Below are 112,484 nucleotides of genomic sequence, written 5' to 3'. Positions count from 1 at the left end.
CGCTGAACGCGGCGATGCTGTCCGATTGCGGCGAGAATCCGCCCGTCGGCAGCGTCGAGAAGCCGTGCGCGATGGCGTTGTAGAGGTCCATGTTCGGCGCGAAGCCCGCGAGGTGGAGACCGTAGAGGATCGCCATCAGCAGCAGGGTGAAGGCGACGTAGATGAGCCACAGCGCGCGCGCAGTCTCGGCTATCCTGGGCGTGAGCTTCTGTAACTCCGGGCCGGGGGCCTCGTTCTGCATCAACTGCGCGCCGTTGACGGCGATCTCCGGGAGGATGGCGATCATCAGGACGATGATCCCCATGCCGCCGAGCCACTGGATGAGCTGTCGCCAGAGCATGACGGCGTGAGAGTGGCGCTCGAGCCCGATCTGTCCCAGCACGGTCGCGCCCGTGGTCGTCACCCCGCTGGTCGCCTCGAACAGCGCGTTGACCGGGTTCGCGAGCGTCGAGGCGGTCCCCTGCCCGGCGAGGAAGAAGGGGATCGCAGAGATGAGCGAGGCCGCCAGCCACGACAGTGAGACGAGCAAGAGCGCCTCCCGCAGTCCGGGCTCCGGATCGGCCGAGAGCCGTTCCATCGCCAGCCCCGCCGAAACGCCGATGGCGAGCGAGACCGCGAACACCCAGACGTCCTCGCCGTACCTTATCGCGACGAGGAGGGGCAACAGCATCGACAGTGAGAAGAACTTCACGACGGTGCCGAGGAGGCTGCAACTCACCCGCCAGTCCATGCGGAACCCGACCGAGACGCGCGAGGTGAGACCGAGCACACCAGCGGTGACTCGGCAGGGGACCAAGAATCCACCGTTGCCGGCCCGACGGTCAGGATCGCCAGTAGGCGGGCGTCAGGATGACGAGCACGGGGATGATCTCGATGCGCCCGACCCACATCAGGACGATCATCGCCGCTTTCGTCGTCTCGGGGAAGTGGAGGTAGCTCCCGTAGGGCCCGGCCGCGCCGAAGGCCGGGCCGATGTTGAGGAACGTGGAGGCCGCCGCGCCCATGGCGTCGAACTCGCCGACGTGTTCGGTGGCGCGGGTCGCGTCGGTGACGATGAAGACCGTCAACAATGCGAAGATGACGACGCTCAGGAGGACGTACCCGTAGATGTCCTTGATCGTCTCCTCGTCCACCACGTTGCCGCTGAGGCGGACGGGTCGGATCGCCTCCGGGTGGATCTCCGTGAACAGGTCCCTGCGGAGGGACTTGACGACGACGAGCCAGCGGACGGTCTTGATCGAACAGGTGGTGCTCCCCGCCATCCCGCCGACGAACATCCCCAGAAAGAGCATGTGTTTCGCCCCGGCCGACCAGACGTTGAAATCGACCGTCGCGTAGCCCGTCGTCGTCACGATTGAGACGACCTGGAAGAGGGCGTGGCGGATCGTCGGCTCGACGCCCCGGAACTGGGCGCTACCGACGAGGAAGGTAACGGTCAGCGCCGTCAGGCCGAGCACGATTCCCAGGTAGAAGCGGAACTCCTCGCTGTTTTTCAGCCGGGTCGGGTCCCCCTGCAGGAGGAAGTACAGCAGGACGAAGTTCGTCGCCCCGGTGAACATGAAGAGGATCGTCACCCACTGGATCGCCGGGGAAAAGGCCCCGAGGCTCGCCGGCTGCGGCGAGAACCCGGCCGTCGAGACGGCCGTGAAGGCGTGGGCGACCGCCTGGTAGAGCGTGACGTTCGGCGCGAGGCCGAGCGCGTGCAGGCCGAGCCAGGAGAGCACCATCAGCCCCGTGAGGCCGGCGTAGATCCCGCCGATCAGCCGCGCGGTCTCCTCGATCCGGGGGGTGAGTTTGGTGACGTTCTCGGTCTGGGTCTCGGTCTCCATCAACTGGGCGCCACCGACCGAAATCTGGGAGAGAACGGCCACCGCCAGCACGAGGATCCCCAGTCCCCCCATCCACTGCAGCAGCGACCGCCAGAGGTGGATCGACCGCCCGTGGGCGTCGAAGGAGTCGATCACCGTCGCCCCCGTGGTCGTCACCCCGCTCATCGACTCGAACAGCGCGTTGACGGGATCGGCGAGTACCCCCTGGCCGGCGATCAGGAACGGGATCGCGCCGACCAGGGCTATCGCCAGCCACGTCAGCGCCACCATGAGGTACGCCTCGCGCAGCCGAAGGTCGTGCCGGTCGAACCGTTCGAGCGCGACGCCGACGGCGAGCGTCAGGCCGAGCGGTGCGAGAAACGGGACGACGGCCTCGCCGTACCAGGCTGCGACGGCGGCCGTGGCCGCCAGCGGCAGAGCCAGCGCCTTCAGGACGGTGCCGAGGAGGGTGGCGCTCGTCCGCCAGTCGACGGCCACGTCGGTCACAGTTTCTCGGTCACTTCCGTGAGCGCGTCGACGTCGGCGAAGACGACGACGTGGTCCCCCACCTGGACGACCGTGTCACCGCGTGGGGTGATGAGGTCGTTGCCCCGGGTGATCGCCCCGAGGACGACCCCCTCCGGGAGGTCGGCCATCGACTCGCGGATCGGCCGGTCGACGAGGACGCTTTCCGCGTCGACCTCCACTTCGATAACCTCGGCCCTGTCGCCGTCGATGATCGCGACGTTCTCGGCGCGGCGCGCCCGGGTGAATCGCGTGATCTCCTCGGCGGTCACCTCGCGCGGGCTGACGGCCACGTCGACGCCCACGGCCTCGAACAGGCTCGAGAAGTCCGCGGCGGCGACGACCGCGACCGTCCGGTCGGTCCCCATCCGTTTCGCGATGAGCGTCGAGAGCAGGTTCTTCTGGTCGTTGTCCAGCGCCGAAACCAGCACGTCCGCGCTCCCGACGTTTTCGCGTTCGAGGAGGTCCTGGTCGGTCGCGTCCCCGTGGAGCACCGTCGTCTTCGGCAGGTTCTCGGCCAGCCAGCGGGCCCGCTCCTCGTCGTGCTCGAACAGGCGGGGCTTGTACCCCCGGTTCTCGAGCAGGCGCGCCGTCTGGAACCCGATCTCGCCGCCGCCGACGATCACCACGTCGCTCGGCCCCTCGGACTGGGGCGCCACCGCGGTGCTGAACCCGCGCATGCTCTCGGGACTCCCGATGGCGATGAGGTCGTCACCGGCCTGGATGACCGTCTCACCCGTCGGGATCAGGACCTCCTCGTCCCGGAGGATCGCCGCGAAGGTCAGCGAGTCGAAGCGGTCGGCCTCCGCGATGGTCTGGTTCGCGACCGGGCTCTCCGTTGGAATCTCGAACTCGGTCATCTGGACCAGGCCGTCGGCGAACATGTCGACGTCGTGAGCGGTCGGCAGGCCGATCACGGCGACGATGGCCTTCGCGGTCAGCAGGTCGGTACAGACCATGAAGTCCACGCCGAAGGCCCCGCGAGCGCGCTCCCAGGCCCGGAGGTACTGGGGCTGTTTCACGCGAGCGATGGTGAAGGCGTCTCCGAGGACCTCGGCCACCCCGCAGGTGACGATGTTGGTCTCGTCACTGTCGGTGCTGGCGATTAGCATGTCGGCGTCGGCTATGCCGGCCTCCTCCAGGACCTCCAGTTCCGTCCCGTCGCCCTGGATCGGGAGCACGTCGTGGGAGTAGGTGAGTTCGTCGACCCGTTCGCCGTCGGTGTCGATGACCACCACGTCGTGATCGCTCGCGAGACTCTGGGCGATGCTCGACCCGACCTGCCCGGCACCGACGATGATCACGCGCACGGTCGCTCACCCGCTCCCGTCATGATTGCCCGCACCTATCCCCGGGGCGGTCAAGAGGATTTCCCTTCCACCACCCGGATCCGGGGCCGTTTCCCCCGAATCCGAAGGTACGAGAACTTAAGTCCGGTCGAGCATCAATGTCGCTTATGATACACCGAGTCGACCGGAGGACCGCGGAACCGGACCGACCGATGGAAGGCGGGGGTGTCGGACACGATGGCTGATATCCTCGAACGCGTCGTCGTGCCCGTCGCCAGCCGCGAGGACGCGCGGACGACCTGTCGGGCGCTCAGCGACCACGCGACAGGGAGCGTCGTCGCCGTCTACGTCGTCGAGAAGGCCGGCGGCGCCGTCGACAAGGCCTCCGTCGAGCAGCGCGAGGAGGAGGGCGAACGGATCTTCGACGTCGTCCGGGAGGAACTCGACGGGGTCGACCTCGAGACGGAGATCGCCTACGGCACCGACGTCGCCGAGACCATCTTCGACGTCGCCGAGGCGGTCGGGGCGACGGCGATCGCCTTCACCCCCCGTGGAGGTAGCCGCTGGATCCAGCTGCTGACCGGCGACGTCGCGCTGGACCTGATCACCGGCACGGACCGACCCGTGATCGTCCTGCCCGACGGGGCCGAGGAATGAGCGACGAGGAACTCGCGAAGGACCTGGGGCCGCTCGCCGCGCTGACGATCGGCGTCGGGACCATGATCGGTGCCGGGATCTTCGTCCTCCCCGGCGACGCCATCCAGCAGTCCGGCTCGCTGGCCGTCGTCGCCTTCCTGATCGGCGGGGGGATCGCGCTGCTGACCGCGCTGTCGGCGAGCGAACTCGGGACGGCCATGCCCAAGTCCGGCGGGGCCTACTACTACGTCAACCACGCGCTGGGCCCGCTCTTTGGCTCGGTCGCCGGCTGGGCCAACTGGCTCGGCCTCGCCTTCGCCTCCGCGTTCTACATGGTCGGCTTCGGCGAGTACGTCCGCGACATCGCCGGCCTCGGCGAGACCGTCGGTCTCGGCTTCGTGGTGGTCGACTCGGTGACGCTGCTGGCGGTGGTGGGCGGCGCCTTCTTCATCTCGGTCAACTACGTCGGCGCGAAGGAGACCGGACGCCTCCAGAACGTCATCGTCGTGATCCTCGTGGCGATCCTGACGGTCTTCACAATCGCCGGCGCGCTCCGGGCCGACCCCGGGAACCTGCCGGCGGGGAAGGGCTACGGGCCGATGATGGTCACGACCGGCATCATCTTCGTCTCCTATCTCGGCTTCGTCCAGATCACGAGCGTCGCCGAGGAGATCAAGGACCCCGGACGGAACCTGCCCCGGGCGGTGATCGGCAGCGTCGTCCTGGTGACCGCCATCTACGCCCTCGTGTTGATCGCGATGAGCGCCGCCGTCGAGCAGGGGTTCATCGCCGCCGAACAGGCCGCTGGCAACATCGTCGTCGTCTCGGCGGCCGACGAACTGCTCGGTCCGATCGGCGCGGTCGCCATGCTGTTCGGCGGCCTGCTCGCGACCGCCTCCTCCGCGAACGCGTCGATCCTCGCCTCCTCGCGCATCAACTTCGCGATGGGCCGGGATCGACTCATCACGCCGGCGCTCAACGACATCCACGACCGCTTCGCGACCCCCTACCGCTCCATCGCGGTCACTGGCGCGCTCATCATCGCGTTCATCGTCGGCGCGGACGTCGTCGGCGGGAACGCCATCGTCTCGCTCTCCAGCACCGCCAGTTTCCTCCACCTGGTGATCTACGGGTTGCTCAACGTGGCCCTGATCGTGATGCGGACCGCGGACCCGGCCGACTACCAGCCGGACTACACGGTCCCGCTCTACCCGTTCACCCCGATCCTCGGGGCGATCACCTCCTTCGCGCTGATCTATTTCATCGACCCGACCATCGTCACGCTCGGGTTCGGGCTCGTGGCGGCCGCCGTCGCGTGGTACTTCGTCTACGCCCGCTCGCGCACCGAGAAACAGGGCATCCTCGGCCAGTACGTCCAGGAACGCTCCGAGGAGATGCCGGACTCGGCGGTCGCGGCGGCCTCCGGCGTCCAGCCCGACGGCGGCACGTACAAGGTGATGGTCCCGCTGGCCAACCCGGAGCACGAGACCGAACTCATCACGCTGGCAAGCGCCATCGCCAAGCAGCGCGGCGGGAGCGTCCTCGCGACCCACATCGTCACCGTCCCCGACCAGACCTCGCTGGCCTACGGCGCAGAGCACGTCGACGAACTCGACGCCGAGTCGGCCGACCTGCTGGCGGCCGCCGAGGAAGACGCCGAGACCTTCGGCGTCCCCGTCGAGACCCGGACGATCCTCTCCCATCGCTCCTTCGAGGAGATCTTCGGCGCGGCGCGCTCCGCTGACGCCGACCTCGTCGTGATGGGCTGGGGGCCGGACTCGCACGGCTCGCCGGGCCGGGCCGAGTCGGCCATCGACGACCTCGCCCACGACCTGCCCTGTGACTTCCTCGTGTTCAAAGACCGCGGGTTCGACCCCTCGCGGCTGCTCGTCCCGACGGCCGGCGGCCCCGACTCCGAGCTGAGCGCCGCCATCGCGCAGATGCTCCGGGCCGAGTACGGCTCCGAAGTGACGCTGCTGCACGTCGCCGACGACGAGGCGACCGGCCACAGGTTCCTCGAGGAGTGGGCGGCCGAGAACGGCCTCGAGGACGCGACGCTCCGGGTCGAGACCGGCGACGTGGAGGCGGCCATCGAGAACGCCGCCGCCGAGTCCTCGATGCTCGTCATCGGCGCAACCGAGGAGGGCCTGCTCGAACGGCTCGTCCGCGGCTCGCTCGTCCTCGACGTCGTCGACGACGTGGAGTGCTCGGTCCTGCTGGCCGAGAAGTCGCGCGACCGGTCGCTACTCGAACGCCTGTTCGGCTAGCCGACCGCGGACCCGCCTAAGCCGGGCTTACCCGTCGACACGCCGTTCGTAACTAACTCGCGCCCGTCCCTGGCCGGGGACATGACGCGTCGACGCGGCCGGTTGGGACGCGCGGGATCGCTGTTACTCACCACCGCCGTCGCCGTGCTCGCCCTGGGAACCCTGGCCGCCGGCGGTGCGACGGCACAGACGGCCGTCGAGGACTGCCGGGAGATCACCGAACCGGGCGAGTACGCCCTCGCCGGCAACCTCAGCGGCGGCGGGGCTGCCGCCTGCCTGCGGATCCGGACGAGCGACGTGGTCCTCGATGGCGGCGGTGATGCCGTCGTCGGCAACGGCTCCGGGACCGGAACCGTCGGCGTCCTCGTCGAACCGCCGACCGACGAACGCCTCCAGAACGTCACGGTCTCGAACCTGACGACGACTGGGTGGGAGACCGGCATCACCTACCGCGGCGCCGTCGCCTCGGGCACGGTCCGGAACGTGACGGCCGAGAACAACCGCGACGGCGTCGTTGTCGATCCCGCCTACGAGTTCGCGCCCGCCGACGGGACCATCGAAATCGTGGCCGTCCGCGCGGTCGGCAACGAGCGCTGGGGGGTCACCCTCCGGCCCGGCGCGGACGGCGAGCGACTCACGGATATCGTCGCCCGGAACAACGACGCCGGGATCGTCGCGGTCGACGTGCGGAACCTCGCGCTATCTGACACCCGCGCGACGAACAACACCGCCGGCATCCAGCTCGGCGACGCCACGGCGGCGACCCTGCGGAACGCGACCGTCAGCGACAACGCCCGAACCGGACTCTGGGCCGGCAACGGCTTCGACGACGGCCGCCTCCTCGATCTCACCGCCACGGATAACGGCGGGTCGGGCGTCACGCTCGGCCCCGCGTCGAACGTCACCTTCGGGAACGCGACCGCGACCGATAACGAGGGGAGCGGGCTCGTCGTCCGCGACGCGAGTTCGATCCGGGTCCGCGACCTCACCGTGACCGGTAATCGCCTGTGGGGCCTCGACTTCGACGGCGTGACCGACGCGCGGCTGGTGAACGTGACCGCCGACGCGAACGGCGCCGGCCTCTACACCGCGACTGGCAGCGAGAATATAACCATCCGCTCGATTCGAGGGACGTGAGCCGCGCCGAAACTCAGTCCCGCTTCGCGCCCGGACTCGTCACCGCGCCGTTTTCCGCCGAGTCGAACAGCTGTCCGTACTTCGCCAGCACGCCGTTCGTGTAGTTCGGCTCCGGCGGGTCGCGCTCTTCGAGGCGGCGCTCCATCTCTTCCTCGGAGACGTCCACCGAGAGTTCGAGGTCGTCGATGTCGATGGTGAGCACGTCGCCGTCCTCCAGCGCGGCGATGGGGCCGCCCACGAACGCCTCGGGGGCGACGTGGCCGATGGAGAAGCCGCGCGTGGCACCGGAGAACCGGCCGTCGGTGAGCAGCGCCACGTCGTCGGCGTGGCCCTGGCCGGCGACAGCGGAGGTGACGCCCAGCATCTCCCGCATCCCGGGGCCGCCCTTGGGGCCCTCGTTGCGGATGACGATGGCGTCACCCGTCTCGACCTTCCCCTCCTGGACGTACCGCATGGCGTCGGCCTCCTGCTCGAACACCCGGACGGGACCCTCGTGGTGGAGGTGGTCGTCGCCGGTGATCTTGATGACCGCGCCACCGGGCGCGAGGTTGCCCGTGAGGATCCGGATCGCGCCGCGCTCGTGGATCGGGTCCGCGACCGTCTCGAGGAAGTCCGCGTCCAGGTCGGCGATGGCGGGCGGGTCGACCGCTTCGATGGCCTCTGCCATCGTCTCGCCCGTCACGGTCAGCGCGTCGCCGTGGAGCAGGTCCGCGTCGAGGAGTTCTTTGAGCACGACGGGCACGCCGCCGACCTCGTGGAGGTCGTTCATCACCTTCTCGCCGCCGGGCTGGAGGTCGGCGATCTTCGGCGTTCGCGCGCTGATGCGGTTGAAGTCCTGGATGTCCAGGTCGACGCCGGCCTCGGCGGCCATCGCCAGCAGGTGGAGGACGGCGTTGGTCGACCCGCCGATGGCGACCTGTAGCGCGATGGCGTTCTCGAAGGACCCCTTGGTGAGGAAATCGGAGGGCTTGCGCCGCTCCCGGACGACCTCGACGGCGAGTTCGCCGGCGCGTTCGGCCTCCTCGTAGCGGGCCTCGTCCTCGGCCGGCGGGGAGGCAGACCCGAGGGGGGCGAACCCGAGCGCCTCGGAGATGGAGGCCATCGTGTTGGCGGTGAACATCCCGCCGCATGAGCCCGCGCCGGGGCAGGCGTTGCGCTCCAGGTCGTCGAGTTCGTCCTCGCTCATGTCGCCGTCGGCGACCGCGCCGACGCCCTCGAAGACGTTCTGGATGGTGACCTCCCGGCCGTCGTGCTCACCGGGCATGATCGACCCGCCGTAGAGGAAGACCGAGGGGAGATCCGTCCGGATGGCGGCCATCATCATCCCGGGCATGTTCTTGTCACAGCCGCCGATCGTCACGAGGCCGTCCATGCGCTCGCCGAAGGCGACGAGTTCGACGGAGTCGGCGATGACCTCCCGACTGATGAGGGAGGCCTTCATCCCCTCGGTGCCCATGGAGATGGCGTCCGAGATGGTGATCGTGCCGAACTCGATGGGCATCCCGTCGCCCCCGTCGATGCCCTCGTAGGCGGAATCGGCGACGTCGTCCAGATGCACGTTACAGGGGGTGATGTCGGCCGCCGGGTTGGCGACGCCGACCATGGGGGAGGAGAGGTCCTCGTCGTCGTAGCCCATCGCGCGGAACATCGCGCGGTGTGGGGCCTTCTCCGTCCCCTCCGTGACCTCGTTGCTCGGGAGGTCGTCGGGTTTCCCCTCGTGTGTGGGTTCCTGCGGTTGCTGGCTCATGCGCGAGGACAAGACGCGCTGGCGGCTTTAATTCCCCGATAGCCGCCGCCCCGCGATCCGAGCCCGGCCGAACGGGTTCGGCCGTCGCGGGGACACCAGCGGCCTCCCGGCGGCCAGTCGGCGCAGCCCACTGGAACCCGCAACTGCAATGTCGGTCAGGCCGAAAGGACCAGCCATGACTGCACGCGCGGTCGCCGGGGCCCGCCTCCACTTCGGCTTCCAGAACCTCTCGCTGGCCCGCGAGCGCCTCTACGGCGGCGTCGGGGTCGCCCTCGAGGAGCCGCGGGTGGTCGTGGAAGCCGACCCCGCCGACACGGTCCACTGCGACGACGACCTCGTGGCCGCCCAGGCCAGGACGGCCGTCGACCTGCTGGAGGTTTCGGGAGCCGACGTGACCGTGACCGAGCGGCTCCCCCGCCACGTCGGGCTGGGCAGCGGGACGCAACTCGCGCTGGCGACGCTGGCGGCCGTCGCAGCCGCCCATGACCGCGAACCGTCCTTCCGCGAGCGCGCGCCGGCGATGGGCCGGGGCGGCCGCAGCGGCGTCGGCGTCGCCGTCGCCGAGCGCGGGGGATTCCTCGTCGACGGCGGGCACCCCACAGAGCTGTTCACGGCCGCGCCGCCCGCCGACGGCGAGTGGACGGTCCCGCCGGTGACCGCTCGCCACGAACTCCCGGACGACTGGCGCTTCGTCGTCGCAGTCCCCGACGTGTCGGCGGGGCGCAGCGGCGACCGCGAGGACGAGAGCATGCGCGCGGTCGTCGAGCGCGCCGATCCGGGGATCGCCGACGAGATCGGTGGCGTCCTCCTCAGGCGCGTGCTCCCGGCCGCCGCCGAGGGCGACCGGGCGACCTTCGGCGCGGGCGTCGCCACGCTCGGCCGCCTCAACGGCGCCTGGTACGCCGACGAACAGGGCGGCGTCTACCGCCCGCCGGCGGGCCGGATCGTCGACGAACTCTCCGATTGCCCGGCGATCACGGGCACCGGCCAGTCCTCGTGGGGGCCGGCGGTCTACGCGGTGACCGACGCGGCTCGGGCCGACGAGGCCCGCGCGGCCGCCCGCGACGCACTCGAATCGGTCGGCGTCGACGGCCGGGTCGTCGTCAGCGCACCCGCGGTGGACGGCATCCGGGTCGATTCCTGAGGGGACGTTTCGGCGGCCGAACCCGCCGCAAGTAGTAAAGCGGCGGGTCCGTTTGTGGGTGGCATGGACCGCATCCCCTTCGGTATCCGGCAGCTGGATACGATCATCGACGGGGGGGCACCGCCGGGCAGCGTCGTCCTGCTGTCGGGCGAGGCGGGGGCCGGCTCGCGAGAGTTCATGTACACGAGCGCCGTCCTGAACGGGCTGGCCACCGCCGACCGGGAACTCCACGACCTCTACTACGGAAATCTCGACGCGGAGGCCTCGGTGAGCGACGAGATCCACTACGTCTCCTTCACGGCCGACAGCGACCAGCTCTACCGGGAGATGGACCGGACCATGGACACAGAGATCGTCGAGTCGGGCTTCTCGTCGGTCTCGTTCGTCGACATGGCCGAGGCGTACTTCCACGCCAGTAGCGTCCCCCGGGACTGGTACGCCGAGGAGACCGGCCACATCCGGGACATGGCCGGCCGACACGACCGCGAGGACATCTTCGCCGCCCTCGGGCGGTACCTCAACGAACACGCCGCGGGCAACCTCGTCATCCTGGACTCGCTGTCGGACCTGATCAGCGCGATGGGGGAGGACCGGGACTGGTCGGACATCGTCTACCTCGTCAAGGGCCTCCAGAAGGCCGCCCACGCCTGGAACGGGCTGATCCTCGTCCACGTCAACCACGAGACGGTCACGCCCGAAGAGCACGGCCAGCTCGTCGACGCCGCCAACGGGACCATGATCTTCGAGTGGGAGCAGGGCGGCTCCGAGCGGGCACGCACCCTCGTGTTCAAGAAGTTCCGCGGCGTCCTCTCGCGGATCGAGGACGAGAACATCATCCGCTTCGAGACCGAGATCGGCGACGCCGGCTTCGACATCAGCGACGTCCGGAAGATCCGTTGACAGGTTTCCGGCACCGATCGCGCAGCGGCCCGCACTCGGCCGCGAGGCACGCTTTCAGTCGCCGTCCCGTTGTTTTACGAACTGATAAACTGTGGCAAACCCTTAACTGCCGAAGGTGACAACTGCGAGTAGATGGCCAGTGAGCCGACGGACGAGCCGGTGACGGTTTCGCTCCCGCCGGAGTTGGCGACGTGGATCGACGAGCAGGCCACGAGCCAGGGGAGCGACCGGGAGACCGTGCTGGCCCAGTTGCTGGCGGCCCACCGCGCCGCCGAGGAACTGGACGACGCCGACCCGGACTCGCTGGCGGACGCCATCGACGTCGAGACGGCCGTGCAGGACGCCCTCGGGGACCGCCTCCCCGAGATCGCAGAGGCCGTGGCCGAGCGACTCGACGTCGACGCGAAAGTGCAGGACGCGATCGAGGCGACCCTCCAGGAGGCACTCGACGACCGACTGGAAGACGTGGCCGAGACCGCCGCCGAGCGCGCGAGCGGGCGGGTCGACGACCGCCTCGACGAACGCCTCGGCGCGGTCGAGGACGACTTCATGGCCAAGATCACGGACGTGCGCGAGCGCGTCGTCCAGGTCAAGCGGGAGACCGACGCCAAAGCGCCCGCCGACCACGGCCACCCGGACCTGGCCGACGACGTCGACGAGGTGGCGGCCGACCTCGCGGAACTCGACGACGACGTCGACAGCCTCCGCGACCGACTCGACGCGCTGGCCGAGGACAGCGAGGCCCGCCTCGAGGACCTGGAGGGTTCGATGGCGGACGCCGAAGAGAAACTCAGGACCGTCGCCCACGTCGTCCGAGACCTGCGGAACGACACCCGGCGGAACTCGAAGCGGGCCGCCTCCGTCGAGGGGATCAAGCGCGCCGCCGCCGAACTCGACGTCGACCGGGCCAAATGCACGGTCTGTGGCGAGGGCGTCGAGATCGCCCTCATGACCGACCCCGAGTGTCCGCACTGCGAGGCCACCGTCACCGACGTCGAGCCCAAGGACAGCTTCTTCGGCAACCCCACGCTCGTGAAGGCCCAGGGGATCGCGGCCCCGGAGGACGACGATGCCTGACGACGAGGACGACGACCCCTTCGCCGACTTCGAGGCGCCCGAGGACGATCCCTTCGAGGACCTGGAAGGGCCGGCCGACGATACGGACGGCGACGACTTCGACGCCGTGGACCCCGACTCGACCGCCGAGTCGCCACCGGGCCGACTGCCCGACGACCCGTTCGATCGGGAAAGCGCGGCGGATCCCGGCGACCCCGGGGCAGTCGGGGAGCGTCCCGAGGACGGTACCGACCGGGACGGCGAAACCGCGGCGGGCGCGGCCGGCCCCGACGCCGACCCGGCGGACGCGGAACCGACCGACGACCCCTTCGCGTCGTTCTCGACGCCTCGGCAGGGGGAAGGGGACGACGACCCGTTCTGCGCCTTCGAGTCCGCGGGGGTCGAGGAGATCGACCACGACGCCGTCTGGGAGGACCTCCAGAATCGGGACGGCTCGGAGCCGGAGGACCGGGTCTACTCGGAGGTCTCGAAACACCGGTTCTGCGAGCGCTGCGAGCACTTCAGCGGGCCCCCGGAGGTCCGCTGTACCTACGACGGCGCGGCCATCGTCGAGTTCCTCGACGTGGAGACGGTCCGGTTGCTGAACTGTCCGATCGTCGCGGAACAGCGGGCGCTCGAAGAGCGCGGGACGGAACTGGGCGGGGAGTGAGTCACAGCGACGTGCGCGTTCCCCGGTCGACCGACCGGTGTGTCTCGACGATCTCCTCGAAATCGTCGACGGAATCCCGGAGTTCGTCGCTGAGTTTCACCGCGCGACGCTTGAGTCGCTGGAACTCCTCGTCGTTTTCCAGTTCGCTCGGCTGCAGTTCCGCCTCCAGGACCGAGAGTTTCGACAGCAGGCCGAAAAACTCCTCGAGCTTGGGATCGGTCGCGGTCCGTTCGAGGTGCTGGTCGAGCGTCTGCCGGAGCGTGTCCCTGTCCACCGGTTTACAGAGGTAGTCGTCGAAGTCCATCTCCAGGATGTTGAGGTCGGGGTCGACCGCGGTCACCATGATGACGGGCGCGGTGAAGCCCCGTTCGCGGAGGCGCTCGAGGACTTCGTCGCCGTGGATGTCCGGCATCCGGCGGTCGAGCAACACCGCGTCGGTGCTCGCGTCGGCCATCTCGAGGGCCGCCTCGCCCCCGTAGGCCAGCTCTGTGTCGTAGTCGTCCCTGAGCTTCAACGCGTAAGCTTCTGCGACGTCCTCCTCGTCGTCGACGACCAGAACCTTCGGCGCGGTGCTGAACTCGTGGGACACAGTGTCAGTCTCCCGTATCGGAGCCGCGTTCAAATACGTTCGGGCGATATCACCGTCCGAGCCACCGGCTCACGGTTCGTAACGGTCGACAGCTACTCCAAGGGGGTCGCCCAACTCCGGACGACGCATGGCCGAACGGGAGCGCCGGACCGAGGACACCTTGCTCACGGCCCACCCGGACCCCGTGGTCCAGTACGAGAAAGGGGCCGACGGAATCGTCGTCCGCTCTATCAACCCCGCGTTCCGCGAGACCTTCACCGTCGACGGCGCCGAGGTCTCGCTGCGGGCGACGCTGGCCGACGACGACGCCCTCGACGCCGTCGCCCGCGCCATCCAGTCGGGTGACCCCCTCGACCGGGAGACCGACTGCGACACCGCGAGTGGCGAACGCCGGTTCCGCCTGCGCAACGTCCCGACCGACGACGGCGGCTACCTCCTGTACACCGACCTCGGCGACCGCCCCGAGCGCGAGCGCGAACTGCAGGCCGAGGTCGACGAGCTCACCGAGCGGAACGAGCGCCTGGAGACCTTCGCGAGCGTCGTCTCCCACGACCTGCGCAACCCCATCGAGATCGCGGAGACGTACCTGGAGATGGCGCGGGAGGACGGCGACGACGAGCAGCTCGACCGGATCGCCGAGGCCTTAGAACGGATGCGGACGCTCGTCGAGGACGTGCTGGAACTGGCCCGCGACGGCCGAGTCATCGACGAGACCGAGCGCACGTCGCTCGAGGCCGTCGCCACCGACGCCTGGGCGGCCGTCGACTCGGGCCCCGCGACGCTCTCGGTCGAGAACGGCGACGCCACGCTCAGGGCCGACCCCGACCGCCTCTCGCAGGCGTTCGCGAACTGCTTTCGCAACGCCGTCGAGCACGGCTCGACGAGCCCTCCTTCGCAGGCTCAGGAGGACGCCGTCGAACACGGCGCAGCCGACCCCGCGATCCGTGTCGGACCGCTCGGCAACGCCGACGGCACGGGCTTTTTCGTCGAAGACGACGGCCCCGGCATCCCCGCCGATCGGCGCGAGGAGGTGCTCGAACCCGGCGTCACCACGGCCGACGACGGGACCGGACTCGGCCTCGCCATCGTCCAGCGAGTGGTCGAGGCCCACGACTGGACCGTGGCGGTGACGGAAAGCGAATCCGGCGGGGCACGGGTCGAGGTGCGCGGCATCGACTCGCTCCAGCCGCTCTGATCGGATCGTGCGACGGCGAGCCGGGTCGTCAGTATCAGTTGCCCACAGCGCAGCGCCGCGAGCGATGGAGTCCCGGCTTCGGAAAGCAGGTGCCTGGAGGGCCGACCGATCGCTCGGCGACGAACTGTTGGAAAAACTGATTAATAAACTATTATGTTCGAACTGATGGTTCGACGGCGAGCGCGACCGCGGTTGCAAAGACAAAAGGGGCGGAGTCGCAAATCTCGGAACAGACCGGAGAACTCCTATGCAATTCTGTGACGAGTGCGGTTCGATGATGCACGCGGACGGCGACGTGATGGTCTGTTCGTCCTGTGGGGCCGAGCAGGAAAAAGACGAGGCCGCCGCCGAGAAGTTCGTCTCTACCGAGGAACAGAGCGGGGACGAACTGATCGAGACCGAAGAGGGCGACAGCTTCGAGGGCAAACCGACGGCCGACGACGTGACCTGCGAGAAGTGCGGGCACGGCAAGGCCTGGTACACGATCAAACAGACCGGCTCGGCCGACGAACCGCCGACGCGCTTTTTCAAGTGCCAGGAGTGCGGCAACCGCTGGCGCGAGTACAACTGAATCCGGCCGCGTGCCACCGGAACGACGGAGCTCGGCGCCGAACTAGTTGACGCCCGTCCAGGAACAGGACAGACAACCGAACAGCCCCTGGCCGTTTATCGTCTCGCCGCCGCAGGACGGACAGGCGAAGCGGCCGCCGTCGGTGACGATGACCTTCTCGGCGTCCTCCCCCGTGGCGTCGGTCGTCGGCTCCTCGGTCGACTCGGCCTCGGCGTCGTTCCGGAGGGTGCTCGCCAGTTTCGGGTGACAGTCGGCACAGACCCAGCGCTGCTCGCGGTGGGTCACCGTCTCGCCGATCGCGCGGTGTCTCCAGACGTGCAGTACGTCGTCTTCACAGCTGTCGCATTCTACCATGCTTACCTCCACGTGTGTCCCGGCATAGTAAAAATCTTCCCCTGAATGTACAGCAATAGCCCCCAGAATAGATATATTTTCCTTATATTCTCCCGGACACCGCTACGGACGTGACTTTTTGCCAGGGGAGCGTGTGAAAATGCAAGATTCGCGGGCGAGCGAGCGGCGAGAACCGGCCGATCGTCCCCTCAGGCGCCGACGGCGAGCCACGCAGCGAAGACGGCGAGGCCGCCCAGCGAGGTGCTGACGACGGCGTGGATCCGGAGGCGGTCGAGCAGTTCGTGGGCGTGGTCGGAGACCTGCGCGACCTCGCCGACCTCACCGCCGACCTCACAGCGGGGGAGAAAGTCCATAGCGACGTGGAGGAACAGGCCGGCGGCGAAGCCGAAGACGGCGGCGTTGATCGCCGGGATCGCGGGGAGGTCGAGCAACGCCGTCGGGATGGCCGTGATGCCGACGCCTGACGCGGGAAAGAGGATGACCGACGCCGAGCGGTCGGCGTTCGCCAGCCGACGCGCGGCCGCGTAGCCGGCCGGCCCCTTGTGCGAGACGATGGCCAGCCCTAGCAGGAGGCCCAGTTCCGGCATCGCGCCGTAGACGAGGCCGATGATCGCGCCCGCGGAGAGCGCGTGGGCCGACAGCTGGACGGCCGTGTCGTCGAACGCGGCGTTGAGGTGCGAGAGCCGGTGACCCAGAACGTGCGAGCCGAAGCCGACGACGATGCCGGCAGCGATGCCGAACCCGCCGATCCGCGGGTCGAAGCCCATCGCCTGCGGCACGAGGAAGACCGCCGCGCTCGTGATCATCGCGCCGCTGGCCAGCCCGTAGCCCCACACCAGCCGCGTCGCGCTCGCGCTCTCGGCCGCGCGCACGCCGAGCGGGATCGACCCCGCCATCGCCGCGAACGCGACCCACGCGATCACCAGCACCTTCCCGAGGTCCGCCATCACCGCGAGCCCCGAGAGCGCGATCAGCGCGACCACACCGACCAGTCCCGCCAGCGACGGGCGCGCTCGTCGGTTAATAACACCAGTGCTCATATTATTATGGCCTTGTTGGAAGAGGTGCGATGGCGCCAATAAATCCTCCGATCCGGCGAACGCGACGCTCGCGAGCGTGTCAGCGGGTGGCTCGCTTCCACGTCGCCAGGTCCAGGATCGCACCGTCGAGGTCGGCCTCGGGTGCCGCCGTCGCCGCCCAGCGGAACATCGGGGCGACCTCGGCCGGGTCGCGCCCGTGCTCGTCGGTCAGGTCGGTCGCCACGACGCCGGGGTCGACGACGCCGACCGACTGGTCGAGGTCGGCGGCGAACCCCCGAGCCACGGCCTCGGCGGTCGCCTTCGAGACCGCGTAGGAGCCGTAGCCCGGTTCGGCCTCGCGGGCCACGTGTCCGGAGCTGACGAGCACGCGTGCGTCCGGCGCGAGGTGGGGCAGCGACTCGCGAATCGTCGTGAACACGCCCCGACCGTTCGTCCGCAGGTGATCGTCGAAGGCGGCGTAGGACTCCCCGGACAGGGGCGTCTCGCCCGGCGTCCCGTGGTAGACGCCGGCGTTCGCGACGACGACGTCGATGGCTCCGTTCTCGCGGGCCGCGGTCTCCATTGCCCGCTCCACGTCGAACTCGTCGCGGACGTCCGCCCGTTGCGTGGTCACCGATCCGGCTGCGGATTCCAGGGCAGCGGCCAGGTCCTCCAGATCGTCCGCGGTTCGGGCGCAGGCGAGGACGTGAGCCCCCGCGTCGACGAACTCGCGAGTGACGGCGGCCCCGATACCCCTGCTCGCACCCGTGACGACGGCGTTCGTCCCGTCCATCGCCTTCCAGTTGGATCGGCAGCCCCATCCCGGTTTCTATCGTGTGAACCCTTGGCGAACCATACTGGTCAGCCCGCCCTTTTATTCTCCGTCCGGTCTCTAGTTTCCCCAATGAGTTCGCTCGCTGGAACGGCGGTCGACGTCGTCGGTGGAGGGTTCGGGGGACTGTCGACGGCGTGTTACCTGGCCGACGCCGGCGCCGACGTGCGAGTGCTCGAGAAAAACGAGCAACTGGGCGGTCGCGCCAGCCGGCTCGAAGTCGAGGGGTTTCGCTTCGACATGGGCCCGTCGTGGTACCTGATGCCCGACGTCTTCGAGCGCTTCTTCGGCCAATTCGGCCGCTCCCCCTCGGACTACTACGACCTGGAGCGACTGGACCCGCACTACCGAATCTTCTTCAAGGACGGCGAGGCGCGAAGCGCCGCGACCGATTCGAGCGGGCAGGGCCCGCGAGAACACGGCGAGCGGGTCGACGTCTCCGCGGACCGCGAGGAGGTCCGCGAGCTGTTTGCCTCCCTGGAAGACGGCGGCGGCGAGGCCTTCGACGCCTACCTCGAGGAGAGCAAGCGGAACTACGAGCTCGCCATGGAGAACTTCGTCTACGAGGACCGCCCGCGGCTGCGCGACTGGGTGGATCTGGACGTGATGCGGGCCGCGCCGGTCGGCCTCAAGCTCCTGGGGAACATGCAGGGCCACGTCGCGGACTACTTCGAGAACCCCAAGCTCCAGCAGATCATGCAGTACACCCTCGTGTTCCTCGGCGGCGCGCCGCACAACACCCCCGCGCTCTACAACATGATGAGCCACGTCGACTTCAACCTCGGCGTCCACTACCCACGCGGGAAGGGCGACCGCGACAACGGCATCGGCGCTGTAGTCGACGCCGTCGTCGACCTTGGCACGGAACTCGGCGTCGAGTACGTCACCGGCACGGAGGTCGCCGAGATCACCCGCCGGAAGGAGGGCTTCCTCGTCGCGACCGAGAGCGGAGACGAGTATCATCCCGATCTCGTAGTGAGCGACGCCGACTACGCCCACACCGAGCAGGAACTCCTCCCCGAACACGAGCGCCAGTACGACGCCGACTACTGGGACTCGAAGACCTACGCGCCCTCCGCCTTTCTCCTCTATCTGGGCGTCGAGGGCGACCTCGACGAACTCGCCCACCACACACTGGTCCTGCCCGAGGACTGGGACCCCCACTTCGAGCAGATCTTCGACGAACCGGCCTGGCCGGACGATCCGGCGTACTACTGCTGCGTCCCCTCCGAGACCGACGCGTCGACGGTCCCCGACGGCGACACCGACGCGTACGGAAATCTGTTCGTCCTCGTGCCCATCGCGCCCGACCTCGACGACGACGAGACCACCCGGCAGCGCTACCGCGATCAGGTGCTCGCCGACCTCGCCGAGAACACCGGCGTCGACCTCCGGGACCGCATCGCCGTCGAGGAGCGATTTTCGGTGTCGGAGTTCGCCGACCGCTACAACTCGATCCAGGGGACCGCGCTGGGGCTGGCCCACACCCTCCGGCAGACCTCGCTGTTGCGCCCGCCACACCGCTCGTCGGCCGTCGACGGGCTCTACTTCACCGGCTCGTTCACCACCCCCGGGATCGGCGTCCCGATGTGTCTGATCAGCGGCGAACACGCCGCCAACGCCGTGCTCGCGGACAGATGAGCGACGGCGCCGTCCGCTCCCGACTCGAATCGGTCGCCAGCCATCTCCCCTCCCAGGAGAGTCGCACTGGCTATCTCTTCTGGCTCTCCCGGCCGCGCTTCTGGCTCTACCTGGGCGGGCCAGTCATCGTCGGCACGACCTACGCCGCCGGGAGCGTCGCGGAACTGTTTGCCCCCGTCGCCGTCCTCCTGCTCGCGTACTTCACCGTGCCCGCGAACGTCTTCCTCTACGGGGTCAACGACGCCTTCGACGCCGACGTGGACGAGGCAAATCCCAAGAAAGACGACCAGGAGGTCCGCTTCCGGGACGACGGCTGGGTCCGGCTGGCCGTCGTCCTGAGCGGCGCCCTCGGCGTCCCGTTCGCCCTCTCGCTCCCGCCGGTGGCGACCGGCGTGCTGGCCCTGTGGTTCTTCCTCGCCGTCGAGTACAGCGCGCCCCCGCTGCGGTTCAAGACCACGCCGCTGCTGGATTCGGTGTCGAACGGCCTGTACGTCCTGCCCGGCGTGATCGCCTTCACCGCCGTCGCCGGCACCTTGCCCCCGCTGGCGGCCATCGCGGCCGGCTGGCTCTGGACTATGGGGATGCACACCTTCTCGGCCATCCCGGACATCGAACCCGACCGCGAGGCGGGGATCCGGACCACCGCGACCGCGCTCGGGAAGCGTCGCACCTACTACTACTGCGCGGCCTGCTGGCTGGCGGCGGCCGTCGCCTTCTCGCTCGTCCACGTCGGCTTCGGCGCCCTGTTGCTCGCCTACCCCGTCCTCGTCTTCGGCATCGCCTTCGCCCAGATCGACGTCGACGACGCCTACTGGTGGTACCCCGCGATCAACACGCTGATCGGCATGGCGATGACCCTCGGCGGCCTCTGGGTGCTCGTCTATGGCGGCTGAGCCCGCCGCGCGCGACCGGATCGAGGCCCGCCTCGACCGACTCGTCCGCGAGAACCGCTTCACCATCGCCGTCGTCTTCCCCGTCGTCGGGGCGATCACGCTCCTGGCCAGCGCCGAGTCGCTGCTGCCCGGCCCGCTCAACTTCAACCCATATCTCGTGCTCTTTGGCACACTCGTCATGCGACTCCCACTGATCGCCGGCGTCGCACCGCTGCTCGACCGGCGCGCGACCGCCGCCCTGCTCGCCCTGACCGCCTACTCCTACGGGATCGAGTACGTGGGCGTGACGACCGGCTGGCCCTACGGCGCCTTCGAGTACGGCGTCGACCTCGGCCCGATGCTGCTCGGCGCCGTGCCCGTCGGCCTCCCCGTCTTCTTCTTCCCGCTCGTGCTCAACAGCTACCTGCTCTGTCTGCTCCTGCTGGGCGACCGCGCCGGCCGCTGGGCGATCCGCCTCCCGGTCGTGATCGCCACGGTCCTGCTCGTGGACCTCGTCCTCGACCCCGGAGCCGTGGCGCTCGGGTTCTGGGCCTACGACGCCGGCGGCGTCTACTACGGCGTCCCGTGGTCGAACTACCTCGGGTGGATCCTCTCGGCGACCGTGGCCGTCGGCCTGTTCGACCTCGCGTTCGACTGGCAGGCGCTGGTCGACCGCGTCAACGACTGCGCGTTCATGCTCGACGACCTCGTGAGCTTCGTGATCCTCTGGGGCGCGATCAACGCCGCCTTCGGGAACTGGATTCCGGTCGCGCTCGCGGGACTCCTCTTCGCCGGCCTGATCCGGATCGACCGGTTCGACTTCGCGGTCCTGCGAACCCTCCCCGTCGGCCGGGAGCACCGGTAGGTGTATCAAATTTACTGGATAGATATAATTTTTATATGTTTAGCGATATCTACGGTTCTGGAGCGATATCAGTACGGGATAACAGCCCTCTCCAACTCGACGGTTTAGCGCTGGTTAGCTGCGCTAAAACCCGTTCAGAGATCCCCATTCCTCCCGACCCGCGGCCAGAGTGCGTCGGCCGAACAGGCATACCCGAGTTCCGAGTCTAAGCCCTCGAAGGACCGATATTTCCCCAGTCCGCCGTCGATCAGCCGATCCCCTGGCTGCGTCCAGCTATCGGCCTCGCCCGAGCCATAGGTTTTCAGGTATGTATCCACACTTGCAGTATATCTATCGTGTTTCGGCGACCGCCGTCACGACGTGCGGTGGGCGCAACGTATATGTCGTCGGCCGGCAAATGGTCGTATGCGCTAGCTGAGCGCATGGAAACTGAATACACCGTGGGTGTCGCAGCGGACGCCACCGGACGACTCCGTCATCCCTCGGACCGTCCATCGTTAACCATGGTCGTCCTGTACCGACCACCCCGGCTTTCGTGACCCGACCAGTGAGCAGTGGCTCGCGAGAAGGGGGGCCTCGCGCTTTCAGCAGCCGTTTCGGGGGCGTCGTCGACCGAACGCAGAATGTCGCTCGATGGCCGGGCCGTTCAGGTCGGCGTCGTCGGCGAGACGACCGACCACTCCCGGGGATCGATCGTGTTCGCCTCGAACGAGGTGGTCTCCGGGTAGGTCGTGAAGACCAGGAATTCGACGCGATCCTCGAGGTACTGGATGAGCGTCTGCAGGTTCTGGTCGGCCAGCCCGCCGAGCCCGTCGAGCAGCATGGCGGGGACGTCCTCGGTGACCTCGAACGCCTCGTACCCCGCCAGCGCGGCGACGATGCCCAGCAGTTCCAGTTCGCCCTCGCTCAGCGCGTCCAGGCTCGCCTCGCGGCCGTCCCGGGCGACGACGAGCTCGAACTCCGAGGTGAGCCGGACCATCTCGAAGCCGACGTCGAACTTCGCGAGGATGTCCTGGATGGCGTCGTCGAAGGCCTCCCGCGTCCGGCGTTTGATCGCCGCCTTCCGGTCGCGCAGTCGGTGGATCTCGTCGGTCAACTCGTCCCGCTCGGCTTCGAGCGTGTCGCGCTGGTCCGCCCGCGACTCGAGGGTCTCCAGTTCCTCCCGCGCCTCTTCGAGGCGCGTCTCCGTGTACTTGATCTCGCTCTCGACGTCGGTCAGTTCGGCGTCCTCGGCCTCGACGACCGCCGAGAGTTCGTCGATCCGGCTCTCGAGTTCCTCGTCGCGCTGTCGGGCCTGTTCGAGGCTCGTCTCGCGCTCTTCGAGCGTCGACTCGAGGCGCGCGATCTCGTCTTCGAGATCGGACTCGCGGCGTTTCGCCCGCTTTACCTCCTCCTGGCGCTCCTGCAGGTCGGTGACGTCGTTCCGGTACTCCTTCGCCTCCGACCGGAGATCCGAGATGCGCTCGCCGAGGTCGTCGAGGTGGTCCTCCACGTCCCCCTTGCTCGTCTTCGAGCCACAGGTCCAGCACCGGACCGTGTCCTCGATGAGGTCCCGGTCGACGTCCGTGATCAGGTCCATCCGGTCCTCGTCGATGAGTCGCTTCGTCGGCGCGAACACCGACTGCAGCAGTTCCGCGTCCTGCTCGACTCTGGTGAGTCGCTCCTTGCGCTCTGCGATCCGGCTCGCCAGGTCCTCGTCTTCCTCCGGGATCTCTAGCCCGTCGAGTTCCGCGCGCTTCTCGTCGAGTTTCTCGGCCGTCCGCTCGACGGTCTGCTCGAGCCGCTCGATGCGCTGCTGAACCGAGTCGCGTTCGGCCTTCGCGTCGCTCAGTTCGTCGCGCCGGTCGGAGACCGACTCCTCGTCCGGACTCCCCTCCCGGATGGCCTCGCGCCGTTCGTTCAACTCCTCCAGGTCGTCCTCCAGCCGTCGGATCGTCGCCTGCGTGTCCGGGAGTTGCTCGGCCGCCTCCTCGGCCCGTTCGAGTTCGGTCTCGACCTGGTCTCGCTCCCCGCTGAGTTCGGCGATCTGCTCGTCGATGTTCTCGAAGTCCAGCGGGCGCGTGAGCACGGACTCGAGGTTGTCGTCTCTCCGGACGGCCTCGCGGACGTCGTTGTCGTCGTCGAGGAAGGCGTACAGTGACGCGGTCACCCGCTCTTTCTCCGAGTCGAGGTACGGCTCACCCGACCGAAGGACCGCCTCCCCGTCGCGATCGAGTTCGACCCGGTAGGTTTCCCCGTCGGCCTGCAGTTCGACCGCGCCGGACGCCTCGCCCTCGGTCAGGACCGCCTCCGTCCCCATCACCGTCTCGACGGCGGTGACGAAGCTGGATTTCCCCTGCCAGTTGGTCCCGCGCACGGCGTTGATTCCGGGTTCGAGCGACGCGCGACCCGAACGGATGCCGGCGATGTTCTGGAATTCGAGCTCCCAGGACATCTCAGCTCTCCACCTCCACCGACGGCGCTTTCGGGAAGTGGTCCTTGCAGACGAACCCGCGCTCGACCGCGTCGTCGACCGGGATCCTGATCGGGCAGTCCGGGCAGGAGAGGAGGATCTGGATCTCGATCTCGGCGGTGTCGCCCTCGGGCAGCACGTCCTTCGTGTCGAGCGAGGACAGCGCCTCCCGGACCTTGGATCGAGTGATGTTCTTCGCCACCTCGAGACTGCGCCGCTCCCAGTCAGATTCGGAGTCCTCGACCTCCTTCTCGCCGTCGAGACAGGAGTTGAGGTGATCGCGCATCGTGCTCCAGGACACCATGTCGCTTCGCACCCGCTCGGGATCGACGCCGTCGGCCCGGAGGTCGTCCATCACCTCCTCACGGAGGAGGTCGTCGTCGCCGGTCAGCGCCTGGTAGTCGCTGCTCACCCGCGTCCCCGTCGTGTCCCGCCCGTGTTCGTCGTAGACGGACTTGAGCAGCCGCTTGTTGAACCACTCCGTGAGGGTGCGGTACCCGTCGGGGTCGCGGCCGTCCGCACCAGTCCAGCGAGTCAGCAGCCGCTCGTCGACCGTGCCGTACCGGCCCTCTGAGGCGTCGAGGCCGTACCGCTCGGCGACGATTTCGATCTTGCACTGGGTCTGGGTCATTGCCGAATTTTACGCGGGTATAAACTATAAACTTGGCTATTATGTCGGTTGCGAGTCATTCGTAGACCGTCCGAAACCGGTCACAGGTTTACAGCGCGTCGGCTTCACGCAGCCGTTCGATCGCCGCCGCCGAGTAGCCGAGTTCCCGCAGGATGGCCTCGGTCTGCTCGCCCAGTTCCGGCGGGTACTGCCTGATCGACGTCGGGGTCCGCGAGAAGTGCATCGGACTCCCCGCCATCTCCACCTCGCCGGCAGTGGGGTGCGAGACGGTCCGGTGCATCTCCCTGGCATCGACCTGCGGGTTGTCGAACACTTCCGCCATGTCCTTGACGTCCGAAGCCGGCACGTCGTGGTCCTCGAACCGGTCCAGGATCTCTGCGGTCTCGTACGCCGAGAGCTCGGCCTCGAGGATCGGGTCGAGGTCGTCCCGGTTCTCGACGCGGTCGGCGTTCGTCTCGAAGCGCTCGTCCGCCGCGAGGTCGGGACGGTCGAGCGCCTCACAGAAGCGCGGCCAGATGTTCTCCGAGGCCACCGCCACGACCACGTAGCCGTCGGCCGTCGGGAACGCCTGGTAGGGGGAGATCGTCGGGTGTTTGCTCCCCATCCGCCCCGGCGACTCGCCCGTCGCGAAGTAGTTCGACGCCATGTAGGTCATCCAGGCGACCTGGCCGTCCAGCAGGCTCACGTCGACCTTCTGTCCCTGTCCGTCGCCGAGTTCCCGCTCCAGGAGCGCGGCGAGGATCGCCTGCGCGGCGTACATCCCCGCACCGATGTCGGCGATGGCCACCCCGACTCTGACGGGCGGCCCGTCCTCCGCACCGGTGATCGACATCATGCCGCCCTCGGCCTGCATGATGATGTCGTAGGCCGGGCGGTCGCGGTCCGGGCCCCACTCGCCGTAGCCCGACAGCGAGCAGTAGATCAGTTCGGGGTTGTCCTCGCGGAGGTCCTCGTAGCCCAGGCCCCACTGCTCCATCTGGCCGACGCGGAAGTTCTCGACGACCACGTCGGCCTTCTCGGCGAGTTCGCGGAACAGGTCGCGTCCGTCCTCGCTGGCGAGGTTGAGCGTGATCGAGCGCTTGTTCCGGTTGACGCTCATGTAGTAGGCGCTCTCCTCGCTGTCGCCGTAGGTCGGCGGGTGCCAGCCACGCGTCTGGTCGCCCCCGTCGGGGCGTTCGACCTTGACGACGTCCGCACCGAGGTCCCCGAGTTGCATCGTGCAGAACGGGCCGACCAGCACCCGCGAGGCGTCGAGCACCGTCAGCCCGTCGAGCGGCCCCGTGTCGGTCTCGGCCTCTCTGGCTTCTCCCACCATGGTTACTGGTAGGCGGCGAGCCCGGTGAGGTCCTCGCCCAGGATGAGGGTGTGGATGTCGTGCGTGCCCTCGTAGGTATAGACCGTCTCCAGATTGGCCATGTGACGCATGGGCGAGTAGTCCGCCGTGATGCCGTTGCCGCCGAGCATCTCGCGGGCGATGCGGGACTCGTCACGGGCCATGCGGACGTTGTTGCGCTTTGCCATCGAGACGTGCTGGGGGCGCATCTCGCCGCGCTCTTTCAGGTCCGCGAGCCGGTGTGCCAGGAGTTGCGCCAGGGTGATCTGGGTGGCCATCTCGGCGAGTTTCTGTTGCTGGAGCTGGAACCGGCCGATCGGGCCGCCGAACTGGTCGCGGTCTTTGGCGTACTGCCGCGCGGTCTCGAAGCAGTCCCGCGCGGCGCCGATAGCGCCCCAGGCGATGCCGTAGCGGGCCTGCGTGAGGCATCCGAGGGGTCCGCCCATGCCCTCTGCACCTGGCAGGAGGTTCTCCTCGGGCACGAAGACGTCGTTCAGGCCGATCTCGCCCGTGATAGAGGCCCGCAGCGAAAGCTTCTCGGAGATCTTGTTCGTGGAGACGCCGTCGCGGTCAGTTTCGACCAAAAAGCCCCGGACCGGCGTATCGGGGTCGGTACGGTCACGCGCCCAGACGATCGCCACGTCCGAAATCGGTGAGTTCGTGATCCACGTCTTCGACCCGTTCAGGAGATAGCCGCCGTCGGCTTCCTCGGCACGGGTCTCCATGGCGGTGGGGTTCGAGCCGTGTTCGGGCTCTGTGAGGCCGAAGCAGCCGACCGCTTCGCCGGAACCGAGTTTGGGGAGCCACTCCTCTTTCTGTTCCTCCGAACCGTAGGCGTGGATGGGGTACATGACGAGCGCGCCCTGCACGGACGCCATCGAGCGCAGGCCCGAGTCGCAGGCTTCCAGTTCCTGCATCAGGAGTCCATACGCCGTCTCCGAGACGTTGGGCGAGCCGTAGCCCTCCAGATTCGGGGCGTAAAAGCCCATCTCGCCCATCTCGGGGATCAGGTCTTTGGGGAAGGTGCCCTCGATCCAGTGCTCGCCGATGTCGGGGCGTACGTTCTCGTCGACGAACTCGCAGGCCGTGTCCCGGATCATCCGTTCCTCTGCGGACACGTCCGACTCCACGTCGAAGTAGTCGAGCATGCCACCTCCTTGCGTTGGACCGGTTATAATGATGGTGGATACCACGCTGCGTTCTCACCAGTTTTTCGGGATCCGTCGCCCCTCGCGCGTCGACGCCGGCGTGGGGAAAACGCTTACAGTTCGGGAGTGCGACTTCTCGGTAATGACGGACAGCAGGTGGAGCGTTCCCGAGTCAACGGTGTACGCCAGGGCTCGCGAACTGCTCGAAGCGGGCGAACCGGCGGTCCTCGCGACCGTGATCGGCGTCGAGGGGAACGCCTACCGGCGGCCCGGCGCGAAGATGCTCGTCACCCCCGAGGGCGACGGCGTCGGCAGCGTCACCGCGGGGTGTCTGGAGGACCAGATCAACCGCATCGCGGCCGACGTCCTCGAGAGCGGGCGGCCGCGCGTCGAGACCTACGACATGATGGAGGACGACGAGGACGTCTGGGGGCTCGGCGTCGGCTGTAACGGGATCATCGACGTCCTCCTCGAACCGCTGACCGCGGACCAACGGTCGGCCCTCGACGCCGTGGCAGCGAACGACCCCGTCGGCGTCGTCACGGTCCTCGACGGCGACGTCCCCACCTGGAGCCGGACCGACTACCGCCCGGGCGAGGGGTTCGCCGACGACGCTGACGCGCCGGCGTGGCTCCGCGACGCCGTCGAACCCGAGGTGCGGGAGCATCTCGACCGGGAACGCAGCGGCGTCGTCCGCGTCGAGACCGACGACGGGTGGGCCGAGGTGTTCGTCGACGCGCTCACACCCGCCCCGAAACTCGTCGTCGTCGGCTCCGGACACGACGTGGGTCCCGTCGTCGAACTGGCCGCGAACGTCGACTTCCGCGTCCACGTCGTCGGCTTCCGCGGCACCACCGGCCCGGACCAGTTCCCCGCCGCCGACGCCGTACGGTCGACCTCGCCGGCGCAGATCCGCGACGTCGAGTCCTTCGACGAGAACACCTACGTCGTCGTCATGACCCACAACTTCGTCGACGACCGGCTCGCACTGGAGGAACTGCTCGACGTCCCGGTCCCCTACGTCGGGCTCATGGGCCCGCGCGAGCGCTTCGAGGAACTGGTCGCGGCGATGGCCGACGACGAGACCGCCGCGACGCCGACCGACGACGATCTGGAGCGGATCTACACGCCCATCGGCCTCGACCTGGGCGGCGGCACGCCCTACGGGATCGCACACAGCATCGTCGCCGAACTCCTGGCCGTCGCGAACGACCGGGACCCGAAGCACCTCTCGGAACGGGACGGAGCGATCCACGGCCGGTCCGCGGCCGAATAAGCGCGGCGCTCCGGCTAGAACTGTTGACTTCGCACTTCGCGGTATTTGGTGCAGAAAACGAACGACGAGCGGTGGCTGGCGGTCTCCGAGTCAGTCCCGGATTTCGTCTGCGAGTTCCAGGATGCCCTCGACGTCGAGGGTCCCCTCGTCGAGGACGACCGTGCCGTCGAGTTCGACGGTCGGGTCGAGGACGAGTCCGTCGAAGTGGATCTCGCTCTCGAGCGTGCCGCCCAGACTCGTGTCGTCGCCGATGGCGAAGTGCACGGTCCCGGCTTTCTTCTTGTCCTCGGCGAGGTTACCGATGAGTCGCGCGTCGGGATTGGTCCCGATAGCGAACTCGGCGAGGTTGCCGGCGTTCTCGCCGGCCGCGTCGACGATCTCACGGAGCTCGTCGGCTTCACTGCCGCCCGCGATGCCGGTGAGCGTCCCCGCTTCGAAGGTGAGCTCGATCGGGTCGTCCAGGTGGCCGATGTTGTCCATCGAGTAGTCGATGACGACGGTGCCGTCGGTGCCGGACTTCTTCTGCGGGCAGGTCGGCGACTCCCCGCCGGGCAGCGCCGAGAAGCCGTAGTCGTGGAAGTAGCCGTCGAGCGAGAAGGCCGAGCTCCCGTCCAGGTTGAGGTGCATGTCGGTCCCGGCAGGACTCGTGACGTGGGCCTCGCTGGCGGCGTCGAGCACGTCGCGCGTGGCGCCGGTGACTTCCTTGAGGCGCTGGTAGTCGGTGTTCATCCCGCCCTCGATCAGCATGTCCTCGGTGACCCCACGGAGGACGACGACGCGCGTGCCGGCGTCCGACGCCGCCAGCCGGGACTGGGTGTGGGTGATGGCGTGGGTCGTCGCCGTGAAGGCCACGTCGGCTTCCTTCATCGCGGCGGCGACGGGTCCCGGCGGTTCGTTCCCGTGGGCGTCCAGTCGCGGCATGATCGAGAGGGTCGCGTTCGCGCCCGTCGAGCGCGCCGCGTTGGTGATGGCGCGCCCGACGCTGACCTTCTCGGGGTCGGAGATGACGAGCACCTCCTCGTCGGCCGTGACGGTTGCCAGTTCTTCGACGATGCGTCGCGAGATCGGACTGAGTTCGAGGTCTATCATTAGATACCAACTCCGAGGTACTTTTCGAGGATCGTTTCGTCGTCGCGCAGGTCCGCGGGCGTCGCCTGCTCGTGGATCCGGCCGTTGTCCATCAGGTAGATCCGGTCGGCGATGTCGAGCACCAGGTCGACGTTCTGTTCGACGATGACGATGCTGTACCCCGAGTCGGCGATCTCCTCGGTGATATCGGCGATCTCGGGGATCAGCGAGGGCATCAGCCCCTCGGTGGGCTCGTCCATCAGGACGAGCTTCGGGTCGCGCATCAGTGCGCGGGCCATCGCCACCATCTGCTGTTCGCCGCCGGAGAGGGTCCCCGCCTTCTGGTGCATGCGCTCCTCGACGCGGGGGAACCGATCGAAGATCTCCGCCATGATCGTCTCGTCGCGCTTGGCCGTCCCGAGCCCCATCGTCAGGTTCTCCTCGACGGTCAGCTCCGGGAACATACCCCGGTCCTGGGGGACGTAGCCGATCCCCCGGTTGGCGATCGAGCTCGGCGAGTCGCCGGAGACGACCTCGCCCTCGAAGCGTACGGTGCCGGATTGCGGCGGCGTCAGGCCGATGACGGACTTCATGGTCGTGGTCTTGCCGACGCCGTTGCGGCCCAGCAGTGCGACCACCTCGTCGGCCCCGGCCTCGAAGCTCACGTCGTGGAGGATGTGGCTCTTGCCGTAGAACGTGTTGATGGAGTCGACTTCGAGCATCAGTACTCCCTCCCGAAGTAGACTTCTTGCACCTGTTCGTTCGCCTTGATCTCGGCCGGCGATCCCTCGGCGATGATCTCGCCGTGGTGGAGCACGGTCAGGTTGTCGACCAGTTCCATCACCAGGTCCATGTCGTGTTCGATGAGCATGATCGTAATCTCCCCGCGGAGTTCCTCGAGCAGGTCGACCACGGTCCGGGTCTCGCTGGCCGAGAGCCCCGCGGCCGGTTCGTCCAGCAGTAGCAGTTCCGGATCGCCCGCCAGCGCCAGCGCCATCTCGAGGACCTTCTGGTCCCCGTGGGAGAGGTTCTCCGCCGTCTCCTCGGCGTGTTCGGCCAGCCCGACGCGGTCGAGGATGTCCATCGCGCGTGCGATTCCGTCCTCGTCGTCGCCGTACCGTTCGAGCGGGCTCAGGAACCGCTTTTGCCCGTTGAGCGCGCCGAGGACGTTCTCCGTGACCGTGAGTTCGGGGAAGATGCTCGTGATCTGGAACGCGAGCGCCATCCCGCGGGAGGTGATCTTGTGCGGCGGCATGTGCGTGATCTCCTCCTCGTTGAACCAGATCTCGCCCGAGGTGGGTTCGAGCATCCCCGAGAGCATGTTGAAGACGGTCGTCTTCCCGGCGCCGTTCGGGCCGATCAGGCCGCGGATCTCGCCCTCGTAGATCTCGAGGTCGACGTCGTTGACGGCCACCAGCTGGCCGAACTTGCGGGTCAGGCCGTCCGTCCGGAGGACGGTCTCATTCATCGGTCGTCACCTCCTGGGCCGGGTTGGGATCGGCGTCGGGTTCGGGCGACGACTCCTCGTCGTCCGACCCGGACAGCAGGCCGCGGTCGCCCAGGGCGTCGCGGATCCGGTCGAACATCCCGACCAGGCCCTCGGGCTCGAAGATCACCGTGAACAGCAGGAGTCCACCGATGATCAGCGGGTAGGCGTCAGTGAACCCGCTCACGAAGTTCGAGGCGCCCTCGATCAGGATCGCCCCGAAGATGGCACCGATCAGCGTCGCGCGGCCGCCGACCAGCGTGAAGATCACCGCGTCGCCGGAGACGATGAGGCTGAAGTGCGACGCGCTCACGAAGCCGGTGACGTACATGCTCAGCACGCCCGCCAGGCCGGCGAAGGCCCCGCTGACGCTGAAGGCGATCAGCTTGTAGGTGGTGACGTTGTAGCCGAGCATCTTCGCGCGCTGTTCGTTGTCGCGGATCATCCGGAAGACGAGACCGATCGGCGAGTTCACGAGCCGGTTCATGGCCAGCAGCGACACGGCGACCACTGCCAGGACGAAGAAGTACCTGAACATCGGGTCGAACATCGTGAACTCCCCGAGGGCCGGGACGGTGAATTCGGGGAGCATGACGCTGACCCCGTCGGTACCGCCGGTGATCGCCGTCATGCTCACCGCGGCGAGGTTCGCGATCAGCACGATCAGGATCGTGACGATGACGAACCCGTGTGAACTGACCCGGATGGCGATGAGGCCGATGCCGACGGCGATGATCGCGGTGAGGATGAATCCGACGAGCATGGCGGTGAGGATGCCCTGCCCGTGGTCCTGGATCGCGAAGGTGGCCGCGTAGGCGCCCACGCCGTAGAAGACGGCGTGGCCGAACGTCAACAGCCCCGTGTAGCCGTATATCAGGTCGAACGAGGCACCGTACAGCCCCAGCGCGAGGATCGACGCCGCCAGGAACAACAGGAAGTTCCCGACGGTGAAGGGGAAGATCACGGCGATGATCGCGAGGACGATCAAGCCGCCGTGTTTCGCCGTTAGCGTGCCCAGCGGCGTCTCGAAGGTGCGGCTCATGCGGACGCACCCCGGAAGATGCCGTCGGGACGAATCAACACGAACGAGATCATGAGCGCGAAGGTCAGGATGCGCGCTTCGACTGGCGTCATGAATAGGGTACTAACGTTCTCGACGAGTGCGTATATCAGGCTGGCGACGAGGACGCCACGCAGGGAGCCCAGGCCGCCGACGATCACGACCATGAAGGCCACCGCGAGGATGTCGAGCCCCATCAGGTGGCCCACGCTGACGATCGGCGCCAGCAACACGCCGGCCAGCGCCGCGAGGAACGCGCCGAGGCCGAACGTGAAGACGTACACCTTCGAGGTGGGGATCCCCAGCGCGCTGGCGGTCTCGCGGTCCTGACGGACGCCCCGCATCCAGGTCCCGTACCGGGTCCGGAAGAGGAACAGGTACAGACAGGCCATCAGGAAGATCGAGACCACGCCGACGACCAGCCGGTACAGCGAGTAGGAGATGCCGGCGTACGAGACCGTGCCGGCGATGGGCGCCGACACCGAGCGGGTGCCGGGGCCGAACGTCATCAGCGCCAGCTGGTCGAACATCAACAGGAGCCCGAACGTCGCGATCAGCGTAATCGTGAGGTCGTCCTCGATGGGCCGGAGGATCCCGCGTTCGACGGTCATCCCGATCGCACCCACGGCGAGGGGCGCGATCAACAGCGCCGCGGCGAAGCTCCCGGTGGCGTCGATGGCGAACCAGCCGATGACGGCACCGAGCATGTACAGCGAGCCGTGGGCCATGTTGACGATCTCGAGCAACCCGTAGATCAGGTTGAGCCCGAGCGCGATCAGCGCCACGATTAGCCCCCAGGTGACGCCGTTCAGGATCGCCACCGCGAGGTCACTTTCCAGCGCCATTCTAGTAGGTGCCAGCGGGCGATGGGCCCGCCACGCGAATCCCCGCCGACGACGGGCGAGTTCTCGACGGAAGTTCGCGGCCTCGTCCACGTACGCGGCACCTGCTCGTGACACACCTGCCAGTGGGATGCACTCTCATGACTTGATCGAGTAGTTTCAACGCCGGTGGTATAAAGGTTGCTGGAAGCGCAGGTCAACTGAACGGTCCCGGCCGCCCTCGGCCGGGTTCGGCCGACCGACGCCGCCACCGTCGGTACCGGCCGGTGCACGGACAAGCTATATATCCCGTCTCCCGAAACGTCGCCCCGTGGTATGAGTTACCAATACAGTTTCGACGAGGGCGATCGACCGTGACCGACGACACAGACGCGGGGATCGTCGTCCGGGACACCGCCGACCTCCCCCGATTCGGGGGCGGCGAGTTCGCCAGCCAGATCGTCGCCGACGAGACCGTCGGCGTCGAGAACGTGAGCGTCGGCGTCGTCACCTTCGAACCGGGCGCCGAAGGCTCGCGACACGTGCGCGAGGTCGAGGAGATCGTCTACGTCCTCGAGGGCGAGGCGGAGATCGTCACCGACGAGGAGACCCACGGTCTCACCGCGGGCCAGGCGGCCGTGATCCCCCCGGGCGTCCATCACAGGCACGTCAACGTCGGGTCCGGACCGCTCCGGAAGCTCTGGATCTTCGCACCCCAGGGCCCGGAGGAAGCGATCCGCGATCGGGAGGTGCAGGAGTCGTGAGCACGCTCGTCACGAACCTGGGCCGTGTCGTCACCGGTCGCCTCGAGGAACCGGTGATCGACGTCGAGTCGGTCTATCTGGAAGACGGCGAGATCCGGGAACTGGGCGCCACGACGACGACAGCGGACGAGACGATCGACGCGAGCGGTCTCACCTTGACGCCCGGACTGATCGACTCGCACGTCCACCCGGTGTTCGGCGACTACACGCCCCGGCAACGGACGCTCGGCTGGTGCGAGAGCTACCTGCACGGCGGGATCACCTCGATGATCTCGAACGGGGAACCGCACCTCCCCGGCCGGCCGGACGACGTCGAGAGCGCGAAATCGCTCGCCACGCTCGCCCGGAAGTCCCTCGCCAACGAGCGCCCGGGCGGCGTCAAAGTACGGGGCGGCACGCTGATCCTCGACGGCGAGATGACCGAGGCCGACGTCGAGGACGTCCATCAAGAAGGCGTCGAGCGCCTGAAGTTCCTGATGCCGGTCGAGGACCGCGAACGCGCCCGGAACCTCGTCGCCTGGGGCCACGAGCGGGACATGATCGTCCTGATGCACTGCGGCGGCACGAGCCTCCCCGGCGTGAAGTCGACCGACGCCGAGATGTTCGTCGACGTCGGCCCCGATATCGCCGCCCACGTCAACGGCGGCCCGACGCCCGTCCCCGACGACGAGGTGGCGAAACTGGTCACCGAGACCGACATCGTCCTCGACCTGGTGCTGGCGGGCAACCAGCGCGTCGCCGTCGACGTGCTGGAGATGGCCGCCGACCGGGACGAACTCGACCGCGTCCAGCTGGGCACCGACACCCCCTCTGGAACGGGCGTGACCCCGCTGGGCGTCCTGCTGGAGGCCGCGACGCTCTGTGGGATGACCGAGGTCGCCCCCGAGGAGATCCTCTGTCTCGCCACCGGCACCACGGCCCGACACCACGGCCTCGACACCGGCCGGATCGAGACTGGCCGACCGGCGGACCTGACGCTGATGGGACCGCCGAAGGGGAGTCAGGCCGAGACGGCGCTCGAGGCACTGGACGCCGGCACCTACCCGGCGATCGACGCCGTACTCGTCGACGGGGACGTCCTGGTCGACGGGAGCCGGAACACCGCCCCCGCGAAGACGACCGCGACCATCGACCAGTCATGACCGACCCAACGATCAGAACGCAGACGGTGATCGAATCGACGACCTACCGCGACGGCGAGCGAGCGCTCGCCGACCCGGTCACGAAGGCGGCCGCGGCGGCCGTGATCGACAACCCCTACGCCGGTGAGTGGCAGGAGGACCTGTCGCTGCTCACCGAGTGGGGCGCAGACCTGGGCGGGCGGCTCGCAACGGCGGCCGTGGACAGGCTCGGTGGCCCGGAGACGGTCGAAGGCTACGGGAAGGGCGGGATCGTCGGCACCGAGGGCGAACTCGAACACGTCGCGGCGATGCTCCACCCCGAACTCGGGACGCCGCTGCGGGAAGCGGTCGGCGGCGGCGAGGCCATCATCCCCAGCGCGAAGAAACGCGGCGGCCCCGGGACCTGCCTCGACGTCCCGACCCACTACAAGGACGAGGCCTACGTCCGGACCCACTACGACGCGATGCCGGTCCGGATCGAGGACGCGCCCGCGGCCGACGAACTCGTCTTGATCGTCGTCGCGACCGACGGCGGCCGACCGCACCCGCGTATCGGTGGGCTGCAAATCGACGAACTCGAGGACTGAGCGGGCTCAGACCTGCAGCGCGACCAGGCCCGCACCGAGCGCGACCACGGTGGCCGCGACGACGAGTTTCCAGGTGACGCGTTCGAGCCGCTGGAGGAAGACGTACGAGATGAGGATGACGAACAGCGGGCTCGTCTGCAGGACGGGCTGGACCAGCACGACGGGCGCGACCGCCAGCGCCGCGTAGTAGCTGAGCAGGAACGCGGTGTTGGCGAGGCCGGCCGCGACGTACCACTTCGTGTTCCCCGACCCGAAGACGCTTCGTTTCGGGAGCGCACCGCGGTACCGCAGGTACGCGTAGAAGGCGACCGTCGCCGCCACGGTCTTGACGCCCAGCCCGACGAACGGCGAGGTGCCGGTCGCCAGCCCGACCTTGGCGAAGATGGGCTCGATGCCGTACAGGAACGCGGAGGCGAGCGGTAACGCGAGATAGGACCAGGAGATCGACTCGAGACCGTCCGCGGAACTGCGGCTCTCCCAGGAGATGACGGCCACGCCGACCACGACGAGCACCGTGCCGACGCCCATCAGCGGCGTCAGCGTCTCCCCCAGGACCAGCACGGCGAGGACGGCCGCGTGGAGCGGCTGGGAGGCCTTGATCGGTTCCGACCGGCTCGCGCCGATCTTCTCGATGCCCGCGTACTCGAAGGCCCGGCCCATCATCGTCCCCACGAGTCCGGCCGCGGCGAACGCGAGCAGTGCGTTTCTCGGGAGGGTATAGTCCGGGTAGCCGACGACGAGCGCGACCGGGACCAGAACGGCGATGTTGACCAGCAGGACGACGATCAGCGCGTCGTTGGACCGACCGCTGTCCGTCCCGACGCGGACGCAGCCGACCTGGATCGCCAGGGCCAGTGCGGCCGCGACTGCCAGACCGGGACCGAGAAGTTCGACCATTCGTTCGGTGGGTCGCAGCCGACCGTGTTCGTTCTATCGGTGCCAGCAACCAGCGTCGGGCCGGTCAGAACTCCTGGCCCGCCAGGTTCGCCCTCGGGGGCAGCGGCGCCTCCGACAGTTCCATCTCCGTGACGATCTCGAGTTCGTCGCCCGAAACCTGCGTGATGTACCGGTCCATGAAGGCCTGGTGGTCCTCACCGCGGATGAACTTGTCACCCTGGGGGTAATCGATCCCCTCTTCGACCGCCGGGCCGGTCTCGAACCACTCGATGAACGCCTGATGGTCCTCCTGGCTCTTCCAGCCGGAGGCCTCGATGCCCTCGCGGATGAAGGAGAGCGACTCGTAGGCCACCCAGTACTGCCGGACGAGGGCCTCGTTCGCGCCATCGACGTCCGCGAGCTCTCGCAGGTGGTTGTTCCCCTCGGAGTCCAGATTCGGCGGGAGCCCGGTGATGAAGGAGGCGCCCTGCCCCGCGTCCTGAATGTCCGAGATGTCCGTGCCCTCGATCCCGGAGATGTCGCCGAAGCGGGCGCCCGGGGTGTTCAGGTCCGCGCTCTGTTTCAGGAAGCTGATCGAGGACGGCAGGATCAGCGCGTTGAACAGGACGTCCGTCTCCTCGGGGACCCCGTTGAGATAGGAGTTGAGGTCGCTCTCGCCGACGGGGACGCCGATCGTCTCCAGGATCTCACCCTCGTCGCCCATGACCTCCTGAATCGCGTCCCGCCACTGCTGGCCGAACGCGTAGTCCTGGTAGATGATCGTCCAGTTCGTCCCTAGGTTCTCGAGCCCCCACTCGACGCCCAGGGCCGCGTTCTGGGTGATGTCGTGTGCGGTCCGGATCGTCCAGCGGTTGCCGTCCTCGCCGGTGGTCGACGGCGCAGACCCGGCCGGGAAGTACGGCACCTGCATCTGCTTGGCCAGCGGGATCGTGGCGATGTTGACCCCCGAGGAAAAGGAGCCGATGACGAAGTCGACGTCTTCCTGCTGGGCGAGTCGGCGGAACACCTGCCCACCGGTCTCCGCGTTTGTCTCGGTGTCCTCGATGGCCAGTTCGACCTCGCGGCCGTCGATGCCGCCGTCCTCGTTGATCTCGTCTACGTACGCTTCCAGCACGCGCCGAAACCAGAACCCGTACGTCGAGAGCGGTCCCGTGAGGTCGGCCTGCAGGCCGACCGTGATCGCGTCTTCGCTGCCGCCGCCACCACCGCCGCCGAGACAGCCAGCCAGTCCCACGGCGCTGCCCGCGCCGATCGACCCGAGAACGCTACGCCTGTTTACGTATTTTCGAGATTCCTTCATGTTCGTTTTCCTTCTGTCGGAATTAGACACGATCCTTGGTATGGTATGTGCCTTCATCACAAAGACAGCGCCACCTACAATAAAACTTCTGACGCAAGCGCCGAGAGTTTATCGTAGCGAACTAACTGGTCCGGACCTGAAAGAAACGAAAAATTACGTGATCGAGGCCACGTCCTCGGGCCGAATCTCCCGCGTCAGAACTCCTGGCCGGCCAGGTCGGCGCGCGCCTCGAAGGTCGGTTCGTCGACCTCGACGCGCTTGACGTCGGTCAGCGAGCCGCCCTCGATGCGCTCGATGTGCATGTCCATGAACGCCTGGTGGTCCTCCCCGCGGAAGAACTTCGGTCCCTGGGGGTAGCGCTCGCTGCCCTCGACGGAGGGGCCGCCCTCGAACCACTCGATGAGCGCCTGGTTGTCGTCCGAGCCGGCCCACTCGGTCTCCGTCACGGCGTCTTCGATCCACGAGAGGGACTCGTAGGAGGCGCTGATGTGGCCGCCGAGGTAGATGTTGTCGGTGCCCGACGGGTTCGCCATCTCCCGGAGTCGCCCGACCCCGTCGACGTCCACGCCGCTGGTGTCGCGCGGGAGCATCGTCACGTACTCGGCGCCCTCGGCACCCTCGCCGGTGTCGCTGACGTCGACGCCCTCGATGGACGCGATGGCACCCAGCCGCTGGCCGGGCGTCCCGAGGTCCGCGCTCTGCTGGAGGAAGCCGAGCGAGGAGGCGCCGATCAGCGCGTTGAAGAGGACCTCCGTGTCCTCGGGGACCGAGTTCAGGTAGGAGTTCAGGTCGCTCTCGCCGACGGGCACGCCGATGGACTCGAGCACTTCGCCGTCGCGCCGTTCGACGGCGGCGGTCACCGCGTCCCGGTACTGCTGGCCGAAGGCGTAGTCCTGGTAGATGATCGTCCACTGCGAGCCGCTCTCGATCCCGTGTTCGACGGCGATCTCGGCCGCGTGTTCGGTACTGTGGTTGTTCCGGACGACCCAGCGATTACCGTCCTCACCGGTGATCGAGGGGGCCTCCCCCAGCGGGAAGTACGGCACCTGCATCTGCTTCGCCAGCGGGTTCGTCGCGATCGAGACGCCCGAGGACTGCGAGCCGATGACGAAGTCGACGCCCTCCTGCTGGACGAGGCGGCGGAATACCTGCCCGCCGGTCTCCGCGTCGGTCTCGGTGTCTTCGACCGCTAGTTCCACCTCGCGGCCGTCGATGCCGCCGTCCTCGTTGACGCTGTCGACGTAGTTTTCGAGCACGCGCCGGTGCCAGAAGCCGTAGATCGACAGCGCGCCGGTCAGGTCGGCCTGGAGGCCGATCTTGATCGGTCCGCCGCTCTCGCCACCGCCGCCGCTGGTACAGCCCGCGAGAGCGATGGTACCCGCGCCAGCCACGGCGGTGAGGCCCTTCATCGCCGATCGGCGAGTCACAGTTCGGTCGCTATCCCGCTCGCTGGGGTTGTGAGAATCACTCATAGGTCTGTACTGAGAGATATCATGTGTCTATTTATACTTTATGGGGAACCGGAGGACCGTGTTCGACCGGCGCGGGTCCTGCGGCCTCTGACGACGGCCGTGGGTTCCCCAGCGAACGGAACCGACGCCCCGGGAACGGGCCTGTGGTGCGGTGTAGTCTCGCTATCCGGTACATTTACGTTCCAGTATTGAGACTCCAACGCATGGGTGATTAAGTGCAGTATTACCAACCCGGTTCGCTCGCAGACGCGGTCGACCGTTTGAAGGAGGTCGACGAGGCGAAGATCGTCGCCGGCGGCCAGAGCATGATGCCGCTCCTGCGACAGGGGCTCATCTCACCGGACGCCCTCGTCGACATCACGGCGGTCCCGGACCTCGACGAGGTGACGGCGTCCGACGACACCGTCGAGATCGGCGCGCTCGTGACGTACTCCGAGTTGCTGGACGCGGAGCTCTGTGCCGACCTCGACCTGCTCCGCGACGCCGTGGAGGCGATCGGCGACGTCCCCGTCCGCAACGCTGGGACGATCGGCGGCGGCGTCTCCCACGCCGACCCGGCCCAGGACCTGCCGCCGGCGCTCCAGTGTCTCGACGCCGCGGCCGTCAGCTTCGACGGGGACGGGACGCGCCGTCACGACCTGTCCGAGTTCTTCCTCGATTACTACCTGACGGAGCTGGCCCCCCACGAGATCGTCACCGGCATCGAGTTCGAGCGCCCGCCCGCGAGGGCCGGCGGCGCGTACGCCAGCGACACCGAGGCCCCCGGCGGCTGGTCGACGGCCGGCATCGCCGCGCTGGTCGTCCCCGACGCCGAGGACGGCGAGACGTGCGTCGACGCCCGCCTGGCCTACTGCGCCGGCGCGCCCGTGCCGAAACGCGTTCCCGACGAGATCGAATCGCTGCTGGTCGGCGACCGGATCGACCGGGAGACCGTCGACGAGGTCGCCATGGCGATCGTCGACGACCTCGAACTGATCGACGACGTCGGCGACGACGTCGAGTACCGGAAACACCTGTTCCGGGTCATGACCAAACGGGCGATCACGACCGCGCTCCGCCGGTCGGACGCGCCCCCACTCGCGGAGGCACCACGATGAGCGCAATCGACGACATCACGATCGAGTTGAACGGCGAGGAACAGACGTTCTCGGTCGAGCCGGGCGTCCCGCTCCGGGACGCCATCCGGAACGAACTCGAGTTGACCGGGACGAAAGAGGCCTGCGAGGTCGGCGAATGTGGCTCCTGTATGACGCTCGTCGAGGGCACGCCGGTCAAGTCCTGCCTGATCCCGGCCCACCAGGCCGACGGCAAGGCGGTCACGACCGTCGAGGGGCTGGCTGACCGCAGCGACGACGGCGAGGACCTCCACCCCGTCCAGGAGGGGTTCATCGAGGAGTTCGGGATGCAGTGTGGCTACTGCACCCCGGGCTTCGTCGTCTCCTCGGTCGCGATGCTCGAGGAGAACCCCGATCCGAGTCGCGAGGAGATGAAGCAGTACCTGAAGGGGAACCTCTGTCGCTGTACCGGCTACACGAAGATCTTCGACGCCGTCGAGCACGCCGCCGAGCAGTACGACGGCTGACGGTCCGACCAGAACCGCGTCCCGAGGGCGACCGCCCGGCTGACCGCACGTACGCGCCGGCTCCCTGCTGTGTGCGATCGAAACCGGTGGGAATCTATTTATAGCTCGCTCGTTCACGTCGAGTCGAAGATGGAGATCCAAGACCTATCTATCCGCGTCGACGAGGACACGAGCGTCCCCCCGAAGCTGCCGACGTTCCGGCAGGGCCGGGTCGTCCGACACGAGGAGTCGGACTACGAGAGCGACTTCATGGCGGCCACGACCCACATCGGCACGCACATGGACGCGCCGTACCACTTCGACGCCGACGGCCGGAAGATCGGCGACATCGAGCTGACCGAGACGATCCGCCCCACGAAACGCGCCGACGTGCGCGACGTCGCGGAACCCAACACGGAGATCACGCTCGAACAGGTCGAAGAGCGCCTGCCCGGTCCCCTGGAGGAGGGGGAGTTCCTCTTCGTCCACACCGGGTGGAGCGACGAGCACGAGGGGACCCAGGCGTTCTACGGCGACAACCCCTACTACGCCGAGGAGATCGCCGAGTACGTCGTCGAGCAGGGCGGCCGCGGGCTGATCACCGACGCCGCGATCGACCCCGGCGACGAGGGCTACCGGAACCACTACACGCTGCTCGAGGCCGACAAGGTGATCGTCGAGAACGTGGTCAACTGCGACGGGCTTCCGGACGAGTTCACCACCTACGTCGTGCCGATGCGACTGGCCAACGGCGACGGGGCGCCGGCCCGGGTCTTCGTGATCCGCGACGAATGAGCCCGAACGTCGCCGCCGTCCAGTTCGAGGCCGGCCCGGACGACTCGCCCGAGGAGAACCTCGAGCGGGCGATGGACGTGTTGGCGGAGACCGCGGCCGAGGCCGACGTGGCCTGCCTCCCCGAGTACTTCGCCACGCCGTACTTCCCGGCCGAACAGGACCCCGAGAACTTCGACCTCGCCGTCCGCGACGACGGCGACTTCGTCGCGCGGATCCGCGAGACGGCCGCCGACCTCGACACCGCCGTCGTCGCGCCGGTGTTCGAGGAGGGCTACCCCGGTGGCCGCTACTACAACACGGCGCTGATCGTCGATTCGGACGGGGAACTCGCGGGGAAGTACCGCAAGCTCCACCCCTTCCAGCGCCCCGGCTACAACGAGACCTACTACTTCTCGCCCGGGGACCTCGGCGCGCCGGTGTTCGACGTCGGCGGGCTGACGATCGGGGTGATGATCTGCTTCGACCGACACTTCCCGGAGATCGCCCGCGTCCAGGCGCTCCGCGGCGCCGACGTGGTCTTCGTGCCCACCTGTAGCTTCGGCGAGGAGAACCGCGACGCCGTCTGGGTGAAGGAACTCACCGGCATCGCCGTCTCGAACTCCGTCTACGTCGTCGGCGTCAACCGCGCCGGCACCGAGGGGGGCCAGACCCACTTCGGCGCCTCGACCGTGATCGACCCCAGCGGCGAGGAGCGCGGGACCCTCGACGCCGACCCGGACACCCTCTCCGCCGAGGTCTCCCCGTCAACGGTTACCAACGTCCGGAACACGACGAAACACCTAAACGACATCAGAGCGGAATTACTCCCAGACCTCGATTCGCTGTGATCCGGGCGGCGTTCTGCTAAGGGCTTCGACACTTTCCAACACCCTGAGGACGTGTGTTTTTGCTAAATTCCGTATATGTTAGCGGTGGACCCCGCTCGGGGGGGGCGCGGCCGGGAGAAGAATTAAGTCGGTCGTTCGTGTGTAGACACCTGCATGGAATTTGAAGGAGAATTCAGCGTCGCGAGCACTCTGTCGGAGACGTGGGCCTTCCTGCAGGACCCCGAGCAACTCGGGACCGTCATCCCCAACTGTCAGAACATCGAGGTCATCGACGACACACACTACACCGCCGAGATCGGCGTCTCGGTGTCGCACATCTCGGTGACCTTCGACGTGAACGCGGAGATCATCGAGGAGGTCGAAGAGGAGTACCTCGAGTTCAAGCTCACGGGGAACGCCAAGGACGGCGACAGCCGCATGGAGGCGACCGTCGCCGTCGACCTGTCCGAAGGAGAGGACGCCGACGTGACCGACCTCGACTGGGAGGCACGGGTCGACGTGACCGGCCGCATCATGAACATGGGCAGCCGGATCGTCAAGAGCGTCGGCCAGCGCCAGATCAACAAGACCATCGAGAACGTCAAGGGAGAACTCGGCGAAGTCGAGACCGAGGAGTCCGGCGGTCTCCTCGGCTGATCGCTACCACCCGACAGACGCGACCCAGGCGACAGGCATCGACCGTTCCGGAGAACGAGACGGCGGCGAGACGTAGCAGCGAATCCGTCAGCGGCGATCGAGAACGACCTTACTTCGGCGCGCAATCCGATCCGTTTTCCACCGCTCCGAGCAACATCTCGGGCGTGAACGGAATCTTCCCCAGTCGCCCGCCGGTCGCGTCCTTGATGGCGTTCCCGATGGCCGCAGCGCTCGGGATCAGGACCGCTTCGCCGACCCCTTTGGCTCCGTAGGGCCCGTCTTCGTGTGCGGACTCGACGATCTGCGTCTCGATGTTCAGCGGGTGTTCGGTCGAGAAGGGCACCTTGTAGTCGAGCAGGTTCGCGTTGTCGATGCGGCCGTTGTCGTGGGTCAGCGCCTCGTACAGCGTGGAGCCGATCCCCATGCTGATGCCGCCCTCGAGCTGGCCTTCGACCATCTTCGGGTTGATCGCGTTGCCGACGTCGTAGACGGAGACGAACTTGTTGAACCGGACCTCGCCGGTGTACCTGTTGATCTCCAGGTCACACGCCTGCGCGCCGTGGGTGTAGAAGGCCGTCAGGCGGTCGCCCCGTCCCGTCTCCGGGTCGACGTTCTTCACCGGGGAGTGCCAGGTGGCCTTCCCCAGGATCTCGCCGCCCTCCTTCAGGAACCCGCCGCCGGCGAAGACGGTCGGCTCGAACAGGTCCGCGAAGGGCATCCGCTCGTCCTCGTCGGTCTCGCCCTGGACGTACACTTCGCCGCCCTCGGTCGCGAGGTCCTCCGGTTCGACGTCGAACTTCGCGGCGGCGTGCTGGTAGAGCTGTTCCTTGGCGTCGTGGCAGGCCTTCCGGACGGCGTTGCCCGTGTTGAAGGTGAGTCGGCTGGAGATCGACCCGTCGTCGTAGGGCGTGACCTCGGTGTCCCCGCGGAGGACGCGCACGTCGTCGAGGTCGACGCCGAACTCCTCGGCGGCGATCTGGGCGAGGACGGTCATCGACCCGGTGCCGATCTCCTCGGCCGTGGTCCGGACCTCGATCTTGCCGTCGCCGTGGACCTTCACGAACGCGCTGGACGCGGTGGGCGCCATGCTGTACTTGCTCCCCTGCGCGAGGCCGACGCCGCGGAGCCACTCGTCGTCCTCGGCGGCCCGGTCGCGTTCGTCCATGTCGATGGCCGTGGCGGCGCGGTCGAGACACTCCTTTGCCCCCATGCTCTTCATCACCTCGCCGGCCGGGTTCTCGTCGCCCTCCTCCATCGTGTTCTTTTCGCGGAAGGCGATGGGGTCCCAGCCCTGGTCCATTACGGCGTCCTCGATCAGCGACTCGATGGCGAAGATGAGCTGTGAGTTGCCGAAGCCCCGGAAGGAGCCGGCGATGGGGAGGTTGGTGTAGACGCCGTAGGAGTCGAACTTCAGATTCGGGATGTCGTAGGTGCCGACGGCCGCGAAGCCGCAGTTGCGGGTGACCAGGAAGCCAGTGCCGGCGTAGGCTCCGCCGCCGAGGTAGGTCTTGACCTGCAGGCCGGTGATCTCCTGGTCGTCCGTGACGCCGATCTTCAGCTCCGTCTCGAAGGGCGTCCGGTAGGTCCCCTCGATGAACTGGTTCTGGCGCGTGAAGGCCAGTTTGACCGGTCGGTGGTCGGTGTGCTGGGCGACCGCGGCCGCGAGCGGTTCGGTGACGCCTTCCTTCCCGCCGAAGCTACCGCCGACGAAGGGCACTTCGAGGTTGACCGAGGAGGAGGGCACGTCGAAGGCCGCCGCGAGCATGTTCTTCACGCGGTAGGTCGTGTTCGTGGAGGTCCACACCTTGAGTTCGTCCTCGGGCGTCCACTTGGCGACGCTGACGTGGGGCTCCATCTGGACGTGGTGCATCATGTCCGTGTCGAACGAGCCCTCGTAGACGTGGTCGGCCTCCTCGAATCCGGCCTCGATGTCGCCGGTCCGGATGCGGTGGTTGGCGTAGAGGTTCGGCCGGTCGGGATCCAGTCGCGGTTCGAGCACGTCGCTCGTGTCGTAGTCGTGGAGGTCGTCGTGGACGACCGCGGGCGGGTCCTCCTTGAGCGCCTCCTGCGTGTCGAAGACCGCCTCGAGGGGTTCGTACTCGACCTCGACGGCCTCGGTGGCCTCGCGGGCGATCTCCTCGGTCTCGGCGGCGACGGCGGCGACCGGTTCGCCGACGAACCGGACCTTGTTCTTGGGGAGGATGTACTCGTCGTCGATCCCGGAGCCAAAGCGATTGTCCGGGACGTCCTCGCCGGTGATCACCGCCGCGACCCCGGACATCGCTTCGGCGGCGCTGGTGTCGACGTCGAGGATCTCCGCGTGTGCGTGCTGGCTGTGGACGAGTTCGACGTGCAACATCCGGGGCTTCTCGATGTCGTACGTGTACTCGGCCTCGCCGATGATCTTGCTCACGGCGTCGAGGCGCTCCTCGGACGACCCGACGACGTCTGTCTCCTCGTCGGGTTCCCGGTCGACCGTCTCCTCGGAGACGGCTTCGTGCTTACTCATGCCATACGTCTATTGCGAGGTACCGCATATATATTTTCGTCTCGCCGATCGAGACGCCGGCCTTCGGGACGCAGGAACACTGATACCGGTCGACGCGAAACGGAGCGCATCGATGGGGCGTCACACCACCGCAGCCGTCATCGCGCTGGTCGCGCTGGTCGCGCTCGTGCCGGGAACCGTCGCCGCGCACGAGCCCCCGGACGACCGGTTCGACGCACCCCTCCCGCTCTCGCTGCTGTACGCCGGGGCCGCGGCAGCGGTCGGGGCGACAGCCGTCGTCCTCGGCGTCGCCGGCGACCGCGTGGGAACGGTCGGGGAGACGGTCGTCGGGCGGATCCACGAACGGGTCGGCACCGTCCTCGGCGCCGTCGCTCGGCTCGGCTTCCTCGCGTGTGCCGCGCTGGTCGTCGTCGGCGGCGTCTTCGGGCCGACGGACCCGGACGTGAACGTCGGGACGGTCCTCTTCTGGGCCCTCTGGCTCAAGGGCGTCGCCGTGCTGGCCGCGCTGGTGGGCGACCCCTGGCGCGTGCTGTCTCCCTGGGAGACCGTCTACGACGGCCTGGTCCGGATCGCCCCCGATACGCTCGGCCGGGACGCCTATCCCGAACGCCTGGGCTCCTGGCCGGCGGTCGCCGGATTCGTGGCGATCGTCGGCGTCGCGGAGAACCTGACGTCCGTCCCCGCGGACCCGCGCGCGACGGCCGCCCTCGTGGGCGGGTACTGGCTGGTGATGCTGCTCGGCGGGGTCGCCTTCGGGCCCACGTGGTTCCGACAGGCGGACTGTTTCGCCGTCTTCTACCGGCTGTTCGGACGGGTCGCACCGATACGCGTGATCCGCGGTGGTGCGCACACGGCCGCCCAGGACGACCGCGGGAGCTCCGCGCCGTCCGCGACGGGGGCCAGGACAGACGGCGCCGGGGCCTATCGGGTGATCGTCCGGCCGCCGTGGCGGGGCGCCACCGCTCCGGTGTCGGATCTGGCCGCGGCCGCGCTCGTGGTCGCGGCGATCTACGCCGTCAGCCTCGACGGGCTCTCGGCGACGATCGAGTACCAGTACCTGCTCGCGTGGGTCGGCGTGACGTTCGGGATCGGCCCCGGGGTCGAGTTCGCGACCTACTTCGCCGGCCTCGCGGCGTTTCTCGGCGGCCTGGTCCTCGTCGCCGGCGCGTCCGACCGCCTGGCCGGATCGGACGGCCGGCTCGGTGGCTCGGTGCTCGCGTTCGCTCCGGCCCTGCTCCCGATTGCCGTCAGCTACGAGATCGCACACAGCTACCCCGGGCTCGTCTGGAACGCGACGCGGCTCGTCTTCTCCGCGCTCCCGGTCGCCGCGGTCGGCGCCGACCCGCTGGGCTGGCTCCCGCTGCCCGCGTTCTGGGCGAGCCAGGTCGTACTGATCACCGTCGGGCACGTGGTGTCCGTCGTCGCCGCCCACCGCGTGACGCGCCGGCGCTACGGCGACGCGGGCGCGGCGGGACGCGGTCACGCGCCGCTGGCGCTGTGCATGATCGGGTACACCGTGGTCACGCTGTGGATCGTCTCCCTGCCCGCGGTGAACTGATGGCGAGAGTCGGTCCACCACAGCACATACATTTATAACGCGTGGCTGGGAATACGTTTGCATCATGGCGACAGAGCAGCGCAACGACAGCGAGTTTTACAGAGCGGGCTCGTTCGCGGAGGCCGCCGCCCTCCTCCGCGAGCACGACGCCGCCGTCATCGCTGGCGGGCAGAGCCTGATGCCGCTCATCCGGCAGGGCGTAATCGACAAGGAGGCCATCGTCGACGTCTCCGCGATCGAGGGCCACGACGAGGTCGACCCCGACGGCGACGAACTCTACCTCGGCGGCCTCGCGACCCACCGGGAACTGATCGAGAGCGACCTGGGCGAGACTCCCTGGAGCACGCTCATCGAGACCGCGAAGGAGATCGGCGATCGGCAGGTCCGCAACTGGGGGACCATCGGCGGCTCGATCGCCCACGCCGACCCGTCGCTCGATTACCCGCCGACGATGATCGCGATGGACGCCGAGGTCGAGTGCTCGAACGGGGAGTCAACCGAGTACGTCCCCCTCGAGGAGTTCTATATCGGCGAGTACGTCACCGTACTCGACCCGGACCAGCTGGTCACCGGCGTCCGGATCCCCCGCCCGCCCGAGGGGACCGGCGTCGCCTTCGAGAAGTTCGCCTGGCGCAAAGGCGACATGTCGCTGGTCAACGTCGCCGCGCGGCTGACCGTCGACGGCTCTGAGATCACCGAGGCCCGCATCGTCGTCGGCTGCATGGGTCCGACGCCCCTCCGGATGGAGAAGATGGAGGCGGCGCTCGTGGGATCCTCGGTCGACGACGCCGACCGCCAGCGCGCCGTCGCCGAACACGTCGACGAGTTCACCGAGCCCGTGGGCGAAGAGCACGCCTCCGTCGAGTACAAGAATCGCCTCGCGGAGCGCCTGACCGAGAAGACGTTGCGGACCGCCGCCGAGCGGGCCACGGAGGGAAGCGCATGACCGTCACGCTCACCGTCAACGGCGAGGAGAAGGAAGTCGAGGTCGACCCGACCGTCCCGCTCTCGAAGCTCCTGCGCGAGGAACTCGAGCTCAAGGGGACGAAACGCGGCTGCGAGACCGGCAAGTGCGGCGCCTGCACAGTAATAGTGGACGGGAAGGCGACGAAGTCCTGCCAGCGCCTCGCCGGCCAGACCGAAGGCGGGGACGTGCTGACCATCGAGGGACTCGCCGACCGGGCCGCCGAGGGCGACGAGCTCCACCCCGTCCAGCAGGGGTTCGTCGACGAGTTCGGAATGCAGTGTGGCTACTGCACCCCCGGCATCGCGATGATGTCAGTGGCACTGCTGGAGGAGAACCCGGACCCCACCCGCGAGGAGATCCAGCACGGCATCAAGGGCAACCTCTGTCGCTGTACCGGCTACGCCAAGATCTACGACGCGGTGCTCGGCGCCGCAGACCGGCTCGAAGACACCTCGCTCGACCCCGACGCCGACGCGGCACCGAGCGACGACTAGGTAGCCCCACGGACCCGCCCGAGACGTGACAGCACGTCGTCACTGAAGCGGCCGAACAGCCGTTTCCGGCCCTCGTAGACGCGTCTGGAGCCACTCAGTTTTCTCCAGAATCCGGAATTATACCATACATTTTTGTAGTACTAGCGTGTTTGCACGGTAGAGGTAGCACAATGGACCTAGGCATTACTGGCAAAGTTGCAGTCGTTACGGGCGGGAGCAAGGGTATCGGGAACGCGATCGCGAACACGCTCGCGAGCGAAGGGGCCGACCTGGCGATCTGCGCGCGCAGCGCGGACGAACTGGAGGAAGCCGCCGAGGAGATCGAGGCCGAACACGGCGTCGAGTGTTACGCGAAGACGGCCGACTTCACCGACCGCGACGACGTGGCGGCGTTCGTCGACGCCGTGGTCGACAACTACGGCGAGATCGACATCTTCGTCAACAACGCCGGCAGCGCGCCAGGTGGCCTCCTCGAAAATCTCGACGAGGACGACTGGTACAAGGCGCTGGACCTGAAGCTGATGGGTCACGTCCGCGGGGCGACCGAGGCGATGCCCCACCTCGTCGAGAGCGAGGGCGTGCTGGTCAACCTGGTCGGCAACGACGGGACCAAACCCAGCCCCGGCGAGCTGGCGCCCGGCGCGGCCAACGCCGGCGACATCAACATGACCGAGGCGCTGGCCAAGCAGTACGGCCGCGAGGGCGTCCGCGTCAACGCCGTCAACCCCGGCCCGGTCGCGACCGGCCGCTGGGACTACCTCGTCGAGATCATGGCCGACGAGCAGGGCCTGACCTTCGACCAGGCGATGGAGGTCGCCGAGAACTCCATCCCGCTCGGTCGCATCTGCGAACCGCAGGAGGTCGCCAACGTCGTGACGTTCCTGGCCTCCGAGCAGGCCAGCTTCGTCAACGGCGGCGTCATCGACGTCGACGGCGGCCAGGAGAAGGCCCTCCTCGAGTTCGACACCATCCGCAAAGCCAGCGAGAACCTGGACTGAGCGATCCGATGAGCGACGACATCCAGTTGCAGGGCATCGACCACGTCGGGGCCCCCGTCTGGGACGCCGACGCAGCCACCGCGTTCTACGAGCGCCTCGGCAAGGAGGTGGTCATCGACGAGCACCTGCCGGAGTACGACATCCGCGCCGTCTTCCTCGACTTCGACGGCGTCTACCTGGAGTTCCTCGAACCAACCGGGCCGGGGAACGTCAAGACGTTCCTCGAACGCCACGGCCCCGGCTACCAGCACATGGCCTACCGCGTCGCCGACGTGGACGCGGCCGTCGACGCCCTCCGCGAGGACGACTTTACGTTCCAGAGCGACGAGCCGATGCCCGGTGCCGGCGGCACGCGCATCATCTTCCTCGAAGAGCGCCACACCGCCGGCTTCCAGGTCGAACTGGTCGAGCACGTGTAGCCGGCGGCCGATTCGATTCTGCGGCCTGCTCCCGATTTCCGTCCGTCCCTGTGAGTCACGAGTCCGTGATCGGGAGCAGCGGGCGACGAAACAGTCAGCGTCGAACTGCGAGAGAAAGGGCCGAGCAGATGGGCTACTGGTAGATCAGGTCCCGGGGGAGCGACCGGACGACGCGCTCGGGGTTCAGCGGCAATTCGGTGATGCGCGCGTCGGTGGCGTCGGCCACGGCGTTGGCGATGGCCGGGCCGATGGGGATCAGCGCCGACTCGCCGACGCCCTTCGCACCGAAGGGACCGTCGTCGTCGGCCGCCGACTCGACGAGGTGCGTGTCGATCTCCGGCGTCTGGCGGCTCTGGGGGATGTGGTAGTCCATGAGCGAGGCGTTCAGGATCTGCCCCTGGGAGTCGAACTCGACTTCCTCCATGAGCGTGTGGCCCATGCCCATGACCGCGCCGCCCTCGATCTGGCCCTCGACCATGGCCGGGTTGATCGCCTGCCCGACGTCGTGGGAGGTGACGATGCGTTCGACCTCGACGACGCCGGTCTCGACGTCCACCACGACGACGGCGCCGTGCGTGGCGAAGGAGAAGGTCGGGTAGGGCGCCCCCTCGAAGGTCTCGATGTCGAAGTCGAAGAGGGGCGTGTACGAGGCCGTCCCGGTCAGAAGCTGGCCCTCGTTGGTACACGCGAGGACGGCTTCCTCGAAGGAGAGCGTCTCGTCGGTGGACTCGGCGACGATCTCCCCGCCCTTCGCGCGCAGTTCTGACGCCGAGACGTCCGCGTCGAACTGCTCGCGGAAGGCGCCAGCGGCCGTCTCCAGGATCGTCTCGAGAGCGTCTTCGGCCGCCAGGCGGACGGCGTTGCCGGAGACGAACGTCTGCCGGCTGGCGGAGGTCTCGTTGGCGTTGGGCGCGACCGTGCTGTCGGTGACGAGTTTCACGTCCTCGGTGTCGAGGCCGAGCGTCTCCGCCGCGATCTGGGTGAGCGCGGTGTCCGAGCCCTGCCCGATCTCCGCGGCGGCACACTGCACGGTGACGGTCCCGTCGGAGTGGATCTCGCAGAACGCGCTCGATGGGTGGTGGTGGCCGGTCTCGCCGCAGCCGTACCACATCGACGCCAGGCCGACGCCGCGGCGCTTGGCCGGGTCGTCGGGCTGTTCGATCTCCAGGTCGTCGAGGTCGGTCCGGACGTCGTCGATGGTCTCGGGCAGGCCGACGGCCTCGATCTCCTGGCCGGTCGTCGCGGCGGGTTCGGTCCCGTCGAAGGCGTTGCGCTCGCGGAGGTCACCCGGGTCCATCCCGAGTTCCTCGGCGAGCACGTCCAGCGTGGACTCGACGGCGAAGGTCGTCTGGAACATGTCGAACGACCGCATCGCGCCGCCCCAGGGCTTGTTCGTGTACACCGCCCGGCCGCTGGCCTCGACCGTGTCAACGTGATAGGGGCCGGTGCAGTGGACCAGCGAGCGCACCGCGACGCCGCTGGAGAAGGAGACGTACGAACCGCCGTCGACGGTGACGTCGGCCTCGACCGCCCGCAGGCTCCCGTCCTCGTCGGCCGCGATCCGGTAGTCCAGCGTGAGCGTGTTCCGCTTGACCGTCCCGCGGAACTCGTCGTCGCGCTTGTACTTGACCCGGACGGGCCGTTCGGTCACCCAGGCCGCGACCGCGGCGTAGCAGGGCTGGTTGTGCTCGAGTTTCGAGCCGAACCCGCCGCCGACCGCCGGGCGGTTGACCTCGATGTCCCGTTCGGGGATGTCGAGGACCCGGGCGATGCTCTGGCGGTCGCCGTGGGGGTGCTGCGTGCTCGCCCAGACCTCGACCGTGTCGTCGTAGCAGCGTCTGGCCGTCGAGGCCTCCGGTTCGAGGGGGACGTGGTCGATCATCGAGCTCTGGTAGGACTCCTCGACGACCACGTCGGCCTCGTCGAAGGCGGCCTCGGGGTCGCCCCGCGTGTAGCCGTACTCGTCGATGAGGTTCCCCGACTCGTGGATCGGTTCGGCGTCCTCGGCGAGCGCTTCCTCGGCGTCGAGGGCCTTCGGCAACCGGTCGTACTCGATCTGGACCTTGTCGGCGGCCGTCCGCGCGGTCCCCTCGTCCTCGGCGACGACGAGCGCGACCGGATCGCCCAGGTAGCGGACCTTCTCGTCGTTGAGGAGGGGCTGGTCCGGGACGATCGATCCGATCTTCTTCTCGCCGGGGATCCGATCGGCGAAGATGACGTCGATCACGCCCTCGAGGGCGAGCGCGTCGGCGGCGTCGATCGACTCGATGTAGCCGTGCGCGACGGTGCTCCGCACGAGGTGGCCGTGCGCCAGGTCGTCGAACGGGATGTCCGCGGTGTACTCCATGTCCCCGGTGACCTTCCCCAGGGCGTCGACCCGGACCTCGCGGTCGCCCACGGGCCCGTCCGGCGCGTCCCGGCCGGTATCCGCCGGTCGTTCGACTGGTTCTTGCTGACCCATACCATCTGCAAGTCGAGCCTGTCGCTTATAACTACCGACAGTCAGAGCCCCGCGACTAGCCGGCCGACCGGCCCGAACGCGAGCGCGCTCCCCAGAACACATAAGATCCCTGCTAGCAATGACCGAGACAGTATGCCACCAGACGAGGACCGCGACGGGGAGTCGTCGCTCTCGGTCGAACCACCCGCCGACTGGCCGGATCACGGGATCGAGCGACTCGACGAGGACTCCTACCTCGTCCAGCGGACCGACGAGACGGGCCGGACGCCGCCGTTGACGCTCCCCGCCGGCCAGCGCCCCATCCTCGTCGACGTGCACTACGGCCGGAGCGTCATCGTCCGCAGCCGGGTCGACGCGATCAGGTACGGCTACAGCGAGAGCGACGTCTACACGGAGTTCTACTACCTCCAGCTCATCGACGACCCGGAGTGGGTCCAGATCACCGAAGAGAGCGAGGAACACGACCTCGCCATCGTGCCGCACCTCGAGGAGTGGGTCGAATCGGGCGCGCTCACGGCGGCCGAGGCCGAGTGGGCCGACGACCAGTTCGACTGACCGACCGGAGCGCGACAGATCACAAGAGTCTCCCAGCTACGAGTTGCAGAACGGGTATCGCATGACGAATTCGACAGTGCTGCTGGTCTCCCTCCTCGGAATGTTCGCGTACGGGCTGTGGGCCGTGCTCGCGACGATCGCGACGCGGGCCATGACGCCGGAGTTAACGGTCGTGCTGTCCTACGGCACGGCGACGGTCATCGTCCTCGCGTACGTCCTCGCGACCGGGTCGCCGGCCCTCGATCGGGAGGGCCTGCTGTACGCCCTCGGGAGCGGCGCCTTCCTCAGCGTCGGCGCCATGAGCTACTACTACGGTCTCAAGTTCGGGGACGCCGCCATCGCGTCCACCATCACGGGGCTGTTCTTCGTCGTGGCCGCCCTGGTCGGCATCCTCTTCCTCGGAGACACGATCGATGCGACCGACGCCGCCGGCTTCGCCTTCGCCGTCTGTGCGGTCGTCCTGATCGCCTGGTGAGCGGCGACCGACCGGCCCCGCCCACAACGTCGTATGCCAACGCACCGCAAGCGATAAGTGCGCTCCCGGCGGTTGGGTACGTATCATGCCCATGGACAGCGAAGAGTTCGCCAAGGAAGTGATCGCGGAGTCCAACCGCCGCGGGAAGGAACTCGCGGAGAAGGTGTTCGACGCCGACGACACGATCACCGGCGACGACCTGATCCCGATGCTCAAGGGGTTCATGTGGTCCGAGTTCTACCTCGGCGTCATCCCGCCGATGCGGGTGATGTCGATGCTCTACGAGGGCGCCTACGAGATCGACGTGGCGAACATGGACATCATGCTGGGGCTGGGCGACCAGATCCGCGACGAGGTCAAACACTCGAAGCTGTTCTCCCGGCGCGTCGAGGAACTGGGCGGCGATCCGAACGTGATCCACTACGAACCGACCGAGGAGGACCTGTTCCTGCTCGAACGGACCGCCGACTGGGACGAGCCGATCGAGATCGTCACGGCGCTGAACTGCGCCGGCGAACCGGCGCTGGCCGAGGCGTTCAAGGCCATCATGGAGAAGAACATCGTCGACCCCCGGACGAAAGACGTCATCCACAAGGCCAAGATCGACGAGGGCAACCACATCAACCTCGGGAAGAAGATGCTCGCGCGCTTCGCGACCGACCAGGCCACCCAGGACCGGGTCTGGGAGATCGTCGACGCGAAGTTCGAGGCCGCCTACGCCTTCCACGGCAAGCAGATGGACTCCATGTCCCGCCCCGACGACTTCTCGCAGGCCGCCGGCGACTGACCGACACTTGCCGGTTCTCTCCTCGCCGAAGACGGATTCGCCGCGTTCAGGTGTCGAGGTATTTCAACCGAACCCGCGGGTTCCAGCTGGTCTCCCGCCAGTCGTCGCCCATCTTGCGTTCGACGACGTCGAGTTCGCCGATCACCGACGCCAGCACCGTCACGTCGAGCGTACACTCCGTGACGACCGTCTCGCCGTCGCGCTCCTCGGTCTCGACCGTCGCCAGATCCATCTTCTCCATGTCCTTCACGTCGAACTTCGAGACCGCGTGTCGTCCGGAGAGTTCGAGCGTCGTGGTCTCCGGGTCGAAGACGTAGTCCTCGTCGGCCGCTTCCGCACCTGCCACTTCGGGGTCGCTGTCAGACATACGGTACCGATGGACACGACCCGTCAAAAACTCACGGGTTCGTGTAACCGTCGTGTCATTCGTGCGCCGAGCTCTGCCGACGATCCAGTCCTCCGCCGGTCCGGGTCGTCCCGGCGACGACAACCCTTTTGGACCGCCTCTCCGTTCGATCGGGTATGGCTCACGATCACGAGGACATGGTCCGGCGGTCGGCGGCCGTCGAGACCGTCCGGGAGCTCCGGCGGGCGGCCCTCTCCCGGGTGGGGACCGAATCCGTCGGGCTCGACGCGCTCTCGGGTCGCGTGCTCGCGACGGCGGTCGTCGCCGAGCGGGACGTCCCGGCGGCCGATCACGCGACGATGGACGGGTACGCGTTCGACGCGACCGACGAGTACCCCCTCTCGGTCCGCGAGGACGAGGTGTTCCCCGAGGACGAACCGCCCTCGCTCGGCGCGGGAGAGGCCGTCGAGATCGCCACCGGCGCGCCGCTGCCGCCCGAGGCGAACGCGGTCCTCAAACGCGAGGAGGCGACCGTCGACGAGGACGGACGGCTCGAGGGCGCCGCCGTCGAACCGGGGACGTACACCTACACCCGCGGGAGCAACGTCAGCGCGGGCGAGACGCTGTTCGAGGCGGGCGAGCGGCTCTCCGCGAAGGACGCGATCCTGCTCGGCGACCTCGGGCACGACGAGGTGCCCGTCGCCGAGCGGTTCTCGGTCGGGATCCTCGCCACGGGGACGGAGATCCACGAGGGGCGACGCGAGGACCTCGACTCCGCGATGCTCGCGGCGCTCGTCCGCTCCTGGGGCCACGAACCGACCTACGAGGGGACCGTCCCTGACGACTACGAGGCGGTCGAAGCGGCCATCGCGGACCTCGCCGACCGCTACGACGTCGTGCTCACGACCGGGGGGACGAGCGTCGGGCACAAGGACTACGTGATCCGCGCGCTGGGGGAACTGGGAACCGTCCACTTCCACCGCGTTCGGGTCCGGCCCGGGAAACCGATCGCCGCCGCGACCGTCGGTGGCGGTGCCGGGAATGGCGGGGACGAGGCCGTCGCCTTCGCCATCCCCGGGAAACCGCTGGGGGCGCACACGATCACGACGCTCGTCGCGCGACCCTTCTTCACCGGGATCGAGTCGCTGCCGACTGTCGAGGCGACGATGGGGTCGGCCGTCGACCTCGGACCCGAAGGGTTCGAGTACGCCGTGCCGGTCCTCCTGGAGGACGGGACTGCGGTCCCGCTCGGGCACGCCGATTCGCCGCTGCACGTGTACGACCGCCAGTTCGACCCGAGCGTCCTCTCGTCGACGACCCGGGCGACCAGGGCCGACGGGTTCGTCCTCACCGAATCGGCACTGGCGGCGGACGAACCGGTCGCCGTCGTTCCCTACACTGCCATCGAATGACCGCCGAGGACCTCCCCACCGTCGCGCCCGAATCGTTCCGGGAGCGCGGCGAGTTCGGCGACCGCACGGCGAAGCGGACGTGGGGCGTGGTGCTGGCGGCTGGCGAGAGCAGCCGCTTCGGCGAGGAGAACAAGCTCCTCGCCGACCTCGACGGCGTGCCACTGGTCCGACGCGCGGTCGCCCCGCTGGTCGAGAGTTCCCTCGACGGCGTGACGGTCGTCGTCGGCCACGAGCGCGACCGGATTCGGCCGGCGATCGACGATCTGCCGGTCGAGATCCGGACGAATTCGGCCTACGAGACGGGACAGAGCACGTCCGTCCGCGAGGGCGTGCGAGCGGCCCGGGACCACGACGCCGACGGCGTCCTCTTCGCGCTCGGGGACATGCCCGCCGTCGACGTGGCGTCGATGGACCTGTTGCTCGAGGCCTACGAGTACGGCGTCGCGGACGCCCTCGCGGCGGCCTGCGACGGGCAGCGGGGCAACCCCGTACTATTCGACCAGCGCTTTTTCGACCGCCTCGCCGACGTCGAGGGTGACGTCGGCGGCCGGGAGCTACTGACCGACCGCCACGGGGCCAGGGCGGTCGAAACGGGCGATCCCGGGGTCCTGCGTGACGTCGATCGCGCGAGCGACCTCGAGGATCTCCGCTAGTCCTCTGCGCGTTCGGTCACGGCGGCGACCTGCTCGCGGATGGTCCGGATCTCCGTCGCGATCTCCTCGTTCGCGTCGGCGACGTGTTCGACTTCCCGCTGGATCTTCGCCGCGGCCTCGCTGGAATCGTCGACCATGGCGGAGACGGCCTCGGCGCTTTCCGCCTGATCGTCGGTCGCGGTGGCGATCTCGTCGAGGCCGTCGGCCGTCTGGCGCACCGCGTCGACGATCTCGGACTGGCGCTCGACGAGTCGCCGCACCTGTCCGCTGACGGAGTCCAGTTGCTCGACCGTCCGTTCGACGTTCGAGACGCTCTCGTCGGCGGTCTCCTGGACGTCCGCGACGATCTCGGTGATCTCCGCGGCTTCGGCCTTCGACTGCTGGGCGAGCTCTTTGACCTCCGCGGCGACGACCGCGAACCCGTCGCCGTCCTCGCCGGCACGGGCGGCCTCGATGTTCGCGTTCAGCGCCAGGATGTTCGTCTGCTCGGTGATCTCCTCGATGACCCCGACGATCTCGTCGATCGCCGCGAGGCGGTCCTGCAGCGTCGTCGTCGACGCCTTGACCGACGCCGCGGCGTCTTCGAGGTCTGCGACCACCTCGATGACCTCCTCGCCCGTCCGGCGTGACTCCGCGGCCCGCTCCATGGCGGTGTCGCTGTGGGCGTTGACCTCGTCGGCCGTCGAGGCGATCTCCTCGATCGTCGCGCTGACGGCGGCGACCTCCTCGCGGACCGTCTCGAGGTCCTCGGCCTGTTCGCCGGCCTCCCGCGAGATCCGCTGGGAGGAGTCGGCGACGCCCTCGACGGTGTCTTCGAGGTCCTCGACCGCGCCCTTCACGTCGGCCTCGACCTGTTCCTGGACCTCCTGAATCCGCCGCCGCTGCTCGATCAGTTCGGTCACCCGGTTCGCGACGGAGAACGCGCCGTAGACGGTCCCCGAATCGTCCACCAGGGGGACGGCCTCGACCCGGACGTGCCACGACTCCCCGTCGGCGTTCGTCCCCGTCCGGATCTCCGATTCCCGGATCGGTTCCTCCGTCCGGACGACGGTCTCGGCCAGGATCTCGGATTTGTTCTCCGTCCCGACGACTTCCGTCCCCGGGCGACCGACCGCCTCGTCTGCCGGGACGCCGATCAGTTCGACCATCTCGTCGTTCCAGTGGGTGAGGACCCCGTCGGCGTCGATCGCCAGGACCGGCTCGGGGAACGCGGCCACGAGATTGTCCAGTATCTGCCGACAGAGCGGCTCGGAGGCCGCCAGATCGTCCGCCTCCTCGGACCGCGGTAACAGACTACTCATACCTGAGACTACCGGTGGGATACAGCCGTGGGGCAAAATCTTTTCTCTCATTACGTGTCCGAGAATCGCCCCCGACGAGGACCTTGCCCGCCGGCCCATCGTCCGGACCACGCCCGCGAATCGACGGTCTTCGACAGTTTGCCATGGACGCCCGACGTGGGGGACCGCCCATCACCGCGATGGCGTCAGGGCACCCGTCGTTCGTTACCCCGACCTCGACCCACTCCGTTAGAACTATTTTCCCATACCTCGAAGCTCGACACTGTGGAGCACCTCGACGACGTCCCGGTCGAACGGTTGCAGGAAGCCCTCGACGACGTGGACGAAAAGAAGCCCGCTATGCGCTTGCTGGCGGCTATCGCGTACGAGAACGGCGTGAGCCAGACCGAGCTCGCGGAGTGGTTCGGGGTGGACCGGCGGACGATCTACAGCTGGCTCCGGCGCCTCGACACCGACGAGCCGCTCGCAGTGGCCGCCTCCGACGATACGCGAAGCGGTAGGAATCGAAAGTTATCGGGATCTCGGAAAGAGGAGTTCGAGGCGACAGTGCAGGAGCCGCCGACCGAGGCAGGCGTCGACGCTCCAGCGTGGACGCCGGCACTGGTTCGGGAGTACCTGGCGGAGACCTACGGGGTCGAGTACTCGTTACCGAGCTGTCGGCGGTTGCTGAAGGAAGCAGGGTTACGATATCGAGAAGGCGGCGACGGACGCCGCGGCGAGTGGCGGCCGGAGTAGGACTTCGTGCGATTACGATCGGTTTTCTGTGATAGACAGAGATCCTATACTAGTGCGGTTCGAGTCGCCACCCGTCGGCTCGACGACGGACGGCTGGTAGTTCGCGTTCGAAAACTCGCCAGCAGGGCGCATGGGGACTGTTGCCGGCGTCTCTGGCAGTTATCGAGCGACTTGGTGGGGGATCCGGTCGCCCGTCGTGACTCCGATCCACCACGCTCGACCGCGGACAGCAACCGAGATGGATGAGTGAGAAATTACTTCTGAATGGTACGGCGGATCTGGGGGCGGCGACCGGACCGAAAAAACTTCGACCGGTAGCGAAGTATCTCCGCGTATGCCACAGCACGCGACGTTCGACTACCAGACGTACGCCAAGTGGGGCTTTTTCGTCGGCCTCGCACTGCTTCTGTTCGGGGCGGGCGGCGAAATCGTCGGCCACGCCTTCTTCGAGCCGCTGCCGGCCTGGGAGAACACGCTCTTTCTGAGCGCCGAGGTCGTCGGCATCCTCGTCGGATTCTTCTCGCCGATCGTCTTCGGCATCGTGATGCCGCTGATCGAGTGAGCTACTGCGTCGGCGTCCACTCCGACGGCTCCGGACCCGAGGCCGGCGTGGGCGCGTCGCCGATGGTCGACACGCGCTCGAAGACGGCCTCTGGATCCTTGTTCCAGTGCCAGCACCAGCGGGTCCGGGCGATCAGCCAGAGCTTTCGCGTCGTCGATAGCTGGGGCGTCGCCGAGAGCACGTCGTAGTCGCGCTCGCGGATCAGTCGGTGGTGGTCGGCGTACAGCACGGCCGCCAGCAGGACGGCGAACTGGCAGTCCCGCGGCAGGTACTTGATGCCCGCGACCCCCTCGCGGTACAGGTCCTCCGCCCGGGCCATCTCGTGCATCATCGCCGAACGGAACCCGTCGCTGAGTTCGAGGGTCTCGATCTGGGACTCGGTGACGCCGTATCGCTCCAGGGTCTCCAGTGGCAGGTAGATCCGGTCGCGATCGACGACGTCCTCGCGGACGTCCCGGAGGAAGTTCGAGAGCTGGAAGGCCTCCCCGAGGGCGCGGGCGTGGGGTCGCGCGACCGACGGTTCGTCGACGTCCATGATCCCAGTCATCATGTGGCCGACCGCCGCCGCCGAGCCACGCATGTAGGACTCCAGATCCTCGTAGGTCTCGTACCGGCTGGTCTCGATGTCGGTCGCCATCGCGTCGACGAACCGCTCGACGTCCGCATCGGTGATGTCCGTCTCGCGTCTGATCTCGTCGAACGCCTGCAGTACGGGGTCGTCGGTCTCCCGCCGTCCCAGGGCCCCCGCGCGGATTCGCGCCAGTTCCTCGCGCTGCCGGGCCGGCGACAGGTCGGCGTCCTCGTCGTCGACGACCTCGTCGGCGATCCGGAAGAAGGCGTACAGGACGTAGGTCTTGTGCCGGATCCGCTCGGGGAACAATCTCGTCGCGTAGTAGAACGTCTTCCCCGTCCGCCGGTGAATGCCGCGGCTCTTCTCGAGCGAGTCGTCTCCGATCATACTAGAAACGGGCGTTCGAGTCGGCCGACGGCGCGGTCACTGGCGAGGTGGGGGTGGGACTGGGTCACTAACTACTCGTAAGGGGCCTATCCGCTTAATCACGGTACCTTACTGGTTGGTATCTCATGCGACCGCAGCGGTCGGCCGCGAACGCGTTCGGAAAGCGTTTTTGCCGCCCTCCATCGAACTGAACGTATGGCTCGAGAGGAACTCGAAACCGCGGCCGCGAAGTTGCACAGCGCGAGCGACGCGACGACCGACGACGCCAGCGAGCGACTGGGCGAGCTGGCCGACCAGCTCGACTCGCTTGCTACCCGTGAGTCGGGGCCCGACCACGGCCGACTGGCCCGCATCCAGTCCTCGCTCGCCGACCTCGGCGACGAGGTCGACGCCGACGCCGCGGGCGACATCGACGAGGCGAACGACGCCATCAACGCCTACCGCGAGACCCTCGAAGGGGTCTAGCGGAACAGTCAGTTCGCGAATCTTTTGTATCCGCGGCCGCGTACCGGCGCCCATGACACCAGGGGACGAGGGGATCGCGGGCAGCGACCGCGAGGAGATCGCAGAACGCGTGCGAGCCGTCATCGCCGCCGAACTGGGGGAACAGGAAGCCGAAGAGATCGCACGGAGCGTCAGCCGCATCATCGCGGCCCACGTCGACCGCGAGGACGACGCCGCGGCGCTCGTGGCCGCCGTCGGCGACGAGATCGTCTCGAAACTCGACGGGGAGACCGCGGACGAACTGATCGAGGCCGTCGCCGACGTCGTGATGGACAACCTGCCGGGACTCAGACACTCGGTCGTGATCCGCCGGTCCGTTCGCCGCATCGTGACGCGGCTGACGAGCGGCCGGTCGGAAACCATCGTCCAGCAGGTGAGCGACGAGATCGTCGCCACGCTGATCGAGAACGGCCACGCCGACGCGCTGGTCGAGGCGTCGCTCGAGATCGCCATCGAGGCCGCCATCGAGGGCGAGTACGCCGAGGACCTCGTCGCGGAGATCTTCGACGACGGCGTGACCCAGTTGATCGAGGAGGAGACGGCCGATTGAGCGCCAGCCTCCCGCCCGCCGGCCGCGGCCCTACTTCCCGGGCGCGGTTCGGCCGAGCAACCGGTCGGCGAGGCTCCCGAGCGACTTCATCGCGACGTTGACGTACAGCCCGACGAGGAAGGCCAGGCCCGCCGTGTACCGCTGTCCGGAGACGCCCTCCGGCGACCCGACGACCGTGGTGAACAGGAGGAACGCGCCCGCGGCGAGGACCCAGGCCGCCGGCACCCGGAGGGCCATCTCCGCGAGTTCCTGGAACTCGTCCCACTCGTCGAAGGCTTCGAGATTCGTCATCAACCGGGTGAACACGTACCCGAACGCACCCAGCGACGCGTAGACGTACACGTACGGCGGGACGACCACCGCGCCGTCGCCGGCCGTGAGCCACCCGTCGAAGGGCGGGACCTCCATCGACAGCCCCACGCCGACGAGCGTCAGGACCGTGAACACGCCGATCAGGACCCAGTTGCCGAGTGCCCATCGCTCGCCCAGTTCCGTCGCCGCCTCCTCCCCCGCCGGTTCGCCCCTCGCGTCCGCGTCGGTGGATGCCGACGCGGCGTCCGCGTTACCCATGTCGGCTCGTTCACAGGTCGAGCAAATAAATGTACCCGGCAGACCGGCGGTGCCGGAATCCCTCGCTCACTGGCTCACGGTTTCACCGTTCGCCAGGCCGAGGGCTCGCTACTCCTCCAGAATCTTCTCCGACAGGATCGGCACGAAGGTGCCGATGTCGGTCACCATCCCGACGGCCTGCGCCGAGCCGCGATCCAGCAACTGGGTGACCGTCGCGGGGTTGATGTCGACGCAGACGACCCGCGTCGTGGAGGGGAGGCAGTTCCCCACGGCGACGGAGTGGAGCATGGTAGACAGCATGAGCACCATGTCGGCCTCGTGGGCCTGCTCGCGGATGGCGTTCTGGGCCTCGACGGCGTCGGTAATGGTGTCCGGCAGGGGGCCGTCGTCGCGGACCGATCCCGCCAGCACGTAGGGGCGGTCGTTGTCGACGCACTCGTACATGACGCCGGACTCGATGACGCCCTCGTCGACGGCGTCCTCGATGCCGCCGGCGCGGATCACCTCCGAGATGGTGTAGATGTGGTGTTTGTGGCCCTTCCGGGGGTGGTCGAGACTCTCGGTGTCCATCCCCAGCGAGGTGCCGTAGATGTCCCGCTCGATGTCGTGGACGGCGAAGCCGTTGCCCGCCGAGATCATGTCGACGTACCCCTCGCGGACCAGACGCGCGAGGTCCTCGCGAGCGCCGGAGTGGATCAGCGCGGGGCCACAGACGGCCAGGACCTTCCCGCCCTCGGCCTTGGTCTCCTCGATGGCCTCCGCGATGTTCGCGATAGTAGTTTCCGAGGGGCGCTCCGAGGAGACGCCGCCCTGCATGAAGCCGAAGGCCCCGCCCGAGTCGCGGGGGCGTTCGGGCGGGCTGACGCGGATGCCCGCCTCGCCCGTGACGATCAGATCGCCCTTCTCGACGCCGTTGAGGACTTTCGTGTACGCTCTCGGGTCGTCACCGTCTTCGACGATCACCGCACAGTCCATCTCGATGTTCTCGACGGCGATCCACTGGCCGTCGTAGCGGATCTCGGTGGGGTGGTTGGTCGTCGAGTAGAAGCCCTTCGGGACGACCTGGTCGGCCGGCGCGGGTTCGAGCGTGGCGTCGTCCGGGTCGGCGGGATTGGCCCCGTTCTGGTGGAGTTCGTGGACGATGGACTGGAGCCGTTCCTCCGAGTCGGCGGTCACGAGCAGTTTCGCGTAGGACTGTTTGTCCTTCTGGCGACCGATGTCGAACTGCTCGACCTCGAAAGCCCCGCCCATGTCCATGATGATGCCGAAACAGGTCTGCATCATCCCCGAGTCGATGATGTGTCCCTGCAACTCGACTTCGCGGGAGACGGTCATGCTCGTGGAATGGGTACCCGGTGATAAGTCGGTTACGTGTCCTGCGTCGGCCGGGGTTCGGTGGGTATCGTTCAGACCCCGCCCTCGACCCGGCGGGTCACCTCCCACTCGATCTCGTCCGTGTGGCCCCGCAGACGGTCGAAAAAGCGCCGGAGCCCGACCGTCTCCGTCTCCGGCAGGACGTGTAGCCGCACCCGCGAGTCGCGGACGCTGACCCGGAACACGTCGCCGGTCGCCTCGTCGTGGACCAGATAGAGCGGCATCGGCAGGTCGAGCCAGTCACCGTACGTGTAGCCCTCGCCGTCGAGGACACTCCGGACGACGCCCCCGAGCCAGGCGTCCTCCCGCTCGGGGACGGCCGCGAGCGAGAACGTCGTCCCGCCCTCGTACTCGACGCCGCCACCGCGGGGGTAGCGCCGCTCCGGCCGACTGGGGATGGCGAAGCGGTCGTCGTCGTCCTGTGCCGTCATCGTCCCGCTCACACCGACCTACGTCGGCTTCCCCCTTAATTGCGCGCCCGTGACCGGTCACTCGCTCGCTTCGTCCGCGGACGCCGGGCCCCCGTCGCCGTCGACCCGTGGGTTCGCCCGGTCCAGGCGGATGCGCACCAGGCTCCCGCCGTCCTCGGACGTCTCGAACGCCACCTCGCCGCCGGAGTCGCGGGTGATCCAGGTGACCAGCCACAGCCCGAGACCGCTGGCGTGGTCGAGCGGCGTCTCGCTCCCCTTGCCGACCACGCGGCGCTCCTTCTCCGGAATCCCCGGGCCGTCGTCGGCGACCGAGACGGTGACGGTGTCGTCCTCGACCGCGAGCGACACGCGGACCCGCGGTTCGTCGGTGTGTTGAATGCTGTTTTCGATGAGGTTCTCGACGGCCGTGTCGATCAGCCCGGTCGCCGCCACCCAGGCGTGGTCGGGCAGGTCGGCCTCGACGGTCGCCTCGGGGTGTGCAGTCCGGAACCGCTCGATCTGGTCGGACAGCAGCGCCGCCAGGTCGATCGACCGCCGCGTCCGCTCGCGGTGGCCCAGCGTCTGCTCGATCTCTCGTGCCTTCTCGCTCAGGCTGTCGATCTGTTCGGCCCGCTCGACGATCGTGTCGAGTTTGGCCTGTGCCGCCGGGTCCGAGACGGAGTGCCGGATCAGTTCGGCGTTGGCCATGACGACGTGCATGCTGTTGCGCAGGTCGTGACGCAACGCCCGGTTGAGGACGGTGAGGCGCCGTTCTCGCTCCAGGCGGTCGCTGACGTCGCGGAGGACGCCGACCGAGCCGCGAAAGCGCCCGTCCTCGTCGGTCAGCAGTGCCACGTGGTTCTCCGCGGGGATCGGCTCGCCCTCGATCGGGTGCAGGTCCATCTCGTAGATCGCCTTCTCCGCGTCGCTCTCGAGCAGGTCCCGGATGAGGTCCCGGCCGCGCTCGATGTCGTGCTCGGTCATACAGATCGAGGCGTGGCTGCCGATCACGTCCGACTCCGGGGCCCCCACGGTCTCGAGCGCGGTCTCGTTGGCCGCGAGGAAGTTCCCGTCCTCGTCGACGGCGTAGACGCAGTCCGGAACCGTGTTGAGCATGTTCTCGTACAGCTCGAGTTCGCGCTTGCGTTCCCGGCGCTCGGTGACGTCACGGATGCTGACGACCGTCCCGGCGATGGCCGGATCGTCGAGGTAGCTCCGGCCCCGCGTCTCGAGCCAGCGGTACCCGCCGTCTGCGTGTTCGGCCCGGTAGACCAGGCCGATGCTCTCCTCCGGGTCGGCGAGGCTGGCCGCGAGCCGTTCGAGTACCTGCTCACGATACTCGGGATGGACGATCTCGGTGCCGCGTCGGCCGACCAGTTCGGCCGGGGGATACCCCAGGATCTCCTCGATGCCCGGGCTGACGTACCGGATCGTCGTGTCGGGGTCGACGATCGCGATGGCGTCCGTCGTCTGCTCGACCAGTTTTCGGTACCGCCGCTGTTCGTCACAGGCCCGCTCGATGGCGTCGAGCACCACCGACCAGAGGTCCGCCGGGCCGTCGATCGTCCCGGCGGGGACGTACTCGTCGACGCCGGCGGACACGGCCCGCCGCGCCCCCTCGTCGCTCCCCGTCTCGGGGACGAGGACGAAGGCCACGTCGTCGTACCGCGTCCTGATCGTCCGGCAGAGGTCGAGACCGGTCCCGTCCGCGAGCGTCGCCTCGCTCACGACCGAGACGACGTCGTCCAGTCGCTCCGTCGCCTCGGCCACCGTGGCCACCCGCTCGACCACCGTCGCGTCGTCGCTCTCCCCCCGCAGCGACGCGGCCCGCTCCTCGTCGGCCCCCACGTACAACACGACGCGCCCGGCGTTCATGGGATGACACAACGTATCGTACTGGCCTACAAAAACCTGTGGCCGACTTCGGGCCAGAAAAGCACGTCCTCACGGGCCGTTAAGTGCGTTCGCGGGGAACGGACGACCTCGATGACTCGCCCGGAATCGGATCGGGGCCCTGCCGCCACGGGGGCGGACCCCGAGGGGGCCCAGTTGATTGCAGCCGAGTGCGAGGGGTCGCTCGACCTGCAGGTCGACGTCGGCGTGCTGGTCGCCCACGCGCCCGGGGGCGACGCCGACGGGCTCCGCTCGTTCGCGGCGCAGGCGGCCGCGGATGCGGTCGACGAACTGGCCGCGGCTACGGCCGTCGGCTGGCGGTTCTACCTCGAGGATCCGGCGCGGCTCCCGGACCACGACCGGCGCCGTCCCTCGGAGTTCCTCGACCGCGCCACCCACCTGATGGTCGAGGGACCGTACGACCTCGTGGTCGCGGTGACCGACGTGCCCCTCGTCTCGAGCAAGGAGCGGTTCGTCCCGGGACTGGCCTCGCCGCTGGCCCGCGTCACCGTCGTCTCGACGCGGAACCTGCGGCGCGCCCCCCGCGGCGAGTCCGAACGCGCGCTCGACGACCCGGCCGTCCGCTGGAACGGGGCGACCCTGCTGGTCCACCTGATCGGCCACGTCCTCGGCGCCCGCCACCGCGACGCCGACGGCGGCGTCATGGAACCGTTCGTCTTCGAGTCCGATCGCCGGGCCGTCCCGGCGATGGACGCGGACGTCGAGACCTACCTCCGTCGGATCGCCGGCGAGATCCCCGCGACGGAGGTCAGTCCGAAGGGAGCCCTCGCCCGCGTCGGCTTCCACGCGAAGAGCGCGCTCGGCAACGCCGGCCGGATCGGGCGCGCGCTCGTCGACAGCCGGGCGCCGCTGTTGCCGCTGTCGCTGCCGAAACTGTCGACGGCGGCGGTGACCCCGACGCTGGTCATCGTCTTCAGCGCCGAGTCGTGGGACGTGGGCGTCCACATGGACAACCTCACTGCGACGCTGTTCGCCGCCGTCAGCGTCCTCGCGGCCGCGATCTATCTCCTGTTCGCGCAGAATCTCTCCTTCCCGCGGCGACGTCAGCGGCTGGTGACCGAGCACACGGCCCTCGTAAATGTAACCGTCTTCCTCGTCCTCGTCCTGGCGATGTGCGGGCTGTTCGCGCTCGTGCTGTCGATCATCCTGGTCGTCGAACTGGCCGTCTTCCCGCCGAACCTGATGGCGAACTGGCCCAGCCTCGAGGACCCCTCGATCGGGCTTGTCGACCTCGTCCGCACCGGGGCGTTCATCAGCACCATCGGCGTCCTCTCGGGCGCACTCGCCGGCGGCCTGGAGAACCGGACCGTCGTCAGCCACCTGACGCTCTTTCTCGACCGGCCGTAGCGGCCTCACTCGGCCGCCGGATCGTCGCCCTCGTCGCCCTCCCGGTCGTCGCCGTCACCGCCCTCTCCGTCACCGTCGTCCGACTCCTGGATCCGGACCGTCGAGATCCGGTTGCCATCAACGCCCGTCACTTCGACGGGGTAGCCGTCCACGTCGACGGTGTCGCCGACTTCGGGCGCGCGGTCCAGGCCGGCGAGGACCAGTCCGCCGATGGTCTCGACCGCCTCGCTCTCGAAGGCGGTCCCGAGGTCGTCGTTGACGGCCGACAGCGGGACGCCGCCGTCGACGTCGTAGCCGCCGTCGTCGCGCTCGCGGATCCCGGGTTCGCGCGCGTCGACGTCGAACCCGTCGCGGAGGTTGCCGACGACGGCCTCGACGACGTCCTCGACGGTCGCGATCCCCTCGAGAGAGCCCCACTCGTCGATGATCGCGGCCATCTGCTGGTGTTCGGCCTGGAACTGCAACAGCAGGTCGTCGATCGCCGTCGTCTCCGGCACCACGATCACCTCGTGGGCGAGGTCGCCGGCGGTCGTGCCCGCGCCGTCCTCGGCCTCTGTCGCGGCCAGCACGTCCTTGACGTCGACGAAGCCGACGATCTGATCCTCGTCCTCGGCGTCGCGGACCGGATACCGCGTGTGGCCGGCCTCGAGGACGATCGTCCGGAGTTCGGCCAGCGTGGCGTCGGCCGGCACGCTCACCACGTCCGGCCGCGGAACCATGACCTCCCGCACGACCGTGTCGTCGAGGTCGAACACCCGCTCGATCATCTCCACCTCCGCCGCGTCGATGTTGCCCTCCTCGCCCGAGCGCGCCAGCACCCGGCGGATCTCCCGCTCGCCCAGCGTCTCGTCGGACTCGGAGGCCGGCGGGACGCCGAGCATCCGCGTGAAGGCGTTGGCCGCGCCGTTGAAGACGACGATCCCCGGATAGAGCAGGAAGTACGCGAGCTTCATCGGCGGGGCGAGAAACAGCGAGAGCTGCTCGGTCTTCGAGATGGCGATGGTCTTCGGCGCGAGTTCGCCGAAGACGACGTGGAGGAAGGTGACGATGGTGAAGCCGATGGCGAAGGACACCAGGTGGAGGAGGCTCTCCGGCAGGATCGGTGCCAGCACGGGTTCGAGCAGCGACGCCACGGCGGGTTCGCCGACCCACCCCAGCCCCAGCGAGGCGATGGTGATGCCGAGCTGAGTCGTCGCGAGGTAGTCGTCGAGGCCCGCCATCACGTCCTCCAGCGCGCCGGCGCCGGTCCGTCCCTCCGCGGCCAGCTGTTCGACCGAGGTCCCGCGAACGCGGACGAACGCGAACTCCGCGGCGACGAAGAAGCCGTTCAGCACGACGAGGACGAGCGCGAGGAGCAATTGTCCCACCGAGAGGGCGACGTTCACCATGAGCCCGCCCCACCTGGGCCGTCCGGTCGCTGTGATTCCATACCGGGTCGAGTCGGCCCATCCACTAAAATGGTCGAGGCTTGCGGCTCGTGGTCGGCGTCGCCGGTTCGACGGCGCCGGTCTCGCGCTCGCGTCCGCGGGGCCACAAGCGATATGAGCGGTCGCCCGAACTAGCGTATATCAGTATGCAAACAATACGTCTACGGGAATTCTCGTCTCCGCGGCGCCGTCACACCCGTGTGCTCGGACCGTGTGACAGATGAGCGACGACCGCTCGCACCCGATCGACCGGCGGACGGTGCTGACGGGCGTGGCCGGCGTCGCCGCGGCCTCGATGGCGGGCTGTTCGCTGTTCGAGGGCGGCGACGACGGTTCGGTCTCGAGCGTCGACGGCGACCGGGCGCGGACGCTCGCCGAGCGGTTCGCACCGACGCTGTACTTCGACGCGAACGAGCAGTGGTTCCCGACGGACCCGCGAGCCTACGAGAGCGAGCGGGACGGCGAGACCGTCGTCGACGGGTTCGACGCGCTGAACGGCTACGTCGAGGCCGGCGGCGACGAGCCCACGGATCCGGTCGCGTTCTTCAACGTCGTCGAGTACGACGAGTCGCCGCTCGCAGTGGTGCAGTACTGGTTTTACTCCGTGTTCGACCAGTTCACCACGAACTTCCACTGGCACGACTGGGAGCTCCTGCAGGTGTTCGTGGACACCGACAGCGGCGCTCCCCAACTCCACGTCGCGAGTTCGCACTCGCGGAAGGTCCCGAACAACGAGTTCCTCGACCCCGACCGCACCCGGCCGCGGATTCTGACGGAGCTCGGCTCGCACTCCAGCGGCCTCTCGGTCAACGAGGACGCCGAACACTTCCAGCGATTCCCCCTGGACGGGAGCGTCGCCGACATCACCAACAGCGTCATCGAGGGCGTCGACGCCATCGCGGCGATCCCGCTGGCGTACGGGCTCCCGCGTGACGAAGGGCTCGCGCTCCCGTACGCGGTCCCGGAACTCGACGGGGCCCCGATCTACGAGCACGAGCGCCTCCCGGCCGTGGCGGCCGCGGACCTCGTTCCGGACGCGCTGACGATCCGCTCGTTCGACGCGTTGCAGTCGCCGCCGGACCTCCCGGCGCGGGAGACCGGCTCCCGGTTCGACTACCAGGACGCCAGTGCCGAGGAGACCGACGTGTCCTACGAGTTACAGCCGAGCGCCGACCTCGAACACATCGCGGACTTCACCGGTCCCCAGTTGAGTTTCGAGTTCGCCATCCCGGAGTTCGCGGAGGACGCCATCGCCAGCCACATCACGACCACGGGCGTGCCGTGGACGGACCCGCGCTACGCGGACCCGGCCTCGGACATCACGGAACCGAACCACCGCCAGGCGCTGGCCGACCGTTACGACGCCATCGGCGAGCCCTCGCCGGTCCACCAGGTCGTCGCCGGCGTGACCACCGCCGTCTCCGACGAGGACGCCCCCGACGACGAGGGGGTGACGACCGTCTCCTCGCCGCTCGAGTCGATCGCGCTCCTCCGGAGCGACCCCGAGGCCGTCCCGACGTTCAACGGCGTCGCCGTCGTCCAGGACGTCCCGCCGGGCGACCACGAACTGACGATCAACGGCGCGGGCGTCACACCCCACTCGGAGACCGTGACCGTCGCCGAGGACGAGGCAGTGACCGCGGCGGGTGTCGAGGGCGAGATCCCCGTCGTGCCCCGCGAGAACTCCGTGAAGATGGAGATCGACCCGAGCGAGGCGGACAGCGACTTGCGCGACTTGGCGGTCGAGGACGACTTCGCGGGGCGCATGTACGACGCGCCCCTCAGCGGCCCGGACGCCGTCTACGTCCACGGCGGCGGGGCCTACACCGCAGAAGTCAGAGACCGCGAGGACGAGGTCGGTGCGTTCCGCGTCAACCCGGGCCAGGAAGAGCGCGTGCAGATCGACGACCCCCGGACGGGGAAGGCGCCGCTCGCGACGTACCTCGCCGACGTGGCCGCCGAGACCCGCGACGAAGTGGCGGCCGTCGAGGGCGACGGCGACTCCGACGACACCGACGACGACAGGACCGGCGGCGCCGGTGGTGGCGGCCAGCAAAACGCCGTGGAAGGGCTCGCGAACGCGCTGGACGCCGTCACGGCCGCCGCTCGACGCGCGGCCGAGAACGCCGAGGCCGGGAACCGGGGGAACGCGGACCGCAATCTCGAAACGGTGGCGACCCGGCTGGAGCGCGTCTCGACCCGACTGGCCGACGCCCGCGGCTCGCTCCCCGACGATATCGGTCGCGCGACCGACAACCGACTCGCGCAGGCGCGTCGTCGAACCGAACAGGCAGTCGACGCCGAAAAACTCTGATTCCGGGCGGCGAGCAACCGAACATCCTTGTCGCAACACGTCGTATACACGTCAATGCGTGTTCTCGTCGTCGGAGCGACCGGGTTCGTCGGCAGCAGACTCGTCGAATCGCTACGCTCGGCCGGCCACGACGTCGTCGCCTTCTCACGGAGCGTCGACGGGTCGGCGTTTCCGGACGACGTCGAGCTCTTCGAGGGCGACCTCGGCGATCCGGCGTCGCTTTCGGGGCTCTGTGAGGGGATCGACGCGGCCTACTACCTGATCCACTCGCTCACGGCCGAGAACTTCGCGGAACTGGACCGGACCTACGCCCGCCGGTTCCGGGAGCTGGCGTCGGCGGCCGGCGTCGACAGAGTGGTCTATCTGAGCGGCATCAGCGGCGACGAGCGGAACCTCTCGCCGCACCTCGCCTCCCGCCGGGAGGTCGAGTCCGTGCTCGAAGCCGGAAGCTTCGACCTGACCGTCCTCCGGGCGGCGATCGTCATCGGATCCGGCAGCGCGAGCTTTCGCATCGTCGACGACCTCACCGACCGGCTGCCGGTGATGACGGTCCCGAAGTGGGTGCGGACGCCGTGTCAGCCGATCGGTATCGACGACGCCATCGCGTACCTGATCGGCGTCCTCGACGTCGACGAGACCCGGGGCGGCATCTACGACATCGGCGCGCCGACGGTGTGGTCCTACGAGTCCCTCATGAAGTTGACCGCCCAGGAGAAGGGAAAGCGGGTCCTGATCGTGCCGGTGCCGGTGATGTCCCCGGGACTGTCCTCGCACTGGCTCCGACTGACGACGGACGTCCAGTACGCCATCGCCCGGCCGCTGGTCGAGAGCATGCGCAACCCCGTGACCGTCGACCCCGAGCGGGACCTCCAGTCGGTCGTCCCCATCGAGCAGACGCCGGTCGAGGTGGCGGTCCGGCGAGCGCTCGCGGCGGACTGATCAGGACTCCTCTGCGGGCGCGTCCTCGACGGGTATCTCACGAACCTCACGGAGTCCCACGAGGTGGGCTGCGGCCTCCTCAGAGAGCGGGAACGTCCCGTCGAGGTCCGCCACCGTTCGCCCGTGAAGTAGCCTGCCGAAGGGGACGCCGCCAATTCCGTAGGCTCGTTGCAGCCCGTCGACGACCGGGTCGGCGAGGCCCATCCGATCGAGGACCCGTCCGACGGTCTCCTCGCCGACGTGGACCGAGTCCCCCTCGACGAGGATGAACGCGAAGGGCCGGGCGTCGAACTGCGCCTCGAGGAACGCCTGCACTGGTTCCGAGTCCCAGCGAGCGGCCACGACTTCGTCCGAGCGACTGGTCGCCGCCTCGACGGCCGCGCGGAACAGCGCGTTGCTACCGTCGTAGACGAGGAGCGACTTTTTCACGGGCTCCCTAGGGGCTTCGGCGGTTTGAGTGTTTCCGAGTGAATCGGGAGGGGCGGTCACGCCTCCTCGGAGAGGTCTGGATAGAAAGTCGGCCTCGACACTCACGACGTTTGCAATCCACACCAGCGCACACCCATTACCACTGAGAATCGATCTGGGTCCCGGTTTCGTCGACTCCGACGTACTCCCGGTTCCGTCCGGTAGTTGGCTGTCGGCCGAGTGTCCTACCGGTCGAACTCGAGGGCGACGTCGGAATCGAGGGTGAACACGGTCGATTCGAGGGAATGTTTCGAGACGGTGAGGATGCGAAGCATGTACGAACTGAGGAGGACGTACGGGGAGAGCGCGATGACGAACGCGAGGTTGACGTAGAGTAGCCGCGTTCCGAGCTCGAGGAACGTCGGTCGCGGGAACAGTCCGGCATCGATCGCGAGCAAGACGTACGCCGTGAAGACGATCACCGGAAGCGAGAGGACGAGGAGGTTACTCGACAGGTTCCGGAGCTCCCGTTTGAAATACAACGTCGTGAAGTACTCTCGACCGGACGCGAGGACGGTGAGTACTTCCAGCAGTGTCGCGAGCGACTCGTGATCCGATTCCGTGAGTTCGTCCCCGTGGACGGATTTCAGGCGACGGGTCAGGTTGATGTGGCGAGCGTGGGGGTAATCGAGCGTGCTCAACAGGACGACGGAGACTTGCGGGTTCGGTCTGCCGATGCGATTCTCGATCAGCGACAGCTGGGTGTCGAGCTCGTCGACGAAAGCCAGCAGGTCCGCCCTGGCGCGGTCGTCGCCGGTCGAGTCCTCGGCGGTCCGGAGCGATTCCGTTTCGGTGTTGATCGCCCCGATGACGTACTCGATGAACGGCCGCAGTCCGGCCGGGCTGACGCCATCGTCCACGAGTTCCTCCAGTTCGATCTGGAACTCGATGGAATCCTCCATGCGTGCCAGTTTGACCTGGAGCGGGGCGAACTCCTGGGCGAGGGCCGCGATGTTGATCGAGAGCACGACCGAGACGAAGAGGATGATGCCACCGAGCAACGTGTTGAACAGGGTCTGGACCGCTCGCGTCTCGGTGACGAGTCGCTCCATCTCGAACTCCCAGACGCTCCCGACGAACAGCAGCGTTGTCAGGATGACGAGGAGGGTGACGAGTGCGAGTACCCGCCGATCACCGTACAGGAAAACCCATCGAACCGACCAGGTGACCGGATCGACGGGATCACCCCCGGACGCGTCGGAACCAGCTCCCGTGTCGGCCGAATCTGTGAGCTGGTCGAGAATGAATACCACTGACCCGATTGGGTCCACTAGGCCGGCTCGCCCGCATTAGTAGTTGGCTGCTACAGACGGTAGCACTGAAATAACGTGTGAAAACGTGGGCCTGTGTCGGGTGCCCGTCTCTCCTCGCAAGTGTATGGGTAGAAAGTCGGCCTCGGCACTCATAGGGCTCGTCACCGCCGGGTCGTCAGCCCGGCTCGGCCCCGTCGCTTCGTCATCGGCCGGCGAGTCGTAGGCGGGCCGGCCCCAAGTCGGTTTCTCTCAAGCGATGTCCCAGCGGTCGGCGGTGACGCCGTCGACGCCGCAGGCCCGGATCGTGGCGATCTCCTCCTGGGTCTTGGCGGCCTTCCAGGCGATCACGTCCAGATCGACGGCGTGGGCCTCCTCGACGACGTCGGTATCGAGACAGAGGTCGAAGTGCGGGTGGACGGCGTCACAGCCCATCTCGACGGCCGTCCGGAGGTTCGCGAGCGGGTCCTCGGCGAAGAGGTAGCCGGTCTGGACCGACCAGTCCAGTTCGAGGGCGCTCTCGAGCGCGTCGGTGCGAAATGACGAGATCGAGGCCTCGACGGGGGCCTGGGCGAGCCGGTCGCGGACGTCGGGGGCGAGCCCGGTCTCTTTCAGTTCGAGCTGGGCTCGCACTCCCGGCGGGACGGCCTCGAGGACCGCGTCGAGGCGCGGGATCGGCTCGCCGGACCCGCCCACGTCGAGTGCGCGGAGTTCGGCGAGAGTGAGGTCGGCCACGCGACCGGAGCCGTCGGTGAGGTCGTCGACGCGCTCGTCGTGAAAGACGACGAGTTCACCGGAGCCACAGCGACGCACGTCGACTTCGACGGCGTCGACGTACTGGCCGGCGCGTTCGACGGCTGCGACGGTGTTTTCCGGACACTGGTCGGCGCATCCCCGGTGACCGATGATCTCCATCACCCGAGGCGAGGGGTAGGAACGGGTTAACGGTATCGGCCTGCTCGCTGGCCCGCACCCGGGGCCGGCGAACACCGGGGCCACGCCGAAGGGGCGCCTCAGGCCCGCTCCCGAACGGTAAGGAGATCTGAATGGAAATACGTGGTGGCTACGATCGGGGGCTGCGGCGCGCGAGGGGCTCGGGCGCCGCCGGGTCCGAAAAGAGTCGTCAGGTGCCGACGTCGATTTCGTCGGCGGGGTTCAGGGGGAGCTTGCCGCGGGCGGCGACGCGATCACTCGGATAGTTGATCTCGATGTGCTGGCCGGGGGGGATCGCGACCGCCTCGGTCGGCACCTCGGTGTAGAGTCCGGGGTACCACTGGCGGCGGTGGTCCCCGAGCCACGCCCGTGCCGCGCCGACGTGGCGCCGGTCGACGACCCCGAGCCCGGCGTGTCGGCGCCCCGTGATGAGTCCGTAGTCGGTGACCAGCCCCTGGTCGTCACAGCGGATGGCGGTGGCCTCGTCCTCGCGGCCGGGGAGGCACGCGACCACGCTGCGGCCGGCGGCGGCCCGGTGGCGCGTGCGCAGTCGGGCGACCACGGCGTCGGTGATCACCACGTCGCCGTTGAGCACGAGCACGTCGTCGTCGATGCCGCGGAGGCCGCGCCGTAGCGACTCGGCGTTCTCGTAGTCGTCCCAGTCCTCGAGGACGACCGTCCGCGCGTCGCCCACGTCGTCGCGCACGTTCTCGTAAGCGTGGCCTAACACGACCGTCACGGCGTCGACGTGGGCGTCGATGGCCGCCCGCTGGCGCTCGTAGAGGGTCGCCCCGGCCAGTTCCATGAACGCCTTCGGGACGTCCGCGGTCGCGCCGTCCATCCGGCTGCCTTCGCCCGCGGCGAGGATCACTGCGTGCATGCGAGCACCTCCCGGGCGGCCCGCTCGCCGGCACGGCCGTCCATCGGAACCCCCAGCGCGCCGACCTGCGCTTCGATCCGCTCGGCCGTCTCCTGCGGGTAACCGTCGTCGTACAGCGTCTCGACGGTCGACAGCGAGAGGCGGTCGGTCTGCAGGCCGACCTCGGGGATCTGGTGGTCGGCGGCGGTCGCGGTCAACTGGATCAGGGGACGACCGGTGTGGAGCCACTCGGTCACGATCCCCGAGCAATCGGAGAGCAGGAGGTCCGCCCAGCGGAGACTCTCCCCGGGCGTCGCCGCGTCGTCGACGGTGACGTTCGAGAGGTCGTCGATCCGGTCGCGACAGCGCTCGGTGACCGACCGGCCCGGCTCCTCGATCCGGTCCATCGGGTGGGGGCGGAATCGCAACTCGAAATCCGAGTCGGCGAAGACGTCGAGGACCGAGTCGGCGGTCTCGAGGTAACTGCCGCCGCCGTAGTTGTGGTTGGTCGGCGCGTAGAGCACGCGCCGCTTGCGGGGCGGGTCGGCGCCGACCAGGTCGTCTGCCTCCGGGATGCCGACGGTCGCCACGTCGACGGTCTCGGGGAAGGCCGTCCTGTACTGGGCGGCCCAGCGCTCGCCGGGCGCGAGCGCGAGGGCGATCGTCCCGGCGAGGTCGCGAGTGGTGTTCGCCGTCTCGCCGCGGCCGAGCGACGCGCCGTGGCGGACGTGGACGACGGGATACCGCTCGTGATAGGTGGGTTTCCCGTCGAGGACCTCGGCCTCGAACCTGTGATTCACGACGACCACGTCGGGGTCGATCTCGTCGATCGCGGCGTCGAGATCCGCCGCGTCTTCGATCTCCGCGTGGACGTCTTCGAGCGCGTCGTCGTCGCTCGCCGCCTCGGGGCGCAGGGGGAGCGCCGCCGACGTCGCCGGGACGTGTGTGTCGATCGCGGCGACGGTCTTTCGCATGAACGACCGATCGAACGTGTAGAGAATTCGTACCATGGGTGCAGGGAACCGCCGATACCTGGCTGTCTATGCCCCGTCCAGAGCCGGACGTACCGCAATGTGCGTTACATATGACCCCATAGTCATTAATTTTTTCGCGTGATTATCTTACGAATAGAAGACTTCAGCCGGAGGGGTTCGGGCAACCGGTCGGTTCCATCGGGCAGGGATCCGACGGGAGGCGGCAACCAGTGCGATGGCAGGATACGGCGCGACGGGAGCCGCCGTCAGTCAGCGATCCGCTCGCGCGCGGCGGCCACGAGCAGGGGCAGCGTGATCGTCGCGTCGGCGTAGACGGAGACGTTCCGGGCGGCCTTCTCGAGTTTGCCCCACGAGCGAGCCTCCTCCAGGGTCGCACCGGAGAGGCCGCCGGTCTGGGGCGGATCCATGGTCAACTGGACGGCAAGGTCGTACGCGCCGGGCGCGACCAGCATCGTCTGGAGGACGTAGTTCTTCGGGACGCCACCGCCGACGACCAGCGCCCCGGTCCGATCGGCGTCGAACGCCTGGTCGGTGATGGTGTCCATGTCCGAAAGCGCGTCCAGTGCGAAGTCGGACGTCTGGTTGTACATCCAGGCCTGCAGGCCGAGCACGGAGTCCTGGATCGCCGGGCAGTAGATCGGCACGTCCGCCTCGTACGCGGCCGCGGCGATGCCCGCACCCTCGTCGATCCCCTCGCGCTCGTTGACTGCGGCGTTGGCCCGGCCCAGTTCCTCGGTCAGCCGCTGGATGCCGACGGTCCCTTCCTCGGCCAGCGGGGGGAAGACTTCCTCGCGGAGGTGGGACTCGAACAGCGCGAAGTGCTCCTGTGGGAGGTAGACGTTGTAGATCCGGTCGACGCCCTCGTCGCGCAACTGTTCGTCGTGTTCGCGCTCGGTCTTCGCTTCGTCGTGGACGGCTCCGTGGTGGTGCTTGCCGCCGATGGCCTCGATGGCGTCGTGCGTGAGGTTCGCGCCGGTCGTCACCAGCGCGTCGACGTGGCCGTCCCGAATCAGGTCCGCGACGATGCGGCGCATCCCGCTGGGCACCATCGCCCCGGCCAGCCCCATCATCACGGTCACGTCGTCGCCGAGCATCTCGGCGTAGACGTCGACGGCCTCGTGCATGTCCGAGGCGCCGATGCCCGCCTCGCCGTACTCCTCGGCGAGTTCGCCGACCGTCATCCCCGCCCGCGCCTCGGCGTGGCCGATGGGGTCGTGGTGGAACGTCTCCCTCGGCGGCTGGTCGTGCCCTCCGTCGTCTGTCGCCTCGTCGTCGCTCATTGGCCCTCTCTGACCGCCGGACGCGCTTGAAGGCCGCGGTTAGTGCCGACGCCGCGGTCCGTGGGAAGTCCTAGTTCGTCGTCACGACTTCCAGCACGTCCCGGTGATCCAGCGTCGTGTCGGCGCCGACCTGTCGGCCCGAGCGGGCGTCGATCCCGTGGAGGAACCCCTCCCCGATGTCCGAGTGGAGGAAGTACGCGAACTCCTCGGCGGTCGCGTCTTCCGGCAGGACGAAACAGTCCTGCAGGAACGTGCCGTCGTCGCGGGGGCTCCCGTCGCCGGGGAAGATGGCCTTCGCGCCGAACTCCTCGAACAGCGCCGTCTCCAGGGCCGCCTGGACGCCGGTCCCCTCGAATGACTCGACGAAGCCCCGGATCTGTTCGAGGCCCGCGGCCTGCTCGTCGCTCACGTCGCCGACGATCTCGAAGTCCGACGCACCCGGCCGGTACTCGACGGCGCCACCCTCGTCGGCCGTCTTCAGCGCCTTCTCCGCGTGGGCCGACACCGGGACGACGGTGAGGTGGTCGTACTCGGGGTCGCTCGTGATGTCCTCGTAGTTGTCCTGGGCCGCCGGCGTGTCCATCTTGTTCGCCGCGACGACCATCGGCTTGGTCCGCTTGCGGATCTCCCGGGCCAGTTCCTCCTTGTCCGCCTCGTCCCACGCGTCGGGATCGAGTTCGAGGTCGAGCGAGAGGATCACCTGCTTGATCTCGTCCTCGTTCGTGCGGAAGGCGCTCATCTGCTCGGCCAGTTCGACCTCGATGTCGCCGTCCTCGCCGTGGTATCCGGATCGGTAGCGCTCGATGCCCTTCTCGAGGACGTCCAGATACCACATGTCGAGTTCGTTCTCGAGGAAGTCGATGTCCTCCCGCGGGTCGTGGTCCTCGGTCGGTTCGCCCTCGATGTCCGTCTCGCCCGAGAAGTCGACGACGTGGACCAGCACGTCGGCCTCGTTCAGGTCAGTGAGGAACTGGTTGCCCAGGCCGCGACCCTCGTGGGCGCCCGGGACCAGGCCCGCCACGTCGACGAGTTTGACGGGGACGTATCGGACCCCCTCCCGGCAGTAACCGTGGTTGGGAGTGCACTCGTGGTCGAACTCGGGCGCCGCGCAGTCGACCCTGACGTAGGCCTCCCCCACGCTCGGGTCGATGGTCGTGAACGGGTAGGCCCCCTCGGGCACGTCGTTCATCGTCGCCGCGTTGAAGAGCGTCGACTTCCCCACGGAGGGCTTGCCGACGAGACCGATCCGGTAACTCATTACCCCTCTTACCACGGAGCCGCGCTAAATGGTTTTGAATCTGATAAGTCGTGCGTGAGATTGCCTCGCAGTCGAAACGGGTGACCTGAATCGGACTGCAAGTGGCGAGCGCGGTCTGACGAAGGGTCACCCATGGTGCCGGCGAGGACTGCGACGGATGCGCCGCAACAGTCTCAGTTGACGGCCTTGGAGAGCTCGGCACCCGCCTTGAACTTGACCACATTCTTCGCCGCGATCTGGATTTCCTTCCCGGTCTGCGGATTTCGCCCTGTCCGTGCCGACCGTTTCGAGATGGAAAGCACCCCGAACCGCTCGCCCAACGACAACCTGTCACCCTTCTTCAGGGCCTTCGTCGTCGCGTTGATGAACGCGTCGAGCGCCCGCTTCGCGTCCGCCTCCGATAGCCTGCTGTCGGAGTCACGCCCCGTTTCACTCGCGATGTACGCCGCGTCGATCACCACGTCGGCGTCCCGGCACCTGGCGCTGGCCTCGTCACCCTTGCCGGGGTTCAGATCGAGGGCGGCCGCGAACTCCGGGCACGATTCGAAGGTCACTGGCGAGTCGTCCGCAGGCCCGTTTCCGAACGCTGGATTCCGCCCCGTCCGGGCGGAGCGCTTCGAGATACTGAACGACCCGAATCCGACCAGTACGGCACTGTCACCCTTCTGCAGGGCCGTCGTCGTCGCGTCGATGAACGCGTCCAGTGCCGTCTGCATCTCCGATTTGTGCAGTCCGGCCTCACTCGCCATCTGCTCGATCAGTTCCGCTTTGTTCATCGCCACGGCCCGACCCGTCGTCGTCAACAGGCCCAGTCCGAGGGACGTCGAGAGGATCGCACCCCTCCCCAGTACGGTTCGCCGCGAGAGCTCCGTTCGAGACATGTAATTTTCACCCACAGTCATCTATCGCTCGATAAATATATAAATCTATTGTAAATTACGCTTTGAATATGTTATCCGATATCGTCCGTTCGATCGATATCGAATACTGGCCGCGGGGCTCCAGGATGTACCACCTATATCGGTCACGCAGTACTTGGCAGGAAAACTACAGGTCGTCGGCGCTCGTCCGAGATGGAGGACGCGTGTCCAGCAGCACCTTACCGTGAAATTTTGCCGCCTGCTCGCGGTGGTTCGGATCGGTTCCTAGACCTGCTAATTCGGCTCACAGCCCGGTCGGGTGGTCGACGAACGTCGTCTCCAGCCCCCACTCCGTGGCCAGATCCGCGAGGTTCCGGACCCCGATGGTCTCGGTGCCGTAGTGCCCGCCCAGGAGGACCGTGATCCCGGCCTCACGAGCATCGTGGTATACCTGCTGTTTGCCCTCGCCAGTAATCAGCGCGTCCGCATCCACGGCTTCGGCCTCGTCCAGCCAGTCGACGCCGCTGCCGGTGACGATCGCGATGTCCTCGATCTCGTCGGGGCCGAAATCCAGCACCTGGACGCCTTCGCCGCCGTGATCGAGTTCCGCGGCCAGCAGGTCCTGCAGTTCGTCTGTGGTGAACGGGTCCGTGGCGGTCCCGCGCTGCCCGATGTGTTCGGGCCCGAGTTCGCCGAACGGTTCGCGATCCGCGAGATCGAGCAGGTCGGCCAGCCCCGCGGCGTTGCCCAGTTCCTGATGCCCGTCCAGCGGGAGGTGCGAGACGTACACCGGCAGGTCGTGCTCGTAGTGCGGTTCGAGGCGCTCGTACAGGCGCCCGGTCACGCGCTCGACGCCGCCGAACACGTAACCGTGGTGGGTCACGAGCAGGTCCGCGCCCGCCTCGACGGCCGCGTCGGCCGTCGCTGCCGCAGCGTCGACGGCGAACGCGACGTGCTCCACGTCGCCCGCCGGCGTCCCCACCTGGAGCCCGTTGGGGCTGGCGTCGATGTCGGCGTACGCGTCGGTCCGTAGCTCCTCGTCGAGTCGCGCGCAGAACTCGCCTGTGTCCATGGCCCGCCTTCGCGGGCCGGGGTGGTAGTGGTTACTCCTCGGGACGCACGAGTCGCCCGCGCTTCTCGGCGACGTACCCCTCCTGGACCAGCGCGTCGAGCACGTCCTCGCAGTCCTGGTAGGGGATCTCGTAGGCGTTCGAAGCGACGACCTCGATCTCCTCGCGCTCGACCGGGAACTCCCGGTTCTGGAGCAGTTTGATCACCTTCTGGGCCGCCGGCGTCGAGAGGATCGACGGCTTGCTCGACCCGTCGTCGGCCGTCTCCCCCTCGCCGTCGACGCTCGTCGGTTCGTCCGCGTCCGCAGTCTCTTCCGCGTCCGGGTCGCTCCCGTTTTCCGAACCCCCGACGTCTGCGACGTCCGATTCGTCGGCTTCGGTCGCCTCGTCTTCCTGCTCGGCCGGTTCCGTTTCGGCGGCGTCGCCGTCGACGGTCGGTTCGACCGCCGCTTCGGCCGCGTCGTCGTCCTCCTCCTCGACCGCCGTCGCCTCCCCGTCCGGTTCGACGGCGTAGGCGACGTCCTCTGAGTCTGCGGCGTCCTCGTCGCCATCGCCGGGCGTCTCGTAGTCGTCGGCGTCGGCCTCCAGCGCCGCGCGGTCCGGCCCGGCGGCGAGGGGGGTCGCCGTCACCGTCGCGCCGTCGGCGGCAGACAGGGCCACGTCGAGCACCTTCGCGAGCTTTCGGCGACAGGGCGGGCAGAGGTCGACGGTCGGCCGGCCGTCGCCCGTGGCGTCCTCGGGTACCACGGGATAGGGCTCGATCTGTGCGTCCAGGGCCGCTCCGCAGAAGTAACACGACGCGAACTCGGGCATGCTCGGGACCCACTCGCGCCACTGTCTAAAAGCTACGTGCCACCCCGGTCGCGGTCGTCACTCCCCCGCGGCGTGGGCGTAGACGAACGCTCGCAGGAGTTTCGCCGCGAGCGTCGCCGCCTGGCCGTCGTCGCGGTCGTTCACCTCGACCACGTCGAAGCCCGCGGCGTGGGGCGCGACGGCTCGCACGACCTCGTGCAGTTCCCGGGGTGCCAGTCCGAACGGTTCGAGCGTTCCCGTCCCGGGTGCGAAGCCGGGGTCGGCGGCGTCGATATCCACGCTCAGGTAGGTCCGGCCCTCCCGCACGGCGGCCGGGGGTTCCCAGTCGGCCACCTCCTCGGGTGGCACGACCGTCACGTCGTCCTCGCTCGCGCGGTCCCACTCGGCCTCGCTGCCGGTGCGTGCCCCCAGCACGATGGCTTCGTCGGCCACCTCCAGCGCGTGGTGCGTGACGGTCGCGTGGCTCAGCTCGTTGTTCGCGTACGATTCGCGCAGATCGAGGTGCGCGTCCAGACAGACGACGACGTCGGGGTCGACGGCGCGGACGCCGGCGACGGTCACGGTGTGTTCGCCGCCGATCGTCAGGGGAACCGCGCCGTCCTCGCGGACGTCGGCGAGCGTGCCGCGGAGGAACTCGAGGTACTCGGCGGCGTCGTCGGTCGGGCCGACGTCGCCGTGGTCGGCGACGCCGAGGGCGGAGAACTCGCTGTCGGTGTGGTGATCGTAGTCGTCGAAGGACTCGGCGAAGTGGCGGACGCGACGCGGGCCGAACCGGGTGCCGGGCTGGAACGTCGTCGAGGCGTCGAGTGGGGCGCCGACGACGACGTATGCGGCTGAACCTCGGTGGGCCCGCGCGCCGGGAAACATCAGCTGCGGATGATCTTGCGCTGGTCCTCGTACTCGAGGTACTCGATGTCGTCGTCGGGCGACAGGTCGACGTCACCGGGCACCTTCATCGTGATCGTGTCGTAGGTGTCCAGGTCCATGACCTGGGCGACGTCGTCGCTCTCGACGTTGACGACCTGGCCCTGCTTGCGCTCGATGATCGGGACCCAGATCTTCGCGTCGACTGGCTGGGAGAGGTTGCGCTTCTTCCCGTCGAAGACGCCCTTGCCCTCGACCCGGGCCTTCGCGCTGCCGTGCTTGCCGGGTTTGGCCGTACTGTAGGAGTCGATCTCACAGGGGACGTCGTCCATCATCACGTAACTTCCCTCGTCGAGTTCGCGAACTTCCGTCTGCTGTCTCGCCATGTCCCGCGGTAGTCTGTGAACCGGTATAAACGGTTTGGAACGAATCGGGGCCGTTCTCCGGCGTCACCGCAGAATCACGCCCTCGAAACCGCCCGTCAGCACCGTCTCCCCGGCCACCGTACACGTCACGTCTGCCCGCACCTCGTCGCGATCCTCACCCGGATCCACGTCGGTCAGTTCGACCCGGCAGTGGACTTCCTGCCCGGTGTAGACCGGGCGGTGGAACTCGAACTCCATCCGACTGGCGAGAACTTCCAGGTCCCCGCCGACCTTCGTCGGCAGCGTCGCCGTCAACAGGCCGTGAACCATGAGCCGGCCCTCGTCGTCGGCGTCGAGGTGACGGGGCTGGCGGTCCTCGGAGAGGGCGGCGAACGTCCGGACCTCCGACTCGGAGAACGTGCGCTCGTGGGTGACGACCTCGCCCTCGGCGATGCTGCTCATACCCGCGAATGCGGTGGGATCCACGTAGCTCTTGGGACCGTCAGGCGTCGTCGCCCGTCCGGTCGCGGTCGGTCTCGCCGGTCGTCACGTCGACCTCGGTTCCGGGCCCGCCCTCGTCGACGGCCTCCACCCCCACGGCCGCCGAGTCGGTGCCGTCCCCTGTGTCGGCCGTCCGTTCGCCGGCCCCCCCGGCGTCGGGTCCGAAGCCGCCGCCCAGGCCGATCTCGCCGACGGCCGATCCCTCGTCGGCCGGCCCCTCCTGGCGCTCGCGCATGCTCTGCCGGGTGAACTGCGGCTGGGCGCGGATGCCGCGCTTCTTCCGGAACGACCAGTAGAGCAGGCCGGCGATCGCGACGGTGCCGCCGCCGGCGACGGCCGCCGCCTCGACGGTGCTGAAGGCGTAGAGTAAAGCCGTCGAGAGGATCCCAGCCGCCAGCGTCATCCCGTAGATCAGCCGTTTGGCCAGCGTGGCCAGTAGCCCGTCCGAATCCTCGATGTCGGCGTTGACCCGCAGGTCGTCGCGGTCGATGCGGTCGAGAGTTCGTTCGAGTTTCGGCGGCGTCCGGATCGTCGACTTGGCGGCCTCCTGGAGTTCGTCGGCCCGGTCCTCGACGAACTGGCGGACGCCCGCCTGGACGTAGCCCTGGTCGCCCAGGTAGTCGGTCGCGACCCGGATGAAGTCGAAGTCGGGGTCGAGGGTGACGCAAACGCCCTCGACGACGGTGGCGACTCGCAGGACCAGCGCCAGGTTGGCGGGCAGTCTGAGGGGGAACTCGTAGATGGTGTCCTCGACCTGCTGGACGATCTGCTGGACGCGGTACTGCTCGATGTCCTCCCCGCGGGCGTCGGCGATGGCCAGTTCCATCACCTCGCCCATCACCTCGCGGTCGGCCTCCGGACTCAGTGTCCCCATCTCGATGAGGGTGTCGAGGATCTTGTCCGTGTCCTGCTCGGCGACGGCGACGTAGAAGTCGACGATCTTCTCCTGGATGAACGCGTCCACGTAGCCCGACATGCCGAAGTCGTAGAAGACGAGAGTGCCGTCGTCCTGCACGGCGAGGTTGCCCGGGTGCGGATCGGCGTGGAAGACGCCGTCCTCGACGATCATCTGGAGGTAGACCCGCTGGAGCGTCTCCGCGATCTCCGTCCGGTCGATGCCGGCCTCGTCGAGGCCCCGGACGTCGGAGATCTTGGTGCCCGCGACGTACTCCATCGTCAGGACCCGGCCGGTCGAGCGGGCCTCGTCCACGTCGGGGATCCGGACACGGTCGTCGTCGGCGAAGTTCTCGCTGATCTCCTGGAGCATCCGCCGCTCGCGCCCGTAGTCCATCTCCTGGCGGATCGTCTTCTCGAACTCGTCGGCCAGCGTCTCCAGGGAAAACGAGCGCGTCTCGTCGACGAAGCGCATGAGCAGCGGCAGCGACCAGCGGATCACTCGCAGGTCGGACTCGACGAGGTCCTCGACGCCGGGCCGGCGGACCTTCACGGCCACGGGGCCGGCTTCGGTCTCGGCGTAGTACACCTGGCCCAGACTCGCGCCGCTGATCGAGTCGGTGTCGAAGTGCTCGAAGTTCTCTTCGACGGGGCCCAGTTCGCCCTCGAGGACCTGCCGTGCGTCCGCCCACGCGGCCGGCGGCACCTCGTCCTGGAGTTTGGTGAACTCGTCGATGTACTCCGGTGGGAGCACGTCCGGCCTGGTCGAGAGCAACTGGCCGAGTTTGATGAAGGTGGGGCCGAGCGTCAACAGCGAATCGAGCAGCGTGGCGGCCCGCTCGCGGCGCTTCTCGGGCGTGACGTCGCGGGACCGGCCGAACAGCAGGAACCGGTTGCGGTCACGCGCGTAGGCGAGCAACAGCGGCAGGAACTGGCGTGCGACGGTGAAAAACCGTCGGTACGCACGGAGGTTCACCGAGCGGCCACCCCTGGATCAGGCCTCGGCGTCGTCGATGGGGATGGACGTCTCGGGCTCGGCCCCCGCCTTGGGCAGGCGGAGTTCCAGCACGCCCCGGTCGACCGTGCCGTCGGCGTCGGCGCCGGTCGCGTCCGGCGGCAGGGGGAGTTCGGCGTCCAGAAAGAGCGCGCGTTCCTCCTCGACGTACCGGAACTCCGTCGGGAGGTCCTTCTCGCGCCGCGCCTCGATGGCCAGCCGTCCGGCCGAAACCCGCACGTCGACGGTCTCGGCCGTCGCGCCGGGCAGGTCGATCACGAGGAGGTAGGCGTCCTCGCTCTCGAGCAGGTCCGCGAACACCGTCTCGGGGAGGTCCCGCAACGCATCGCGCAGCGCTGACATAGACAGGTCTAGGAACGGGGAGCCGAAAAAGCCCGCGGTCGTGCGCGCCGGGCCCGATACGGCTCGAGACCGGCCACCACCACACGCCGGGCGACCAGTTCGCCCGACGCTTTTTCCCCGCCCCACACTAACCCCCCGCCATGACTGACCCACGCGAGTCGGGGTTCAAGGACGTCACGCCACTCGCTGAGGCGCGCGAGCGACTCCTCGCGGCCGTCCGCCCGCACGACCGGACCGAGGTGGTCCCGCTCTCGACGGCCGCTGGCCGGACCGTGGCCGAGCCGATCACGGCACGGCGCGCGGTCCCCCACTACGACCGGGCGGCCATGGACGGGTTCGCCGTCCGGGCCGCGGACACGTTCGGCGCAGGCGACCGCTCGCCGGCCGTCCTCCGGGTCGCCGGCCACGCCGAGGACGGCGACGAAGTGGCCCCCGACGCGACCGTCCGGGTCCACACTGGCAGCGAACTCCCGGCTGGGGCCGACGCAGTTGTGATGATCGAGCAAACCGACGTCGTCGCGGGCGACGTGGAGATATTCGACGCCGTCGCCGAGGGCGAGAACGTCGCGCCAGCGGGCGAAGACGTCGCGGACGGCCGGACGCTCTTCGAGCCGGGCCACCAGTTGCGCCCCTCGGACGTGGGCCTGCTGAAATCGACCGGCGTCGACCAGGTCGAGTGCTACCGGGCGCCGACGGTCGGCGTCGTACCGACGGGCGAAGAGCTCGTGCAGGCCGACCCGGAACCGGGGGAGATCATCGAGACGAACGGGCTGACCGTCGCCCAGTACGTCCAGCGCTGGGGCGGTGTCCCCGAGTACCGCGACGTCGTCACCGACGACGAACACGCCCTCAGGGCGGCGATCCAGCGGGACCTCACCAAGGACGTGATCGTCACCACGGGCGGGTCCTCCGTGGGCGAGCGCGACCTGCTCCCCGGCGTCGTCGACGAGCTCGGCGAGGTGCTTGTCCACGGCATCGGGGTCAAGCCCGGCCACCCCGCGGGCTTCGGCGTCGTCGAGGAGACGCCCGTGATCATGCTCCCCGGCTATCCGGTGGCCTGCATCGTCAACGCCGTCCAGTTGCTCCGACCCGCGCTGAAGGCGGCCGGACACATGCCCTGTGCCCCCCATCCGCGGACCGAGGCCGTCCTCGAACGGAAGATCCCCAGCGAACCCGGCGTCCGGACGTTCGCTCGCGTGGAACTCGACCGCGGCGATGGGGAGGACGGCGACGGGGATCCGCCGACGGCGACGCCCACCCGGGCCAGCGGCGCGGGCGTGCTCTCCTCGGTCGCGCTGGCCGACGGCTGGGTCGCAGTGCCCGAGGAGAGCGAGGGGATCCCCGAAGGCGAACGCGTCGCGGTGCAGGACTGGGAGTGGTACCCATGACACACCGGAAGACGTTCCCGCTCGCTCGCTCCGCTCGCTGTACGGGACTGCGACTACCGAGCGTCGTTCGCTCACCGGAGGTGTGCGAATGACAGATCGCCGGGAATTCCACGACCTCGCGTCCCCCGAGGCGGCCCACGAGGCCATCGCGTCGCTCGATCTCGGTGGTGGAACGGAGACCGTCCCGCTCCGGGAGGCGAGGGGGCGGGTCCTCGCGGAACGGATCGACGCCGAACTCGACGTGCCGGGGTTCGATCGGGCCTCGATGGACGGCTACGCGATCCGGGCCCGGGACACCTTCGGGGCCGACGAGGCCGACCCCGCCAGACTGGAACTGGTGGGAACGGTCCACGCCGGATCGGAACCGGACGTGACCGTCGAAGAGGGGACCGCCGCAGAAATCTCGACGGGCGCAGTGATGCCGCCTGGGGCCGACGCGGTGGTGATGGTCGAGCGAACGGACCGCGTCGAGAGAAGCTCGACGGAACGCGCGAACGGCGAAGCCGTGAGCGGGACCGACGAGGGAGCGGTCCTCGTCCGCACCTCGCTCGCGCCGGGGGACCACGTGATGCTCGCGGGGGCGGACGTCGCCGCCGGCGAGCGGACCCTGGGGACCGGAACGGAACTCACGCCCCGTGAGATCGGCCTGCTGTCGGCGCTGGGGATCGACGAGGTGCCCGTCCGCGCGAAACCGCGGGTCGGCATCGTCTCGACGGGCGACGAACTCGTCCGCCCCGGTGGGGATCTGGACTCCGCGGCCGGTCAGATCTACGACGTCAACAGCTACACGACGGCGACCGCAGTCGAGGAGGCCGGCGGCGAGGCCGTCCTCTACCCCCACGCTGGCGACGACTACGACGAGATGGAGCGCCTGCTCACGGAGGCCGCCGCGGAGTGCGATCTCGTCCTCTCCTCGGGGTCGACCAGCGCCTCGGCCGTGGACGTGATCTACCGGGTGATCGAGGAACGGGGTGAACTCCTCCTGCACGGCGTCGCGGTCAAGCCCGGCAAACCCATGCTGGTCGGCCGGCTCGACGGCGGGGACTCGCCCTCCGCGTACGTCGGCCTCCCGGGCTACCCCGTCTCGGCGCTGACCATCTTCCGGGCGTTCGTCGCGCCGGCCATCCGCGAGGCCGCGGGCCGCCCCGAACCCAGAACGGCTACCGTCGAAGGCAAAATGGCCGTCGAGGAGCGGTATTCTGAGGGTCGGCGCCGCCTGATGCCCGTGGGACTCGTCGACGATGGAACCGGGGACACCCTCGTCTACCCCGTCGACAAGGGCAGCGGCGCGACGACGAGTCTCGTCGAGGCCGACGGCATCGTCGAGGTGCCCGCGGAGACGGAGTACCTCGCCGCGGGCGAAGCCGTCTCCGTCCAGCTTTTCTCGCCGGACGTGCGCGTCCCCTCGCTCTACGCCGTCGGCGAGGACGACCCCGCCCTCTCCAGACTGCTCGACGACCTCGACCGACCGCGGTACCTCTCGGTGGGTACCCGCGAAGGACTCCGACGACTCCGCAACGGCGTGCCCGACGCGGCCGTCGCCGCGGGCGATCCCGAGATCGCCGCCGACCACGAGGAACTCGGCGGCTGGACCCGCGAGTGGGGGCTCGTGGTCCCCGACGGGAACCCGGCGGACGTGACCGGCGTGGCGGACCTCGCGGACCGGGACCTGCGGCTCGTGAACCGCGGGTCGAACTCTGGGCTCCGGGCGGCGCTGGACGACGCCGTCGCCGCGCTGGCGGACGAACGCGAGTCCTCGCGGCGGGAGCTGACGGACGCGATCGACGGCTACGAACTCACCGTGAAGGCCCACGAGAGCCCCGCGCGGAAGGTCGCGGCTGGCGACGCCGACGCGGGACTGGGGCTGCGACACACCGCGGAGAAACTGGGGCTCGGGTTCGTCTCGCTGGGCGAGCAGGACGTGCGGGTGCTGGCCAACCCCGAGCGAACGGAGAAAGCGGGCGTGCAGGACCTGCGAGCGGCCGTGGCGAACGTCGAGTCGGTGCTGGGTGAATTGGCGGGCTACAGCCCCCAGGACTGAGACGGACCGGCTGCTTCAGTCGCCGCCGATCGAGGGGCCGCCCAGTTCGGTGAAGCTCTCGATCCGGTGGTCGCCCAGGACGCACTGGCCCCGGCGGTGTGGGTCGTGGCGCTCGACGTGGATCCCGTCGAGGCCGGCGTTCCACGCCGCGCCGATGTCGTGGGGGCCGTCCCCTGCGAGGACACCGATGTGGCCGTTGGAGCCGACTCCGAGATCCTCCATCGCCATCTCGACGGGGGCGGGGTCGGGTTTCCAGCCGATGTCCTCGGTGCAGCAGACGACCGTGTCGAACCAGTCCCGGATGTCGAGGCGGTCCAGGACGGGATCGGTGAGGTACTGCTGGCAGTGGGTCACCAGCCCGACCGGGGCGTCGAGGTCCGCGACGAAACTCGCGTCGTCGTAGAGGTACGTGTGGGCGGCGCGGGCCTGCGCGTCCTCGACGTCGTGGAACACCTCCCAGAAGGCCTCGACGTCGATCCCCCACTCGCGTAACTGCTCGTTGCGCGACCCACCCAGCCCGTGCCAGACGATTTCCGCCTCGCGCTCGGTGAACTCGCGTCCAAGCCGGCCCCCGACCGTCTCGAACACCCCGTGGACGTAGCTCTGCTCGACGTCCACCAGCGTCCCGTCAAGGTCCAGCAGCCAGAAGTCGTACTCGGATACCATCTGTCTCTCGGTCGTCGCGATGCGGATTCGGAAGATAGGACGTACGCGATCAAAAGCCTTCGGCCCGGGTCGAGACGGCGAACGCGGCACCGCAGGTGAACGCCCGTAAAAGGATCCAGGTTTCTGGTGGGATGGGTTTAACAGCGGGCAGTCCCAGGATGTGACAGTGATACATGGTGTCTGACAGGGGCGGACGCGAAGGGGGTGCCAGCGAGGTGGACGTGGACGCCGTGGTGGTGGGCGCAGGCTTCTCGGGGCTGTACATGCTGCACCGGCTGCGAGAGCAGGGTCTCTCCGTCCGGGTCTACGAGAAGGGCGACGCCGTCGGCGGGACGTGGTACTGGAACCGCTATCCCGGCGCACGCTGTGACAGCGAGAGCCACATCTACTGCTACTCCTTCGACGATGACCTGCACGAGGAGTGGGAGTGGAGCGAACGCTACCCCGAACAGCCGGAAATCCTCGAGTACCTCCAGTGGGTAGCCGAACGGCTGGACCTGCGTCGCAACGTCGAGTTCGAGACGGAGGTCGCGTCGGCGACCTACGACGACGAATCGGCGAGGTGGACGGTCGAGATGGCCGACGGCGAGCCGGTCACCACGCGCTTTTTCATCACGGCCGTCGGCTGTCTCTCCAAGCCGTTCCGGCCCGACTTCGACGGGCTGGACGAGTTCGAGGGCGACTGGTACCACACGGCGCGGTGGCCCGAGGAGGACCCCGACTTCGGCGACCAGCACGTGGGCGTGATCGGGACGGGGTCGACCGGCATCCAGTTCATCTCGGAGGTCGGCGGGCGAGCGAAGCACCTGACGGTCTTCCAGCGGACGCCGAACTACGCGGTGCCCGCCCGGAACCGCCCGCTTTCGGCGGACGAGTACGAAGAGATCCGGGCGAACTACGACGACATCTGGGAACGCGCCCGTGACTCGAGACTGGGAATGCCGTTCGACCACGAACACGAGACCGACTACGGCCTCTCCGACGAGGAGATCGAAGCGATCCTCGAAGAGCGCTGGCAGCAGGGTGGCTTTCGCTTTCTCCACGCCTTCGAGCCCGGCGCCATCCTGTCCGACGCGGAACTCAACGAGAAGGTCTCCGAATTCATCCGCGAGAAGATCCGCGAGCGGGTCGACGACCCCGAGACCGCCGAGAAACTCGTCCCGACCGACCACCCCTACGGCGCGAAACGCCCGCCGATGGACTACAATGACTACTACGGCACCTACAACCGCGACGACGTGTCCCTCGTCGACGTGGACGAGAGCCCCATCGAGCGGGTGACCGCCGAGGGCGTCCAGACCGAAGACGGCCACTACGAACTCGATACGCTCGTCTTCGCGACGGGGTTCGACGCGATGACGGGCGCGCTCCTCGCGCTGGATATCGAGGGCCGGGACCAGACGCTCGAGGAGAAGTGGGAGGCGGGCCCGCGGACCTACCTCGGCCTCATGACCCACGGCTTCCCGAACCTGTTCACGATCACCGGGCCACAGAGCCCCTCCGTGCTGACCAACATGCCGTTGTCCATCGAGCAGCACGTCGAGTGGATCGCAGACTGCATCGCGTACATGGACGAGCACGGCTACGACCGCATCGAGGCCGAGGCCGAGTCGGAGAGCCAGTGGGTCCAGAACACCAACATGCTGGCCGAGAACATGCTGTTCTCCGAGGCCAAGTCCTGGTACCGGGGTGCGAACGTCCCCGGAAAGACCCAGGTGTTCACGCCCTTCCCCGGAGGCCTCGACAACTACCGGGAGATCTGCGCCCGGGTCGCCCGCGACGACTACGACGGCTTCGAACTCGGCGCGATCGCCGACGCGGGGTGAGGGCAGGCACCGAGTGATCCGGCACGTCGAGCGACGCGCCGCTCGCTGGGTGGTGACCGGCATCACGTCGTCACGGTAGTACTCCGGCCGCTGCAGCCCGAGATGAGTGGGTGCCGTCGTCAGATAGTCGGTAACAAGGTGGCAGGTACTATTGAGGTTCTCCCGGCGGTAGCCGCTTCTGTGAACGATACCAGCAACCCCGGCGGGAGAGAATGGGGCCGTGACGGATTTTATCGAGATCACATACGACCGTCCCGCGAGACGTCCGAGTTCGAGCTGATAGAGATCATTTCGGAACTCGAAACGAAGGAATCGGACGAGCTTCCACCACTCTACGACGAAGTGGGCCACTTGATCGAGATGTTGTACAACAACCCGCCGTCACAGCAGGCCCAGGTCGAGATGAGTTTCTCGTATGCCGGCTACCGAATCACGATCGATCAGCGGGGAAACCTGAAGCTGATCCCAGTTAAAGACTCGATGAAAGAATAGCGATCCGACTATCCCGCAGGGGCCACGGCCTGTACTGACCTCCGCTGTGCCGAGAACTGGACCCGCTGGTACTCGTCCATTCGAGCGTGATTTCTCGACGAATCGCAGTTCGGTTCCACTGGGCCTGCTATTCGATCGAGATATTGTAACGTTCTATATAGATAGAATGCGACAGAGAGGCGATTTCGCGCACGAATACACCGGGGTAAAGACATAGGGAACGACGGTATGCCTGCTCCGCTGCTTAGGTTGGTAATGGGAAACACACTAGCACTTCGACCGTTGATGATCGATATGATACTGGACGCGCTCAGCAACGCGAGCCGGCGCCGGGTTTTGCTCACGATTGCGAGCGATAACCCCCGTAGCCAGGCGGATTTCATCCCGGACGAGATAGACGCCGAGGAAGAGACGAAGTTGGCGATCCTTCTCCAGCACCAGCACTTTCCGTATCTCGATAACGCCGGCTTCATCGACTGGGACCGGGACGCCGACACCATCGAGCGAGGGAGCAACTTCCAGAACCTCCGCCCCTTCCTCCGGATCGTCGAGGACAATGACGACGAGATGAACCCGTATCAGCGCAACTGATTCTGTGGGGGCTGCACCCGGAAAGCCCCCCTGACGGTACAGCAACGGTCCGCTCCGCTCATCGTCTCAACCTCCCGTGAAAATGGGCCGGCACAGATGTCGAAGACGGGAAGACGGTCGCTCACTCCGTTCGCGCTGGGACCACCCTGCTCGAATCTGCGCCTCGCACGGGTGCGCCGCTCACGGAGTTACTCGCGTCGCAAAAGTGGGCCGGCGCAGATGTCGAACCACGCCCAGAGGTTCCTGCTCGCTCCGCTGCGCGGGCTGCCTCCGGTCTACTTCGAATCTACGGAGCCACTTCTCCGCGACGGACACTCGTCGCTGTCGCTCCTCGGTTAGCGTCGCGTAAAAATGGGCCGGCGCAGATTCGAACTGCGGTTACGGCCACCCGAAGGCCGAAGGATACCAAGCTACCCCACCGGCCCGTGCGATAGCAAGTCGGAGGAGGCACGGGGCAGTTTTAACGGTTGCGAAAACCGGGGCCGGCCGGGCAGTCGATCGCGTCCCCCTCGGACCGGCGAGCGATGCATGGAACGACCACAGCCCGAGCAGCACCGCCAGGGCCAGCGATTGCCGTAATCACTCCAGTGGACCCAGCCGGTAGCTCGTCATGCAGCGACGTGTCCGCCCGGAGGGACGGGATTCATTGTTCGCCCGGCCGAGGGTTCGACCATGCAGGTAGGCATCGTCTCCGACACGCACGACAACTACGCCGCGGCCGAGGCGATAGCCGCGGTCTTCGCCGACCGGGGGATCGACACCGTCGTCCACTGCGGCGACTTCGTCGCCCCGCCGCTGCTCGCGGCCTTCGAGGGCCACGGGTTCGACCTCCACGGCGTCCTCGGGAACAACGACGGCGAACTCGACGGGCTAGAGCAGACGATCGAGGACCTCAGCGACGATAGCCAACTCCACGGCCGCTACGCCGACCTGACGTTCGACGGAACCGAGGTCCACGTCCTCCACGGCGATCAGGGCCTCGAGGAAGTCAACAGCCGCGCCGAATCCGGCGGCTACGACTACGTCTGCTACGGCCACTTCCACGTGGCCGAAGAGCGCTCCGTCGGCGACACGACCGTCGTCAACCCCGGCGCGCACTTCCCCACCGTTCCCGAGCAGTACCGCAGCGTTGCGGTGCTCGACACCGACACCGACGAGATCGAGTTCGTCAGCGTCGACGAGTAGCGCGGCTGGTTCGTCTGGAAAACACGGAAAACGCGGTCCCGTTCAGGAGAGATCCGGGACCAGCGGTGCGTCGAGTTCGTCTACGGCCTCGGCTCCGGACGTGCTGCGCGCCTTGCGCCCACCGTCGGTACGGATGGGGTTCTTGGGCATCTCGGGGACGAGCGGAGCCGTCGTTTCGAGTTCGGGCCGTTCGGTCATTTTGTTCTCATCACACCCTGCGTCGTACACCTACATAAACATCACGGTCTATAATTATCACGGTCGTTCGTGCACCCGGTTGGTACGTCACCGACCCCCCGTGTTGCCAAGATGGCAACCCCGAAGAGGGTGGGGGACGCCGTCGCTCGCATGAGCGACAACGCACCGGTCCCGGCAGGGGAGTGGGAGACGATCGTCCGCAACGTGCCTCTCGTGTCGGTCGATCTCGTCGTCGAGACCGACGACGGCGTCGTGCTGGGCAAGCGGGAGAACGACCCCGCGAAAGGCGAGTGGTTCGTGCCCGGCGGCCGCGCCCACAAGCACGAGTCGTTGACCGACGCCGTCGACCGGGTGGCGGCCGCGGAGCTGGGCTGCAACGTCACCGTCGAGCGCCAGCTGGGCGTCTACGAACACTTCTACGATACCGCGGAACTCGACGACGTCGGCGGCAAGCACTACGTCCCCATCGGGTTTCACGTCCGGCCCGAGGAGGGCAGCGAGTTGCGGCCCGACGACCAGCACAGTTCGATCCGGACCGTCTCGCCGCCGTTCGAGTTCGATCTGCACCCGTACGTCGAGGCGTATCTGGAGGACGCTGGCGTTCTAGAGTGAGCCTGGTTTCGAAATCAGTTACTTGATTTCTCGCAATGGGTCTAATCCCGGAGTTTGTCTTTTTCGACGAATCGAGAGTTGCGGAGGAGTGCTGCCTCGTCCTCCCGCGTGATCTCACCTTTCGATTCCGCCTCTGCCCACCGGATCTGGTACCGGTACCATTCCACCGTATCGTTCCCTCGTTGGATCTCGATATTTAGCACTCCAGCGTACCATCCCTCAGTTTTGTTGAGGCGGCGTGGGAGTGTGAAATTCCGATATATTCGGGTTACGTTTCCAAGTTGGGAGTAATAATTGCTGGAATTCGGTTTGTGGGCCGTGCTATAAGCCAAAAACGCATCCCCACCATGCCTATGAAGCGATTTTAGATCAATGTCTGACTTGTTTTGTAGTTTATATTCAATTTCATAGAGGTATTCTTCACCGGCTTCAGGGGGATTGTTCGTCTGCAGATTCCAGAAGTCACCCGTAGCAATAGTTGCATTGAGATAATTTATCAAGTCCCATTTATTTTTGGCATATTTCATGGCCCACCAGTCTTCAGTAATCGTGTCCCAAATGACCGAGTTATTTCCAGCCATCCCCTCAATATTAAGGCGAGAAATATTCCAGTTTGAAGAATTATGATAGCTTTCATTTACTACTTTTGCGAAAGATGACGTTAAGTACATAATTTCCGAAGTTGTTCTAGAGGTATTACTATAATTCCCAACATAAGAGACTCTAATAGTGTCCCCGTCTTCTTCAATAGTAGTTATGTTTATAGGTGAGTCTCTGATTTCAGATATGAAATTTAGCGTGTAATAAGAATGTGTTGATTTATTTATATTATTGTTGTGTTTTTGGCCTGATTCGTTATCCTTAGGGGTTTGAGTACGGTCAGTGGTTTCTTTCTCTGTACTATCGGTGGTGTCAACCTCTGTCTCCATCCCTATATTCTGAATGCTACTACAACCGGCGAAAACGAGTAGTAGGCAAACGCATACCAACAGAACATTTTTGCCAAAGTTACTCATTCATATCCCTCCGAATATATCATCGGTATCTATCTGTTCATTTTCATCGTTACTTCCCCCAAGAGGATCGGTTTCAAATCCAAATCCTGTATTCACAGTGTCGGTTATTTGATTAATACCGTCCTTTGGATTGTCATTATTACTCCCAGTATTTTCATTGTCATCTTCATCATCCCCACCGAACCTCGTTTGCACCTCTTCACCGGGTCTTGCATCTGCGATGTTCATGTACTCCTCCTCGGTCGGGTCGGCCCGTCTGACGATCTCCCCGGTTTCGGTATCGAGCGTGGGCGGTCTATAGGACACGTCCTGTCCAGCGAATTCGCCCTGCATCCAGGTCTCTCCGTCGTCGTCACCCCCGGCGGAACCCGTGGATGCTCTCACCGCGTTCGGCGTGACCGATAGCGAGTCGGTCGCTACCCGACCGCTGACGTCGACCACCCTGGCCGTGAGCGTCCGCTGTGACTCGTTCTCGATCGTGTGGTTGAACTGGACCGTGCCGGGTGCCGAGCCGTCGACCGACATTTGGTCGACCTGCTGGCCATCGACCAGCCACTCGACGCGGTCGATCGGGTACCCGCCGCTGGAGAGGTTCGCCGCGTATGGCACCGTGTCCGAGAACTCGTCCCCGTAGACGGGCTGATCGACCGACGGCGAGGTGGGACCAGACAGCGATACGGTGGGGCCCGCGACCGCCTCGGCCCGGAGGTACAGGGTGTCCGACGCAGTGGCGTTGTCGTCGTCGGTCACCGTGACCGTCACGTTGTACCGCCCGGGCATCGTCGGCCGGAAGGACGTGGTCCCGCAGGTGGGGCAGTCCGGCGCCACCGTTCGCCCGTCGGGCGTCTCGATCTCCCACTGGTAGGCCGTCACGTTACCGTCCGGGTCTCGCGACCCCGTCGCGTCCAGCCTGACCGTCTCGTTCGCCGCGACCGCCTGGTCCAGGCCGGCGTCCGCCAACGGTGGTTCGTTCCCCGCGCCCGCGGCGACGCCCGACAGCGCCAGCGACGCCACCACCAGCAGGAAGGCGAGCCCACCCCGAAATCCCCGATACATGTCTCGTGATCGGAACTGGTCGCGTGCTGGTATTTAAAATTCTGGATCGAGCGGCGTGATTAGAACCGTCGGAAACCGTCGGTGTCGAGGTAGTTGTGCGCGACGGTGACGGCGTGGTCGGCGTGGAGCGCCCGCGGCGAGAGGCGACACCGATGGTCGGCGTGCTCGTCGACGAGGGCCGCCTCCGCGTCGGTGAAGGACTCGTGATCCGAGAGGACGAACAGGGAGTCCTCGGGCGGGTCGACGTCGACGATGGGGTCGCCGTCCTCGTGGAGGCATACGACGGTGCTGTCTTCGGCGGCCTCCGCGAGCGTCGTCTCCAGGCCCTTCCGGGAGATAGAGACGCCGGGTGAGCTCTCGGCGGCCACGTGGCCGATGGCGTCCTCGCGGTGTTCCAGGGCCGTGCGGATCAGGGCGGCCGTGCTGCGCTCGTCTGGGTTGAGGTTTCGCAGGTCGGCTCCCTCGAAGGTGATCGTGAACTCGTCCTGCAGGACGAGGTGGACGCGAACGTCCTCGCGGATGTCGTGGGACAGGACGAAGGCGGCGCTCACGGCCCGACAGAGGACGTCGAGTCTGCCGGCGTCGCTCGGCAGCGCGTCCAGGGAGAACTCGGGCGTCGTCGGCACGCGGTGGCCCAGCAGGAGGAACTGGCGCATACCGAGGCGTCGGCGGTCGGCCTCTTGACGGCGTCGGTCCGTTCGATACGTCGTGACCTGTCGATGGGTTTATTCACGCGTCGGGGGATGGCCGAGACATGGCCGACGAGCGGGACGTCGCCGCGACGCTCGCAGAGCGTCCCGAGCTGGCGTCCGCACTCGACTCCGTTCGCCCCGTCGACGACGACATGGACACCTGGACCTTCGAGGACGTCCCCGTCGACTCGGGCACCTTCGGCGAACTCGTCGCCGCTGACCTCGTGGCAAAAGTCGACGGCGAGTACCGCCTCCCCGACGCGACCCTCCAGGCGCTCGACGGCGACGCGGAACCGGGGACCGCCGGTGGTACGAATATCGAAGACGATCGAAACCCGAGCCGGAACCTCTCGATCGCGGTTCCGGACCCCGACTGGCGAGGGGTCGCGGCGCTCGCGGGCGCGCTCGCCGTGGTCGTCCTCTTCAGAACCGCCTTCTCCGTCGGCTCGGTCTTCCGCGACGGCGCGGTCGTCCTCTCCGGAAACGATCCCTACGCCTACCGCTATATCGTCGAGGGACTCCTGACCGAGGGCGGGGGCTTCGACGCCGCGCTCCTGACCGACATGCCGATGGCGCAGGGTGAACCGCTCACTATCGCGACGCTGTACTGGGTCGCCGGCCTGCTCGGTGACGGCGCATCGGCGGCCGGCGCCGTCATGGCGTGGTACCCCGTCGTCTCGGCGCTCGTCACAGGTTTATTGCTCTACCTCCTCGCGGTCAGGCTCACCGACGACAGGCGCGTGGGGCTGGCCGCGGTCGTCCTGCTGGCGACGACGCCCGCCCACGCCCTCCGGACGAGTCTGGGCTTCGCCGACCACCACGCCTTCGACTACCCCTGGCTCGTCCTCGCAGCCTTCGCCCTCGTCGTCCTCGCGGACCAGGGCGAAGAAGCGTACCGAGACCCCCGCGCCTGGCTCGCAGGACTTGGCATCGGTGTCGGGGTCGCGGGACAGATCCTGGCCTGGGACAACGGAACCGCCCTGGTCGTACCCGTCGCGCTGGTCGTCGCCCTCGGCGTCTTGCTGGACGTCGACGCCGATCGATCACCCGTGTTGGCGAACGCACCCCTCGTCGGCGGCCTCGCGTTCGCGACACTGGTCGTCCGCAGAGCCCACGGCGAAATGGGCTGGCACACGGACTTCGTCGTCGGCGTCCCCCTGTTGCTGCTCGCGGGTACCGTGGGCGTGCTCGCGATCGGCGAGGCCGTCCACCGGCTCGACCTCCCCACGCTTGCGTTCGTCGGGGCCGAGCTCGCCGGGGCTGTCGCCGCCTTCTTCCTCGTCCCCACGGTTGTCCCTGACTTCTGGTCTCGGGCTGACGGCCGACTCGACCGCTTCTTCGACACGCGGAACATCGTCGAGACGCAACCCCTGATCAGCGGCGATCTCACCTGGTTCCTGTTGCTGGGCCTCGTCCTCGTGATCGCGATCCCCCCATTAATCTGGGCCAGCAGACGCGCCGCCGACGGCGCGAAACCGTGGCTGATCGGCAGCGTCTACGCCTGGTTCCTGCTCGCGCTCGCGGCGATCCAGGTCCGCTTCGTCGGCGAACTCGCCGCGTTCACCGCCCTCTTCGGCGGCCTCGGCTTCGTCTGGATGGCCCACTGGGTCGATCTCGCGTCGGTGCCCCGGCCCTTCGCCGACGAGAAGCCGGATCCGAGAGCCACGAGAGGTGCGGAAGCCGCCGACGGCAGTCTCGAGACGCTCCGGGTGCCGACCGCGCGGGAGGCCGGCCTCCTCCTCGCGCTCTTTTTGCTCGTCGGCGGCGTCGGCGTCCTCCAGACGCCGATCAAGACGAGCCAGATCACGATCACCGACGGGACCTACGAGACCGCGGCCTGGATCGAGGAGGACGCCCGCGTCGCCAACCTGAGCTACCCCGACGACTACGTCCTCACCGAGTGGGGCCGCAACCGCGTGTACAACTACTTCGTCAACGGCGAGTCGCGGTCGTACAGCTACGCTCGGTACCACTACGAGACGCTGTTCACCGAGACCAACGAGTCGCAGTGGTACCGTCAGCATCGCAATCGAGTGGGCTACGTCGTCACGCAATCTGCTCCCGGCGGCAACGTCAGTTCCGCGTCGCTGTTCCCCAGACTCCACGACGGCTTCGGGACCGAGAGTTCCACAGCTACCGGCATGTCGCACTTCCGGGCCGTCCACGCCACCGAAGACGGCCAGTACAAGACCTTCCGGCTCGTCCCCGGGGCGACGATCGCCGGCTCCGGCCCGCCCGACGCCACGACGACGCTCTCGCGGTCGATCGAGATCCCCGGCGCGTCGTTCACCTACGAGCGAACCGTCGAGACGGACGCCGACGGCGCGTACGCCGTCACCGTCCCCTACCCCGGCGAGTACCGGCTCTGGAACGAGACGGTGACCGTGAGCGAGCGAAACGTCACGTCGGGGGATCGGGTCGGGTAGCCGGGGTCACCAGAGTGTCTCGTGTTGCGCGTTCTGGCGGACCTCGTCTGTGGTATAGTTACGAATTCTCTCGGTATTGCTCCCGACGTTCGCGGATTCCCCGACAGAGTTCCTCAGCAACTACAGCTCGTTTTTCGGCCGAGATGTCGTCCGGGACGAGCAGTCCTCGGCCAGCGTTCCGTGTCAGCGTTTTCACGACGAGACCTTCGTCCGTATCGAACCAGAGGACCTCGTCGCCGGATTCAAGATCGTACTTCTCACGGAACGCCTTCGGAATCGTCACCTGCCCCTTCTCTGTGATTCGCGTCGATTCCATGACTGGAGAATACGACTCCTTGAAATTATAAAAACGTACAGCTGCCGGTGTGGAGTACTGTGTCGACCACGTCGATCCGACACTCGTTTGACGCCCGGCGCCGTCGGTTCCGGCGATGTGGCCCTGGGGACACGCCGCCGTCGGGTACCTCCTGTACACCGTCTATCGGCGCAAGCGATTCGACCTCCGACCGCACGGCGTCGCCGTCGTCGCGCTCGCCGTCGGAACGCAACTGCCCGACCTGATCGACAAGCCCCTGGCCTGGCAGTACGCGCTGCTGCCAAACGGGCGCTCGCTCGGGCACTCGCTCGTCGTCGCCCTCCTGCTCGTGGCGCTGTTGTGGGTCGTCGCCCGACGCGTCGACGCCGGCGAGAGCGCGGTCGCGTTCGGCGTCGGCTACGTCGGCCATCTATTCGGGGACGCGTTCTACCACGTGTTGGCCGGCGAGTTCTACTATCTCGGCTTCCTCGGCTGGCCGCTGGTCCCGGCCGTCGAGTACGATCTCGCAGGCAAGGGCTTTCTCGCGAGTCTCCTCTCGCTCGAACTCGGTCCGGACGCCGTCTTCGAGCTGGGACTCGCCCTGATCGCGATGGCTCTCTGGTACCGCCACGGCTGTCCTGGGCTGTCCGTGCTGCTGCCCGGCTACAGTGAGGGCGACCCCGGAGAACAGCCGGAATAAACCGGTTCAGCCCGTGGCGCTATCACTCGACCCGGGCTACCAGGTGAGACCTTCGTAGGTGATCCCCTCGTGGGGTTCGACGACGCGCCGGCCGTCGACCACCACTGGCTCGGCCATCGCGTCGAACTCCGAATCGAGCGTCGCGAACTCGTCCCAGTCCGTGACGACGACGGCGCCGCTTGCGCCCTCCAGTGCCGCGGCCGCCGAATCCGCGTACTCGATGTCGGGGAATCGCTCGGCCATCTCGGGGGCGGCGACGGGATCGTAGCCGACCACTTCCGCTCCGCGCTCCCGGAGCCCCTCGATGACCGGGATCGCCCGGGAGTTCCGGATGTCGTCCGTGCCGGGTTTGAACGCGAGTCCAAGGACGGCGACCCGCTCGCCGTCCACGTCGACGTGGTCGTCGAGCAGCGAGAGCAGGCGCTCTGGCTGGCGGTCGTTGACCTCCACCGCGGCCTCCAGCATCCGGGGCTCGTACCCGGCATCGCGGGCGTGCTGGATGATCGCCGAGGTGTCCTTCGGGAAGCAGCTGCCGCCCCAGCCGACCCCGCTCCGGAGGAAGCGCTCGCCGATCCGGTCGTCGAGGCCGATGGCCTCGGCCACCTCGTAGGCGTCGACGCCGTACTCCTTGCAGACGTTCCCGATGTCGTTGATCAGGCTGACCTTCGCGGCGAGGAAGCCGTTGTTGGCGTACTTGATCATCTCGGCCTCGCGCTGGCCGGTCTCGAAGACCGGCACGTCCCACTGGAGGACCAGCGGTTCGTAGATCTCTGCGAGCAGGTCGAGCGCGCGGTCGTCGCCGTCGGTGCCCACGACGATCTTGTCCGGTTCCATGAAGTCGTCGACGGCCGTCCCCTCCCGGAGAAACTCGGGATTGACCGCGACCCCGAACTCCTCGCCCGCGGTCTTGCCCGACGCTTCCTCGAGGAGCGGCGTCAGGACGTCCTCCGTGGTGCCGGGGACGACGGTGCTCTTGACGACGACGAGGTGGTAGCCGTCTTTGTCGGCGATGGCCTCGCCGACCGACTCGGCGCCGGCCTCCATGATCGAGGTGTCGATGCTGCCGTCGTCGTTCGCGGGCGTCGGGAGCGCCAGGAAGGTCACGTCGGTGTCGGCGACGGCGTCGTAATCCGTCGTGGCGCGCAACCGATCGCCGCCGTAGGCCGACACCAGCGGGTCGAGCCCGGGTTCGTGGATGGGCGCCTCGCCGTCGTTGATCGCGTCGACCACGGCCTCGTCGACGTCGATGGTCGTGACCTCGTGGCCGAGGTCGGCGAAACAGGCCGCGATCGTCGTCCCGACGTAGCCGCTGCCGACGACGCTTACGTGCATGTTGGATCCGTCCACGTCACCGGCCTTGAGGGTTCGGTTGGAACCTGACGGCTACTGGAAGTGGGAGTGACTTATTTTCCTATACCTGTTCCCAAAGCGTCTCGATGCGCTCCTCGAGGTCGTCGAGGACGAGACGGCACAGGTCCCGATGGTCGGCCGGCCACTCAGCGTCCGTCGCGTCTGTGCGACTGGCGGCTGGTGGCGGATGGAAGTGGTCCCGCGAATTGTGCGCGTTCGGATGTCGATCCCAGCGACACTCCCACGTCCCCTCCCGTCGCTTCTCCTGGTAGTGGAAATTGAAGTCGTCGTTGCGGTACCACCGAATCTCGAGGCGAGCGGACACCGAACTCGGGTAGTAGTCGTCGGCCAACTCGACGCGGAGGTGTAGCTTCCCCTCCTCGACGATCGCCGCCGACTCGGCTAGACTGCTGCCGGCGAATCGAGATCGCATCCGCTCCAGGAGTGGCCGATCGATCGGCGCGGGACTCGCGCCGGAGCCTGCCGGTCCCATCGCTAGCCGTGCGACGGTGCGGTCGACCCGGCGGCCTTCTGCCGAGCGCGTTCGTGCAGACGGCGCTCCTCGATGGCGGTGGCCCAATCACCGAGGTCGACGTACACGTCGTCGACTCGCTCCGACGGGTACTCGAGAACGTCGACGTCTGCGGGCGAGTCGGCGTCGAACTCCTCGCGGTAGTCTTCGATCCGGTCGGTCAGCTCCGAAACGCGTGCCTGCAATTCGTCGACAGTACGGTTTCGCGCGAGTTCGTTCACCCGCCGCCACTCGAAGTAGTCGTCGTTGCGTTCGTACCTGACCGGCCGCCCCTCGTGTCGAACGACGATTCCGAGGTCGGCGTAGAAGGACAGGTGTGTCCGTGCCGACTCCTCGGAACAGTCCGCTCGCTCTGCGATCTCGGCGGCCGCCATCGGCTCACGAGCGTGCAGCACGGCCCCGTACACGCGCTGTTTCGTGTCCGCACCGTCGAAGGGCCGATCGAACGGGGGCGGCCCCTCGCGATGGGCGTCGTCAGTCATACGACTTCATACGGGCCCAGAACACATATTTCTTCCTCTGGCCAAAATATATCGACAAGCAGCATCAATTTACAACCCGAGCCCCAGCACCCGATTCGTGGCGATAACGCAGACGGCCACGCTCACCAGCACGGCGAGCAGGCCGAAGGCGACGGCCCAGCCGACCGTGTCCGAGAGGACGCCGACGACGACGCTCCCCGACGCGCCGATGGTCATGTAGACGCTCCGGACCAGCCCGAAGCCGGCCCCGCGCTCGGTGTCCGAGAGGATGTCCATGAACCGCGACTGCAGCGGCGCGCCCCAGCTCATTCCGATGCCGACGAGGACGACGCCGCCGACGACCAGGACGAACTGATCGACGACGACGAGCGTCGCGTACCCGACGGCCGCGAGCGCGAGCGTCCCGGCGACCACGAGATCCCGCGAGAGCCGATCCGACAGGGAGCCCAACAGCGGCTGGGTGAGCCCGTGAATCACGAAGTACGCCGAGAAGAGGATTCCGGCCATCGTCGTCGAGAGGCCGTGATGGGCCCCCAGAAACGTCGGCAGGAACGAGGCCGTCGCCTGCCAGGAAAAGGCGCCGAGGACGGATAGCGAGGTGGTGAAGCGGATCTCCGGCCGGGAGAGCAGTTCGGACACGGCCGCGAACTCGAAGCGCTCGCGCATCGGCTGGTCGGGTCGCCGCGGCTCGGTAGACCGCACGGACAGCGCGAACGCGACGAACACCGGCACGGCGACGACGACGCCGAGACCGATTGCCGGGCGCCAGCCGTATCGCGAGGCGACCACAGCGGCCGCGATGGGCGCGAGCAGGCCGGCGAGCGGCCCGCCGGAGACGTGGATGCCGATGGCCCAGCCGATGTCGTCGAAGTACCGGGCCAACAGGGTGGTCGCGACGCTGTAGTGCAGGCCGGCGACCGCCCCGAGGAGGACCGTCCCGGCGAAAAAGAGCGGGAAGTTCGGCGCGGTGGTAAGAAGGAGGCTCGTCACCGCGGTGCCGCCGAGCGCGATGAGGATGATCCGCCGTTCGCCGAAGCGGTCCCCGAGGACGCCGCTGGGGAACTGCGTCGTCGCGTAGGCGACCCACATCCCCGTCAGCGCGAGGCCGATGGTCCCGTTGGTAACGTCAAAGGCCGCGGTGAGGTCCGGGACGACGGGGCTGATCACCAGCCGCGCCACCATCGTCGCGAAGAACGCGAGGGTACAGAGCGCGAGGACAACGGACGCGTACCGACGACTCACTGACAGTCGTTCGGAAGCGTCCGGAAAGACGCTTACGAATGGGATCTGCGGAGAGACGGTCGCTATCCCGACGACAGATCGACAGCGGATTCTGGTGTTCCTGTCAGTTCCAGCGACTCTCGATCCATTGTTCGACCACTTGTTATCGTAATAATGAACTCGCTGTCCTCCACACCCCGCGAGATAGTCACTTTCGGCCGAGCAAGCGGCTGTTCGAGACCATCGAGAGCTTTCGAGCGGCCATCGACCGTGGCCTTATTGGCCGTCTGGCCCCTCCCCTCGGTACTTATGCGAGACTCCCTCACGATCCCCGAAACCGACGTCCGGAAAGCGACCGGCGACCTCGAATTCCCGAAGCTGGGCGTCGTAGAGCAGGTCTGGGACGTGGACCCGATCCCGACCGACGAGATCGAACGCCGCGCGGCCGACGCCGTCGCGGACCTGGACTTCGAGGGGGTGCCGGAGGGGGGCGAAGTCGCGGTCGGCGCGGGCAGTCGCGGTATCGCGAACCTATCTACCATCGTCGGCGGCGTCGTCCGCGGCGTGCGCGAACAGGGATTCGAACCGTTCGTCTTCCCTGCGATGGGGAGCCACGGCGGCGCGACGGCCGAGGGCCAGCGCGACAAACTCGCCACGCTCGGCGTCACCGAGGAGTCGATCGGCTGTGAGATCCGAGCGACGATGGACGTCGTCGAGGTCGGCCGCACGCCCGACCGCGACGTGCGGGTCTACTTCGATTCGATCGCCGCCGAGGCCGACGCGATCGTCCCGGTCAACCGGATCAAGCCCCACACCGACTTCTCGGGCGAGGTCGAGAGCGGGCTCTCGAAGATGCTCGTCATCGGGATGGGCAAACAGCGCGGCGCGAAGATGGCCCACGACTGGGCCGTCGACTGGAGCCTCCGGAACATGCTTCCCGAGATAGCCGATCGGCTCCTCGCGGAGTTGCCCGTCGCTGGCGGCGTCGCCATCGTCGAAGACGAACACGACGACACCACGCTGCTCGAGGGCGTCCCCGCGTCGGACTTCCTGGATCGGGAGGCCGAGTTGTTGGAGACCGCCTGGGAGCGCATGCCGAAGCTCCCCTTCGACGAACTGGACGTGCTGGTGGTCGACCAGCTCGGGAAGGACGTCAGCGGCCAGGGGATGGACACGAACGTCACCGGTCGACGCCACTTCACGATCGCCGAACCCGAACCCGAGTCGCCCGAGATCAAGCGCATCTACCTCCGCGGCTACACGGACAAGACGAAGGGCAACGCGATGGGGATGGGACAGGCCGACGTGGCCCACGAGACCATCGCGTCTGAACTCGACTGGTCGAAATCGCTGATCAACGCCATTACCGCGAGTACCGTTCGGGGCGTGCGACTGCCACCCGTCGTCGAGTCGGATCGGGCGGGGCTGCTGGCGACGTTGGGAACGATCGGGCCGGTTCCGGGGCCGGAGGCGCGTCTGTTGCGGGTGACGGACACGATGCGACTGAAGCAGTGTTACGCTTCCGAGCCGCTGGTCGAGGCGGCACGTGAACGCGATGATCTTCGGGTGGTGGAAGAGCCAGAGGTGGTCGAGTTCGACGAGGACGGCGAGTTTGCGGCAGGTTCGCCGGAGTGAGGGTTTAGGCCGGGACAGATTAGTCAGACGCTGATCGGCAACAGCTCCACTAACGTCTCGACCAGCGGTAATGCGTAGTCCGCGTACTGGAAGTAGATGAGGCCAGTGAAGAGGAGAAACAGCGTCGACAACGCTGCGGGGACAGCGAGCGAGACGACGCCGACTCGCTCGTCGAGGTCGACACCGGCCCCAGCCACGAACGCCCAGCCTGCCAGCAAGCCGGCACTCGCCAGATTGACCAGCGCGTGGAGTTGCATCGCTTCGCCGAGCGCGAGTCCGAGTAACAGGTTGGCCGCCAGGAAGCCGAGACCACCGGTGACGAGGGTGGCGAGGTACGCGCTGGCGATCAAGCGCGAATCAGTCCTGAGGACGCGGTGGACGCAGTTCAGGCGGGCGACGCCGTACAGCAACAGGGGGACGACGGGAGCGAGGTATCTTGCGGTGATCTGAGTGTGACGCGGCAGTCGCTCGACGTTCATCAGCGCGAGCGCGCCCACCATGGCGACCACAAGCAAGTCGGTCTGGCGCGTAGGCCGGTCGAGTGCGGTGCGAAGGCCGTCGGCGGAGATCGACTGGAGGTTCCGGAGACTCGCCCCAACGACACCGAGGAGGGCGCCGAGCAGCGGTGCGACTTCGAGCAGCGCGAGGTCGACCGCCTCGTGGTCGGTCATATGGTAGTCGACGTACTCCGGAATCCTGCCGCTCCTGACGAAAATGCGGTAGAGGCGCTCCGGTTCCTCCTGGGCTAGCGTGAGGCCGGGATCGACGTAGGACCACGCCTTGCCGAACGCCCAGGTACTCCCCTCGACGACGACCGCGAGAATGGCCGTCATTGCGGCCAGGAGCAAGGCGATCGGCCCCGGTGCGGAGTCCGAGTCCGGCGACTCCGGAGCCGTCGATCCCCTAGTAGCGTTCTCGGGCGGCGTCTCGCTGGTCGTCCCGGTCCCGTTTCGTGTGGGTGTATCGGTCGCAGTTGGTGTCGGTGTCGGCGTTGCGGTTCCGTCACCACCGTTCTGTCCGCCATCGATGGCGAGCGGGTCGACCTGTCCGGAGTAGCCTTCGAGCGACCGGGGCGGCTGGAACGGATTGTCGTTGATGGCCGCGTTGGTCGCGAGGAAAGGCGAGAGCGCGACCAGGAAGACGACGCCGACGACCGCGAGGTGTTTCGGGTGATTCGAGCGCGCCGTCGCGAGGTCTATCGGGATCAGAACTGCGAAGACCACCAGCGCCTCCAGCGCGTGGAGCCACGCGAACAGCGCCACGACGGCGTAGGCGAGCGCCCGCAGGCCGAGCACACGTCGACGGGTGTCGGCCGCCCGGCTGAAGTAGAACGCTCCCAGGACGGCGACAACCGCGAGCGCCGAGAGAGCGTGGCGTTTCGGGAGTGAGGCCCAGAACCCAATCGGCGAGGCGACTCCGGCTGCCGCACCGAACAGGAGCCCGACACGGCGTCCGTGAGCGTGTGCCAGCACTCTGTAGAGGACCACGGCGGTGAACGCCACTGCGGCCATCGTCGTCACCTGCAGCGCGAGGAATGCCGTCCACCGATCGGGGAGCGGGGCGGCGACGAGTGTGCTCGCGAGGAAGGCCAGAAGGGCGAATACTGCGCCGGTGGTCGCGATCGACCGGTGGCGGTTCGTGAGGCGGCCGACCCGGTCGAACAGGAGGACGAGGAGGCCCGACCATGCGGCCACGAGGACCAGCCGCAGGTCGAAGAGGACTGTGAGGGCCTCTAGAAGCCAGTAGACGGGCAACGAGAGGAAGATGTGCGTGTAATTGCGGGCGTAGACAGCGCCGTCGGCGTACCAGAGGCCGGGCTGGGAGCCGAGGGTGATCGAGTACTCCATCCGCGTGATCGCGAGGTGACCGTCCGCGACGTTGACGAGGCCGTTTGCGATGGCGTAACTGTCGGTGATGAAGACGCCGACCCGCCAGTACGTCGCGAGGAGGGTGAGCGTCCCGAGGAAGAGGACGACGCCGTAACGGTCGCCGAAGAGGGCCTGGCCGAGTCGGTGCCGCCACTGCGCAGCGCTCCCGGACAGATCCTGGCTCTCGATCTGCGCAAACCCCGACAGCCGTGACACGTTCGTGTGTCTGTATGGTGAGGGTAAGAGGTTATCCCCGAGTCGACGCGTCGAAACGGGCCTTCGACCTCGGTCAGACGCTCGCATGACGGCTGTCGTAGGCCTTATGTCCGGCGGTCGAGTTATCAGTGCTAATGGCTACGGGCTGGCGGTACCGGGTCGCGAGCGTCCTCGGGACTGCCGGGCTCACCGCGTTCGCTGTCTGGTTGGTCAACTACCCACTGCTTCAGAACGCGTTGAGTCGCGTGCCGTATATCGGCGGTCCAGCGCCGGCCGTGTTGTCGAACGGCGAGCTGATCCTGGTCGTCGCGACGACGCTGCTCGTGACGCTGGCCGCGATGTGGCCGCTCTTCAAACCGCGGCCCCGCCGCGTACTGGACACGATACTGCTCACCCAGAAGCGGCTCATGCTGGCGATGGTCGGCCTGGCAGCGCTGGGCTATTTCGACTACAACTATCGGGTCCCGCGAGCGACGCTGATGTTGGCGACCGGCTTCCTGTTACTCTGGCTGCCGGCCTGGGCGGTCGCGATCCGGCGGCGGCCCAGTGAACGATCGCGAGCGATCATCGTCGGCGACGACCCGACGGCGATGGCGGCGATCCTGGAGGAGACCGAGCTGCCAGTGATCGGGTACGTCTCGCCGCCGTCGTCGTACGAGACCGATCGGGGAGCTGTAACGGGGGAACCAGAGATCTCGGACGGCGGAACGGTCGAGACGCGTCTGGACGAACTCTCGAACCTAGGCGGACTCTCGCGGCTGGACGAAGTGCTGGTCAAACACGAGATCGACACTGCGCTTCTGGCCTTCGCCGACACGGATCGGGCTGAGTTCTTCGGGACGCTCGACACCTGTTACGATCGCGGTGTTACGGCGATGGTCCACCGCGAACACGCCGACGACGTGCTGACTGCAGGGCTGGCCGGCGGCGACCTCGTCGAGGTCGATCTCGATCCGTGGGACTGGCAGGATTACGTGATCAAGCGACTGTTCGACGTGTCGTTCGGGGCCATTGGGTTGCTCCTGCTCTTGCCAGTAATCCTGGCCATCGCAGTCGCGGTAAAATTGGACAGCCCCGGCCCGATCCTCTACAGTCAGGAGCGGACCGCCGAGTTCGGCGACACATTCACCGTATACAAGTTCCGGAGCATGATCCCAGAAGCCGAGGTGGAGTCTGGCGCGAAACTCTCCGAGGAAGACAGTGGAGGTGTCGATCCGCGCGTCACTCGAGTCGGCCGGATACTCCGGCAGACCCACCTCGACGAGATCCCACAGCTATGGTCGATTCTGGTGGGACACATGAGCGTCGTCGGTCCTCGACCGGAACGGCCCGAACTTGACACGGACATGGCCTCCGGGGCCGAGGACTGGCGGAGTCGCTGGTTCGTCAAGCCGGGACTCACCGGCCTGGCTCAGATCAACAACGCGACCGGCCACGAACCAGCGCAGAAACTCCGGTACGACGTGGAGTACATCCGCCGACAGTCTTTTTGGTTCGATGTGAAGATCGTCGTTCGACAGCTGTGGGCCGTCGCGAGTGACGCTTCTCGGTTTCTCAGTACAGAGAATGGGGATACCTGACGAACCGCTTCGCCCGGAGCGAGGAATAACTCGGTCGTTTACTCTGTCCGCTGACAATTTAGGCCAGGCAGACCCGCGTGTACGAGCCGTTCTCTCGAGCGTAGACGACTGGTGACGGCCCCCGTTCGCTCTGGGCCTCCACGTAAGTCCCTTTGAAATCGACGACGAGCGGACGACCGTCCGCCCGTGCCACCGTCAGGTTCCGGTATACTTGAGGCGAATCGGGCGCTCTCATGTACAATCTCGCGTACATGAGATAGGCGTGCAGGTAGATCGTCTCTCCCGACTCCTCTTTCGTCGCGTCAAGCGACGTAACGATGGCCACGTCGTCGCTCATGATACCCCGATTGTCGATCTGTTCCTGAACACAAGTACCCTCTAGAAGTCGGTCTGCGCCAGCTGGTGGAGGCATAATGAGTCCGAGCGGACCGACGACTAATGACGAGACCAGCACGAGTCCGAGCACGACCACCGCCCCGATCTGTACCGCCCGATCGGTAGTCACCTGATTGCGGATCCCACTTACCCATTCGGCGACATCAAACACCATAACAGAAAGTAACATAGATCCGGGAACGAGGAGCCCCCAGAGATAGTAGAAGTGAATAGACGCACCGCGCGGGAACAGTATGACGGGTGAAATACCGGCAATTGCCCACGAGGCAACGAGGAGGTGCCGCCTTTGCAGAAAGTAGTACACTGCGAAAGGGATCACGAGTACACCGAACACCGGCGAGAGAGCGAATCCGAGCGCATTGTACGAGAACTCAATGTAGAACATCGGATCGAAGAGCGGCCCGGGTCGATAGAAGACGCTGTAAGCTTCGAGTGAAGAACCCTTCCCGGAGATGTTAGTCACATAATAGACGAAGACCGCCGAGAGAGCAGTAGCGACGCCGTACAGCACGGTCACAGCGTACTTGCGGTCCACGAATGTGACGACGGCCAGTGGCGCGAACACGAGTGCCGCCCACGCGTGGTCGAGAATGCCGGCGATCAGAAAGATGACGCTCACGCCGAGCCAGGGGTAGCCAGCATCGTCACGGTACCGAACGAAGGCGTACACGGCGACGGTGACGGCGAATATTTCAAAAGCCTCCGGGAAAGCGGCCGTCCCGAAAAACTGGAACATCGGGCTCACTGTCAGAATCGCAGCCGCGAGTAACGCCGTCCGCTCATCGTAGAGTCGGCGAACCGTGAGAAAGGTCACGACGACTGTCAGCCCGGTCAACAGGATGGCGACGATTCGGGTCCCTGGGGGTCCAAACGCAGCGACAAACGGGGCACTGAGAAGCGAAAAAAGGTGCAGGCCGCCGCTACTCTCGGCGTAGGTCTCAAAGCCGTAGGTCCCTAATCCGTAGTCGAGAAACGAGTACGACAGGATAACGTTCAAAACCGGGAGACGGGGATGGTAGTACCCGACGAGGGCGTCGCTCAACGTCGGCAACCGGGTGAGGAGAAAATACCCACCGATGATTGCCCCGATCAGAGAGTGGGTTCGATCCGAGAGACTGTCGACGAAAGATGACATAGGGGTCCAAACAAAGGCGGGGGGTAAAAATACTAAGCACGACGGCAGGAACCTCAGGCGTTAAATGGCGGGTGTCCCAAGGGAGACAGCATGTCGAAGCGGCCGGGTGTCGTGACGATCTCGCTGGACACGGAGTTTGCATGGGGTTGTTTCGACACCGTCGGCGTCGTAGCTCACGAGCGAGCGTACACCCGAACACGAGAGGTCGTCGATCGACTGTGTAATCTCTTCGCCAAGTACGAGATTCCTGCGACATGGGCACTCGTCGCACATCTCCTCGACGACTGCTCCGCCACCGCCCAGGTCCACGCCGACATGATCGACCCCCAGTTCGAGTGGGTCGGCGACTGGAAAGCGGCCTTACCTTGTCAGACCGGCGTCGATAGGGACCTCTGGTACGCACCGGACGTGCTGGAGACGATCCAAGGGTGTTCGACCGACCAGGAGATCGGTCTCCACGGCTACTCCCACATGGTTCTGGACGAGAACGAGTGCAACCGCGATGCCGCCGAACGTGAGATCGAAAGCGCTCTTTCGGTGGCACGGGAGGCGGGCCTGTCGCCCGATTCCTTCGTGTATCCACGTAATCGCGTCGGCTACCGTTCCGTGCTGGCCGACAACGGCATCGAAACGTACCGGAGTCCGGATCTGCAGTGGTACGAGCGGGCCAGGCTACCGACAGCGGTACGGAAGGGCCTCCGGTTCGCGACCGAGTTCCGGATGGCCACACCGCCGGTGGGGGCCCCGAGACCCATCGACGGACTCGTCGCGGTCCCCGGTTCGCAGGTGTTCCGGCCCTACCACGGTGGCTGGCAGTACACCCCCGACCGGTCGCAGGTGACCCGGGCAAAGAAGGGAATCGACCGGGCGGCCGAGACCGGCGAGATATTCCACCTTTGGTTTCACCCGTTCAACCTGGCACTGGAATCGGATCGATTGCTTACGGCACTCGAAGACGTCCTGACGTACGCCGCGAGCGAACGAGCGGCCGAACGGATCGAGGTCCTGCCCTTGGGCGAAATCGCACGACAATTCCGGGACGGTCGATGGACGGCGGAGGGAATAGATGAGTGAGCCACGCGTCCTCCACCTCATCACGCGATTCTTCCACGGCGGGGCCGAAGAGACCACGCTCAACACACTGGAGGCACTTTCTATGGCGCCGGAGCCCTACGACCTTCGACTCGGTGTCGGTGCCGGACACGACCCGGATCGACTGGCGTCTGTCGCCGAGCGGGGAATCGACACCATCGTCTTCGACTCGATCCGTCACTACAACCCGGTGACGGCAGTCGTCGCCGTCGGTGCCGTCGCCCGGTATCTCCGTCGTGAGCGCATCGATCTCCTCCACACCCACAGCACCGAAGCAGGGATCATCGGCCGTTTCGCGGCGCGACTGGCCGACACACCGGTCGTGATCCACGAGATCCACGGCGATCCGATCGCGGCAGACCGGAACCCACTTCTCAACGCCGCGATCCTCCGACTGGAGCGACTGGCAGCGACAGACTGCACGGCGCTGATCGTCAAGTCCGAACACATCAGACAGACGTATATCGACCGTGGAATCGGTACGCCGGAGCAGTACCACACCATCTATCACGGCGTCGAGTTAGACCGGTTCCGGTCGGCGATACCGGTCCGCGAGAGCGACGTACCGACGCTGCTGTTCGTGGGACGGCTCGCGGACGGCAAAGGGCTGTTGGACCTCCTCGATGCCGTCGACCGGCTCCGGAGCGACGCCGAATTCGAGTTGCTGGTCGCGGGCGATGGGCCGCTGGCCGACGATCTGGCCGACCGCGTGGAGTCCCGGGGACTCGACGCCGTAGTCGAACTGCTGGGGTATCGTGACGACGTGCCGGAGCTGATGGCCAGTTCGGAGGCGCTGGTGCTCCCTTCCTACCGGGAGGGGACACCGCGAGTCATCACGGAGGCGCTCGCGGCCGGAACGCCGGTCGTTGCGACCGACATCGCCGGGATTCCGGAGCAAGTCGAAGACGGCGCGACCGGCTATCTCGTCACGCCAGGAGACGTCGCGGCGCTGACCGATCGATTGCGGCGGCTGCTCACCGATGGGGAGACTCGACGGACGATGGGCGACCGCGCTGCCCGCTCAGTCGAGAAGTTCGAGATCGACACGGCACAGGAGACCTACCGGAGGTTGTACGCCGAACTCCTCCCGAACGAACCCTGACCGGTCACCGGGAAACCAACAGTTTTAGCCCCC

The 112,484-nt window shown here is 67.4% G+C and carries 107 protein-coding genes, 1 tRNA gene and 1 pseudogene (1 of these 109 only partly in view); 51 read left to right on the top strand and 58 right to left on the bottom strand.

What is annotated here, in order from left to right:
- From U5918_RS13675 to trkA, 3 genes are all read right to left on the bottom strand, one after another.
- A protein-coding gene (locus U5918_RS13675) for a TrkH family potassium uptake protein (protein ID WP_336003335.1) crosses the window boundary here: on the bottom strand, nt 1–730 show its beginning. The gene continues 800 nt to the left of window position 1, outside the view; the window shows 730 of its 1,530 coding nt (coding positions 1–730); the start codon lies at nt 728–730; its stop codon lies beyond the left edge, outside the window.
- Nucleotides 731–821: 91 nt separating this feature from the next.
- A complete protein-coding gene (locus tag U5918_RS13670; protein ID WP_336001937.1) occupies nt 822–2,315 on the bottom strand; it encodes a TrkH family potassium uptake protein in 1,494 nt (497 codons plus the stop codon).
- A complete protein-coding gene (gene trkA, locus U5918_RS13665) occupies nt 2,312–3,643 on the bottom strand; it encodes a Trk system potassium transporter TrkA (protein WP_336001936.1) in 1,332 nt (443 codons plus the stop codon). Before trkA ends, U5918_RS13670 begins: the two co-directional genes overlap by 4 nt.
- A 216-nt stretch (nt 3,644–3,859) precedes the next feature.
- Here trkA and U5918_RS13660 point away from each other — a divergent pair, with 216 nt between their 5' ends.
- From U5918_RS13660 to U5918_RS13650, 3 genes are all read left to right on the top strand, one after another.
- Nucleotides 3,860–4,279 (top strand): universal stress protein, encoded by a 420-nt coding sequence (locus U5918_RS13660; protein ID WP_336001935.1) that lies wholly within the window; start codon nt 3,860–3,862, stop codon nt 4,277–4,279.
- Complete coding sequence (locus tag U5918_RS13655; protein ID WP_336001933.1) at nt 4,276–6,525, top strand: amino acid permease; 2,250 nt, start codon at nt 4,276–4,278, stop codon at nt 6,523–6,525. Before U5918_RS13660 ends, U5918_RS13655 begins: the two co-directional genes overlap by 4 nt.
- A gap of 81 nt (nt 6,526–6,606) precedes the next feature.
- Entirely contained in the window at nt 6,607–7,662 is a 1,056-nt protein-coding gene (locus U5918_RS13650) for a right-handed parallel beta-helix repeat-containing protein (RefSeq protein ID WP_336001932.1), read from the top strand.
- A 13-nt stretch (nt 7,663–7,675) separates the two neighbouring features.
- On the opposite strand, the gene ilvD is transcribed toward U5918_RS13650, so the two are convergent.
- The gene (gene ilvD, locus U5918_RS13645) at nt 7,676–9,409 is read right to left on the bottom strand and encodes a dihydroxy-acid dehydratase (RefSeq protein ID WP_336001931.1); all 1,734 of its coding nucleotides are present in this window, start codon (nt 9,407–9,409) and stop codon (nt 7,676–7,678) included.
- Nucleotides 9,410–9,584: 175 nt separating this feature from the next.
- Here ilvD and U5918_RS13640 point away from each other — a divergent pair, with 175 nt between their 5' ends.
- The 4 genes from U5918_RS13640 to U5918_RS13625 all read left to right on the top strand — a co-directional run bounded on the left by U5918_RS13640 (nt 9,585) and on the right by U5918_RS13625 (nt 13,179).
- Nucleotides 9,585–10,553: a beta-ribofuranosylaminobenzene 5'-phosphate synthase family protein gene (locus U5918_RS13640; protein WP_336001930.1), complete on the top strand. Its 969-nt coding sequence runs from the start codon at nt 9,585–9,587 to the stop codon at nt 10,551–10,553.
- Between the two features lie 63 nt (nt 10,554–10,616).
- Nucleotides 10,617–11,453 (top strand): RAD55 family ATPase, encoded by an 837-nt coding sequence (locus tag U5918_RS13635; RefSeq protein WP_336001929.1) that lies wholly within the window; start codon nt 10,617–10,619, stop codon nt 11,451–11,453.
- Between the two features lie 132 nt (nt 11,454–11,585).
- On the top strand, nt 11,586–12,530 hold the full coding sequence (locus tag U5918_RS13630) for a hypothetical protein (RefSeq protein ID WP_336001927.1): 945 nt from the start codon (nt 11,586–11,588) through the stop codon (nt 12,528–12,530).
- The gene (locus U5918_RS13625; RefSeq protein WP_336001925.1) at nt 12,523–13,179 is read left to right on the top strand and encodes a DUF8135 domain-containing protein; all 657 of its coding nucleotides are present in this window, start codon (nt 12,523–12,525) and stop codon (nt 13,177–13,179) included. The genes U5918_RS13630 and U5918_RS13625 overlap by 8 nt, the downstream gene beginning before the upstream one ends.
- A gap of 1 nt (nt 13,180) precedes the next feature.
- Here the strand turns inward: U5918_RS13625 and U5918_RS13620 are convergent, their stop codons facing one another.
- Nucleotides 13,181–13,768, bottom strand: a complete 588-nt coding sequence (locus U5918_RS13620; protein ID WP_336001923.1) for a response regulator transcription factor — start codon at nt 13,766–13,768, stop codon at nt 13,181–13,183.
- Between the two features lie 127 nt (nt 13,769–13,895).
- On the opposite strand from U5918_RS13620, the gene U5918_RS13615 reads away from it, so the two are divergent.
- A complete protein-coding gene (locus U5918_RS13615; RefSeq protein ID WP_336001921.1) occupies nt 13,896–14,963 on the top strand; it encodes a sensor histidine kinase in 1,068 nt (355 codons plus the stop codon).
- 247 nt (nt 14,964–15,210) lie between these two features.
- Complete coding sequence (locus tag U5918_RS13610) at nt 15,211–15,534, top strand: transcription factor S (protein ID WP_336001919.1); 324 nt, start codon at nt 15,211–15,213, stop codon at nt 15,532–15,534.
- A 42-nt stretch (nt 15,535–15,576) separates the two neighbouring features.
- Here U5918_RS13610 and U5918_RS13605 read toward each other — a convergent pair whose 3' ends face one another.
- From U5918_RS13605 to U5918_RS13595, 3 genes are all read right to left on the bottom strand, one after another.
- Complete coding sequence (locus U5918_RS13605) at nt 15,577–15,888, bottom strand: hypothetical protein (RefSeq protein ID WP_336001917.1); 312 nt, start codon at nt 15,886–15,888, stop codon at nt 15,577–15,579.
- A gap of 188 nt (nt 15,889–16,076) precedes the next feature.
- Nucleotides 16,077–16,928: a ZIP family metal transporter gene (locus tag U5918_RS13600; RefSeq protein WP_336001916.1), complete on the bottom strand. Its 852-nt coding sequence runs from the start codon at nt 16,926–16,928 to the stop codon at nt 16,077–16,079.
- Nucleotides 16,929–17,007: 79 nt separating this feature from the next.
- Nucleotides 17,008–17,700 carry an SDR family NAD(P)-dependent oxidoreductase gene (locus U5918_RS13595; RefSeq protein ID WP_336001915.1) on the bottom strand — a complete coding sequence of 231 codons (693 nt, stop codon included), beginning with the start codon at nt 17,698–17,700 and terminating at the stop codon, nt 17,008–17,010.
- Between the two features lie 111 nt (nt 17,701–17,811).
- On the opposite strand from U5918_RS13595, the gene U5918_RS13590 reads away from it, so the two are divergent.
- The 3 genes from U5918_RS13590 to cruF are packed head-to-tail and all read left to right on the top strand — an operon-like array spanning nt 17,812 to nt 21,117.
- On the top strand, nt 17,812–19,380 hold the full coding sequence (locus U5918_RS13590; protein ID WP_336001913.1) for a phytoene desaturase family protein: 1,569 nt from the start codon (nt 17,812–17,814) through the stop codon (nt 19,378–19,380).
- The gene (locus tag U5918_RS13585) at nt 19,377–20,273 is read left to right on the top strand and encodes a prenyltransferase (protein WP_336001911.1); all 897 of its coding nucleotides are present in this window, start codon (nt 19,377–19,379) and stop codon (nt 20,271–20,273) included. The genes U5918_RS13590 and U5918_RS13585 overlap by 4 nt, the downstream gene beginning before the upstream one ends.
- Entirely contained in the window at nt 20,263–21,117 is an 855-nt protein-coding gene (cruF, locus tag U5918_RS13580) for a bisanhydrobacterioruberin hydratase (protein WP_336001909.1), read from the top strand. Before U5918_RS13585 ends, cruF begins: the two co-directional genes overlap by 11 nt.
- 646 nt (nt 21,118–21,763) lie before the next feature.
- Here the strand turns inward: cruF and U5918_RS13575 are convergent.
- From U5918_RS13575 to U5918_RS13560, 4 genes are all read right to left on the bottom strand, one after another.
- A complete protein-coding gene (locus tag U5918_RS13575) occupies nt 21,764–23,551 on the bottom strand; it encodes an archaea-specific SMC-related protein (RefSeq protein ID WP_336001907.1) in 1,788 nt (595 codons plus the stop codon).
- A 1-nt stretch (nt 23,552) separates the two neighbouring features.
- A complete protein-coding gene (gene rdfA, locus U5918_RS13570) occupies nt 23,553–24,200 on the bottom strand; it encodes a rod-determining factor RdfA (protein ID WP_336001906.1) in 648 nt (215 codons plus the stop codon).
- A gap of 88 nt (nt 24,201–24,288) precedes the next feature.
- The gene (locus U5918_RS13565) at nt 24,289–25,515 is read right to left on the bottom strand and encodes a CaiB/BaiF CoA transferase family protein (protein ID WP_336001904.1); all 1,227 of its coding nucleotides are present in this window, start codon (nt 25,513–25,515) and stop codon (nt 24,289–24,291) included.
- 2 nt (nt 25,516–25,517) lie between these two features.
- On the bottom strand, nt 25,518–26,681 hold the full coding sequence (locus U5918_RS13560; protein WP_336001902.1) for an acyl-CoA dehydrogenase family protein: 1,164 nt from the start codon (nt 26,679–26,681) through the stop codon (nt 25,518–25,520).
- 142 nt (nt 26,682–26,823) lie between these two features.
- Between U5918_RS13560 and U5918_RS13555 the strand changes: the two genes are divergently transcribed.
- Nucleotides 26,824–27,957 (top strand): XdhC family protein, encoded by a 1,134-nt coding sequence (locus tag U5918_RS13555; RefSeq protein WP_336001901.1) that lies wholly within the window; start codon nt 26,824–26,826, stop codon nt 27,955–27,957.
- A gap of 90 nt (nt 27,958–28,047) precedes the next feature.
- Here the strand turns inward: U5918_RS13555 and U5918_RS13550 are convergent, their stop codons facing one another.
- Genes U5918_RS13550 through U5918_RS13530 form a run of 5 tightly spaced genes read right to left on the bottom strand, consistent with a single transcriptional unit; the run spans nt 28,048 to nt 32,416 of the window.
- The gene (locus U5918_RS13550; protein ID WP_336001900.1) at nt 28,048–29,046 is read right to left on the bottom strand and encodes an aminopeptidase; all 999 of its coding nucleotides are present in this window, start codon (nt 29,044–29,046) and stop codon (nt 28,048–28,050) included.
- Nucleotides 29,046–29,747, bottom strand: a complete 702-nt coding sequence (locus tag U5918_RS13545) for an ABC transporter ATP-binding protein (RefSeq protein WP_336001899.1) — start codon at nt 29,745–29,747, stop codon at nt 29,046–29,048. Before U5918_RS13545 ends, U5918_RS13550 begins: the two co-directional genes overlap by 1 nt.
- Nucleotides 29,747–30,493, bottom strand: coding sequence for an ABC transporter ATP-binding protein (locus U5918_RS13540; RefSeq protein WP_336001898.1), 747 nt, complete (start codon nt 30,491–30,493; stop codon nt 29,747–29,749). Before U5918_RS13540 ends, U5918_RS13545 begins: the two co-directional genes overlap by 1 nt.
- Nucleotides 30,486–31,553 carry a branched-chain amino acid ABC transporter permease gene (locus tag U5918_RS13535; protein ID WP_336001896.1) on the bottom strand — a complete coding sequence of 356 codons (1,068 nt, stop codon included), beginning with the start codon at nt 31,551–31,553 and terminating at the stop codon, nt 30,486–30,488. Before U5918_RS13535 ends, U5918_RS13540 begins: the two co-directional genes overlap by 8 nt.
- Nucleotides 31,550–32,416 carry a branched-chain amino acid ABC transporter permease gene (locus U5918_RS13530; protein ID WP_336001894.1) on the bottom strand — a complete coding sequence of 289 codons (867 nt, stop codon included), beginning with the start codon at nt 32,414–32,416 and terminating at the stop codon, nt 31,550–31,552. The genes U5918_RS13535 and U5918_RS13530 overlap by 4 nt, the downstream gene beginning before the upstream one ends.
- Before the next feature lie 350 nt (nt 32,417–32,766).
- On the opposite strand from U5918_RS13530, the gene U5918_RS13525 reads away from it, so the two are divergent.
- Genes U5918_RS13525 through U5918_RS13515 form a run of 3 tightly spaced genes read left to right on the top strand, consistent with a single transcriptional unit; the run spans nt 32,767 to nt 34,864 of the window.
- A complete protein-coding gene (locus tag U5918_RS13525) occupies nt 32,767–33,156 on the top strand; it encodes a cupin domain-containing protein (RefSeq protein WP_336001891.1) in 390 nt (129 codons plus the stop codon).
- Nucleotides 33,153–34,298 carry an amidohydrolase family protein gene (locus tag U5918_RS13520; RefSeq protein WP_336001890.1) on the top strand — a complete coding sequence of 382 codons (1,146 nt, stop codon included), beginning with the start codon at nt 33,153–33,155 and terminating at the stop codon, nt 34,296–34,298. The genes U5918_RS13525 and U5918_RS13520 overlap by 4 nt, the downstream gene beginning before the upstream one ends.
- Nucleotides 34,295–34,864, top strand: a complete 570-nt coding sequence (locus U5918_RS13515; RefSeq protein ID WP_336001889.1) for an amino acid synthesis family protein — start codon at nt 34,295–34,297, stop codon at nt 34,862–34,864. Before U5918_RS13520 ends, U5918_RS13515 begins: the two co-directional genes overlap by 4 nt.
- 6 nt (nt 34,865–34,870) lie before the next feature.
- Here the strand turns inward: U5918_RS13515 and U5918_RS13510 are convergent, their stop codons facing one another.
- The 3 genes from U5918_RS13510 to U5918_RS13500 all read right to left on the bottom strand — a co-directional run bounded on the left by U5918_RS13510 (nt 34,871) and on the right by U5918_RS13500 (nt 38,533).
- The gene (locus U5918_RS13510; protein ID WP_336001887.1) at nt 34,871–35,761 is read right to left on the bottom strand and encodes an EamA family transporter; all 891 of its coding nucleotides are present in this window, start codon (nt 35,759–35,761) and stop codon (nt 34,871–34,873) included.
- Between the two features lie 64 nt (nt 35,762–35,825).
- Entirely contained in the window at nt 35,826–36,995 is a 1,170-nt protein-coding gene (locus tag U5918_RS13505) for an ABC transporter substrate-binding protein (RefSeq protein ID WP_336001885.1), read from the bottom strand.
- A 260-nt stretch (nt 36,996–37,255) separates the two neighbouring features.
- Nucleotides 37,256–38,533, bottom strand: coding sequence for an ABC transporter substrate-binding protein (locus tag U5918_RS13500; RefSeq protein WP_336001884.1), 1,278 nt, complete (start codon nt 38,531–38,533; stop codon nt 37,256–37,258).
- A gap of 215 nt (nt 38,534–38,748) precedes the next feature.
- Here U5918_RS13500 and U5918_RS13495 point away from each other — a divergent pair, with 215 nt between their 5' ends.
- From U5918_RS13495 to U5918_RS13475, 5 genes are all read left to right on the top strand, one after another.
- On the top strand, nt 38,749–39,630 hold the full coding sequence (locus tag U5918_RS13495; protein WP_336001883.1) for an FAD binding domain-containing protein: 882 nt from the start codon (nt 38,749–38,751) through the stop codon (nt 39,628–39,630).
- A complete protein-coding gene (locus tag U5918_RS13490) occupies nt 39,627–40,115 on the top strand; it encodes a (2Fe-2S)-binding protein (protein WP_336001881.1) in 489 nt (162 codons plus the stop codon). Before U5918_RS13495 ends, U5918_RS13490 begins: the two co-directional genes overlap by 4 nt.
- Before the next feature lie 129 nt (nt 40,116–40,244).
- Nucleotides 40,245–40,889 (top strand): cyclase family protein, encoded by a 645-nt coding sequence (locus U5918_RS13485; RefSeq protein WP_336001880.1) that lies wholly within the window; start codon nt 40,245–40,247, stop codon nt 40,887–40,889.
- Nucleotides 40,886–41,716 carry a carbon-nitrogen hydrolase family protein gene (locus U5918_RS13480; RefSeq protein WP_336001879.1) on the top strand — a complete coding sequence of 277 codons (831 nt, stop codon included), beginning with the start codon at nt 40,886–40,888 and terminating at the stop codon, nt 41,714–41,716. The genes U5918_RS13485 and U5918_RS13480 overlap by 4 nt, the downstream gene beginning before the upstream one ends.
- A gap of 153 nt (nt 41,717–41,869) precedes the next feature.
- A complete protein-coding gene (locus tag U5918_RS13475) occupies nt 41,870–42,352 on the top strand; it encodes a CoxG family protein (RefSeq protein WP_336001878.1) in 483 nt (160 codons plus the stop codon).
- Between the two features lie 109 nt (nt 42,353–42,461).
- Here the strand turns inward: U5918_RS13475 and U5918_RS13470 are convergent, their stop codons facing one another.
- A complete protein-coding gene (locus tag U5918_RS13470; RefSeq protein WP_336001877.1) occupies nt 42,462–44,861 on the bottom strand; it encodes a xanthine dehydrogenase family protein molybdopterin-binding subunit in 2,400 nt (799 codons plus the stop codon).
- A gap of 112 nt (nt 44,862–44,973) precedes the next feature.
- Between U5918_RS13470 and U5918_RS13465 the strand changes: the two genes are divergently transcribed.
- The 5 genes from U5918_RS13465 to U5918_RS13445 all read left to right on the top strand — a co-directional run bounded on the left by U5918_RS13465 (nt 44,974) and on the right by U5918_RS13445 (nt 49,297).
- The gene (locus U5918_RS13465) at nt 44,974–46,419 is read left to right on the top strand and encodes a hypothetical protein (RefSeq protein WP_336001875.1); all 1,446 of its coding nucleotides are present in this window, start codon (nt 44,974–44,976) and stop codon (nt 46,417–46,419) included.
- 64 nt (nt 46,420–46,483) lie between these two features.
- The gene (locus U5918_RS13460) at nt 46,484–47,365 is read left to right on the top strand and encodes an FAD binding domain-containing protein (RefSeq protein WP_336001874.1); all 882 of its coding nucleotides are present in this window, start codon (nt 46,484–46,486) and stop codon (nt 47,363–47,365) included.
- Nucleotides 47,362–47,880, top strand: coding sequence for a (2Fe-2S)-binding protein (locus tag U5918_RS13455; RefSeq protein WP_336001873.1), 519 nt, complete (start codon nt 47,362–47,364; stop codon nt 47,878–47,880). The genes U5918_RS13460 and U5918_RS13455 overlap by 4 nt, the downstream gene beginning before the upstream one ends.
- 170 nt (nt 47,881–48,050) lie before the next feature.
- Complete coding sequence (locus U5918_RS13450; RefSeq protein ID WP_336001872.1) at nt 48,051–48,878, top strand: SDR family oxidoreductase; 828 nt, start codon at nt 48,051–48,053, stop codon at nt 48,876–48,878.
- Between the two features lie 8 nt (nt 48,879–48,886).
- A complete protein-coding gene (locus U5918_RS13445) occupies nt 48,887–49,297 on the top strand; it encodes a VOC family protein (protein WP_336001871.1) in 411 nt (136 codons plus the stop codon).
- Between the two features lie 133 nt (nt 49,298–49,430).
- Here the strand turns inward: U5918_RS13445 and U5918_RS13440 are convergent, their stop codons facing one another.
- The gene (locus U5918_RS13440) at nt 49,431–51,758 is read right to left on the bottom strand and encodes a xanthine dehydrogenase family protein molybdopterin-binding subunit (protein WP_336001869.1); all 2,328 of its coding nucleotides are present in this window, start codon (nt 51,756–51,758) and stop codon (nt 49,431–49,433) included.
- Nucleotides 51,759–51,890: 132 nt separating this feature from the next.
- Between U5918_RS13440 and U5918_RS13435 the strand changes: the two genes are divergently transcribed.
- The 3 genes from U5918_RS13435 to U5918_RS13425 all read left to right on the top strand — a co-directional run bounded on the left by U5918_RS13435 (nt 51,891) and on the right by U5918_RS13425 (nt 53,575).
- Nucleotides 51,891–52,313: a hypothetical protein gene (locus U5918_RS13435; RefSeq protein ID WP_336001868.1), complete on the top strand. Its 423-nt coding sequence runs from the start codon at nt 51,891–51,893 to the stop codon at nt 52,311–52,313.
- Between the two features lie 61 nt (nt 52,314–52,374).
- Nucleotides 52,375–52,788, top strand: coding sequence for an EamA family transporter (locus tag U5918_RS13430; protein WP_336001867.1), 414 nt, complete (start codon nt 52,375–52,377; stop codon nt 52,786–52,788).
- A gap of 85 nt (nt 52,789–52,873) precedes the next feature.
- Nucleotides 52,874–53,575 (top strand): ferritin-like domain-containing protein, encoded by a 702-nt coding sequence (locus U5918_RS13425; protein WP_336001865.1) that lies wholly within the window; start codon nt 52,874–52,876, stop codon nt 53,573–53,575.
- Between the two features lie 46 nt (nt 53,576–53,621).
- On the opposite strand, the gene U5918_RS13420 is transcribed toward U5918_RS13425, so the two are convergent.
- Nucleotides 53,622–53,942: a hypothetical protein gene (locus U5918_RS13420; RefSeq protein WP_336001864.1), complete on the bottom strand. Its 321-nt coding sequence runs from the start codon at nt 53,940–53,942 to the stop codon at nt 53,622–53,624.
- Nucleotides 53,943–54,097: 155 nt separating this feature from the next.
- On the opposite strand from U5918_RS13420, the gene U5918_RS13415 reads away from it, so the two are divergent.
- Nucleotides 54,098–55,333, top strand: a complete 1,236-nt coding sequence (locus U5918_RS13415) for a molybdopterin molybdotransferase MoeA (RefSeq protein ID WP_336001863.1) — start codon at nt 54,098–54,100, stop codon at nt 55,331–55,333.
- Nucleotides 55,330–55,986 carry a nucleotidyltransferase family protein gene (locus tag U5918_RS13410; RefSeq protein WP_336001861.1) on the top strand — a complete coding sequence of 219 codons (657 nt, stop codon included), beginning with the start codon at nt 55,330–55,332 and terminating at the stop codon, nt 55,984–55,986. The genes U5918_RS13415 and U5918_RS13410 overlap by 4 nt, the downstream gene beginning before the upstream one ends.
- Here U5918_RS13410 and U5918_RS13405 read toward each other — a convergent pair.
- On the bottom strand, nt 55,983–57,287 hold the full coding sequence (locus U5918_RS13405) for a methyl-accepting chemotaxis protein (RefSeq protein WP_336001860.1): 1,305 nt from the start codon (nt 57,285–57,287) through the stop codon (nt 55,983–55,985). The two genes, U5918_RS13410 and U5918_RS13405, sit on opposite strands and share 4 nt — an antisense overlap.
- Before the next feature lie 264 nt (nt 57,288–57,551).
- Between U5918_RS13405 and U5918_RS13400 the strand changes: the two are divergent.
- Nucleotides 57,552–57,983: pseudogene (locus tag U5918_RS13400) on the top strand (helix-turn-helix domain-containing protein); the annotation flags it as partial.
- A gap of 373 nt (nt 57,984–58,356) precedes the next feature.
- Nucleotides 58,357–58,584: a DUF7860 family protein gene (locus U5918_RS13395; RefSeq protein WP_336001859.1), complete on the top strand. Its 228-nt coding sequence runs from the start codon at nt 58,357–58,359 to the stop codon at nt 58,582–58,584.
- Nucleotide 58,585: 1 nt separating this feature from the next.
- Here the strand turns inward: U5918_RS13395 and U5918_RS13390 are convergent, their stop codons facing one another.
- Nucleotides 58,586–59,539 carry a phytoene/squalene synthase family protein gene (locus tag U5918_RS13390; protein ID WP_418771369.1) on the bottom strand — a complete coding sequence of 318 codons (954 nt, stop codon included), beginning with the start codon at nt 59,537–59,539 and terminating at the stop codon, nt 58,586–58,588.
- A gap of 198 nt (nt 59,540–59,737) precedes the next feature.
- Here U5918_RS13390 and U5918_RS13385 point away from each other — a divergent pair, with 198 nt between their 5' ends.
- Both U5918_RS13385 and U5918_RS13380 read left to right on the top strand, forming a co-directional pair.
- Nucleotides 59,738–60,007 (top strand): DUF7553 family protein, encoded by a 270-nt coding sequence (locus tag U5918_RS13385; RefSeq protein WP_336001857.1) that lies wholly within the window; start codon nt 59,738–59,740, stop codon nt 60,005–60,007.
- 52 nt (nt 60,008–60,059) lie between these two features.
- A complete protein-coding gene (locus U5918_RS13380) occupies nt 60,060–60,596 on the top strand; it encodes a hypothetical protein (RefSeq protein ID WP_336001855.1) in 537 nt (178 codons plus the stop codon).
- 30 nt (nt 60,597–60,626) lie between these two features.
- Here the strand turns inward: U5918_RS13380 and U5918_RS13375 are convergent, their stop codons facing one another.
- The 4 genes from U5918_RS13375 to U5918_RS13360 all read right to left on the bottom strand — a co-directional run bounded on the left by U5918_RS13375 (nt 60,627) and on the right by U5918_RS13360 (nt 64,825).
- The gene (locus U5918_RS13375) at nt 60,627–61,166 is read right to left on the bottom strand and encodes a hypothetical protein (RefSeq protein ID WP_336001854.1); all 540 of its coding nucleotides are present in this window, start codon (nt 61,164–61,166) and stop codon (nt 60,627–60,629) included.
- A 108-nt stretch (nt 61,167–61,274) separates the two neighbouring features.
- Nucleotides 61,275–62,501 (bottom strand): ornithine cyclodeaminase, nickel-pincer nucleotide-dependent, encoded by a 1,227-nt coding sequence (locus U5918_RS13370; protein WP_336001852.1) that lies wholly within the window; start codon nt 62,499–62,501, stop codon nt 61,275–61,277.
- 71 nt (nt 62,502–62,572) lie between these two features.
- Complete coding sequence (locus U5918_RS13365) at nt 62,573–62,983, bottom strand: hypothetical protein (RefSeq protein WP_418771259.1); 411 nt, start codon at nt 62,981–62,983, stop codon at nt 62,573–62,575.
- Nucleotides 62,984–63,028: 45 nt separating this feature from the next.
- Complete coding sequence (locus U5918_RS13360) at nt 63,029–64,825, bottom strand: PAS domain S-box protein (RefSeq protein ID WP_336001850.1); 1,797 nt, start codon at nt 64,823–64,825, stop codon at nt 63,029–63,031.
- 111 nt (nt 64,826–64,936) lie between these two features.
- On the opposite strand from U5918_RS13360, the gene U5918_RS13355 reads away from it, so the two are divergent.
- On the top strand, nt 64,937–66,211 hold the full coding sequence (locus U5918_RS13355; RefSeq protein WP_336001849.1) for a hypothetical protein: 1,275 nt from the start codon (nt 64,937–64,939) through the stop codon (nt 66,209–66,211).
- 5 nt (nt 66,212–66,216) lie between these two features.
- On the opposite strand, the gene U5918_RS13350 is transcribed toward U5918_RS13355, so the two are convergent.
- Nucleotides 66,217–67,599, bottom strand: a complete 1,383-nt coding sequence (locus tag U5918_RS13350) for a hemolysin family protein (protein WP_336001848.1) — start codon at nt 67,597–67,599, stop codon at nt 66,217–66,219.
- A 259-nt stretch (nt 67,600–67,858) separates the two neighbouring features.
- Here U5918_RS13350 and U5918_RS13345 point away from each other — a divergent pair, with 259 nt between their 5' ends.
- Nucleotides 67,859–69,952: a hypothetical protein gene (locus tag U5918_RS13345; RefSeq protein WP_336001847.1), complete on the top strand. Its 2,094-nt coding sequence runs from the start codon at nt 67,859–67,861 to the stop codon at nt 69,950–69,952.
- 54 nt (nt 69,953–70,006) lie between these two features.
- A complete protein-coding gene (locus tag U5918_RS13340) occupies nt 70,007–70,891 on the top strand; it encodes an NAD(P)H-binding protein (protein WP_336001846.1) in 885 nt (294 codons plus the stop codon).
- On the opposite strand, the gene U5918_RS13335 is transcribed toward U5918_RS13340, so the two are convergent.
- The 15 genes from U5918_RS13335 to U5918_RS13265 form a co-directional block, all read right to left on the bottom strand.
- Nucleotides 70,892–71,320, bottom strand: a complete 429-nt coding sequence (locus U5918_RS13335) for a hypothetical protein (RefSeq protein ID WP_336001845.1) — start codon at nt 71,318–71,320, stop codon at nt 70,892–70,894.
- Nucleotides 71,321–71,544: 224 nt separating this feature from the next.
- Nucleotides 71,545–72,612: a DUF7972 family membrane protein gene (locus U5918_RS13330; RefSeq protein ID WP_336001844.1), complete on the bottom strand. Its 1,068-nt coding sequence runs from the start codon at nt 72,610–72,612 to the stop codon at nt 71,545–71,547.
- 249 nt (nt 72,613–72,861) lie between these two features.
- On the bottom strand, nt 72,862–73,524 hold the full coding sequence (locus U5918_RS13325) for a glycerophosphodiester phosphodiesterase (RefSeq protein WP_336001843.1): 663 nt from the start codon (nt 73,522–73,524) through the stop codon (nt 72,862–72,864).
- 208 nt (nt 73,525–73,732) lie between these two features.
- Nucleotides 73,733–74,422 (bottom strand): NTP transferase domain-containing protein, encoded by a 690-nt coding sequence (locus U5918_RS13320; protein ID WP_336001842.1) that lies wholly within the window; start codon nt 74,420–74,422, stop codon nt 73,733–73,735.
- The gene (locus U5918_RS13315) at nt 74,410–75,411 is read right to left on the bottom strand and encodes a hypothetical protein (RefSeq protein WP_336001841.1); all 1,002 of its coding nucleotides are present in this window, start codon (nt 75,409–75,411) and stop codon (nt 74,410–74,412) included. The genes U5918_RS13320 and U5918_RS13315 overlap by 13 nt, the downstream gene beginning before the upstream one ends.
- A 230-nt stretch (nt 75,412–75,641) precedes the next feature.
- Entirely contained in the window at nt 75,642–76,676 is a 1,035-nt protein-coding gene (locus U5918_RS13310) for a deoxyhypusine synthase (protein ID WP_336001840.1), read from the bottom strand.
- Nucleotides 76,677–76,746: 70 nt separating this feature from the next.
- Entirely contained in the window at nt 76,747–77,934 is a 1,188-nt protein-coding gene (locus U5918_RS13305) for a redox-regulated ATPase YchF (RefSeq protein WP_336001839.1), read from the bottom strand.
- 173 nt (nt 77,935–78,107) lie between these two features.
- Nucleotides 78,108–78,815, bottom strand: coding sequence for an HU family DNA-binding protein (locus U5918_RS18605; protein ID WP_336001838.1), 708 nt, complete (start codon nt 78,813–78,815; stop codon nt 78,108–78,110).
- 283 nt (nt 78,816–79,098) lie between these two features.
- Nucleotides 79,099–79,866, bottom strand: coding sequence for a Nif3-like dinuclear metal center hexameric protein (locus U5918_RS13295; RefSeq protein WP_336001837.1), 768 nt, complete (start codon nt 79,864–79,866; stop codon nt 79,099–79,101).
- Between the two features lie 31 nt (nt 79,867–79,897).
- Nucleotides 79,898–80,677 (bottom strand): prolipoprotein diacylglyceryl transferase, encoded by a 780-nt coding sequence (locus tag U5918_RS13290; RefSeq protein ID WP_336001836.1) that lies wholly within the window; start codon nt 80,675–80,677, stop codon nt 79,898–79,900.
- A gap of 57 nt (nt 80,678–80,734) precedes the next feature.
- Nucleotides 80,735–81,544, bottom strand: coding sequence for an agmatinase (gene speB, locus U5918_RS13285; RefSeq protein ID WP_336001835.1), 810 nt, complete (start codon nt 81,542–81,544; stop codon nt 80,735–80,737).
- The gene (locus U5918_RS13280) at nt 81,544–81,927 is read right to left on the bottom strand and encodes a translation initiation factor IF-5A (protein ID WP_336001834.1); all 384 of its coding nucleotides are present in this window, start codon (nt 81,925–81,927) and stop codon (nt 81,544–81,546) included. Before U5918_RS13280 ends, speB begins: the two co-directional genes overlap by 1 nt.
- Nucleotides 81,928–81,990: 63 nt before the next feature.
- The gene (locus tag U5918_RS13275) at nt 81,991–82,368 is read right to left on the bottom strand and encodes a MaoC/PaaZ C-terminal domain-containing protein (protein WP_336001833.1); all 378 of its coding nucleotides are present in this window, start codon (nt 82,366–82,368) and stop codon (nt 81,991–81,993) included.
- A gap of 40 nt (nt 82,369–82,408) precedes the next feature.
- Complete coding sequence (locus U5918_RS13270) at nt 82,409–84,277, bottom strand: ABC1 kinase family protein (RefSeq protein WP_336001832.1); 1,869 nt, start codon at nt 84,275–84,277, stop codon at nt 82,409–82,411.
- A gap of 18 nt (nt 84,278–84,295) precedes the next feature.
- A complete protein-coding gene (locus U5918_RS13265; RefSeq protein WP_336001831.1) occupies nt 84,296–84,658 on the bottom strand; it encodes an Hsp20/alpha crystallin family protein in 363 nt (120 codons plus the stop codon).
- A gap of 140 nt (nt 84,659–84,798) precedes the next feature.
- Between U5918_RS13265 and U5918_RS13260 the strand changes: the two genes are divergently transcribed.
- Both U5918_RS13260 and U5918_RS13255 read left to right on the top strand, forming a co-directional pair.
- Nucleotides 84,799–86,046 (top strand): molybdopterin molybdotransferase MoeA, encoded by a 1,248-nt coding sequence (locus tag U5918_RS13260; RefSeq protein ID WP_336001830.1) that lies wholly within the window; start codon nt 84,799–84,801, stop codon nt 86,044–86,046.
- 88 nt (nt 86,047–86,134) lie between these two features.
- Nucleotides 86,135–88,087, top strand: coding sequence for a molybdopterin biosynthesis protein (locus U5918_RS13255; RefSeq protein WP_336001829.1), 1,953 nt, complete (start codon nt 86,135–86,137; stop codon nt 88,085–88,087).
- 15 nt (nt 88,088–88,102) lie between these two features.
- Here U5918_RS13255 and U5918_RS13250 read toward each other — a convergent pair whose 3' ends face one another.
- Nucleotides 88,103–88,753 (bottom strand): HAD family hydrolase, encoded by a 651-nt coding sequence (locus U5918_RS13250; protein WP_336001828.1) that lies wholly within the window; start codon nt 88,751–88,753, stop codon nt 88,103–88,105.
- Nucleotides 88,754–88,926: 173 nt separating this feature from the next.
- Here U5918_RS13250 and U5918_RS13245 point away from each other — a divergent pair, with 173 nt between their 5' ends.
- The 3 genes from U5918_RS13245 to U5918_RS13235 all read left to right on the top strand — a co-directional run bounded on the left by U5918_RS13245 (nt 88,927) and on the right by U5918_RS13235 (nt 91,662).
- On the top strand, nt 88,927–90,579 hold the full coding sequence (locus tag U5918_RS13245) for a flavin-containing monooxygenase (RefSeq protein WP_336001827.1): 1,653 nt from the start codon (nt 88,927–88,929) through the stop codon (nt 90,577–90,579).
- Between the two features lie 180 nt (nt 90,580–90,759).
- Nucleotides 90,760–91,071, top strand: coding sequence for a HalOD1 output domain-containing protein (locus tag U5918_RS13240; protein ID WP_336001826.1), 312 nt, complete (start codon nt 90,760–90,762; stop codon nt 91,069–91,071).
- Nucleotides 91,072–91,365: 294 nt separating this feature from the next.
- A complete protein-coding gene (locus U5918_RS13235) occupies nt 91,366–91,662 on the top strand; it encodes a DUF7344 domain-containing protein (RefSeq protein WP_336001825.1) in 297 nt (98 codons plus the stop codon).
- A 352-nt stretch (nt 91,663–92,014) separates the two neighbouring features.
- On the opposite strand, the gene U5918_RS13230 is transcribed toward U5918_RS13235, so the two are convergent.
- Nucleotides 92,015–92,087 (bottom strand) — tRNA-Pro (locus U5918_RS13230).
- 247 nt (nt 92,088–92,334) lie between these two features.
- Between U5918_RS13230 and U5918_RS13225 the strand changes: the two genes are divergently transcribed.
- Nucleotides 92,335–92,847, top strand: coding sequence for a YfcE family phosphodiesterase (locus tag U5918_RS13225; RefSeq protein WP_336001824.1), 513 nt, complete (start codon nt 92,335–92,337; stop codon nt 92,845–92,847).
- A gap of 42 nt (nt 92,848–92,889) precedes the next feature.
- On the opposite strand, the gene U5918_RS13220 is transcribed toward U5918_RS13225, so the two are convergent.
- Nucleotides 92,890–93,045: a hypothetical protein gene (locus U5918_RS13220; protein ID WP_336001823.1), complete on the bottom strand. Its 156-nt coding sequence runs from the start codon at nt 93,043–93,045 to the stop codon at nt 92,890–92,892.
- A 150-nt stretch (nt 93,046–93,195) separates the two neighbouring features.
- Between U5918_RS13220 and U5918_RS13215 the strand changes: the two genes are divergently transcribed.
- A complete protein-coding gene (locus U5918_RS13215) occupies nt 93,196–93,657 on the top strand; it encodes an NUDIX domain-containing protein (RefSeq protein WP_336001822.1) in 462 nt (153 codons plus the stop codon).
- Nucleotides 93,658–93,698: 41 nt separating this feature from the next.
- Here U5918_RS13215 and U5918_RS13210 read toward each other — a convergent pair whose 3' ends face one another.
- From U5918_RS13210 to trmY, 3 genes are all read right to left on the bottom strand, one after another.
- Complete coding sequence (locus U5918_RS13210; protein ID WP_336001821.1) at nt 93,699–94,586, bottom strand: hypothetical protein; 888 nt, start codon at nt 94,584–94,586, stop codon at nt 93,699–93,701.
- A gap of 87 nt (nt 94,587–94,673) precedes the next feature.
- Nucleotides 94,674–95,687, bottom strand: coding sequence for a PKD domain-containing protein (locus U5918_RS13205; RefSeq protein ID WP_336001820.1), 1,014 nt, complete (start codon nt 95,685–95,687; stop codon nt 94,674–94,676).
- 101 nt (nt 95,688–95,788) lie between these two features.
- A complete protein-coding gene (gene trmY / locus U5918_RS13200) occupies nt 95,789–96,385 on the bottom strand; it encodes a tRNA (pseudouridine(54)-N(1))-methyltransferase TrmY (RefSeq protein ID WP_336001819.1) in 597 nt (198 codons plus the stop codon).
- Between the two features lie 98 nt (nt 96,386–96,483).
- Between trmY and U5918_RS13195 the strand changes: the two genes are divergently transcribed.
- On the top strand, nt 96,484–98,847 hold the full coding sequence (locus U5918_RS13195; protein WP_336001818.1) for an STT3 domain-containing protein: 2,364 nt from the start codon (nt 96,484–96,486) through the stop codon (nt 98,845–98,847).
- 58 nt (nt 98,848–98,905) lie between these two features.
- Here the strand turns inward: U5918_RS13195 and U5918_RS13190 are convergent, their stop codons facing one another.
- A complete protein-coding gene (locus tag U5918_RS13190; RefSeq protein WP_336001817.1) occupies nt 98,906–99,163 on the bottom strand; it encodes an AbrB/MazE/SpoVT family DNA-binding domain-containing protein in 258 nt (85 codons plus the stop codon).
- Nucleotides 99,164–99,278: 115 nt separating this feature from the next.
- Between U5918_RS13190 and U5918_RS13185 the strand changes: the two genes are divergently transcribed.
- Nucleotides 99,279–99,842 (top strand): metal-dependent hydrolase, encoded by a 564-nt coding sequence (locus U5918_RS13185; protein ID WP_336001816.1) that lies wholly within the window; start codon nt 99,279–99,281, stop codon nt 99,840–99,842.
- A 36-nt stretch (nt 99,843–99,878) separates the two neighbouring features.
- On the opposite strand, the gene aglM is transcribed toward U5918_RS13185, so the two are convergent.
- The 4 genes from aglM to U5918_RS13165 all read right to left on the bottom strand — a co-directional run bounded on the left by aglM (nt 99,879) and on the right by U5918_RS13165 (nt 103,448).
- A complete protein-coding gene (aglM, locus tag U5918_RS13180) occupies nt 99,879–101,174 on the bottom strand; it encodes a UDP-glucose 6-dehydrogenase AglM (RefSeq protein ID WP_336001815.1) in 1,296 nt (431 codons plus the stop codon).
- A gap of 79 nt (nt 101,175–101,253) precedes the next feature.
- On the bottom strand, nt 101,254–101,625 hold the full coding sequence (locus tag U5918_RS13175) for a toxin-antitoxin system TumE family protein (RefSeq protein ID WP_336001814.1): 372 nt from the start codon (nt 101,623–101,625) through the stop codon (nt 101,254–101,256).
- 62 nt (nt 101,626–101,687) lie between these two features.
- Nucleotides 101,688–102,206: a DUF7342 family protein gene (locus tag U5918_RS13170; RefSeq protein ID WP_336001813.1), complete on the bottom strand. Its 519-nt coding sequence runs from the start codon at nt 102,204–102,206 to the stop codon at nt 101,688–101,690.
- A gap of 69 nt (nt 102,207–102,275) precedes the next feature.
- Complete coding sequence (locus U5918_RS13165) at nt 102,276–103,448, bottom strand: MFS transporter (protein ID WP_336001812.1); 1,173 nt, start codon at nt 103,446–103,448, stop codon at nt 102,276–102,278.
- A gap of 288 nt (nt 103,449–103,736) precedes the next feature.
- Between U5918_RS13165 and U5918_RS13160 the strand changes: the two genes are divergently transcribed.
- On the top strand, nt 103,737–105,062 hold the full coding sequence (locus tag U5918_RS13160) for a nickel pincer cofactor-dependent isomerase, group 22 (protein WP_336001811.1): 1,326 nt from the start codon (nt 103,737–103,739) through the stop codon (nt 105,060–105,062).
- 23 nt (nt 105,063–105,085) lie between these two features.
- Here the strand turns inward: U5918_RS13160 and U5918_RS13155 are convergent, their stop codons facing one another.
- The gene (locus U5918_RS13155) at nt 105,086–107,146 is read right to left on the bottom strand and encodes a hypothetical protein (protein ID WP_336001810.1); all 2,061 of its coding nucleotides are present in this window, start codon (nt 107,144–107,146) and stop codon (nt 105,086–105,088) included.
- 134 nt (nt 107,147–107,280) lie between these two features.
- Here U5918_RS13155 and U5918_RS13150 point away from each other — a divergent pair, with 134 nt between their 5' ends.
- Entirely contained in the window at nt 107,281–108,726 is a 1,446-nt protein-coding gene (locus U5918_RS13150) for a sugar transferase (RefSeq protein ID WP_336001809.1), read from the top strand.
- A 58-nt stretch (nt 108,727–108,784) separates the two neighbouring features.
- Here U5918_RS13150 and U5918_RS13145 read toward each other — a convergent pair whose 3' ends face one another.
- A complete protein-coding gene (locus U5918_RS13145) occupies nt 108,785–110,257 on the bottom strand; it encodes an ArnT family glycosyltransferase (protein WP_336001808.1) in 1,473 nt (490 codons plus the stop codon).
- 90 nt (nt 110,258–110,347) lie between these two features.
- On the opposite strand from U5918_RS13145, the gene U5918_RS13140 reads away from it, so the two are divergent.
- Together U5918_RS13140 and U5918_RS13135 are read left to right on the top strand one after the other, a co-directional pair.
- Nucleotides 110,348–111,331, top strand: a complete 984-nt coding sequence (locus U5918_RS13140; RefSeq protein WP_336001807.1) for a DUF2334 domain-containing protein — start codon at nt 110,348–110,350, stop codon at nt 111,329–111,331.
- Nucleotides 111,324–112,451: a glycosyltransferase family 4 protein gene (locus U5918_RS13135; protein WP_336001806.1), complete on the top strand. Its 1,128-nt coding sequence runs from the start codon at nt 111,324–111,326 to the stop codon at nt 112,449–112,451. The genes U5918_RS13140 and U5918_RS13135 overlap by 8 nt, the downstream gene beginning before the upstream one ends.
- Nucleotides 112,452–112,484: the final 33 nt, after the last annotated feature.

Origin of the sequence: Halorientalis sp. LT38, from assembly GCF_037031225.1 — an archaeon.
Taxonomy (GTDB): Archaea; Halobacteriota; Halobacteria; order Halobacteriales; family Haloarculaceae; genus Halorientalis; species Halorientalis halophila.
The sequence above is the reverse complement of the archived record's forward strand: the minus strand, read 5'-3'. Positions and strand labels throughout refer to the sequence as shown.

Bases quoted from the DNA above. Each gene is read 5' to 3' on its own strand.
- U5918_RS13660 (WP_336001935.1), top strand. From the start codon at position 3,860: ATGGCTGATATCCTCGAACGCGTCGTCGTGCCCGTCGCCAGCCGCGAG.
- U5918_RS13655 (WP_336001933.1), top strand. From the start codon at position 4,276: ATGAGCGACGAGGAACTCGCGAAGGACCTGGGGCCGCTCGCCGCGCTG.
- U5918_RS13650 (WP_336001932.1), top strand. From the start codon at position 6,607: ATGACGCGTCGACGCGGCCGGTTGGGACGCGCGGGATCGCTGTTACTC.
- ilvD (WP_336001931.1), bottom strand. From the start codon at position 9,409: ATGAGCCAGCAACCGCAGGAACCCACACACGAGGGGAAACCCGACGAC.
- U5918_RS13640 (WP_336001930.1), top strand. From the start codon at position 9,585: ATGACTGCACGCGCGGTCGCCGGGGCCCGCCTCCACTTCGGCTTCCAG.
- U5918_RS13635 (WP_336001929.1), top strand. From the start codon at position 10,617: ATGGACCGCATCCCCTTCGGTATCCGGCAGCTGGATACGATCATCGAC.
- U5918_RS13630 (WP_336001927.1), top strand. From the start codon at position 11,586: ATGGCCAGTGAGCCGACGGACGAGCCGGTGACGGTTTCGCTCCCGCCG.
- U5918_RS13625 (WP_336001925.1), top strand. From the start codon at position 12,523: ATGCCTGACGACGAGGACGACGACCCCTTCGCCGACTTCGAGGCGCCC.
- U5918_RS13615 (WP_336001921.1), top strand. From the start codon at position 13,896: ATGGCCGAACGGGAGCGCCGGACCGAGGACACCTTGCTCACGGCCCAC.
- U5918_RS13610 (WP_336001919.1), top strand. From the start codon at position 15,211: ATGCAATTCTGTGACGAGTGCGGTTCGATGATGCACGCGGACGGCGAC.
- U5918_RS13605 (WP_336001917.1), bottom strand. From the start codon at position 15,888: ATGGTAGAATGCGACAGCTGTGAAGACGACGTACTGCACGTCTGGAGA.
- U5918_RS13600 (WP_336001916.1), bottom strand. From the start codon at position 16,928: ATGAGCACTGGTGTTATTAACCGACGAGCGCGCCCGTCGCTGGCGGGA.
- U5918_RS13595 (WP_336001915.1), bottom strand. From the start codon at position 17,700: ATGGACGGGACGAACGCCGTCGTCACGGGTGCGAGCAGGGGTATCGGG.
- U5918_RS13590 (WP_336001913.1), top strand. From the start codon at position 17,812: ATGAGTTCGCTCGCTGGAACGGCGGTCGACGTCGTCGGTGGAGGGTTC.
- U5918_RS13585 (WP_336001911.1), top strand. From the start codon at position 19,377: ATGAGCGACGGCGCCGTCCGCTCCCGACTCGAATCGGTCGCCAGCCAT.
- cruF (WP_336001909.1), top strand. From the start codon at position 20,263: ATGGCGGCTGAGCCCGCCGCGCGCGACCGGATCGAGGCCCGCCTCGAC.
- U5918_RS13575 (WP_336001907.1), bottom strand. From the start codon at position 23,551: ATGTCCTGGGAGCTCGAATTCCAGAACATCGCCGGCATCCGTTCGGGT.
- rdfA (WP_336001906.1), bottom strand. From the start codon at position 24,200: ATGACCCAGACCCAGTGCAAGATCGAAATCGTCGCCGAGCGGTACGGC.
- U5918_RS13565 (WP_336001904.1), bottom strand. From the start codon at position 25,515: ATGGTGGGAGAAGCCAGAGAGGCCGAGACCGACACGGGGCCGCTCGAC.
- U5918_RS13560 (WP_336001902.1), bottom strand. From the start codon at position 26,681: ATGCTCGACTACTTCGACGTGGAGTCGGACGTGTCCGCAGAGGAACGG.
- U5918_RS13555 (WP_336001901.1), top strand. From the start codon at position 26,824: ATGACGGACAGCAGGTGGAGCGTTCCCGAGTCAACGGTGTACGCCAGG.
- U5918_RS13550 (WP_336001900.1), bottom strand. From the start codon at position 29,046: ATGATAGACCTCGAACTCAGTCCGATCTCGCGACGCATCGTCGAAGAA.
- U5918_RS13545 (WP_336001899.1), bottom strand. From the start codon at position 29,747: ATGCTCGAAGTCGACTCCATCAACACGTTCTACGGCAAGAGCCACATC.
- U5918_RS13540 (WP_336001898.1), bottom strand. From the start codon at position 30,493: ATGAATGAGACCGTCCTCCGGACGGACGGCCTGACCCGCAAGTTCGGC.
- U5918_RS13535 (WP_336001896.1), bottom strand. From the start codon at position 31,553: ATGAGCCGCACCTTCGAGACGCCGCTGGGCACGCTAACGGCGAAACAC.
- U5918_RS13530 (WP_336001894.1), bottom strand. From the start codon at position 32,416: ATGGCGCTGGAAAGTGACCTCGCGGTGGCGATCCTGAACGGCGTCACC.
- U5918_RS13515 (WP_336001889.1), top strand. From the start codon at position 34,295: ATGACCGACCCAACGATCAGAACGCAGACGGTGATCGAATCGACGACC.
- U5918_RS13510 (WP_336001887.1), bottom strand. From the start codon at position 35,761: ATGGTCGAACTTCTCGGTCCCGGTCTGGCAGTCGCGGCCGCACTGGCC.
- U5918_RS13500 (WP_336001884.1), bottom strand. From the start codon at position 38,533: ATGAGTGATTCTCACAACCCCAGCGAGCGGGATAGCGACCGAACTGTG.
- U5918_RS13490 (WP_336001881.1), top strand. From the start codon at position 39,627: ATGAGCGCAATCGACGACATCACGATCGAGTTGAACGGCGAGGAACAG.
- U5918_RS13485 (WP_336001880.1), top strand. From the start codon at position 40,245: ATGGAGATCCAAGACCTATCTATCCGCGTCGACGAGGACACGAGCGTC.
- U5918_RS13480 (WP_336001879.1), top strand. From the start codon at position 40,886: ATGAGCCCGAACGTCGCCGCCGTCCAGTTCGAGGCCGGCCCGGACGAC.
- U5918_RS13475 (WP_336001878.1), top strand. From the start codon at position 41,870: ATGGAATTTGAAGGAGAATTCAGCGTCGCGAGCACTCTGTCGGAGACG.
- U5918_RS13470 (WP_336001877.1), bottom strand. From the start codon at position 44,861: ATGAGTAAGCACGAAGCCGTCTCCGAGGAGACGGTCGACCGGGAACCC.
- U5918_RS13465 (WP_336001875.1), top strand. From the start codon at position 44,974: ATGGGGCGTCACACCACCGCAGCCGTCATCGCGCTGGTCGCGCTGGTC.
- U5918_RS13460 (WP_336001874.1), top strand. From the start codon at position 46,484: ATGGCGACAGAGCAGCGCAACGACAGCGAGTTTTACAGAGCGGGCTCG.
- U5918_RS13455 (WP_336001873.1), top strand. From the start codon at position 47,362: ATGACCGTCACGCTCACCGTCAACGGCGAGGAGAAGGAAGTCGAGGTC.
- U5918_RS13450 (WP_336001872.1), top strand. From the start codon at position 48,051: ATGGACCTAGGCATTACTGGCAAAGTTGCAGTCGTTACGGGCGGGAGC.
- U5918_RS13445 (WP_336001871.1), top strand. From the start codon at position 48,887: ATGAGCGACGACATCCAGTTGCAGGGCATCGACCACGTCGGGGCCCCC.
- U5918_RS13440 (WP_336001869.1), bottom strand. From the start codon at position 51,758: ATGGGTCAGCAAGAACCAGTCGAACGACCGGCGGATACCGGCCGGGAC.
- U5918_RS13435 (WP_336001868.1), top strand. From the start codon at position 51,891: ATGCCACCAGACGAGGACCGCGACGGGGAGTCGTCGCTCTCGGTCGAA.
- U5918_RS13430 (WP_336001867.1), top strand. From the start codon at position 52,375: ATGACGAATTCGACAGTGCTGCTGGTCTCCCTCCTCGGAATGTTCGCG.
- U5918_RS13425 (WP_336001865.1), top strand. From the start codon at position 52,874: ATGCCCATGGACAGCGAAGAGTTCGCCAAGGAAGTGATCGCGGAGTCC.
- U5918_RS13420 (WP_336001864.1), bottom strand. From the start codon at position 53,942: ATGTCTGACAGCGACCCCGAAGTGGCAGGTGCGGAAGCGGCCGACGAG.
- U5918_RS13415 (WP_336001863.1), top strand. From the start codon at position 54,098: ATGGCTCACGATCACGAGGACATGGTCCGGCGGTCGGCGGCCGTCGAG.
- U5918_RS13410 (WP_336001861.1), top strand. From the start codon at position 55,330: ATGACCGCCGAGGACCTCCCCACCGTCGCGCCCGAATCGTTCCGGGAG.
- U5918_RS13405 (WP_336001860.1), bottom strand. From the start codon at position 57,287: ATGAGTAGTCTGTTACCGCGGTCCGAGGAGGCGGACGATCTGGCGGCC.
- U5918_RS13395 (WP_336001859.1), top strand. From the start codon at position 58,357: ATGCCACAGCACGCGACGTTCGACTACCAGACGTACGCCAAGTGGGGC.
- U5918_RS13385 (WP_336001857.1), top strand. From the start codon at position 59,738: ATGGCTCGAGAGGAACTCGAAACCGCGGCCGCGAAGTTGCACAGCGCG.
- U5918_RS13380 (WP_336001855.1), top strand. From the start codon at position 60,060: ATGACACCAGGGGACGAGGGGATCGCGGGCAGCGACCGCGAGGAGATC.
- U5918_RS13375 (WP_336001854.1), bottom strand. From the start codon at position 61,166: ATGGGTAACGCGGACGCCGCGTCGGCATCCACCGACGCGGACGCGAGG.
- U5918_RS13370 (WP_336001852.1), bottom strand. From the start codon at position 62,501: ATGACCGTCTCCCGCGAAGTCGAGTTGCAGGGACACATCATCGACTCG.
- U5918_RS13360 (WP_336001850.1), bottom strand. From the start codon at position 64,825: ATGAACGCCGGGCGCGTCGTGTTGTACGTGGGGGCCGACGAGGAGCGG.
- U5918_RS13355 (WP_336001849.1), top strand. From the start codon at position 64,937: ATGACTCGCCCGGAATCGGATCGGGGCCCTGCCGCCACGGGGGCGGAC.
- U5918_RS13350 (WP_336001848.1), bottom strand. From the start codon at position 67,599: ATGGTGAACGTCGCCCTCTCGGTGGGACAATTGCTCCTCGCGCTCGTC.
- U5918_RS13345 (WP_336001847.1), top strand. From the start codon at position 67,859: ATGAGCGACGACCGCTCGCACCCGATCGACCGGCGGACGGTGCTGACG.
- U5918_RS13340 (WP_336001846.1), top strand. From the start codon at position 70,007: ATGCGTGTTCTCGTCGTCGGAGCGACCGGGTTCGTCGGCAGCAGACTC.
- U5918_RS13325 (WP_336001843.1), bottom strand. From the start codon at position 73,524: ATGGAGATCATCGGTCACCGGGGATGCGCCGACCAGTGTCCGGAAAAC.
- U5918_RS13320 (WP_336001842.1), bottom strand. From the start codon at position 74,422: ATGCACGCAGTGATCCTCGCCGCGGGCGAAGGCAGCCGGATGGACGGC.
- U5918_RS13315 (WP_336001841.1), bottom strand. From the start codon at position 75,411: ATGGTACGAATTCTCTACACGTTCGATCGGTCGTTCATGCGAAAGACC.
- U5918_RS13310 (WP_336001840.1), bottom strand. From the start codon at position 76,676: ATGAGCGACGACGAGGCGACAGACGACGGAGGGCACGACCAGCCGCCG.
- U5918_RS13305 (WP_336001839.1), bottom strand. From the start codon at position 77,934: ATGAGTTACCGGATCGGTCTCGTCGGCAAGCCCTCCGTGGGGAAGTCG.
- U5918_RS18605 (WP_336001838.1), bottom strand. From the start codon at position 78,815: ATGTCTCGAACGGAGCTCTCGCGGCGAACCGTACTGGGGAGGGGTGCG.
- U5918_RS13295 (WP_336001837.1), bottom strand. From the start codon at position 79,866: ATGGACACAGGCGAGTTCTGCGCGCGACTCGACGAGGAGCTACGGACC.
- U5918_RS13290 (WP_336001836.1), bottom strand. From the start codon at position 80,677: ATGCCCGAGTTCGCGTCGTGTTACTTCTGCGGAGCGGCCCTGGACGCA.
- speB (WP_336001835.1), bottom strand. From the start codon at position 81,544: ATGTTTCCCGGCGCGCGGGCCCACCGAGGTTCAGCCGCATACGTCGTC.
- U5918_RS13280 (WP_336001834.1), bottom strand. From the start codon at position 81,927: ATGGCGAGACAGCAGACGGAAGTTCGCGAACTCGACGAGGGAAGTTAC.
- U5918_RS13275 (WP_336001833.1), bottom strand. From the start codon at position 82,368: ATGAGCAGCATCGCCGAGGGCGAGGTCGTCACCCACGAGCGCACGTTC.
- U5918_RS13265 (WP_336001831.1), bottom strand. From the start codon at position 84,658: ATGTCAGCGCTGCGCGATGCGTTGCGGGACCTCCCCGAGACGGTGTTC.
- U5918_RS13260 (WP_336001830.1), top strand. From the start codon at position 84,799: ATGACTGACCCACGCGAGTCGGGGTTCAAGGACGTCACGCCACTCGCT.
- U5918_RS13255 (WP_336001829.1), top strand. From the start codon at position 86,135: ATGACAGATCGCCGGGAATTCCACGACCTCGCGTCCCCCGAGGCGGCC.
- U5918_RS13250 (WP_336001828.1), bottom strand. From the start codon at position 88,753: ATGGTATCCGAGTACGACTTCTGGCTGCTGGACCTTGACGGGACGCTG.
- U5918_RS13245 (WP_336001827.1), top strand. From the start codon at position 88,927: ATGGTGTCTGACAGGGGCGGACGCGAAGGGGGTGCCAGCGAGGTGGAC.
- U5918_RS13235 (WP_336001825.1), top strand. From the start codon at position 91,366: ATGATACTGGACGCGCTCAGCAACGCGAGCCGGCGCCGGGTTTTGCTC.
- U5918_RS13225 (WP_336001824.1), top strand. From the start codon at position 92,335: ATGCAGGTAGGCATCGTCTCCGACACGCACGACAACTACGCCGCGGCC.
- U5918_RS13220 (WP_336001823.1), bottom strand. From the start codon at position 93,045: ATGACCGAACGGCCCGAACTCGAAACGACGGCTCCGCTCGTCCCCGAG.
- U5918_RS13215 (WP_336001822.1), top strand. From the start codon at position 93,196: ATGAGCGACAACGCACCGGTCCCGGCAGGGGAGTGGGAGACGATCGTC.
- U5918_RS13210 (WP_336001821.1), bottom strand. From the start codon at position 94,586: ATGGAGACAGAGGTTGACACCACCGATAGTACAGAGAAAGAAACCACT.
- trmY (WP_336001819.1), bottom strand. From the start codon at position 96,385: ATGCGCCAGTTCCTCCTGCTGGGCCACCGCGTGCCGACGACGCCCGAG.
- U5918_RS13195 (WP_336001818.1), top strand. From the start codon at position 96,484: ATGGCCGACGAGCGGGACGTCGCCGCGACGCTCGCAGAGCGTCCCGAG.
- U5918_RS13190 (WP_336001817.1), bottom strand. From the start codon at position 99,163: ATGGAATCGACGCGAATCACAGAGAAGGGGCAGGTGACGATTCCGAAG.
- U5918_RS13185 (WP_336001816.1), top strand. From the start codon at position 99,279: ATGTGGCCCTGGGGACACGCCGCCGTCGGGTACCTCCTGTACACCGTC.
- aglM (WP_336001815.1), bottom strand. From the start codon at position 101,174: ATGCACGTAAGCGTCGTCGGCAGCGGCTACGTCGGGACGACGATCGCG.
- U5918_RS13175 (WP_336001814.1), bottom strand. From the start codon at position 101,625: ATGCGATCTCGATTCGCCGGCAGCAGTCTAGCCGAGTCGGCGGCGATC.
- U5918_RS13170 (WP_336001813.1), bottom strand. From the start codon at position 102,206: ATGACTGACGACGCCCATCGCGAGGGGCCGCCCCCGTTCGATCGGCCC.
- U5918_RS13160 (WP_336001811.1), top strand. From the start codon at position 103,737: ATGCGAGACTCCCTCACGATCCCCGAAACCGACGTCCGGAAAGCGACC.
- U5918_RS13150 (WP_336001809.1), top strand. From the start codon at position 107,281: ATGGCTACGGGCTGGCGGTACCGGGTCGCGAGCGTCCTCGGGACTGCC.
- U5918_RS13145 (WP_336001808.1), bottom strand. From the start codon at position 110,257: ATGTCATCTTTCGTCGACAGTCTCTCGGATCGAACCCACTCTCTGATC.
- U5918_RS13140 (WP_336001807.1), top strand. From the start codon at position 110,348: ATGTCGAAGCGGCCGGGTGTCGTGACGATCTCGCTGGACACGGAGTTT.
- U5918_RS13135 (WP_336001806.1), top strand. From the start codon at position 111,324: ATGAGTGAGCCACGCGTCCTCCACCTCATCACGCGATTCTTCCACGGC.